Source organism: Methanococcoides sp. LMO-2 (assembly GCF_038432375.1).
GTDB classification, from domain to species: Archaea; Halobacteriota; Methanosarcinia; order Methanosarcinales; family Methanosarcinaceae; genus Methanococcoides; species Methanococcoides cohabitans.
Window position 1 is genome coordinate 57,672 of sequence record NZ_JBCAUS010000003.1, and the last position, 115,343, is coordinate 173,014.

The 115,343-nt window shown below is 45.2% G+C and carries 116 protein-coding genes and 1 tRNA gene (2 of these 117 cut by a window edge); 64 read left to right on the forward strand and 53 right to left on the reverse strand.

What is annotated here, in order from left to right; translation table 11 throughout:
* From WOA13_RS05435 to WOA13_RS05445, 3 genes are all read right to left on the reverse strand, one after another.
* Positions 1–8, reverse strand: the 5' end (the start) of a protein-coding gene (locus WOA13_RS05435; protein WP_342126941.1) for a LysE family transporter. Its footprint begins 604 nt before the window's first position; 8 of the gene's 612 nt are visible here — the first part of the coding sequence; its start codon is at positions 6–8; the stop codon falls past the left edge of the window.
* Positions 9–145: 137 nt separating this feature from the next.
* A complete protein-coding gene (locus WOA13_RS05440) occupies positions 146–1,159 on the reverse strand; it encodes a transcription initiation factor IIB (RefSeq protein ID WP_048194848.1) in 1,014 nt (337 codons plus the stop codon).
* A gap of 94 nt (positions 1,160–1,253) precedes the next feature.
* On the reverse strand, positions 1,254–1,514 hold the full coding sequence (locus WOA13_RS05445) for an H/ACA ribonucleoprotein complex subunit GAR1 (protein ID WP_048205602.1): 261 nt from the start codon (positions 1,512–1,514) through the stop codon (positions 1,254–1,256).
* A 557-nt stretch (positions 1,515–2,071) separates the two neighbouring features.
* Between WOA13_RS05445 and ppdK the strand changes: the two genes are divergently transcribed.
* Both ppdK and WOA13_RS05455 read left to right on the forward strand, forming a co-directional pair.
* Positions 2,072–4,726 (forward strand): pyruvate, phosphate dikinase, encoded by a 2,655-nt coding sequence (gene ppdK, locus WOA13_RS05450; protein WP_342126942.1) that lies wholly within the window; start codon positions 2,072–2,074, stop codon positions 4,724–4,726.
* Between the two features lie 217 nt (positions 4,727–4,943).
* Complete coding sequence (locus tag WOA13_RS05455) at positions 4,944–5,387, forward strand: hypothetical protein (RefSeq protein WP_342126943.1); 444 nt, start codon at positions 4,944–4,946, stop codon at positions 5,385–5,387.
* 187 nt (positions 5,388–5,574) lie between these two features.
* On the opposite strand, the gene WOA13_RS05460 is transcribed toward WOA13_RS05455, so the two are convergent.
* The 5 genes from WOA13_RS05460 to dph5 all read right to left on the reverse strand — a co-directional run bounded on the left by WOA13_RS05460 (position 5,575) and on the right by dph5 (position 9,916).
* Positions 5,575–6,474 (reverse strand): carbohydrate kinase family protein, encoded by a 900-nt coding sequence (locus WOA13_RS05460; protein ID WP_342126944.1) that lies wholly within the window; start codon positions 6,472–6,474, stop codon positions 5,575–5,577.
* Between the two features lie 9 nt (positions 6,475–6,483).
* Positions 6,484–6,825, reverse strand: a complete 342-nt coding sequence (locus WOA13_RS05465) for a DUF555 domain-containing protein (RefSeq protein WP_342126945.1) — start codon at positions 6,823–6,825, stop codon at positions 6,484–6,486.
* Between the two features lie 71 nt (positions 6,826–6,896).
* Entirely contained in the window at positions 6,897–7,178 is a 282-nt protein-coding gene (locus WOA13_RS05470; protein WP_342126946.1) for a DUF357 domain-containing protein, read from the reverse strand.
* Positions 7,179–7,228: 50 nt separating this feature from the next.
* Entirely contained in the window at positions 7,229–8,929 is a 1,701-nt protein-coding gene (locus WOA13_RS05475) for an ATP-binding protein (RefSeq protein WP_342126947.1), read from the reverse strand.
* A 183-nt stretch (positions 8,930–9,112) separates the two neighbouring features.
* Positions 9,113–9,916: a diphthine synthase gene (dph5, locus tag WOA13_RS05480; protein ID WP_342126948.1), complete on the reverse strand. Its 804-nt coding sequence runs from the start codon at positions 9,914–9,916 to the stop codon at positions 9,113–9,115.
* 167 nt (positions 9,917–10,083) lie between these two features.
* Between dph5 and thsA the strand changes: the two genes are divergently transcribed.
* Positions 10,084–11,703: a thermosome subunit alpha gene (gene thsA, locus WOA13_RS05485; protein WP_342126949.1), complete on the forward strand. Its 1,620-nt coding sequence runs from the start codon at positions 10,084–10,086 to the stop codon at positions 11,701–11,703.
* Positions 11,704–11,733: 30 nt separating this feature from the next.
* On the opposite strand, the gene WOA13_RS05490 is transcribed toward thsA, so the two are convergent.
* From WOA13_RS05490 to WOA13_RS05515, 6 genes are all read right to left on the reverse strand, one after another.
* Positions 11,734–12,315, reverse strand: coding sequence for a DUF2119 domain-containing protein (locus WOA13_RS05490; RefSeq protein WP_342126950.1), 582 nt, complete (start codon positions 12,313–12,315; stop codon positions 11,734–11,736).
* A gap of 24 nt (positions 12,316–12,339) precedes the next feature.
* Positions 12,340–13,017, reverse strand: a complete 678-nt coding sequence (locus WOA13_RS05495) for a S4 domain-containing protein (protein WP_342126951.1) — start codon at positions 13,015–13,017, stop codon at positions 12,340–12,342.
* 56 nt (positions 13,018–13,073) lie between these two features.
* Complete coding sequence (locus tag WOA13_RS05500; protein WP_342126952.1) at positions 13,074–14,168, reverse strand: NADH:flavin oxidoreductase; 1,095 nt, start codon at positions 14,166–14,168, stop codon at positions 13,074–13,076.
* 92 nt (positions 14,169–14,260) lie between these two features.
* Entirely contained in the window at positions 14,261–14,968 is a 708-nt protein-coding gene (locus WOA13_RS05505) for a cytochrome c biogenesis protein (protein ID WP_342126953.1), read from the reverse strand.
* A gap of 134 nt (positions 14,969–15,102) precedes the next feature.
* Entirely contained in the window at positions 15,103–15,777 is a 675-nt protein-coding gene (locus WOA13_RS05510) for a heme exporter protein CcmB (protein WP_342126954.1), read from the reverse strand.
* A 13-nt stretch (positions 15,778–15,790) separates the two neighbouring features.
* The gene (locus WOA13_RS05515; RefSeq protein WP_342126955.1) at positions 15,791–16,519 is read right to left on the reverse strand and encodes an ABC transporter ATP-binding protein; all 729 of its coding nucleotides are present in this window, start codon (positions 16,517–16,519) and stop codon (positions 15,791–15,793) included.
* Positions 16,520–16,698: 179 nt separating this feature from the next.
* On the opposite strand from WOA13_RS05515, the gene WOA13_RS05520 reads away from it, so the two are divergent.
* Positions 16,699–17,607, forward strand: coding sequence for a TIGR00269 family protein (locus WOA13_RS05520; protein ID WP_342126956.1), 909 nt, complete (start codon positions 16,699–16,701; stop codon positions 17,605–17,607).
* Positions 17,608–17,701: 94 nt separating this feature from the next.
* On the opposite strand, the gene WOA13_RS05525 is transcribed toward WOA13_RS05520, so the two are convergent.
* Positions 17,702–18,607, reverse strand: coding sequence for a DUF7847 domain-containing protein (locus tag WOA13_RS05525; protein ID WP_342126957.1), 906 nt, complete (start codon positions 18,605–18,607; stop codon positions 17,702–17,704).
* Positions 18,608–18,763: 156 nt separating this feature from the next.
* Between WOA13_RS05525 and WOA13_RS05530 the strand changes: the two genes are divergently transcribed.
* On the forward strand, positions 18,764–19,219 hold the full coding sequence (locus WOA13_RS05530; protein WP_342126958.1) for a hypothetical protein: 456 nt from the start codon (positions 18,764–18,766) through the stop codon (positions 19,217–19,219).
* A gap of 37 nt (positions 19,220–19,256) precedes the next feature.
* On the opposite strand, the gene WOA13_RS05535 is transcribed toward WOA13_RS05530, so the two are convergent.
* The 3 genes from WOA13_RS05535 to WOA13_RS05545 all read right to left on the reverse strand — a co-directional run bounded on the left by WOA13_RS05535 (position 19,257) and on the right by WOA13_RS05545 (position 22,135).
* The gene (locus WOA13_RS05535) at positions 19,257–19,412 is read right to left on the reverse strand and encodes a hypothetical protein (RefSeq protein ID WP_342126959.1); all 156 of its coding nucleotides are present in this window, start codon (positions 19,410–19,412) and stop codon (positions 19,257–19,259) included.
* Positions 19,413–19,415: 3 nt separating this feature from the next.
* Entirely contained in the window at positions 19,416–19,898 is a 483-nt protein-coding gene (locus WOA13_RS05540; RefSeq protein ID WP_342126960.1) for a class I SAM-dependent methyltransferase, read from the reverse strand.
* A gap of 218 nt (positions 19,899–20,116) precedes the next feature.
* Positions 20,117–22,135, reverse strand: a complete 2,019-nt coding sequence (locus WOA13_RS05545; protein WP_342126961.1) for a sodium-translocating pyrophosphatase — start codon at positions 22,133–22,135, stop codon at positions 20,117–20,119.
* 292 nt (positions 22,136–22,427) lie between these two features.
* Between WOA13_RS05545 and WOA13_RS05550 the strand changes: the two genes are divergently transcribed.
* From WOA13_RS05550 to WOA13_RS05570, 5 genes are all read left to right on the forward strand, one after another.
* Complete coding sequence (locus tag WOA13_RS05550; protein WP_342126962.1) at positions 22,428–22,877, forward strand: hypothetical protein; 450 nt, start codon at positions 22,428–22,430, stop codon at positions 22,875–22,877.
* A 445-nt stretch (positions 22,878–23,322) separates the two neighbouring features.
* Entirely contained in the window at positions 23,323–25,269 is a 1,947-nt protein-coding gene (gene acs / locus WOA13_RS05555; protein WP_342126963.1) for an acetate--CoA ligase, read from the forward strand.
* 53 nt (positions 25,270–25,322) lie between these two features.
* Complete coding sequence (gene pyrF, locus WOA13_RS05560) at positions 25,323–25,970, forward strand: orotidine-5'-phosphate decarboxylase (protein ID WP_342127173.1); 648 nt, start codon at positions 25,323–25,325, stop codon at positions 25,968–25,970.
* Between the two features lie 236 nt (positions 25,971–26,206).
* A complete protein-coding gene (locus WOA13_RS05565) occupies positions 26,207–27,244 on the forward strand; it encodes an adenosylcobinamide amidohydrolase (protein WP_342127174.1) in 1,038 nt (345 codons plus the stop codon).
* Between the two features lie 121 nt (positions 27,245–27,365).
* Positions 27,366–28,229, forward strand: coding sequence for an HD domain-containing protein (locus WOA13_RS05570; RefSeq protein ID WP_342126964.1), 864 nt, complete (start codon positions 27,366–27,368; stop codon positions 28,227–28,229).
* A 79-nt stretch (positions 28,230–28,308) separates the two neighbouring features.
* Here WOA13_RS05570 and WOA13_RS05575 read toward each other — a convergent pair whose 3' ends face one another.
* Positions 28,309–28,818: a DUF6141 family protein gene (locus tag WOA13_RS05575; protein WP_342126965.1), complete on the reverse strand. Its 510-nt coding sequence runs from the start codon at positions 28,816–28,818 to the stop codon at positions 28,309–28,311.
* Positions 28,819–29,121: 303 nt separating this feature from the next.
* On the opposite strand from WOA13_RS05575, the gene WOA13_RS05580 reads away from it, so the two are divergent.
* Positions 29,122–30,546: a tripartite tricarboxylate transporter permease gene (locus WOA13_RS05580; RefSeq protein ID WP_342126966.1), complete on the forward strand. Its 1,425-nt coding sequence runs from the start codon at positions 29,122–29,124 to the stop codon at positions 30,544–30,546.
* Positions 30,547–30,585: 39 nt separating this feature from the next.
* Here the strand turns inward: WOA13_RS05580 and WOA13_RS05585 are convergent, their stop codons facing one another.
* Positions 30,586–31,086: a hypothetical protein gene (locus WOA13_RS05585; protein WP_342126967.1), complete on the reverse strand. Its 501-nt coding sequence runs from the start codon at positions 31,084–31,086 to the stop codon at positions 30,586–30,588.
* Positions 31,087–31,816: 730 nt separating this feature from the next.
* On the opposite strand from WOA13_RS05585, the gene WOA13_RS05590 reads away from it, so the two are divergent.
* Positions 31,817–32,188 (forward strand): class II SORL domain-containing protein, encoded by a 372-nt coding sequence (locus WOA13_RS05590; protein ID WP_419095408.1) that lies wholly within the window; start codon positions 31,817–31,819, stop codon positions 32,186–32,188.
* 66 nt (positions 32,189–32,254) lie between these two features.
* Here the strand turns inward: WOA13_RS05590 and WOA13_RS05595 are convergent, their stop codons facing one another.
* The 3 genes from WOA13_RS05595 to WOA13_RS05605 form a co-directional block, all read right to left on the reverse strand.
* Complete coding sequence (locus WOA13_RS05595) at positions 32,255–32,929, reverse strand: 4Fe-4S binding protein (protein ID WP_342126969.1); 675 nt, start codon at positions 32,927–32,929, stop codon at positions 32,255–32,257.
* 160 nt (positions 32,930–33,089) lie between these two features.
* Entirely contained in the window at positions 33,090–33,452 is a 363-nt protein-coding gene (locus WOA13_RS05600; protein WP_342126970.1) for a cupin domain-containing protein, read from the reverse strand.
* Positions 33,439–34,215 (reverse strand): ATP-binding protein, encoded by a 777-nt coding sequence (locus WOA13_RS05605; RefSeq protein ID WP_342126971.1) that lies wholly within the window; start codon positions 34,213–34,215, stop codon positions 33,439–33,441. The genes WOA13_RS05600 and WOA13_RS05605 overlap by 14 nt, the downstream gene beginning before the upstream one ends.
* 164 nt (positions 34,216–34,379) lie before the next feature.
* On the opposite strand from WOA13_RS05605, the gene WOA13_RS05610 reads away from it, so the two are divergent.
* Together WOA13_RS05610 and aroC are read left to right on the forward strand one after the other, a co-directional pair.
* Entirely contained in the window at positions 34,380–35,249 is an 870-nt protein-coding gene (locus tag WOA13_RS05610) for a cation diffusion facilitator family transporter (protein ID WP_342126972.1), read from the forward strand.
* 27 nt (positions 35,250–35,276) lie between these two features.
* Positions 35,277–36,374 carry a chorismate synthase gene (gene aroC, locus WOA13_RS05615; RefSeq protein ID WP_342126973.1) on the forward strand — a complete coding sequence of 366 codons (1,098 nt, stop codon included), beginning with the start codon at positions 35,277–35,279 and terminating at the stop codon, positions 36,372–36,374.
* 147 nt (positions 36,375–36,521) lie between these two features.
* Here aroC and WOA13_RS05620 read toward each other — a convergent pair whose 3' ends face one another.
* Positions 36,522–37,679 carry an LL-diaminopimelate aminotransferase gene (locus WOA13_RS05620; RefSeq protein WP_342126974.1) on the reverse strand — a complete coding sequence of 386 codons (1,158 nt, stop codon included), beginning with the start codon at positions 37,677–37,679 and terminating at the stop codon, positions 36,522–36,524.
* Between the two features lie 104 nt (positions 37,680–37,783).
* A complete protein-coding gene (budA, locus tag WOA13_RS05625) occupies positions 37,784–38,626 on the reverse strand; it encodes an acetolactate decarboxylase (RefSeq protein ID WP_342126975.1) in 843 nt (280 codons plus the stop codon).
* A 175-nt stretch (positions 38,627–38,801) separates the two neighbouring features.
* Here budA and WOA13_RS05630 point away from each other — a divergent pair, with 175 nt between their 5' ends.
* The 7 genes from WOA13_RS05630 (at position 38,802) to gatD (ending at position 49,063) form a co-directional block, all read left to right on the forward strand.
* On the forward strand, positions 38,802–39,836 hold the full coding sequence (locus WOA13_RS05630) for a metal ABC transporter solute-binding protein, Zn/Mn family (protein ID WP_342126976.1): 1,035 nt from the start codon (positions 38,802–38,804) through the stop codon (positions 39,834–39,836).
* A gap of 9 nt (positions 39,837–39,845) precedes the next feature.
* Positions 39,846–40,601, forward strand: coding sequence for a metal ABC transporter ATP-binding protein (locus tag WOA13_RS05635; protein ID WP_342126977.1), 756 nt, complete (start codon positions 39,846–39,848; stop codon positions 40,599–40,601).
* Between the two features lie 11 nt (positions 40,602–40,612).
* Positions 40,613–41,440, forward strand: a complete 828-nt coding sequence (locus tag WOA13_RS05640; protein WP_342126978.1) for a metal ABC transporter permease — start codon at positions 40,613–40,615, stop codon at positions 41,438–41,440.
* A 368-nt stretch (positions 41,441–41,808) separates the two neighbouring features.
* Complete coding sequence (locus WOA13_RS05645; RefSeq protein ID WP_342126979.1) at positions 41,809–43,974, forward strand: ATP-binding protein; 2,166 nt, start codon at positions 41,809–41,811, stop codon at positions 43,972–43,974.
* 172 nt (positions 43,975–44,146) lie between these two features.
* The gene (locus tag WOA13_RS05650; RefSeq protein WP_342126980.1) at positions 44,147–46,090 is read left to right on the forward strand and encodes a PAS domain S-box protein; all 1,944 of its coding nucleotides are present in this window, start codon (positions 44,147–44,149) and stop codon (positions 46,088–46,090) included.
* Between the two features lie 198 nt (positions 46,091–46,288).
* Entirely contained in the window at positions 46,289–47,764 is a 1,476-nt protein-coding gene (gene argH / locus WOA13_RS05655; RefSeq protein ID WP_342126981.1) for an argininosuccinate lyase, read from the forward strand.
* Between the two features lie 48 nt (positions 47,765–47,812).
* Entirely contained in the window at positions 47,813–49,063 is a 1,251-nt protein-coding gene (gene gatD, locus WOA13_RS05660; RefSeq protein ID WP_342126982.1) for a Glu-tRNA(Gln) amidotransferase subunit GatD, read from the forward strand.
* Positions 49,064–49,468: 405 nt separating this feature from the next.
* On the opposite strand, the gene WOA13_RS05665 is transcribed toward gatD, so the two are convergent.
* The 6 genes from WOA13_RS05665 to WOA13_RS05690 all read right to left on the reverse strand — a co-directional run bounded on the left by WOA13_RS05665 (position 49,469) and on the right by WOA13_RS05690 (position 54,044).
* Positions 49,469–49,960, reverse strand: a complete 492-nt coding sequence (locus WOA13_RS05665) for a type IV pilin domain-containing protein (RefSeq protein ID WP_342126983.1) — start codon at positions 49,958–49,960, stop codon at positions 49,469–49,471.
* A gap of 109 nt (positions 49,961–50,069) precedes the next feature.
* On the reverse strand, positions 50,070–50,543 hold the full coding sequence (locus WOA13_RS05670; RefSeq protein ID WP_342126984.1) for a type IV pilin N-terminal domain-containing protein: 474 nt from the start codon (positions 50,541–50,543) through the stop codon (positions 50,070–50,072).
* A 44-nt stretch (positions 50,544–50,587) separates the two neighbouring features.
* Positions 50,588–50,791 carry a DUF5371 family protein gene (locus tag WOA13_RS05675; protein ID WP_342126985.1) on the reverse strand — a complete coding sequence of 68 codons (204 nt, stop codon included), beginning with the start codon at positions 50,789–50,791 and terminating at the stop codon, positions 50,588–50,590.
* Positions 50,792–51,114: 323 nt separating this feature from the next.
* On the reverse strand, positions 51,115–52,272 hold the full coding sequence (locus WOA13_RS05680; protein WP_048205639.1) for a formate--phosphoribosylaminoimidazolecarboxamide ligase family protein: 1,158 nt from the start codon (positions 52,270–52,272) through the stop codon (positions 51,115–51,117).
* Between the two features lie 189 nt (positions 52,273–52,461).
* Complete coding sequence (locus tag WOA13_RS05685; RefSeq protein WP_342126986.1) at positions 52,462–53,187, reverse strand: stage II sporulation protein M; 726 nt, start codon at positions 53,185–53,187, stop codon at positions 52,462–52,464.
* Between the two features lie 5 nt (positions 53,188–53,192).
* Positions 53,193–54,044, reverse strand: coding sequence for a DUF63 family protein (locus WOA13_RS05690; RefSeq protein ID WP_342126987.1), 852 nt, complete (start codon positions 54,042–54,044; stop codon positions 53,193–53,195).
* Positions 54,045–54,158: 114 nt separating this feature from the next.
* Between WOA13_RS05690 and WOA13_RS05695 the strand changes: the two genes are divergently transcribed.
* The 10 genes from WOA13_RS05695 to alaXM all read left to right on the forward strand — a co-directional run bounded on the left by WOA13_RS05695 (position 54,159) and on the right by alaXM (position 63,884).
* Positions 54,159–55,232, forward strand: a complete 1,074-nt coding sequence (locus WOA13_RS05695) for an NAD(P)-dependent glycerol-1-phosphate dehydrogenase (protein WP_342126988.1) — start codon at positions 54,159–54,161, stop codon at positions 55,230–55,232.
* A gap of 194 nt (positions 55,233–55,426) precedes the next feature.
* Positions 55,427–55,879, forward strand: coding sequence for a UPF0179 family protein (locus WOA13_RS05700; RefSeq protein ID WP_419095409.1), 453 nt, complete (start codon positions 55,427–55,429; stop codon positions 55,877–55,879).
* 81 nt (positions 55,880–55,960) lie between these two features.
* The gene (locus WOA13_RS05705) at positions 55,961–56,578 is read left to right on the forward strand and encodes a DUF2150 family protein (RefSeq protein ID WP_048205643.1); all 618 of its coding nucleotides are present in this window, start codon (positions 55,961–55,963) and stop codon (positions 56,576–56,578) included.
* Positions 56,579–56,823: 245 nt separating this feature from the next.
* Positions 56,824–57,219: a sirohydrochlorin nickelochelatase gene (gene cfbA, locus WOA13_RS05710; RefSeq protein WP_048205644.1), complete on the forward strand. Its 396-nt coding sequence runs from the start codon at positions 56,824–56,826 to the stop codon at positions 57,217–57,219.
* An 18-nt stretch (positions 57,220–57,237) separates the two neighbouring features.
* A complete protein-coding gene (cfbE, locus tag WOA13_RS05715) occupies positions 57,238–58,626 on the forward strand; it encodes a coenzyme F430 synthase (protein WP_342126990.1) in 1,389 nt (462 codons plus the stop codon).
* Between the two features lie 28 nt (positions 58,627–58,654).
* Positions 58,655–59,770 carry a Ni-sirohydrochlorin a,c-diamide reductive cyclase catalytic subunit gene (gene cfbD / locus WOA13_RS05720; RefSeq protein ID WP_342126991.1) on the forward strand — a complete coding sequence of 372 codons (1,116 nt, stop codon included), beginning with the start codon at positions 58,655–58,657 and terminating at the stop codon, positions 59,768–59,770.
* 15 nt (positions 59,771–59,785) lie between these two features.
* A complete protein-coding gene (gene cfbC / locus WOA13_RS05725) occupies positions 59,786–60,580 on the forward strand; it encodes a Ni-sirohydrochlorin a,c-diamide reductive cyclase ATP-dependent reductase subunit (RefSeq protein ID WP_342126992.1) in 795 nt (264 codons plus the stop codon).
* Between the two features lie 14 nt (positions 60,581–60,594).
* The gene (gene cfbB / locus WOA13_RS05730; protein WP_342126993.1) at positions 60,595–62,067 is read left to right on the forward strand and encodes a Ni-sirohydrochlorin a,c-diamide synthase; all 1,473 of its coding nucleotides are present in this window, start codon (positions 60,595–60,597) and stop codon (positions 62,065–62,067) included.
* Positions 62,064–63,119, forward strand: a complete 1,056-nt coding sequence (gene endA, locus WOA13_RS05735; protein WP_342126994.1) for a tRNA-intron lyase — start codon at positions 62,064–62,066, stop codon at positions 63,117–63,119. Before cfbB ends, endA begins: the two co-directional genes overlap by 4 nt.
* Positions 63,120–63,179: 60 nt before the next feature.
* Positions 63,180–63,884, forward strand: coding sequence for an alanyl-tRNA editing protein AlaXM (alaXM, locus tag WOA13_RS05740; RefSeq protein WP_342126995.1), 705 nt, complete (start codon positions 63,180–63,182; stop codon positions 63,882–63,884).
* A gap of 76 nt (positions 63,885–63,960) precedes the next feature.
* Here the strand turns inward: alaXM and ccsA are convergent, their stop codons facing one another.
* The 4 genes from ccsA to WOA13_RS05760 all read right to left on the reverse strand — a co-directional run bounded on the left by ccsA (position 63,961) and on the right by WOA13_RS05760 (position 66,655).
* The gene (gene ccsA, locus WOA13_RS05745) at positions 63,961–65,028 is read right to left on the reverse strand and encodes a cytochrome c biogenesis protein CcsA (protein ID WP_342126996.1); all 1,068 of its coding nucleotides are present in this window, start codon (positions 65,026–65,028) and stop codon (positions 63,961–63,963) included.
* Entirely contained in the window at positions 65,025–65,459 is a 435-nt protein-coding gene (locus WOA13_RS05750; RefSeq protein ID WP_342126997.1) for a hypothetical protein, read from the reverse strand. The genes ccsA and WOA13_RS05750 overlap by 4 nt, the downstream gene beginning before the upstream one ends.
* 18 nt (positions 65,460–65,477) lie before the next feature.
* Positions 65,478–66,011, reverse strand: coding sequence for a hypothetical protein (locus WOA13_RS05755; RefSeq protein WP_342126998.1), 534 nt, complete (start codon positions 66,009–66,011; stop codon positions 65,478–65,480).
* A 152-nt stretch (positions 66,012–66,163) separates the two neighbouring features.
* Positions 66,164–66,655, reverse strand: a complete 492-nt coding sequence (locus tag WOA13_RS05760; protein WP_342126999.1) for a rubrerythrin family protein — start codon at positions 66,653–66,655, stop codon at positions 66,164–66,166.
* 200 nt (positions 66,656–66,855) lie between these two features.
* Between WOA13_RS05760 and WOA13_RS05765 the strand changes: the two genes are divergently transcribed.
* The 8 genes from WOA13_RS05765 to WOA13_RS05800 all read left to right on the forward strand — a co-directional run bounded on the left by WOA13_RS05765 (position 66,856) and on the right by WOA13_RS05800 (position 73,680).
* Positions 66,856–67,404, forward strand: a complete 549-nt coding sequence (locus WOA13_RS05765) for a CDP-2,3-bis-(O-geranylgeranyl)-sn-glycerol synthase (RefSeq protein WP_342127175.1) — start codon at positions 66,856–66,858, stop codon at positions 67,402–67,404.
* A 31-nt stretch (positions 67,405–67,435) separates the two neighbouring features.
* Positions 67,436–67,981, forward strand: coding sequence for an orotate phosphoribosyltransferase (gene pyrE, locus WOA13_RS05770; protein ID WP_342127000.1), 546 nt, complete (start codon positions 67,436–67,438; stop codon positions 67,979–67,981).
* A gap of 277 nt (positions 67,982–68,258) precedes the next feature.
* Positions 68,259–69,878 (forward strand): hydroxylamine reductase, encoded by a 1,620-nt coding sequence (hcp, locus tag WOA13_RS05775; RefSeq protein WP_342127001.1) that lies wholly within the window; start codon positions 68,259–68,261, stop codon positions 69,876–69,878.
* Between the two features lie 27 nt (positions 69,879–69,905).
* Complete coding sequence (locus WOA13_RS05780; protein ID WP_342127002.1) at positions 69,906–70,220, forward strand: cupin domain-containing protein; 315 nt, start codon at positions 69,906–69,908, stop codon at positions 70,218–70,220.
* A gap of 377 nt (positions 70,221–70,597) precedes the next feature.
* Positions 70,598–71,899 carry a phosphoribosylamine--glycine ligase gene (purD, locus tag WOA13_RS05785; protein ID WP_342127003.1) on the forward strand — a complete coding sequence of 434 codons (1,302 nt, stop codon included), beginning with the start codon at positions 70,598–70,600 and terminating at the stop codon, positions 71,897–71,899.
* A gap of 22 nt (positions 71,900–71,921) precedes the next feature.
* The gene (gene argF, locus WOA13_RS05790) at positions 71,922–72,827 is read left to right on the forward strand and encodes an ornithine carbamoyltransferase (protein WP_342127004.1); all 906 of its coding nucleotides are present in this window, start codon (positions 71,922–71,924) and stop codon (positions 72,825–72,827) included.
* A 399-nt stretch (positions 72,828–73,226) separates the two neighbouring features.
* Positions 73,227–73,442, forward strand: coding sequence for a hypothetical protein (locus WOA13_RS05795; RefSeq protein WP_342127005.1), 216 nt, complete (start codon positions 73,227–73,229; stop codon positions 73,440–73,442).
* 153 nt (positions 73,443–73,595) lie between these two features.
* Positions 73,596–73,680 (forward strand) — tRNA-Leu (locus WOA13_RS05800).
* Between the two features lie 158 nt (positions 73,681–73,838).
* Here the strand turns inward: WOA13_RS05800 and WOA13_RS05805 are convergent.
* Positions 73,839–74,390 carry a TMEM165/GDT1 family protein gene (locus WOA13_RS05805; protein ID WP_342127006.1) on the reverse strand — a complete coding sequence of 184 codons (552 nt, stop codon included), beginning with the start codon at positions 74,388–74,390 and terminating at the stop codon, positions 73,839–73,841.
* 161 nt (positions 74,391–74,551) lie between these two features.
* Between WOA13_RS05805 and WOA13_RS05810 the strand changes: the two genes are divergently transcribed.
* The 12 genes from WOA13_RS05810 to WOA13_RS05865 all read left to right on the forward strand — a co-directional run bounded on the left by WOA13_RS05810 (position 74,552) and on the right by WOA13_RS05865 (position 87,044).
* The gene (locus tag WOA13_RS05810; protein WP_342127007.1) at positions 74,552–75,142 is read left to right on the forward strand and encodes a GNAT family N-acetyltransferase; all 591 of its coding nucleotides are present in this window, start codon (positions 74,552–74,554) and stop codon (positions 75,140–75,142) included.
* A 146-nt stretch (positions 75,143–75,288) separates the two neighbouring features.
* Positions 75,289–75,888: an isoprenylcysteine carboxylmethyltransferase family protein gene (locus tag WOA13_RS05815; RefSeq protein ID WP_342127008.1), complete on the forward strand. Its 600-nt coding sequence runs from the start codon at positions 75,289–75,291 to the stop codon at positions 75,886–75,888.
* 414 nt (positions 75,889–76,302) lie between these two features.
* Positions 76,303–76,644 (forward strand): hypothetical protein, encoded by a 342-nt coding sequence (locus tag WOA13_RS05820; RefSeq protein ID WP_342127009.1) that lies wholly within the window; start codon positions 76,303–76,305, stop codon positions 76,642–76,644.
* A 125-nt stretch (positions 76,645–76,769) separates the two neighbouring features.
* Complete coding sequence (locus WOA13_RS05825; RefSeq protein WP_342127010.1) at positions 76,770–77,345, forward strand: flavodoxin family protein; 576 nt, start codon at positions 76,770–76,772, stop codon at positions 77,343–77,345.
* Between the two features lie 256 nt (positions 77,346–77,601).
* Positions 77,602–79,332, forward strand: a complete 1,731-nt coding sequence (locus WOA13_RS05830) for a hypothetical protein (RefSeq protein ID WP_342127011.1) — start codon at positions 77,602–77,604, stop codon at positions 79,330–79,332.
* A 220-nt stretch (positions 79,333–79,552) separates the two neighbouring features.
* Positions 79,553–80,203, forward strand: a complete 651-nt coding sequence (locus WOA13_RS05835; protein WP_342127012.1) for a YggS family pyridoxal phosphate-dependent enzyme — start codon at positions 79,553–79,555, stop codon at positions 80,201–80,203.
* A 216-nt stretch (positions 80,204–80,419) separates the two neighbouring features.
* Positions 80,420–81,403 carry a hypothetical protein gene (locus tag WOA13_RS05840; protein WP_342127013.1) on the forward strand — a complete coding sequence of 328 codons (984 nt, stop codon included), beginning with the start codon at positions 80,420–80,422 and terminating at the stop codon, positions 81,401–81,403.
* Between the two features lie 287 nt (positions 81,404–81,690).
* Entirely contained in the window at positions 81,691–83,286 is a 1,596-nt protein-coding gene (locus WOA13_RS05845; RefSeq protein ID WP_342127014.1) for a GmrSD restriction endonuclease domain-containing protein, read from the forward strand.
* Between the two features lie 569 nt (positions 83,287–83,855).
* A complete protein-coding gene (locus tag WOA13_RS05850) occupies positions 83,856–84,371 on the forward strand; it encodes a DUF134 domain-containing protein (protein WP_342127015.1) in 516 nt (171 codons plus the stop codon).
* Between the two features lie 54 nt (positions 84,372–84,425).
* Positions 84,426–85,406: a radical SAM protein gene (locus WOA13_RS05855; RefSeq protein WP_342127016.1), complete on the forward strand. Its 981-nt coding sequence runs from the start codon at positions 84,426–84,428 to the stop codon at positions 85,404–85,406.
* Between the two features lie 273 nt (positions 85,407–85,679).
* Complete coding sequence (locus WOA13_RS05860) at positions 85,680–86,195, forward strand: gamma carbonic anhydrase family protein (protein ID WP_342127017.1); 516 nt, start codon at positions 85,680–85,682, stop codon at positions 86,193–86,195.
* Between the two features lie 45 nt (positions 86,196–86,240).
* On the forward strand, positions 86,241–87,044 hold the full coding sequence (locus tag WOA13_RS05865) for a 4Fe-4S double cluster binding domain-containing protein (RefSeq protein ID WP_342127018.1): 804 nt from the start codon (positions 86,241–86,243) through the stop codon (positions 87,042–87,044).
* A 57-nt stretch (positions 87,045–87,101) separates the two neighbouring features.
* Here the strand turns inward: WOA13_RS05865 and WOA13_RS05870 are convergent, their stop codons facing one another.
* Positions 87,102–87,401: a carboxymuconolactone decarboxylase family protein gene (locus tag WOA13_RS05870; protein WP_342127019.1), complete on the reverse strand. Its 300-nt coding sequence runs from the start codon at positions 87,399–87,401 to the stop codon at positions 87,102–87,104.
* Between the two features lie 64 nt (positions 87,402–87,465).
* On the opposite strand from WOA13_RS05870, the gene WOA13_RS05875 reads away from it, so the two are divergent.
* Positions 87,466–88,017: a M23 family metallopeptidase gene (locus tag WOA13_RS05875; RefSeq protein ID WP_342127020.1), complete on the forward strand. Its 552-nt coding sequence runs from the start codon at positions 87,466–87,468 to the stop codon at positions 88,015–88,017.
* A 6-nt stretch (positions 88,018–88,023) separates the two neighbouring features.
* Here the strand turns inward: WOA13_RS05875 and WOA13_RS05880 are convergent, their stop codons facing one another.
* The 5 genes from WOA13_RS05880 to WOA13_RS05900 all read right to left on the reverse strand — a co-directional run bounded on the left by WOA13_RS05880 (position 88,024) and on the right by WOA13_RS05900 (position 92,010).
* Entirely contained in the window at positions 88,024–89,538 is a 1,515-nt protein-coding gene (locus WOA13_RS05880) for a protease inhibitor I42 family protein (protein WP_342127021.1), read from the reverse strand.
* A gap of 20 nt (positions 89,539–89,558) precedes the next feature.
* A complete protein-coding gene (locus WOA13_RS05885) occupies positions 89,559–89,888 on the reverse strand; it encodes a hypothetical protein (RefSeq protein WP_342127022.1) in 330 nt (109 codons plus the stop codon).
* Positions 89,889–89,948: 60 nt separating this feature from the next.
* Entirely contained in the window at positions 89,949–90,452 is a 504-nt protein-coding gene (locus WOA13_RS05890) for a YbaY family lipoprotein (RefSeq protein WP_342127023.1), read from the reverse strand.
* Positions 90,453–90,582: 130 nt separating this feature from the next.
* A complete protein-coding gene (locus tag WOA13_RS05895) occupies positions 90,583–91,380 on the reverse strand; it encodes an ABC transporter permease (RefSeq protein ID WP_342127024.1) in 798 nt (265 codons plus the stop codon).
* The gene (locus tag WOA13_RS05900) at positions 91,381–92,010 is read right to left on the reverse strand and encodes an ABC transporter ATP-binding protein (protein ID WP_342127025.1); all 630 of its coding nucleotides are present in this window, start codon (positions 92,008–92,010) and stop codon (positions 91,381–91,383) included.
* 195 nt (positions 92,011–92,205) lie between these two features.
* Here WOA13_RS05900 and WOA13_RS05905 point away from each other — a divergent pair, with 195 nt between their 5' ends.
* The 3 genes from WOA13_RS05905 (at position 92,206) to WOA13_RS05915 (ending at position 93,870) form a co-directional block, all read left to right on the forward strand.
* Complete coding sequence (locus WOA13_RS05905) at positions 92,206–92,658, forward strand: ACT domain-containing protein (RefSeq protein WP_342127026.1); 453 nt, start codon at positions 92,206–92,208, stop codon at positions 92,656–92,658.
* Between the two features lie 70 nt (positions 92,659–92,728).
* On the forward strand, positions 92,729–93,127 hold the full coding sequence (locus WOA13_RS05910) for a TfoX/Sxy family protein (RefSeq protein WP_342127027.1): 399 nt from the start codon (positions 92,729–92,731) through the stop codon (positions 93,125–93,127).
* Between the two features lie 38 nt (positions 93,128–93,165).
* The gene (locus WOA13_RS05915; protein ID WP_342127028.1) at positions 93,166–93,870 is read left to right on the forward strand and encodes a hypothetical protein; all 705 of its coding nucleotides are present in this window, start codon (positions 93,166–93,168) and stop codon (positions 93,868–93,870) included.
* Positions 93,871–93,881: 11 nt separating this feature from the next.
* Here the strand turns inward: WOA13_RS05915 and WOA13_RS05920 are convergent, their stop codons facing one another.
* The 3 genes from WOA13_RS05920 to WOA13_RS05930 form a co-directional block, all read right to left on the reverse strand.
* Positions 93,882–96,929 (reverse strand): FAD-binding and (Fe-S)-binding domain-containing protein, encoded by a 3,048-nt coding sequence (locus tag WOA13_RS05920; protein ID WP_342127029.1) that lies wholly within the window; start codon positions 96,927–96,929, stop codon positions 93,882–93,884.
* A 108-nt stretch (positions 96,930–97,037) separates the two neighbouring features.
* Complete coding sequence (locus WOA13_RS05925) at positions 97,038–97,676, reverse strand: 4Fe-4S binding protein (RefSeq protein ID WP_342127030.1); 639 nt, start codon at positions 97,674–97,676, stop codon at positions 97,038–97,040.
* A complete protein-coding gene (locus tag WOA13_RS05930) occupies positions 97,677–98,024 on the reverse strand; it encodes a MarR family transcriptional regulator (RefSeq protein ID WP_342127031.1) in 348 nt (115 codons plus the stop codon).
* 601 nt (positions 98,025–98,625) lie between these two features.
* Here WOA13_RS05930 and WOA13_RS05935 point away from each other — a divergent pair.
* The 4 genes from WOA13_RS05935 (at position 98,626) to WOA13_RS05950 (ending at position 102,619) form a co-directional block, all read left to right on the forward strand.
* Entirely contained in the window at positions 98,626–99,159 is a 534-nt protein-coding gene (locus tag WOA13_RS05935; RefSeq protein ID WP_233083764.1) for a hypothetical protein, read from the forward strand.
* A gap of 187 nt (positions 99,160–99,346) precedes the next feature.
* Positions 99,347–101,152 carry an indolepyruvate ferredoxin oxidoreductase subunit alpha gene (gene iorA, locus WOA13_RS05940; RefSeq protein WP_342127032.1) on the forward strand — a complete coding sequence of 602 codons (1,806 nt, stop codon included), beginning with the start codon at positions 99,347–99,349 and terminating at the stop codon, positions 101,150–101,152.
* Complete coding sequence (locus WOA13_RS05945) at positions 101,149–101,739, forward strand: indolepyruvate oxidoreductase subunit beta (protein WP_342127033.1); 591 nt, start codon at positions 101,149–101,151, stop codon at positions 101,737–101,739. The genes iorA and WOA13_RS05945 overlap by 4 nt, the downstream gene beginning before the upstream one ends.
* A gap of 40 nt (positions 101,740–101,779) precedes the next feature.
* Positions 101,780–102,619, forward strand: a complete 840-nt coding sequence (locus WOA13_RS05950; protein ID WP_342127034.1) for a DNA-3-methyladenine glycosylase family protein — start codon at positions 101,780–101,782, stop codon at positions 102,617–102,619.
* Between the two features lie 93 nt (positions 102,620–102,712).
* Here WOA13_RS05950 and WOA13_RS05955 read toward each other — a convergent pair whose 3' ends face one another.
* The gene (locus tag WOA13_RS05955; protein ID WP_342127035.1) at positions 102,713–103,105 is read right to left on the reverse strand and encodes a hypothetical protein; all 393 of its coding nucleotides are present in this window, start codon (positions 103,103–103,105) and stop codon (positions 102,713–102,715) included.
* A 204-nt stretch (positions 103,106–103,309) separates the two neighbouring features.
* Here WOA13_RS05955 and WOA13_RS05960 point away from each other — a divergent pair, with 204 nt between their 5' ends.
* A complete protein-coding gene (locus tag WOA13_RS05960; RefSeq protein WP_342127036.1) occupies positions 103,310–103,462 on the forward strand; it encodes a hypothetical protein in 153 nt (50 codons plus the stop codon).
* Positions 103,463–103,518: 56 nt separating this feature from the next.
* Here WOA13_RS05960 and cca read toward each other — a convergent pair whose 3' ends face one another.
* Entirely contained in the window at positions 103,519–104,859 is a 1,341-nt protein-coding gene (gene cca / locus WOA13_RS05965; protein ID WP_342127037.1) for a CCA tRNA nucleotidyltransferase, read from the reverse strand.
* Positions 104,860–105,104: 245 nt separating this feature from the next.
* Here cca and WOA13_RS05970 point away from each other — a divergent pair, with 245 nt between their 5' ends.
* The 3 genes from WOA13_RS05970 (at position 105,105) to WOA13_RS05980 (ending at position 107,635) form a co-directional block, all read left to right on the forward strand.
* Positions 105,105–106,538, forward strand: a complete 1,434-nt coding sequence (locus tag WOA13_RS05970) for a right-handed parallel beta-helix repeat-containing protein (protein ID WP_342127038.1) — start codon at positions 105,105–105,107, stop codon at positions 106,536–106,538.
* Positions 106,539–106,742: 204 nt separating this feature from the next.
* Positions 106,743–107,273, forward strand: coding sequence for a ferritin (locus tag WOA13_RS05975; protein ID WP_342127039.1), 531 nt, complete (start codon positions 106,743–106,745; stop codon positions 107,271–107,273).
* A 5-nt stretch (positions 107,274–107,278) separates the two neighbouring features.
* Positions 107,279–107,635 carry a carboxymuconolactone decarboxylase family protein gene (locus tag WOA13_RS05980; protein WP_342127040.1) on the forward strand — a complete coding sequence of 119 codons (357 nt, stop codon included), beginning with the start codon at positions 107,279–107,281 and terminating at the stop codon, positions 107,633–107,635.
* Between the two features lie 276 nt (positions 107,636–107,911).
* Here WOA13_RS05980 and ahbC read toward each other — a convergent pair whose 3' ends face one another.
* From ahbC to WOA13_RS06010, 6 genes are all read right to left on the reverse strand, one after another.
* Entirely contained in the window at positions 107,912–109,117 is a 1,206-nt protein-coding gene (gene ahbC, locus WOA13_RS05985) for a 12,18-didecarboxysiroheme deacetylase (protein WP_342127041.1), read from the reverse strand.
* A 71-nt stretch (positions 109,118–109,188) separates the two neighbouring features.
* Positions 109,189–109,992: a uroporphyrinogen-III synthase gene (locus tag WOA13_RS05990; RefSeq protein ID WP_342127042.1), complete on the reverse strand. Its 804-nt coding sequence runs from the start codon at positions 109,990–109,992 to the stop codon at positions 109,189–109,191.
* A 78-nt stretch (positions 109,993–110,070) separates the two neighbouring features.
* Positions 110,071–110,823: a uroporphyrinogen-III C-methyltransferase gene (gene cobA, locus WOA13_RS05995; RefSeq protein ID WP_048205700.1), complete on the reverse strand. Its 753-nt coding sequence runs from the start codon at positions 110,821–110,823 to the stop codon at positions 110,071–110,073.
* Between the two features lie 198 nt (positions 110,824–111,021).
* Positions 111,022–111,420, reverse strand: coding sequence for a DUF1699 family protein (locus tag WOA13_RS06000; protein WP_342127043.1), 399 nt, complete (start codon positions 111,418–111,420; stop codon positions 111,022–111,024).
* A gap of 103 nt (positions 111,421–111,523) precedes the next feature.
* Entirely contained in the window at positions 111,524–112,804 is a 1,281-nt protein-coding gene (gene hisD, locus WOA13_RS06005; RefSeq protein WP_342127044.1) for a histidinol dehydrogenase, read from the reverse strand.
* Positions 112,805–112,886: 82 nt separating this feature from the next.
* Entirely contained in the window at positions 112,887–115,106 is a 2,220-nt protein-coding gene (locus WOA13_RS06010; RefSeq protein ID WP_342127045.1) for an ATP-dependent DNA helicase, read from the reverse strand.
* A 116-nt stretch (positions 115,107–115,222) separates the two neighbouring features.
* Here WOA13_RS06010 and nth point away from each other — a divergent pair, with 116 nt between their 5' ends.
* A protein-coding gene (nth, locus tag WOA13_RS06015; RefSeq protein WP_342127046.1) for an endonuclease III crosses the window boundary here: on the forward strand, positions 115,223–115,343 show its beginning. The gene runs 491 nt beyond the window's last position; the window shows 121 of its 612 coding nt (coding positions 1–121); it begins with the start codon at positions 115,223–115,225; its stop codon lies beyond the right edge, outside the window.

Consider the following 115,343-nt stretch of genomic DNA (forward strand, 5'->3'; position numbering starts at 1 on the left):
TCTAACATGGTCACTAGAAAATTACGTTACTATATAATGTGATCGATTATGTCGATCAGAAAAATAAGAATTTAAAAATTTATGGAACGCAAAGACAGGATTTGCCTTTGCAGTTCTTGTTTGTATTGTTGTTCTTGATACCAGATCAGAGAATGATCTCTATGTCCAGTTCTTCAGCGAGCTCTTTGTACCTGTTACGGATGGTGACCTCGGTCACACCTGCAACATCAGCGACCTCACGCTGTGTCCTGCGCTCACCGCAGAGAATGGATGCAATATAGATCGCAGCTGCTGCCACACCGGTTGGTCCACGGCCACTTGTGAGTTCCTTTTCAGATGCCTGACGGAGGATCTCAACACCTCTGGACTGTACCTCTCCCTTGAGGTTCAGGCCTGAGCAGAACCTTGGGACGTAGTCAATTGGGGATGTTGGCATAAGCTTGAGTGCAAGCTCACGGGAAATGAAACGGTATGTTCTTCCGATCTCTTTCCTGCTTACCCTTGAAACTTCTCCGATCTCATCCAGGGTCCTTGGAACACTGCACTGGCGACATGCTGCATAAAGTGCTGCTGCTGCCACACCTTCAATACTCCTTCCACGGATGAGGTTCTTGTCAACTGCTTTCCTGTAGACCACTGCAGCGGTCTCACGTACGGTACGTGGAAGACCTAATGCAGATGCCATACGGTCAAGTTCTGATAAAGCGAATGCAAGGTTCCTTTCAGTAGCATTGCTTACGCGTATACGACGCTGCCACTTTCTCAACCTGTATAACTGGGCACGATTCTTGGAGGAGATTGACTTACCATAGGAATCACGGTTCCTCCAGTCGATCATGGTAGACAGACCTTTGTCGTGTATGGTGTATGTCATTGGTGCACCAACACGAGAACGTTTCATACGCTGGTCATGGTCAAAAGCACGCCATTCCGGACCTTCATCAACGAATTCAGCATCTACTACAAGACCACAATCTGCACATACCAGTTCGGCACGCTCATAGTCCTGTTCAAGATTACGGCTTCCACACTCCGGACACTCAATAACCTTGTTCTCGACTTCAGCGGTCTTTTCCTTCTCTTTACGTGCCTTGATCATTGCACGTATTTTCTCTCTCTCTGAAGTATCAGAATATCTTACTCTTTCAACTTCCACCATATTATCATTGCCTCGATTTTACCAAAATTGCTAACTGTCGATCCATTTAATATAAATGCAACCTATATATGTTATATAAATAAAATAAATGGACTTATTTGACGTATACCTTCTCATTGAGGTATTTCTTCAGTTCAGGACCAGAAACGTCTCCAAAGACCTTAATAGTAATATAAGGAGACTTTACAGGACCGATCACACCATTCACCTTTCCAATTCGCTTGACGGATTTGTCAACAACCACCGAGTTTATACGAGGAAGATCCCTCAAAGATGTATCTGGTTTAATGTTGTCCCCTCTAACAAGCAAACCCTGTTGTGCTACTACCTGCACTACCGTCCCAAGCCTTTTCATACGTCTCTTGCCATCAATATATAAATCAAATTGGTGATATATATACCATAGCATACCTTGTATATAAAGTTATCGCAATCTCTTTAATAATCCAAATAATACCATTACAAAAAGATAATCATACAGATAACTAAAAATGCAACCAACTGACACATATTCACATGATCCGAATGGATCGTGTCAGGATAAGGCATGACAAAGCCTCACATGGACATTAATAGTTTTCTGACAATTATCCTTACCAATAAATGCCGCAAATTTTAGAAGTAAACTTATTATAATTGACAAAGTTCGAATATATTATATAAAAACTTCGGCACATTTTATGAAAAAATAACCGGATTTTGGGACATTACAACAAATCTATAAAAAACAACGATAACACTTAATACCAATCACACAATAAACGGCAATATCGTCTGGATATGTCCAATAACAAACTATCCGGAAGACAACGGATATTGTAGCTGATTACAGCCAGATATCGACATCATTAAATACATAATAACGCTAGCCTAACCCATAATCAAAATATCTTCCCGTGGGAGGAGAACTTAGTGGCAGATAATAAATTTGTGTATCTTTTCGGAAACAACGAAACTGAAGGCAAAAACAGTATGAAAGACCTGCTTGGGGGTAAAGGAGCCAACCTCGCAGAAATGTCAAATCTGGGAATACCGGTTCCGGTCGGATTTACGATCACGACCGAGGTCTGTACTCTTTATCTTAAGGATGACAAATATCCTTCAGGTCTTGAAGAGCAGATCGATAACGCTATAAAGGAACTGGAAAACACCACGGGAAAGTTATTTGGAGATCTTAACAACCCATTACTTGTTTCCGTACGTTCAGGTGCCCGCGTGTCCATGCCAGGTATGATGGACACAGTGCTTAACCTGGGACTTAACGATAACTCAGTAGTAGGCCTCGCCAAAAAGACCGGCAACGACAGGTTTGCTTACGACAGCTACAGAAGATTCCTCACAATGTTCGCAGATGTTGTGCTTGGTATCGAACATGAGAAGTTCGAATCCACACTTACTGCTAAAAAGAAGGAAAAAGGCGTCAAACAGGATACTGACCTTGACGTAGATGACCTGAAGGACCTTGTTGAGAAATTCAAAGGCATCATCAAGGAAGAGACCGGAAAGGACTTCCCGCAGGAAGCAAGGGAACAGCTCCAGATGGCCATCGATGCAGTATTCGGCTCATGGAACAACCAGCGCGCTATCACATACAGACGACTGAATGGCATTCCCGGCAAATGGGGAACTGCTGTGAACGTACAGAGCATGGTCTATGGTAACATGGGAGAATCCTCCGGAACAGGAGTAGCATTTACAAGAGACCCTGCAACAGGTGAGAAGAGATTCTTCGGAGAATACCTCATCAATGCACAGGGCGAAGATGTAGTTGCAGGAATCAGGACACCTCAGCCAATTGAGACCCTGAAGAACAACATGCCTGAAGTCTACGACCAGCTCGTGGACATCTACATGAAACTGGAGGACCACTTCAGGGACATGCAGGACATCGAGTTCACCATCGAAAAAGGCAAGCTTTTCATGCTGCAGACAAGAACCGGTAAGAGAACTGCTGCTGCAGCCATCAAGATTGCTACTGACATGGTAGCAGAAGGACTGATCGATAAGGAAACAGCTCTTACAAGAGTTGAACCTGCACAGGTCGACAGACTCCTCCATCCAAACATCGATCCGAACGCAACACCGGACGTAATTGCAAGCGGTCTCCCTGCATCCCCGGGAGCTGCTGTCGGTGAAGTAGTATTCACAGCAGAACATGCTGAAGAGAAAGCAAAGAACGGCGAGAAGACAATCCTTGTACGTGCTGAGACCTCACCAGAGGACATCGGCGGTATGAATGCTTCAGAAGGTATCCTCACAGTACGTGGAGGAATGACCTCACATGCAGCTGTCGTTGCAAGAGGCATGGGCAAGCCATGTGTTGCAGGCTGCGGTGAAATTGTAATTGATATTAAAGAGAAGATCTTCACAATAGGAAACCACACCATCAATGAAGGTGATATGATCTCCATTGACGGTTCCACAGGAGATGTTATTCTCGGAGAGGTTGAGCTTACACTCCCCGGTGTTACCGGTGAACTTGAGCAGATACTCTCATGGGCCGACGAGGTAAGAACCATGAAGGTCAGGACCAATGCAGACACACCTCACGACGCCCAGGTCGCACGTGACTTCGGTGCAGAAGGAATTGGACTCTGCAGAACAGAGCACATGTTCTTTGGAGAGGACAGGATCCCTGCAGTCCGTGAGATGATCATGGCAGAAGAAGTCGATGTCAGGAAAGCAGCTCTCGAAAAACTCCTCCCAATGCAGAGAGAGGACTTTATCGGAATCTTCAGAGCAATGGAAGGTTACCCTGTGACCATCAGGTTGCTTGATCCACCACTCCACGAATTCCTGCCAAACCATGAGGAAGCAGTTGAAAGGCTTACTGAACTTAACTCCAACGACGCTCCACAGACCGAGATCGACAGGGTGAAGAAGGTCATAGAACGTATCGAGTTCCTCAAGGAAATGAACCCTATGCTTGGTCACAGAGGATGCCGTCTGGGAATCACATACCCAGAGATCTACGAGATGCAGGCACAGGCTATTATTGAAGCTGCATGCGTACTAACAAAGGAAGGCATGACCATCGTACCAGAGATCATGATCCCATTGATCAGCACAATTGATGAGCTTGAATTCGTCAAGAAGCATGTGATAAAAGCTGTGGAAACTGCCATGGAAAAGGAAGGTATCAAACTTGACTACATGGTCGGAACAATGATCGAACTCCCAAGAGCAGCACTCACAGCAGACCAGATCGCAAAGGAAGCTGAGTTCTTCTCCTTCGGTACTAACGACCTGACCCAGACAACCTTCGGTTTCAGCAGGGACGATGCAGGTAAGTTCTTACCATTCTACTTAGAAAGTGGCATACTCGAGGACGATCCATTTGCAGTGCTTGACCAGGAAGGTGTGGGCCAGCTTGTAAAGATCGGTATCGAGAAAGGACGTGCCACACGACCTGACATCAAGATAGGTATCTGCGGTGAGCATGGTGGAGAGCCAAAATCAGTTAAGTTTGGACACAACGTCGGACTCAACTATGTCAGCTGTTCACCATTCCGTGTGCCAATTGCAAGACTTGCAGCAGCACACGCTGTTATAGAGAACAAGCAGTAAACATATTATTCAACATCAATATCGTGTGGAAGTGCACGATATTGACAACTCTTTTTTGTTTGGTCACCAGGACCACCATAAGATCAAATTATTACAATAATTGATCTAGACACATATTTTTCATTGAGATGAGCTTGCAAATCATAAAGAGTTTCCAAAAAAGTATTAAATGATGATAACACAGTAGTCTACAGAAGAAAGTTGAGGAGTTATTTCTGTGAGAAACTCTCTAAAGGTAGCACTTGTCATTGCATCGATCATTGCAGTACTGGTTGTTGTAAATTATTCATCTGTACTGAATTATACAACAAATAAGGAAAGTGCAGAACAGACAGCAGGTATATGGGGAGAACAACTGGAAAACGACGTCTTTGTTCCGGAAACTTATGGATATGAGGACAAACTTATTTTCACATTCATATTGCGTGATCCGGAATACTCAGCAGATTACTACGCCACATATGAGATTAAAGAAGATGGCAATACCATTGAAAGTGCTAACAGCAAGTTATACGAGAATGTCACTTTGGATGAGCCCATCGTTATAGAGATTTCAAGGGAAACATCTTCTGTATATGAACTAGAAATGATGATTACAGATGAAGAAGAGAACAAAGTGCATCAGAGTGGCGTCACTATCGGAACAAAAGATCAAAAATAAAGGACTAAACTGATCAACAATTAGTAAACTTCTAAATTTGAAATTGAAGCCTTGAGATTAAAATAAAAATTAAGATTTTAATTTGAAGTTTTAACTTTAAGTATGGAGTAAGGAAGACAGCCAGAAGCCGTCCTTCCATCCATATTATTGATATATAGAATATTCAGCTTCCCACGAAAAGACATTACTAATCAAGAGACGGGAAAGCGCCGAACTTACTTTCATACCTGGCAACCATATCATCCCATGTAGGAAGATCTGTCTGGCAACCAACTGACTCAACAGCAAATGATGCGACCGTAGCTCCTGCCTTTCCACAGACATCCAGCGGATATCCACGTACATATGATACAAGGAAACCTGCACGATATGCATCTCCTGCACCGGTTGGGTCAACTGCCTTTACCGGAACCACCGGGATCTCGTATTCAGCACCTTCAGAGAATATCTTACTGCCTTCGGCATCATAGGTTACGACCACAATGTCTATCTTTTCCTTGATGTCCTCAAAAGTGCTCTCGGTCATGTCGCAGACGCGCTTGATCTCGTGCTTGTTGGTGAAAAGGACATCGGTGTTCTCAAGGATAATTTCAAGATTCTCTCTTGTGTACGTTATAAGATCCTGTCCGGGATCAAAAGATACGAACTTTGCCTTCTGTGCAATCCTGGCATTGAAGTTCGGCTCAGATGTTGCAAGGTGGACAAAGTCAACTTCCGGAGGGTCCAGTTCCTTCAGCTTTGCGGATGCTCCCCAGTAGAAGTAAGTTGACTGATTGTGGAAAGGATCCGTATAAACATATGCAGCAGTTCCCTTCTCACCCTCGAGCCTGAAAAGCAGGGAGAGATCAACACCCAGCCCATCAAGATGCTCTTCATAACCCGATGTTGCAAAATCATCCCCTACTGCAGAGATCAGCTGGGAGTTTCCGCCAAGGATAGAGATAGCTGCAACGATGTTCGCAGCCCCGCCTCCAAAGAACTTCTGATAATCAACTATCGGATATGACTCGTTCTGTCCTGCAATTCCCTCCACATCGAACAGGAAGTCTATTGCAGCGTGACCTACTACAGATATCACATCAGACATTCTGACACCTTACTCGAACTCTTCAACATCCACCACATTAAGTGGCACATCGCGTAATGCCCTGCCAATAACGGATTTTGCGATCCTTGATGCATGCTCTGAACTCTCTGCATCAAATACCTTCATCTCAAGGACAAGGCCGACGATTGCAGTATTAGCAGCAATAAAAACGCTACCAAAAGGTTCATTGCATGCAGGGCAGAATGTCGTTCCCACATCGACCTCTACATAATCGAGTTGAGGGTTCAGTCTTTTTCCAGCTTCTGCAATAGCAACTCCAATAGCATCATCTGCAGTTTGTACGTCTCTTACCAACCAGGCAGCTTCAAGTGTAACATGAAAATTTGTCATCGTTTCATTCTCTCCAGATATCTTATCTCAGACCTTCATTTCTTCTATTAATCTACGCTTCTTGAATACGATCATATTGTGAACAGCACATCATCGTCAACATCAAAGACACCCAGGCGTGCACCTGCATCCAGCCAGGCATGACCATAACTGAAACAGATGAGCGCATTTACCGGATCCTCGGACTTTATGAAATGCATACCGTCCTCATAATAGGAACGTGCCATGTTCTTATAGTCCTCAGCCACTGCAAGCATGTGTGATCCCTTAATGGGACCTAGATCCGCCTTTGCGAGTGCTTCTCTTAACAGACGTTCGTATCTTTCGACCTTTTCGTTCAGATCTGCTGCCACATTTACACCATCTACATATAAATCATTTATAAACCCATCCGTTGGAAAGGTCATTTCTCCGAACCGAAGATCTTCTTGAAAAGGCCTCCACCACCAGAATTGGGCTGCCTGTTCACCTGTCTGCTGGGCTGCCTCCTGGGTGGCGGACTTCCAGCTCCATCGGGCGCTTCAGCCTCTGCTTTTACAGGATCGAACCTCTTTGGTGGCTGGCTGACAGGCTTTGAAGCTCTTTTTGCAGGAGCAGGAGATGCTGTCTGTGCACTCTTAAGCACATTTACAGACTCGCCGCCATGCTTTGATTTCCTCACCCTGATATCCACAAGCACAGGCCTCTCGATATCGTTGCTCACAAGCATGGCAACACCGGGAGGCAGGCGCATCAGCTCATCTTCAACAAAAGAGTTCACACCTTCAAGTCCTTTACTGATGGATTTCAGGTCATTGGGGTTTGTCACCTTCATGATCACCTGTGTACCGCACTGGGAAAGCACATTCTTGTCGATCCTTGCCGGACGCTGGGATATTACCATCATACCAAGACCGAACTTACGTCCTTCCGACGCAATTGTACGCAACACCTCGGAACTCGCAGTCTTGCTGAAACCACGCTCCGGAGCAAAGTTATGAGCTTCTTCCACAACCAGCATACCAGGAGGTATGGCATTCATCTTGCGGGCCTCGAAAAGTGCACCGCAAAGCTGTGCCACGATCATACTCTGGAAATCCGGAGACACTCCCTTGAAGTCTATTACCGCTGCCTTGCCCTTCTGCATGAGCTCTTCAAGGGATGTGGATGATGAGGACAGAAGATCGGAATCACGTATGTCTTCCAGAACGCTCATGACATTCCAGCGGGCTTTGCTCTCGTTATTACCAACTTCAAAGATAATGTCATCAAGAGTATAGGTTTCCATCTCGGCCCGGAGCTTCTGTATAGCCTCATAGAGTATACCTGTATGAGTGCTGGTAAGGTTGTCCGGGAAGATCGCGGTCAGGTCTTTTGCACTCAGGTTGTTTCCGTTAAGCCTGAAAAGTTCATCCGCATTGGGATTCACTGCCTTGTTGGCAGGAGTATATATTGTGATATTGGAACCATACCCTTTTGGAGATACACCGAACTTCTTGAGATCATCTGTTTTTGCTGCAGCTTCCTTCATGGAAGCGTACTCACTATGAGGATCGAGAATAAGAAGAGGAACCTTCCGGTCGAGAAGCTCTTCCAGCAGAACCGCTGCTGTATAGGACTTTCCGCTTCCGGTCTTTGCAAGGATACTGCAATGTTTCTGCACAAGACTGTTCACACTAAGGTGAACCGGGATGTCAGTGCCATCAAGCAGGCCAATATACATCTCATTACCGGACAGACCCAGGGCAGAACTTATCAGATCGTTGTCTGCTTTATAAACATCATCTCCGGGGCTAAAAGGTGTCTTGGGAGCCCTCAGGAGGCCGGAAGGATCACGACTGCCTATGACCGTAGCATCTGCAACTATACGATCGGAACTTTTCCTGTCCTTTCCACTCTTTTTGGATTCTTCAAAGACCTTCTTGGCTTCATCGAAGGAATGTTTTGTACTTACCTTATCACTGAACCTTTTGATCGAAAGCACCTGGCAAAGGACCCATCCGTCCTTCTCATGCCATGCCTTTACATATTCCCCTCTATGTACAACCGTACTATCAGAAATCAAGAACTTAAAACCAAACGATCCGGTCTCACCTGAAATTATACCTACTGAGCCGCGCATCATATCCTCTCACCAAAAAAAGGGACTACAGCCTTATATCTATTGTGCTTTACAAGGTTGTGATTTGCAAGGTTGCCGTTGTTGAAGAGAAAAAATGTGAAAAGAAGTAGAAAGATGTGTGGAAAGAAATGAAGGATGATGAGTAAAATAAATGTAAAAAGTAAAATGATCGTTCAAAGAACGTGATCATTCCACATCTTCAAGTATTTTTTCAGGCCCACCTGCAAGTTTCACGAGAGCTTCCGCCTCCACAAAATGAAGGTCCGCAGGAATTATAAGTATATGCAGCGGTACACCAAAATCGAAGTCTTTCAGTTCTTCGGCATAATCAGCTTTTACCACAGGTGATGGCGATCCGGCACGGGCCACACCCACTGCAATACGGTCATTCATTATACCTTCACCGCGCTTTCCCTCAACCTCAAGCAGGATAGAAAGAGCTTCATTTACAGTCATGTAGCCCTTATCCTTGTCAATATCAAGGAACACAGCCGTGTGGAGCCCGTTATCCCTGTTCATTTTAATAGTATCATAAGGTGTTTCGGATATCACCCTTGTACCACGGCTGGTCACATAAGGATGAGGAACGGTTGCTGCTTTTCCGAAGCGGTAGTTCTGCAGGCCGGACAGGCCACATATTGCGGATGCTATGGATGCACCATGAACAAGGGTTGTCTCGATTCCCATGGCAAGTGCTCGAAGACGGAGGTCAACATGAGTTGTGGATACCATGGTGTCACCGCCTGTCAGGAACACAACATTCATGTCCTTTGCATCAGCGATCCAGTCCTCAGCATGCTGTTCTACATCCTCCCTTGAAAGGACCGTGATCTTCTTCTGGTAGAGCTCTTCCATCTTTTCAAGGTCAGTTCCCATTAATATGGAAGTGTAGAATTCCACATAGACCTTGTCCGCATTGCGGATCTTTTCAAGTCCTTTTAACGATATGTCCTTTTCATCGTAAAGTCCGAGTCCTACAAAATCAAGCATAAATACGCTTAAAACCAGCTTTTATGTTAAACTTTTTGAGCAGGCAATATAAACACAGTAGGACCATTCGAAACGTTTTTATAGAACCATACACAGTTAGTTTCAATCAATTTTAGTAAAAACATTAGACCAATTCATATATCAGATCATCAGGAGGTTCAGATCCAATGGCAGGTCAGCCAGCAATGATAACAGATCCAAGGAAAGAACATACAAAGGGCAAGCAGGCCCTCTACGCGAATATCGCTGCAGCAAAGGCAATTGCAAATATCGTAAAAACAACACTTGGTCCAAAAGGAATGGACAAGATGCTTGTGAACGCGGTGGGAGATATCGTGCTCACCAACGATGGTGCAATGATCCTAAGGGGAATGGATATCGAGAACCCTACTGCAAAGATGATCGTGGAGATCGCAAGGACACAGGAAGATATTGCCGGTGATGGTACCACCAGTGCAGCTGTTCTTGCAGGTTCACTTCTTGAGAAGGCAGAAGAACTTATCGATTCCGGAATTCACCCAACTATTATAATCAAAGGTTTCCTCCAGGCAGCAGACAAAGCTTCAGAACTGCTTGACAACTACGCAATAGATGTCACAAAAGAGAACAAGGAAGTTCTGCTTAAGATCGCAAAGACCGCAATTGCAGGCAAAGGCGCTGAAGCTTACGGGGACCTGATTGCCGGACTATGCGTCGATGCAGCCCTTGAGGTCGAAGTTGACGGTAAGATAAATGTGAACGACAGCATCCTGATCACACAGGACCCTGGCCAGAGCATCACTGAAACTGAGCTTCTTGAAGGTCTCGTGATCAACAAGGCACGTCTTCATTCCGCAATGCCTGAAGTTGTGGAAAACGCTAAGATAGCCCTTATATCTGCAGATATAATGGTACAGAAAACAAAGAACAAGTCAACATTCCAGATCAGTTCTGCAGACCAGCTGACCGATTTCCTGAAGAAGGAAGAGGAAGATTTCCACAAGCTCCTCGACAAGATAATCGATACCGGCGCCAATGTCGTAGTGGGAACAAAGAACATTGACCAGAATGCAGCTGACTACTTCCAGAAGAAAGGCATCTTTGCAATCAGGCGTATCAATGATGACAATGTGAAGAGCATTTCAAGAGCTACAGGTGCACACATCGTCAAGAACATCAATGACATCTCTGAAAAGGACCTTGGATATGCAGGTCTCATTGAGCAGATCGGAGCATTCGACCTTGGTAAGACCTACTTCAGGGACTGTCAGGGATCAAAGACCGTAACCATTCTGCTCAGAGGTTCTACCGAGCACGTGACCGATAACCTCGAGCGTACAATTGACGACGCATTACAGGTCATCAAGAACGGTATCGAGGATGAAAAGATCGTACCTGGAGGCGGTGCATCAGAGATCGAGGTCGCACAGGGACTTCGTGCCTTTGCAGCTACCATCGGCGGTCGTGAACAGCTTGCTATCTCAGCATTTGCAGAAGCAATTGAATCAATACCAAAGGAAATTGCAGTAAACGCAGGAATGGACGGTATTGACACGATCCTTTCACTCCGTGCAAAGCACGGTGAGATCAAGAACGCAGGTCTCGATGTTTACACAGGTGAGATCAGTGACGCACTTGAGAAGGGCATCGTCGATCCACTCAGGGTAAAGAAACAGGCCATCAAATCAGCATCAGAAGTTGCTAACATGGTACTCCGTGTTGACGACATGCTCAAATCACAGAGAAGAGAGATGATGGACGTCAATCCTGAGCACAACATCCACAACTACGATGCACTCGGATTGTAATTTAATATAAAATGAGTTGTAAGGGAAACCTTACAACCCATAGAACTTTTTGTAATCTTCAATTGCTTTTTTTGCTACTTTGGGATAATTTACCATCATATATTCGATGAACTCATCCCTTGAATCACAGTCCTTCACAACATCAAGCATCCCTGATGCAAATTCACCGGACTGGTTGTTGTCTTTCTCGATCTCAAATGTCAGGCAAAGTGCCTCGACAGGAAAATATTCCCTTCGAATGTGAGGGGAAACCGATCCCATAAGCACACCTTTTTCGAGGCTGCTGAAACCCGGAACTCCCACATTGTTAACCCTTTCCTTTGAGACCAGTTTACAGAAATTGCCCTTTGAATAGGAATGGAGCTCCACATAGATATCAGGTTTATACTTCTCAACAACATCAACGATAGCTTCCCCTATACCATGGTAATAACCACTATCAAGCGTTGAGATGTACTTGCCCCTGTTGACCACAGGCATCACTGCCAGAGTACCTGAAAAGGGGCGCTCAAGGTTCAACAGGATAGATGAAGTATCGCGCCATTCCCGACCATGCAGGCCTCCGACAAAGAGTCTGAAAGGCCGCCCCTTTCCATAGATCTTCAAAAGCATTGCCGATATTTCCTGAAAATAAATTTATTCCATGGTTTCGTTGACAACGGTCTTCCGGCCGATCACATAGATCTCCTGCTTATGAGATTCCAGAACGTGCAAGATCTCGACCCCAAGCTCTTCAAATCTGGCAAGAACCGGTTCCCTGTCAATTCTCTTTGATGTCTTTATGACCTGAAGGAGCTTTCCGCCTGCCTTTAGCAGAGGAAGGACCCGCTCAAGAGCTGCCAGTGAATCCATTGGCTCCAGTGTCATGTCACTTAGGATCACATCCACAGGCTCCTCTGAAAGTTCCGCAAGAGGAACACTAAATACATCATCGAAAATGATGGAAACATTCTCGTTCTCATGAGCAATCTGACCGAGCTCTGACCTGAAATCACGGCTGAATTCCAGACCATTGATCTTATCGGCAATCTCTGATGCGAACGTGATGAAACCGCCTGCACTTGAACCAAGGTCAATGATGCTATCGCCTTCACTGATGAGCCCTGTTTCTTCCTGGATCCTCTTTAACTTGAAATAACCTTTTGGCATATCGAGACCTTCATCAACCTCGATATTATCATCTATGGAAACATCCTTTGAAGGTTTTGTTACAACACTACCGTCTATCTTCACATGACCGCCCTTAATAGCCTGTTTGGAACGCCCACGGGACTTGAAATTACCCATTTCAACAAGATATGCATCCAGCCTCATGAACTAATGAATGAAAAGAAACTATAAAAAGATACGACCAGAGATCTAAAAAAGAATTAAGCGGAATCGCCGAAATCATAACTACAGCGGATTCCATTGTGATCAAAACATCTGTTACAGGAAACACACCTCGCCCTGTCAGATATGCCATCCCTGAGCTTTACCACAAGGTCAGGCTCACTTATGAAAGGCCTGCTGAATGAGAGCATGTCCGCATATACGTTCAACAAAGATTCCATGACCTTCTTCGACCTGATACCCCCCACCAGTATGACCGGGATGTTTACGGTATCCCTAATCATCTTCGAGTAACGTTTGAAGTATGCTTCCTTTTCCTCGGAATCGATGTTAGGCTGGGACATCACATCCCCTGCTTCAAATATACCGCCACTGACCTCGATAGCACATATCCCGGCCTTCTCAAGAACACTTGCGATCTCCACACATTCAGGAGCATCAAGTCCGAATTTACCTGAAGTAATGTCAAACCCATCCGTAGCGTTCATTTTCACCATGATAGGGAAATCCTCGCCAACTCTCTCGCGGATGAGCCTTGTGATCTCTGTGATGATCCTTGCACGATTCTCAACAGAACCACCCCATTTGTCTGTCCTATGGTTCGTATATGGGGATATGAAACTGCTTAGAAGGAAACCATGAGCACAATGTATCTGCACACCATCAAACCCTGCCTCCTTTGCACGCCTTGCAGCCTCAACAAAATCCTCGATTGTGTTGAGGATGTCTTCCTCCGTCATTTCCACAGGTATTTTCCCTGATGCAGTGTCCTCCACAGCTGAAGGTGCAAGAAGAGGAATGCCTTCCTGTACCATGGACTGTCGGCCACCGTGCACGATCTGCGCCACGATCTTGCTATCATACTTATGAACCCTTGATGTGATCTTCCTGTATGGTTCGATGAACCTGTCATCGTAGATGCCCTGCTGCTTATCATTGCTCTTTCCCTGCACGTTCACATAAGAATAGCCGGTGATGATCAAACCCACATCATTGCGTGCAAGTTCCTCATACATGTCACCAATGGCATCAGTAGGGGTGCCATCTTCCTCTGCAAGCCACTCGTTGGTTGCTGAACGTACAAAGCGGTTCTTCAAGGTCAGATCTGCTATGGAAATTGGTTCAAAGAGCATGCTACCTAATCGGCAACTATTCGTTTATATTTTTTGCTAGATGAAAAGAAAGGTATGGACAGAAAATGAAAATGAAGAAGGAAAAGAAGCTATCATCTGAGGGTTGATCTCAATGTATTTGCCTCTTCCTCGAGCTTTTCATTGCCGATCTTGTATGAAGTGATAGCTGCGAAGACAAGTATGAATGCGATAATGTTCACGATCAGCGTTAACTGCAAAGATGTGCCTTCCAGCCCACCACCGGAGCCATAGGAAGCTTCACCGAACATCAGCGGGTGTGCTGAGCGCCACAGGCGGATGGACAGGAAGCTCAGTGGTACCGAGACAAAACCCAGAATGCCGAAAACCGATGCAAGACGTGCACGTTTATCCTGGACATCAACTGCCTGACGTAACAACAGGTAAGCTACGTAGACAAGGAAAAGTGCGAGGGACGTGGTCAGGCGTGGTTCCCATATCCAGTACCATCCCCAGGTTGCCTTTGCCCAGATAGAGCCTGTGACCAGGACAAGGAATGCGAAGATCACACCCACCTCGGCGGCCGAGCGTGAAACAATGTCCCATTTGTATTCACTGCTTTTAAGATAGAGGATGCTTGATACGAAGACCGCTGTAAATGCAAGATAGGATGTTATTGCAATGGGCATGTGGAAATAGAATATCCTGAAACTGCTGTCCAGAACTTCACCTGATTCGCCTTTCATCTCCGGAAGGTAAAAGAATATCATGCCGATTGCCAGCAGCATTGTTGCAGCAGCCACCAGTGGCAAGACCTTACCTGTAAAGCTCCTATCCGACATTTGAAAACTCCGATAATAAGATTGAATGATGTAGGTAGTACTAACTCACCGGTATATAAGTATTAATCTCTTAACCATTGGTCCCCAGGGAGTTGATCGAGCGAGAAACAATACTGTCCTTCGATCCTGTAACCTCAATCCTGTATAACATATTCGAAGACCAGCTGTGCCACAAGGAAGAACACAACATCATAAACGACAAGCAATCTCAACTCCTGTGAAATATCCCAAAAGGATGCACCTGAAAGTGCACTTCCCGTTGCCATCACAGCAGGTATCAGCACTGGAAGGACCAACGGCAGAAGCAGCACCGGAAGCAGTATCTCGCGGGTGCGGGTGTTCACGGTCAATGCTGAGAGAAGTGTGCCCACACAGACAAAACCAATTGTCCCAAGAGCGATCACAAGAGCAAGCAATAGCAGGCCACCAATGCTGTAATTGAACAGGATGACGAACAGCGGTATCGTGATGAGTTCCACTATCAACATCAGGACTATGTTCGCAACGGCCTTTCCTGTGTAGATCACGGATCGGCTCACAGGACAGAGCTTCAGCCCTTCAAGGCAACCGTTCTCCAGTTCTGCTACAAAGGAGCGGGAGAGGCCGATAGAGCCTGCAAATATGAATGCTATCCAGAGAACTCCCGGAGCGACCATTGCCACGTTCTCCGAAGAGCCAAGGATAGATCCGAAGGATATACTGAAGATGACGATAACGAGCAGCGAGAAGATCACCATGGAATTGAGCATCTGCTTTGTGCGGAATTCCTCTTTAAGGTCCTTTGCTGCGATATCAAGGATTCGTATCATTGAAAACTCCCGATCATACTGAAATGTGATTGCTGACCTTAGATAAGTAGATCTCTTTTAGCTCTTCTGCTGAACTTATGTCAGACATGAGACTGTCGAAGACGACCTTTCCACCATCCAGTATCAAGACACGACTGCACATCTTGAACGTGTTCGTAATATCATGGGTTACCATCACCCTTGTATTGTCCTGAGGATCAAGCTCCTGAAGCACCTTCTCAAAGGTCAGGCTTGCATGCTGGTCAAGCCCTGTATATGGCTCATCCAGGAACAGGAGCTGCGGTTCATGTATCAGTGACCTTGCAATTGAAAGACGCTGTTTCATTCCTCTGGAAAAGGTGGAAACCCTGTCATCAGCCCTGCCGGTAAGTTCTACCTGCTCCAGAAGTTCATCGATACGACCTTCCAGCTCACCTGCACCAATTCCATACATCTTCCCGAAGAAACGCAAGTTCTCCTCTGCTGTAAGGTCGTTGTAGAGATGTGTTTCATGAGAGATTACCCCAATCATGCTTCTTACTGAAGTCGTGTCATCTGCAACGTCATGTCCGTTGATCTCAACTGACCCTTCCGAAGGAGAGGACAGAGTGGACATGATCTTGACAAGGGTCGTCTTGCCTGCCCCATTGGGACCGAGTATGGCAAGGAATTCCCCTTTTTTTATGTCCAGATCAATGCCTTTGAGGACGGGAAAGTTCCCGTAGCTTTTAGAAACATTGCTTAGTGACAGTATGCTATCCATCGGAGTAAGATTACTTTATGTGTAAATTAACGTTTTGATGTAGTAACAAGGACAGTTAGGAATTTCATAGATACAGCACAAGATAGAAGATAACTAGAAAGAACATTCACTACCCACCTGTCAAAACCCCAAAGTTCTAATACCATCGTTCCTTTTGAGAAGGAAAGGAGCTAATTCAAATGCCCATAAAATGTATGAAATGTAATAGGGATGCCATTATTTTCCAGAAGTACTCAGGCATGCACCTTTGCAAAAAACATTTCATTGAAGATGTGGAACGCAAGATCAAGCTGACCATCAGGAAACAATACAATGTCGAGAAGGGAGACATCATTGCTGTCGCACTTAGCGGAGGCAAGGACAGTGTTGTCCTGTTACACGTACTCCACAAGATATTCAGCAAAAGGCGGGATGTGGAGCTTGTTGCGATCACCATTGACGAGGGCATTGAAGGCTACAGGGAAGATACACTTAGAAAAGCAAGGGAACTCACTTCCGAGCTTGGTGTCAGGCACATTGTACGCTCTTTTAAGGACGAATACGGCAAGACGCTGGACGAGCTGACCGCACAGGAGAGAGAGCTTGGAGCATGCAGTTACTGCGGTGTGCTGAGGAAATCCCTGATGAACAAGATCGCAAATGAGATAGGGGCTACGAAACTTGCCACCGGGCACAACCTGGACGATGAGGCACAGACCGTCATGATGAACCATCTGGGAGGCGATGTGGAGAGGATGATACGCCTGTCACCGCCAAGGGCACTGGAAGGTCTTGTGCTTCGTGCAAAGCCTTTACGCAAGGTTCCTGAGAAAGAGGTCGCACTTTACGCTATAGTGAATGAGCTTCCTTTCGACATGAGCGAATGCCCGTATGCCCATGAGGCCCTCAGGGGAGAGGTCAGGGACATGATCAATGAGTTCGAGGTAAAGCACCCGGGAACGAAATATTCCATCCTCAGAGGCTTTGACAAGGTCGTAGGAATACTCGGGAAAGAATTCCCACAGGCAGAGCTCACGGATTGCAGAATATGCGGAGAGCCATGCACGGCTGACCTTTGTCAGGCATGCAAGTTGCTTGGGCGAAGCTGATCCTGCGGGTATCTGTCAGCATCAACCATAAGCCCGAATTTTATACTAGGAATTTAGCAGAGCAGCTCTGGCTTTGCCAATTGAAGGCTATCTTTTAAGGATAATCCAGCAGCTCGCTGATATCATACAGCTCTTTTCCTGACCTTGACATGTAAAGCCTGGTCCACCAAACTGTAATGAGTGGCTGGATCACAGCGATGGAAAGGAAGAAGCTGGTAAATGCCCAGACAGCCCCGACAGCCTCTATGGCAGACATCGCTTCACTGAGCAGGTTGTTCAGGACAGATATGCTGATCATCACAAGGAAAAGCAAGAGGACGTCCAATTTGTTCCCCATGAAGAAACCATAGGCTCTTTTCAGACCGGACATCGGGTCAAGCCTGTCCACTACAAGACAGAACTCCAGGGGACTTAGAATCAGGCCGATTATCACGGCATAGATGACCCACAGGAGAAAACCAAAAAGGAGCATTGCACCCGGGACAACAGCGTTCTCGGGATTGGACATCAGTGCACCAAGATCATTCGTAATGAGCGCTCCGGGCACGATAAAAATAACTCCTGCAAAGCTTATCAGGAATACCATGATCTTTGCCAGAAACAGGCTGATAACATTGTCATTTCCGTATCGGAACATATCGGACAAAGTTGTGTGACCGGTCTCTGAAGCTACTTTTGCCATCCCTACGGCACCTGCGGTGAAATATGCCTGCATAAATACCAGCACCAGCATTGTAAGAATACCAAATGCTATGACTATGCCAATACTATCATTTAACAGAGGCATTATCATCTCCATTGTCTCTTCCGGAGAAAGTGAAGACGGATCCGCGATCTCTGAAACAGAAGGAGCCAGAACAATAAAAGAAAGAATAATGAAAGCGATAACAAAGACAAGCATGCTTAGAAGCATGTTAAAGATGAAAGGAACAGCTATTCCTAAATTGCGTTTCCACGTTCCAAATCCTTTGTTGAGAACTCTTCCCAGATCTTCATGCATGTTTTTTATCTCCTCGAGATAGATTTAAAGCGTTTCTGACTCTATATAAATATTGCTTAAATCCTGACAATGGCGAGGATAATATATGATAATAATACCCGGCATTTTATGAAGGATGTGAAGAATATTAGCATAGGTACGTGAGGAGGTACTACTATGGAAGAAAAGAATGGAAAAGAGATACTGGTCATCGGACATTGCCTTGCAAATGTGCATTCCCGCCTCAAGGGCATCAAAGCTCCGCCTAAGATGGAAATATGCAGCAGGAACGTGATCCAGCTACCATGCCCTGAACTGATCTACCTTGGGACTGCTAGAAGGGAGATCACAAAAGACCAGCTTGAGACCCCTAACTACAAACGCTTTTGTCGCTCTCTTTTCAAGCCCTTCGCAGACATGATCGAACAGTTCTACCAGGAAGGCTATTCCATAAAGTTGCTCGGTGTCCCAAAAAGTCCGTCATGTGGTGCAGAGACCACGACAATAGGAGGACCTTGCGGTCGTGTCGATGAATTTACACATGAGAATGTTGAAGGTATGGGAGTGTTCTACGAAGAGATAATGCAGGAACTTGGAGAAAGAGGTGTATTCTTTGAAATGTGCGATGCTTGAAGCTTCGTTTCACTTTATTTCATCGTATCTCAGTTCATTACATATCACTTGATTTCACAGCACTGATCACCACAAAGGAGCCCTGTCCATGTCCCAGTAGCACGGGCTCTATTTCCACTATATCCTTCAGTTCACTGAAGATCGTCTGTGTGCAGACGGGGTCATCAAACCCGGATTCGTTGAGAAGGTACACGACCTATTCCACAGAATAGAAGGTTGCAAGTTCATAAAAAACATTGCTGGAACTTTTTCCCCGATATGACCTGCCAACAGGACTGTTTCTGTCTATAAACCCAATAACAAAGGATCCACCCGGCGTCAGGATCCTATTCACTTCCCTGAATGCGGATACAATATCATCCAGGAAACAGATGGTTGTGGTCATCAGTACAAGGTCAAAGCTGGAATCTGTAAAAGGAAGCTTTTCAGCTACACCACGAACAACACCAATTCCTCTTTCCCGGGATATATCCAGCATGCTAGGCGAGGGGTCCAGACCCAGATGAATATCCAGCGGTGATGCAAACCTTCCACTCCCAACACCGATCTCCACACCTCTTGAAAAGGATGGCATGTTGGCTCTCAATGCCTTCAGCTCTGAGTTGTAGACAGGAGCGTTATCCTCGAACCACTTTTCATATCTGGAAGTGTACCTTTCGAATGGCATTGTCTTTGGCATGGAAAGTCAGACCTAGTGATCACTAAGAGATCAGGCAAGCACAGGAACCAGCCAGATCTTAACAAATAGACATTTGATATCACAGCTCATCTGTCTTTCCCCACCACAAGTCGGGAAAACAAGCATAGTATCTGAGAAAGAGATTCGAAGAACTTAAGAGAAAAATATCGAAAAAAGAAAAGAGTTGATCCGGTCAATACCGGATCTGTTTTTTAAACTTAGAACAGGCCTTGTCCGATGAACAGGGAAGAGAACAGGATCGCTATCATGTTAACTACCTTGATCAGTGCGTTAAGAGCAGGACCTGATGTGTCCTTGAATGGGTCACCAACGGTGTCACCGACAACTGCTGCCTTGTGAGCATCGGAACCCTTTCCGCCGTGTGCTCCATCTTCGATAAGCTTCTTTGCGTTATCCCATGCTCCTCCACCATTGTTCATGGTCATAGCAAGGAGAAGACCTGCAACGATGATACCGATAAGCAATCCACCAAGGGCTTCCGGACCAAGCACGAATCCAACTAAAAGTGGAACGAAGATAGCAAGGATACCTGGAATTGCCATTTCACGGATAGCTGCTGCGGTAACGATGTCTACACACTTACCATATTCTGGCTTTGCGGTGCCTTCCATGATACCAGGGATCTCCCTGAACTGGCGGCGAACTTCGTTAACAATAGCGAATGCTGCAGTTCCTACTGCTCTCATTGTGACAGCAGTGAACAGGAATGGAAGCAGTCCACCGATGAGCAGACCAACAAGAACCACAGGGTTGTCAAGACTGAGTGAACCTGCCTCGAGGTTTACCTTGTGTCTGTAATCTGCGAAAAGTGCCAGTGCACCGAGTGCTGCGGAACCAATTGCGTAACCCTTTGTTACTGCCTTTGTGGTGTTTCCTACTGCATCAAGTGCATCAGTGATCTTACGTACGTCTTCAGGCATATGTGCCATTTCAGCGATACCACCAGCATTGTCGGTGATAGGACCATATGAGTCAAGAGCCACGATCATACCGGTTGTTGACAACATTGCTGCTGCTGCAATAGCAATACCGTAAACACCCATTGCAGGATCAGTTGCACCGCCTACTACGAAGTAGGATGCAAGGATACCAGCAACGATGATGATAAGTGGAAGTGCAGTACTTTCGAATCCAATTGCAAGACCGGAGATGACATTTGTACCAGCACCGGTTTCGGATGCCCCGGCAATTGTCTTGACCGGACGGAAGCTTGTGGAAGTGTAGTATTCTGTAAAGATTACCATCAATACCATTATGATAATACCCACAATAGATGCGTAGTATAATCTTATGTCGCCCATAAGGGAATCGGTCACGAAATAGAATGCGATCAGACTAAGAATTGCTGATACTGCAACACCCTTATAGAGCGCTTTCATGATCTTTCCATCGTTGCCTACTTTCACGAAGAAGATGGAAATGATGGAAGCAAAGATAGCCACTGAACCAAGGATCAATGGGTAAAGGATAGCGTTTGGATATGTTTCAAGGATAAGTGATCCAAGAAGCATTGATGCGAGGACAGTAACGACATATGTCTCGAACAGATCTGCACCCATTCCAGCACAGTCACCAACATTGTCACCCACGTTGTCAGCAATGACACCGGCGTTCCTAGGATCATCCTCAGGAATACCAGCCTCGACCTTACCAACAAGGTCAGCACCTACGTCAGCGGCCTTTGTGAAGATACCTCCACCGACCCTTGCGAAAAGGCTGATAAGACTTGCACCGAAACCGAATCCGACTACAAGATCAACATCGCCGAAAAGGATGTAGAAACCACTGGTACCAAGCAATGCAAGACCTACTACTGCAAGTCCTGTTACAGCTCCACCGCGGAATGCGACAGACATTGCTTCCTGCAAGCTTTTTGAAGCTGCGTGTGCTGTTCTGACATTAGCTCTGACGGATACGTTCATTCCAACATATCCGGCAAGTGCGGATGCAGCTGCACCAACGATGAATCCGATTGCGATCTTGCCACTGTCATCTCCCAGAAGGAAGAACATAAGTGCAGCAAGAATAATTGCTACTACAGCTACGGTCTTATACTGACGGTTCAGATAAGCCATAGCACCCTCCTGGATCGCAAGTGAGATCTCCTGCATCTCCTTTGAACCGGTTCCTTCCTTCAGGACACGGGAGGCAAAGAATGCAGCAAACACCAAGCTTACGATACCTGCCAGAGGGGCAAGGTAAATTAAACTCTCCATAATCATACTCCTCTTTGTTTAGATCTAATTTTGATCGATATGATATTTTATAATAGTAACCATATACAAATCCAATTAGGGATTTTGTTGTTTACTTATATATTAGTGCTAAAAGCAGGTTGAAATAGAACACACTAAATATGAATGTATCGATTGGAAAATGTTAAAATGTTATATTCTCAGTGTGATCTGTTCAATTTTTAGCACTTTGAACACATAATTCATTTCATTTGAGATTGTCATTCGGAAAAAATGCGTTAGTAATATTTACCTTTAATACAATCATGTTACCATGAAAGTGCTTTCTTTCCTTGTATTGCTCATGATACTGTCCTCCGCCTCATTGACAGCATTAGCACAGGAATCCGATGAGGCCACTGATTTTATGCACTTTGACAGTATGGTAATGCGCTTTGATGGCACTGATGCCTACGTGACGGTCACATATGACCTGGACACCTTCGGGAGGATGTATGTACTTGCCTTTGGTACACGCCACCTTGAATCTTCTTTTGAGACCATTTTTTCAGAATACGAAGAAGCAGAGGTAATTGAGATCGGCTATGATACTGCCATTATTACTTTGAAGGATGTTTCCAGATCAAGTGGCAACTATTATCTGCACGACGGTCGGGATCTGAGTACAGATATTGATTCCCTTAAGGTCATATATCCGGGTGGGACTTCAAAGACACTAACATCTGTCACAGAAACACCAAACATATTCTATGGAAAGGAATGACCATTCGACCGGTGTGTCCGACCACATATGATCGATTTAAATATATCCCATATTAAAATATGCTATAGTATAAAATAGTCATGATTAATAATTATGTATTTATGTAATTAAGACAGTCTTTTAATTAGAGCGCAGGCTTTTCATACGTACCACCACTCCCCGCCGGGTGATCCCCATTAATACTCTTGCCTGCGCTTCCCCTCACCTGGTAAAAGAAGTCACCAGGCAAGTTCCTGGACACATCAACCCTCATTCTTCCCACCTGGACCCTTTTGACCCATAAATAACATAAACCTCAGAACACAAAACAAAAGTGTACTGTTTGAAATGAATTTCAACAAAAGGGGGATCATGTGCTATAAAGATAAGGTATTTGACCACTACATATTTACCTGATTAATCATTATAATTGTCAACCGATCTTAAAACATAGTGGGGCTTGTGAATGACAGAAACAATTGAATCATTGCTCAAAGAACAGAAAAAGTACTATCCACCGGAAGAATTTGTCAGAAATGCTAACATGAAAGATCCTCAGATATATGAGAAGGCAGAAGAGGACTTAGAGGGATTCTGGGAAGAGCTTGCCTACAATATAGACTGGTTTAAAAAGTGGGATACAGTCCTTGACTGGCAACCACCTCATGCAAAGTGGTTCAGCGGTGCAAAACTGAATGCCTCCTACAACTGTCTTGACCGCCATATCTCAAAACATGGTGACAAAACAGCCCTGATATGGGAAGGTGAAATGGAGAATTCAGCAACCTATACGTACAGGGAACTTCTGGACGCTACCGCTCGATTTGCTGCTGCACTAAAGGAAATGGGAATTAAGAAGGGTGATGTTGTAACAATATACCTTCCAATGATACCCGAAGCAGTAATATCCATGCTTGCATGTTCCAGGATCGGTGCACCCCACAGTGTTGTCTTTGCAGGGTTCTCTGCAGATGCCCTTGCACAACGTATGAACGATTCTAATAGCCATTATCTCATCACATGTGATGGATACTTCCACAAAGGAAAACTCATTGAGCAAAAAGAAAAGGCAGACATCGGTCTTGAAAATTGTAATTGTGTGGAGAAGGTGATCGTAACCAACCATGCTGCCAATGCCATCGCCATGAAAGAGGACAGGGACATCTGGTGGGACGAACTGATCCACAATGTAGATTCGGAATGTGAACCCGAACACATGGATGCAGAGGACATACTTTTCCTGATGTACACAAGCGGCACAACCGGAAAGCCAAAGGGAGTTGTCCATACCACCGGCGGATATATGGTAGGTACAAATGTAACTTCAAAATGGATATTCGACCTGAAAGATGATGATATCTACTGGTGTACTGCCGATGTTGGATGGATCACAGGACATTCCTACCTTGTATACGGTCCACTCTCCAATGGTGCGACCATTGTAATGCATGAAGGTGCACCTGACTACCCTGACAAAGGCAGGTTCTGGGACATCGTGGAAAAATACGGTGTTACTATCTTCTACACAGCACCTACTGCAATACGGACATTCATGAAATGGGGAGATGACATCCCTGCAAAGTATGATCTGTCCTCCCTGCGCCTGCTTGGAAGCGTTGGTGAACCTATCAACCCGAAGGCATGGTTATGGTACTATGAGGTCATCGGCAATTCCCACTGCCCAATCGTGGATACATGGTGGCAGACCGAGACAGGTATGATCATGATAAGTCCGCTACCCGGACTCACCACCATGAAACCGGGTACTGCAACCAGACCATTCCCGGGAATCAAGGCATCTGTGCTTGATGATGACGGTAATGAGGTTCCTGAAGGTAATGGTGGTTCTCTTGCCATTGAGAGACCGTGGCCAAGCATGATCAGGACGATAAACGGTGATGAACAGAGGTTCCTGGACACCTACTGGAGCAAGTGGGGTACGGACCGCTACCTTGCAGGAGATGGTGCACGAAGGGACAAGGACGGTTACTTCTGGGTACTCGGACGTCTGGACGATGTGATCAAGGTTTCCGGACACAGACTCGGCACCATGGAGATCGAAAGTTCACTTGTATCACATAAGGCAGTTGCAGAAGCTGCTGTTGATGGAAAAACTGATGAGATCAAGGGAGAAGTCGTTGTGGCCTATGTCATACTGGAAGCAGATGCAAAAGCCAGTGATGAACTCAAGCAGGAACTAAAGGAGCATGTAGTGGAAGAGATCGGACCCATAGCCCGCCCGAAGCAGATCATCTTCACGGACGATCTTCCAAAGACAAGAAGCGGGAAGATCATGAGACGTGTCCTGAAAGCCATTACCAATGACACGGAAGTTGGAGACATTACGACCCTCCAGAACCCTGCTGTTGTCGAGGAGCTCAAAAGAAAAGTTAATGAGCTAAGGGAGCATTGAAACCGTCAGTACTACTAACACTTGTTCCGGGAAACGGATACAGGAGATGCACCATGGAAAAGAAGAACTGCCTTATACTTGCCCTCGACGTGACGGACAGGGAAAATGCCCTTCGTATTGCAAATGAAGTATCCGAATATGTGGATTCCATCAAAGTCGGATATCCACTCGTACTTGGAGAAGGGCTGGGCATCGTTAAAGAATTAGCTGAACTTGCACCTGTTATTGCAGATTTCAAGGTGGCCGACATACCAAATACCGACCGCCTGATCTGCGAACATGTTTTCAACGCCGGAGCAGATGCTATCATAACACACGGCTTCACGGGTCGTGACAGCCTGGATTCCTGTGTTAAGGTGGCAGAGGAATATGACAGGGATGTCTACGTTGTAACAGAAATGAGCCACCCCGGTGGCGTGGAGTTCTTCCGCCCTGTTGCAGAGACAATTGCACAAATGGCTGCAGATGCCGGAGCTACAGGTGTTGTCGCGCCTGCCACAAGACCTGAAAGGGTAAGGGACATCCGCAAGATCATCGGAGATGACCTGCACATAATCTCACCTGGCGTAGGTGCCCAGGGTGGCAGTGCTGCCGATGTGATCAATGCCGGTGCTGACTGGGTGATCGTAGGCCGCAGTATCTACAACTCAGATTCACCTGCTGATGCCGCCATGAGAATATGCAATGAGATGAAATGCTGATATAATATCGCCTGTGATGATCAACCGTTCTGAGAAATGATGAACCCTATGAGTACTGAGGCGATATATATCCTTTAAACGAAATATGCGTTTATATTATTTCAGTAAATGTTATCAATTAAGAAAAGATATTAGCAGACACTGAAATAAGTATAACAAAAGGTAGTGGTCAGACGGAACGAAAGATACTTTTTGAAACCTCTTCCGGGGAGCTTGCATATGTTCAGGACAGCTCTCTGGTCGTAAAGCTTCCCGAAGGAAGAAAGACCCTCACAACCTCATGGCTCAACGGAGGATACCATGAGGATATGGAAGCTGTATTCAATCACAAAATTCCACACCGAAGCTATGCTGCCGGAGATCTTGAAGGGGGAAGTGTTCCGGAATACCTTCGGATAGTTGCAGACAGGCTTCAGCTTACCCCTGAAAAGGCTTCAGGAATGCTCACTACCGCAAATATGGAAAATGCGAAAATCGTTTCCGATTCATTCAGGGCACTTGAGGTCACTGCGATCGTTACAGCCGGAGTAGAGATCAATGGAGGACGCGCCGGAGACCCTGCATCGTACTATCAGGAAGACGAAAGGTTCGAACCCGTGGGTGGAACCGTAAATATCATTCTCTTGATAGGAGCGGACCTTCCCGAATATGCCATGTCAAGAGCTATTATAACAGCCACCGAGGCAAAGAGTGCTGCATTGCAGCAGCTTATGGCACCCAGCCGATATTCAAATGGACTGGCAACAGGTACAGGAACAGACATGATATCTGTTGTTACGGATGCAACAAGTCCGATGAAGCTTACAGATGCCGGGAAACATTCAAAGCTCGGAGAACTTATCGGAAACTGTGTACTTGAAGCGGTAACGAATGCCGTGGGAATACAATCAGAGATCACACCAATCACCCAGCGTGATATGCTTGTTAGACTGGACCGCTTCGGCGTGGATGAAGCACAATACTGGAAAGTGGCATCGACTCTTGAGGGGGAGAACAAAAAAACCCGCTTCACAGAGGAACTTCGCAAAGTGTCACGGAACCCTGCAATTGTAGCTGCAACTGCATCTGTTCTCCACATCATTGATGAGATATCATGGGAACTCATCCCGGAAAATGCCGGACGTAAAGCTGCTTTTTCTATTATGAAGGAACTACCCCAAATGCTTGACATGAATGTTGCGATGCCGGCAGATGAGATTCTAAACGAGTACAACAGTATTCTTGACAACTGGGTCGTTGCTACCTCATGGATAGTAAAGAACAGAATGAGCTGAAAAAATCCTACTTTTTTTGATTCGACGCAATCCGACCCTATCTATACGAAACCTTTATCCATTGAACAGGAATATCGTCCACTACAATAAAGATCATCTTAATCAATATGGAGTCCTCATTATGAATATACGCGAACTGATCAGCCAGTATTGTGATAAAACTGAAAAAAAAGGAAACGGAATAACCATCTATTCAGGTAGTGCTCCCGAACCAATAGAGACACCAGAACTTTTCGCCTATCTGGATTTCCTGTCCGATGAGCCTTCCAGAAAGATCTGGCACAGCGATGATTACAGGATGTTCTTGACAGAGATCGACGGAAAGATCACAGTCTATGAACATGTAAGACTGGCAAACTACAGGATACAGTTACTTGACCTTCAGGAAAAATACGGAGAAAAAAAGGAGAAGGAACTGCCGGATCTTGCTGATGCATTTGCGTTCGCCAACCGGGAACACAAGAACGATACAAGGAAATCAGGTACCCCATATATAACACATCCAATGGACGTGGCATCCATCCTTCTCAAAGAGAATGCATCACATGAACTTGTTCTTGCAGGATTGCTCCACGACCTCGTTGAAGATACCGATGTTGATATTGAAACAATAGAAAGAAGATATAACCAGAATATCGCGGATTACGTGGATGCTGTTACAGAACCTGAAGAGTTCAGGCAGGCTGCAAACGAGGATAAGGCACAGAACTGGAAAGACCGGAAGGAATACACAATCAGAAAGATGGCCAGGGCAAACAGCGAGATCAAACTGCTCTCATGTGCAGACAAGCTTGCCAATATCAGGGATCTCATCTGCGATATAAGAATGGAAGGAGAAGGGTTCTGGGACAAGTTCAATGCACCAAAGGAAGACCAGGAATGGTACTATCGCTCAATGCTGGAATCTTTTGCCACAGGGCCACAGAACATCAAAGAGACCCGTGCATACCGTGATCTCGAGGAATGTGTGGAACAGCTTTTCTGAAAAGAACAAGCAACCAGCAACAGATAAACGAACAAACAACAGATCAAAAAGTCTATTTTTTAATAGCCGGACTGTCTTTTCAGGCAGTTCTGGCACTTTGTTCCAGCGCAAGCAGGAACTCATGTGTCCTTTGTGAGCCGATGAGCAGATGCTTCCCATTCCTGAATTCCAGCCTGATCCCATCGTTGCCGCTTATGTTGTAAGCCTTACCGTTTCTGCCATAGCGTACACCCCAGCCACCGTAGTCCCTAAGAGCACTGTAGTGAACCGACCTATAGCTGGCAATATCCGCATATCCGAATTTTTTAAAGGACAAATGGAATGGGAAAAAACGAACATAAACACCGTCACTGCGTACCTCGGTCACCATTTTCATGGAAAAGATGAATAAAGGGAACAGGAAACCAAAGATGATTGTCAGGATGACCATAGTGGTATCCGATGCCGGGTTGTTTCCAAAAGGCTGACCCAGAAACAGCTGTTTGTATGCCCCATAGAGTGTTACAACTGCAGGGATAAGTACCAGTGAACTTACCCAGAATTGCCTGAACTTCTGCACTTCCCTGAATGCCGTACTTTTGTTAAGCATATATTTCCCATGATATGACGATATTTATTGTATAATTTCTAAATATCGTCAATTGCATAAATATTTGTTGTATGATGGGAAGAAGAGGAGGGGAAGAGAAGAAACAGAGGATTCCGACTAAAAGCCAAAGGATCAGAAAAAGGAAGGAATTGATAGCTAAAGAATTGATTTCCTAAAATATTTTGAGCACTATAAAAACTGGAAATTATTATATCGAATTATACAGACAATTGCAAACAGCTTCGATCCACATGCTACAGGAAGCTGAAATATCCTGAAAAACGAAATTCATAAGGAACTCAAATGCCCTCCGACATAACCATCCCGATGCTGCTGCTGTCGGTGCTCATCGGATATGCACTGGGAATAATCTCAGGACTTATCCCCGGAATCCATACGAACAACTTTGCCCTGATGCTGGTGGCACTCTCCCCCATGCTAATGGACAGCGGAATACCGCCAGCATACATAGCTATAGCGATCCTGGCAAACTCCCTGTCACATACCTTTCATGACATAATCCCAGCTGTCTATCTGGGAGCGCCCAACGACGACATGGCACTGGCAGTCCTCCCCGGACACCGGCTGCTGCTCGAGGGACGCGGATCAGAGGCCATACGCCTCTCAGCCCTAGGAAGTGCAGGATCGGTTGCATTCTCCCTAATTATCGCAGTTCCCCTCGCATTTGCTTTCAGCAGTATCTACCCGATACTCCAGAACTACCTGGGATTGTTCCTTCTGCTGATCTCCATAGCCCTGATCCTGAGCGAGAAAGGAGAATACGTCATAAACCAGGGCTCGCTGGTAAAATACAGGTACAAGGCCTACGCTCTAATTCTCTTTATCCTCACCGGAATCCTCGGGATGTTCGCCTTCAGGATGGAGGCCTCAATGAACCCATTGATCGACTTCGGATCCCCGTCAATACTCCTCCCGCTTCTCAGCGGTCTTTTCGGAGCATCACAATTGCTCATCAGCCTGCTCTCCGATTCTCACATCCCACCCCAGAGGTATTCGAAAATGGACCTTCCTGCAAAAAGAATAGTAAGAGGAGTGATCACAAGCAGTGCAGCCGGTTCCATCGTTGCATGGCTTCCGGGGATTTCCTCATCCATCGCTGCAGTACTCGCGAGATTATTCATCAAAAGCGATTTTGAAAGGAAGAAGAACATTAGGCATAGGGAAAATGAAAGCGCATCTGAATCTGAAGACGATAATGAAAATGATGAAAACGAAGGATACTACCGCTACGATGATGACGAGTTCTACCGGGATGAGACCATCGAGAGCTCAAAGGAGTTCATCGTATCAGTATCAGGGGTCAACACCGCCAACGCGATCTTCGGCCTGTTCGCCCTGGCAGTGATCGGGAAAACAAGGAGCGGAGCCATGGTAGCCGTGGAAGAGCTCCTGCAGGTCGCGAGCCTCACGGCCCAGGATATCATCCTGTTCCTTCTGGTAATTGCCATCACGGCACTGCTATCTTATTTCTCAACAATAGCCATAGGAAATAACATTCACAAGATGCTTGCAAGGCTCGATTATTCAATGATCTGCATCAGCGTGCTTCTTGGACTCGCATTGATGAGTCTGCTGTTCACCGGTTTCTTTGGCCTGCTGATATTTGTGATCGCGATTCCCCTTGGCATGTCAGCATCGTTCATGAAGATCAGGAAGTCACATGCAATGGGAGTGATACTGCTGCCGGTGATATTGTATTTTTTGTGAGTTGTCCATAAACGGGACTTGAAAGCAGACCTCAAAAAATCAACTAAAATAGAACACCGAGTAATTTGCCTTATTGATCACCAGTTCCGGGTAAACCTTTTTAAGTTTCCATCCGGTTTGCTCTTTGAACAATTCAATTTCCCGGATTTCCAGAAGGTTCTGGTTAAATCCAGATCCATTTGATCCGGACTCATGGAAAGCTGACATGTTTGACTCCCCTATAACATAAATCCATACTATTGCATATTCATCAGCAATCACTTCAGTTTCATTGATGACTTTAAATAATTGATAATTGGCAGAACTTTTACCTTCGATCCTTAGTTGATTCCTGAAAACACTAAGATCATGCTCGTTTTGGTAATCTTCAGACATCAGATCATAGCACCCCTGATCATTGTTCTTTGTTTGAAGATCAAAAAACTGCTTAACGAAGTCAGATGGGGATTCTTCTGTAATATCAACACATCCAGACATGCTAATACATCCGGATATGACCACCATAGAGACAATAAGTAAAAATAAAATATTTATAGCCATACTTTATATTATTTTTATATATTTGTTAATATTATCCCCAGATGATGAAAGTTGCATTAACTTCAACGAACCATGACCACAATTAAGCAAAATATGGTCAAGGTATTGATATGATTGAACAAATGATATACTAAATCAAGGAGGGAAATATCATGGAAAACATCAAAATCAACAAACAAAACCTGGTAGACAGCTCCATATGTGCGATTATAATCATGTTTACAGTGTGGGCCGAATGGATGATCGTGCGTCTCGTGTGAATCATGACAATGATATATGATATCGCGCTGCAACTTCACCACTTCCTTTCATTCCCGGAGAGATCAGAAAGTGAACTTCTTCTTTTTGATAAATCCTGAGAGCCATAGAGGAGTTTTAAATTCGAGTGCTTAACCCCCGTCCGGAATTAAAACCTCTAATGGCTCAAACCCATTGATCAATACATTAATTTATACCAAAGTACCAGTCATTGATATATTGCACCTGATTTTTTGAAATGTACAAATTTAAATAAAAAAACAGATATTCTATTTAATGAGTTCTTTAAGAAATATTCCTCTTAATATACCACGCCAGGTGTATCATTCTTAAAGAGCTCGGTGGTAGTATCCTATTTCTTCCCAATTAACCGCTGGACCCATGTAAACCAGAATAAACAGCGGTTCCGTAACAACCACAACAAGCATATATCGCAACCAATGATAACTATTAAAAATAAAAAACAAAAGGAGTGAATATTTTGAACTTTGGAGAGTTAGTCAAAGGAAAGGACATTGAAGCAGAAAGCACAATGAAGGAGAAACATGTACCTACTATCGAGATCCTCAAAGGACATGGAGGATCAGATGCGGACCTTGTTAGGGTAATCGTAGGTAAAGAGACTGCACATCCAAATACCGTTGAGCACCACATTGCATGGGTAGAGCTCTATGGCAGGAAAGATGGTGGCGAGGTCGTTAACCTCGGCAGGGTGAACTTCAGCCCAGGGAACACAAAGCCTGACTGCTGGTTCAAGCTGGAGAACATTGGTGAATACACAGCATTCTGCGCTCTTGGATACTGCAACATCCACGGCCTGTGGGAAAACTGTATCGAGGCATGATCGGGCCATACCTGATCAACACTTTTTTGAATTTATTAAAATCGTATCTTCATTTAGTTTTTCAATTTATTCCACCCGGAGTGCATCCACAGGACACTTCTGAACGCACTTCATGCAGCTGATACAGGCCGTGTCCCGGACAACATCCTTCCTGGAAACATCTATCCACATGGGACATACCCTGTCACATATACCACAGGAATTACAGAGCGAAGGGTCACGCCTGATCTTCCTGATCTTCACAAGATTTGTCAATGAAGCTGCTGCCCCTTCCTTACAGAAGTACCTGCATGCAGCCCGGTCCACGAAAAAGGACAGGAGGATCGAGACCACCATTATGACGATCAATCCATCTATGACCACTGATTCCATGATAGCATCATCAATGATCCGAAGCTCATGCAGCATCATGGCAATCAGCAGGAAGAGCAATACAACATAGCGGAAATATGAAAACGGCTTATGAAGCCTTTTTGGAACTAGTTTATTATATCTGGTACCAAGGACCCTTTTCCCCATGGAGCCAATGACATTCTGGAACATACCCCTCGGGCACATCCAGCCGCAGTAGACAGGACCAAGCAGCAGGGCTACAGGGATGGAAAGCAGTACAACATAGAAAGTTGACTGGGAACCAAAATAGATAAAGATCGCAAGGCCCACGAGCTGGAGAGCCAGCCTGAACCTTTCAGCCTTTTCGGTCTTTTGCAACCTTTCCATGATATTTCCTGTGGATCTCACTACTTTTGCCCCGGATAATCGTTAGTATTGTGTCGAACAATGTATTTGAAAAACGCCTATTCAATATATAGTTTATTAAGGATGCAGACAAAAGTTAACAATAAAGGAATAGCCATTCCTAGAAAATGAATATGAAATGGAAAAAGGCTTGAAGACCTGATCATTCCAGAAGTTCAGTATCCTCATGAGAATATGCAGGTGAACAACAGCATAAGATCTTCAGTTCACCTTCACCGGTGTTCTCGATCTTATGTCCGACACCCGGATCGATCAATATGGTGTCACCGGCACTAACCTCGAACACATCATTCCCCAGTGTCATAAGGCCCGTCCCGGCAGTTATATGGTAGATCTCCTCTACCTCATGATGTCGATGCTCAAGTGTTTTGCACCCTACAGGGACGGTTGCCTCCGCAAGACTCTGCTTTTGGCTACCAATGTTATTTGGATGCATCAATTCACGTATTGTCGAGCCGTCCTTTGTGGTGAACGGTTCGACCTGCGAGTATTCAGTTCTCTTCATCCTTGCTGAAGCTCTCGATCATCTCAAGCATCTTATCCTTGATCTCCACAAATGCAGTAATGCTTTCAGTTCCTGAATCGATCGGGGACTTGCCTTCAAAATCAGCATTCATAAGGTCAGGCGAGAACGGGATCTCGCCAAGTACCGTAATGCCAAGTTCTGCGAGTTTCGGTTTGACATCAGCAGAAGTTCCCTTGTTGACCACCGCAGCAAGGTTCTTTACACCAATGCCGCCTGCGAGTTCCTTGATACGTCCGGCAGTTTCAATGGACCGCATTCCGGGCTCCACCACGATGATCATAAGATCGATACCACGGGTCGTTCCACGGCCAAGGTGTTCGATACCGGCCTCCATGTCCATGATAAGTGCACTGCTGTCCTTCAGCACCACATGGCGAAGAAGTGCTCTCAAGAATGCAGAAGCAGGACACATGCAACCGCTACCCCCACGCTCCACCGTGCCCATCACCAGCATCTTAACACCATCCGGACCCACAACACCGAACTTGTCTACAATATCATCCACCTTCGGGTTGTACTTGAACATGCCACCAACCTCACCGGCACGCTCATCGATCATCTCCTTATACTCCGTGAGCGGGCGTGGTGGTTCAGCTATACCCAATGAAGATGCAAGGTTCATGTCCGAATCAGCATCAATTGCAAGCACCTCATAACCGTCCCTTGCAAGCAATCTTGCCAGAGTTCCGGACAGGGTGGTCTTGCCAACACCCCCTTTACCTGTAACTGCGATCTTTACCATTAATAAAACCTCATTGGAATTCCATTTATGAATATATAGGTAATTTGCCAATCATCTGTATGTTGTTAATTGTTAATAACAATAGGAGATATAATTATTTGCAAAGATGTTAATTTCAACATAACTTTATATTACCCGTCAAAGATATTGATAGAAGGATAACCATGGATGAACGCTCGAAAAAGATACAGCAGATACTGGTAATCATATTATTCCTTAACCTGATGGTAGCTTTTGCGAAGATAGTCTATGGTACACTCACAGACACGCTCAGCATGAAATCCGACGGTTACCATTCCCTTTTTGATGGCATATCCAACATCGTCGGCATTATTGCCATCTTTGTGGCAGCAAAACCTCCTGACAGAAGCCATCCTTACGGGCATCAGAAGTTCGAGACCCTTGCATCCATTATCATTGCAGTGCTAATAATCTTTGTCGGATTCGAGATCATACACAATTCCATTACAAGGTTCACATCCGACATACAGCCCACTGTAACCGGCATGAGCTTTATTGTAATGATAGGCACAATGGCCATTAATCTTCTCGTTACCGAATATGAGCGAAGGAAAGGGGAGCAGCTTAACAGCGAGATACTTCTGGCCGATTCCATCCATACCAGAAGTGACATCTTTGTATCACTTTCAGTGCTCGTGGCACTGGTAGCTATCGAAGCTGGATTCCCAATAATAGACCCACTGATATCACTGGTAATAGCAGCTGTTATCGTCAAGGCCGGTCTCAAGATAATAATGAAAAGTTCCAACACATTGTGCGATGCAGCCCAGCTCGAGGAGGATGTCATCTGCTCACTGGCCTACGAGGTAGAGGGAGTTCGTGACTGCCATAAGATAAGGACCAGAGGGTGTAAAGGTGATATACATATCGACCTTCACATCATGGTAGAACCTGACATGACCGTTTACGAAGCTCATGCGATCTCACATCGGGTCATTGATAATCTCAAAGAAAAGCTGAAAGACGTGAGCGAAGTATTGGTTCACATCGACCCATTCGGGGAACAAAAATAAAATAACATCAAATGGAATTAGATTAACATGCCCGGAAATACCTTTGGACACTCGTTCAGGATCACAACCTGGGGAGAATCACATGGAAAAGCATTGGGAGTCACAGTAGACGGAGTTCCTGCAGGACTTCCTCTCGAACCACAGATGATCCAGAAAGAGCTGGACAGGAGGCGCCCGGGACAGAGCCAGGTTTCCACCCCCCGCTCCGAATCGGACAGCGTGGAAATCCTTTCAGGTATTTTCGAAGGAAAGACAACCGGAACACCAATTTCTATGATGGTATGGAACAAGGATGCACGATCAAGTTCCTACGACAATATCAAGGACGTTGCAAGACCAGGGCATGCAGATTACCCATACACAGAAAAATACGGCATCCGAGACTACCGCGGTGGCGGGCGCTCATCAGCCCGCGAGACCATAGGCAGGGTGGCTGCCGGAGCTATCGCAAAAGAGATACTGGCCAAATATGGTATCGACGTCGTTGCTCATGTTATAGCCCTTGGAACAGTATGTGCAAAACCATTGCCACTCGATATGATCAAAGAGAATCTGGAAAAGACACCGGTAAGGTGCGCGGACCTTGAAGCAGCAGAGAAGATGCTCAAGGAGGTCGAAGCAGCACGCGAAGAGCATGAAAGCATCGGCGGCATGGTGGAGATCATTGCAACCGGCGTTCCTGCAGGTATCGGGGAACCGGTATTTGACAAACTGGATGCCGATATCGCAAAAGCCATGATGGGGATCGGTGCGGTCAAGGCTGTAGAGATAGGTGCAGGTTTTGAGGCATCCCATCTAAAAGGCAGCCAGATGAACGACCCGTTCTTCATGGAGGGTGAGAAGGTAGTGACCAGTACCAATAATGCAGGAGGAATACTTGGCGGACTTTCCACAGGCATGCCCATAGTTTGCCGCACTTCTGTAAAGCCAACACCATCCATCTCAAAACCACAGCAAACAGTGAACCTGAAGGAGATGAAGGATACTGATATCACCATACAGGGGCGTCACGACCCGACCATCCCCCCGAGAATGGTTCCTGTTGCAGAGGCCATGATGGCACTGGTGATCGTTGACCACATGATAAGAAGTGGTCGAATCCACCCGAATTCGCTTTTGAAATAACAGAACTTACCACTGACCTTAATTCCTTTTTTCCAGACCTTCGGTTTAGCCAGAGGCAGAATAACTGAAAAAGAAGAAATGATGCCACCTGTATCGATGGCATTGCTCGTTTTTTAATAGATTCTATCTGAAATCGGATGTCTGACCTTAAATGGTCAGCTTTTCCATCCTTGCAACAGCCTCTTCGAGGCGGTCAGCGGACTGTGTAAGAGCGAATCTCACATAGCCTTCTCCGTATTCACCAAAGCCGACACCAGGTGTTGCTACGATACCTGCTTCCTCGAGAAGGAGCTTGGAGAATCCAATGGAGTCATACCCGTCTGGTATTGGTACCCACATGTAGAAGGTTGCCTTTGGTGCCTTTGCATCAAGACCAATGCCCCTCAATCCCTTAAGGAGGACATCCCTTCTCTCCTGATACATGGTGTTCATGTCTGCAACACACTGCTGTGAGCTTGAGAGTGCTGTGATACCTGCCCTCTGGACAGCATCGAATGCACCGGAATCGATATTGGACTTTGCCTTTCCGAAACCTGTGATGAGATCCTTGTTACCAACAGCGAATGCAAGTCTCCATCCGGTCATGTTGTAGGTCTTGGACATGGAGTAAAGTTCCATACCAACATCCATTGCACCGTCCACACTGAGGAAGCTTGGCGCCTTGTAGTCATCGTAGACCATTTCAGAGTAAGCGTTGTCATGAACTACCACAATATCGTTCTCCTTAGCAAACTCAACAACCTCTTCGAAGTACTTGACATCAGCAGTTGCAGATGTTGGGTTGTTCGGATAGTTCAGGAACATGAGCTTTGCTCTTGCAAGCTTGTCCTTAGGAATTGCCTCAAGGTCAGGAAGGAAACCGTTCTCCTCAAGAAGAGGCATGATGTGTGCTTCTCCACCGGCGAACTGTGTTCCGATCTTGTAAACAGGGTATGCAGGATCAGGGACAAGTGCCACATCACCAGGGTTGATGAATGCAAGTGGAATGTGTGCAACACCCTCCTTTGAACCGATAAGTGTGAGAGTCTCTGTTGCAGCATCAAGCTCGAGACCACGGGATTCCTTGCACCAGTCTGCTACTGCTTCCCTGAACTCCATCATACCGGTGTATGAAGGATACCTGTGGGTTGCAGGATCTTTTACTGCATCACACATTGAATCGACAATGTGGGATGGGGTTGGCTGGTCTGGGTCGCCCACTCCGAGGTCGATAACATCGACACCTTTTGCTTTCTGTGCTGCCTTTGCTTCATCGATAGTTGCAAATAAATAAGGAGGTAATGCGTTTATTCTGTCTGCGTACATAATATTCACCTTTTCCTGATTGGAATGTTCTCTTAGGTATTGTAGCGCTTCTATTGGTACAAACCTATTTAAGAATCATGGGTGAGAGGAAGTCATTTGCCTCCTCATTCCCCATCCTTTTCCACAGTATGGAGCTCAGTGCCTTTATCGCGTGAGAGATCAGCATTCATAAACCCGGAGGATTCCGGGAGCGAGAGTTCAAACCCTGCTGTGTGATCCACACTTACAGTGCCGTTCAGGATCACATAATCAAGTACGTGGCCTCCCTTTCCCCGCTCTGAATCAATGAAATGGAAATGAAAACCCGGCACATTGATGCCTTCAACATAGTAAGGAAGCCAGAAGCCCACAATGCTACCCTCAACATCCTCAAGCTCGAACACGGCCTGCTCATCCGCTATCACATCGACCAGAAGAGGATACGGTTCTTCCTGTGCAGGCACACTGCGCACTTTCATGTGTTCAAAGGCACCATCTATCCTGATCGCATACATGATGTTCTCTGAAGGTAGGTTCTCCCCGATCAATAAAGCAACTTCTGAAGAATTCAGGTTCCCTTCCACTTTAATAGACTCATCTGATTCAAAATAGGTGACAGCTGCAAAAGGTGTGGTTGTTGTATCATCCACAGGATAAGCAATGCCGTCTGCCCTCATCTGGTAAACGTCACCATCGATAACGATCATCTCCCCATCCAGGGAATCAAAGGTACCAAGACCTGTATCACCATGCAATTTGAGTTCCTCCATGCTCACCTCTCCCCCATAGAGACCTTCAAGCAATGCATCAATGGTAGATACCTGATACAGAACATCATTCTGAATTACATTCTGTTCCCCCGGGTCAGCAGTAAATGAAGTATCTGAGGAATTATCAATACACCCGGAAACAACTACAAGAGACGAAACAAGTAATAAATAAAAAGATAAACAGATCATTTTTTTCATGTTTTCACCATAATAATATAAGCAACATAACATAATTAATATGTTTATATTAAATTGTTTATCCACAATTAACAGAGATGTTTGGCATATGGCAAAACTCGGAAAGAAAATATGACTAAAAATCTGTTAAGAAGCGAAATGCATATATAAATCACATATCATAAATCAATTAAAAATGGACAAATTGTTTGTTTTTGGTATGATGCCAAAAGTTCAAAAGGACACAACAACCAATGCAAAACGCGGTAAGATGGATAGCATGAACAAAAATATAATACTTGTACTGACCCTCCTGACATTAATGATATCGGTCTTCGCATCCGGCTGTACCAACCAGTCAGGAGAAGACATAACCCCTGAGGATGAGAAACTCGTTGTTGCAGTAAGTATACTGCCTCAACAGGAATTTGTGGAAAAGATAGCTGGCAACAACGTAAATGTGGTCGTCCTTATTCCCCCCGGAGCAAGTCCTGCCACCCATGAGCCAACTGCCGGTCAGCTCAGGGAAGTAGCAGATGCAAAAGCATATTTTACAGTAGGATCAGGATTGCCTTTTGAGAACGTCTGGCTCGACAAGATCAAAACCGTGAACGATGACATGCTGATATTTGATTGCTCCGAAGGTATCACCATAATGGAAATGCATGAAGAAGAGGAAGATCATCATGACATGGAAGTCGGAGAAGAGCACATCGAAGAGAAGGACACCCATGAACACGGAGGTCTCGACCCTCATATATGGACATCGCCAATAAATGCAAAGATCATGGTGGAGAACACATATCTCGGACTTATCGAGATCGATCCGGATAACAAAGAGACCTACCTGCAAAATAAAGAGGCTTACCTGAAAGAGCTGGATGAAGCTGATCAGAGGATCAGGTCAACTCTTGGAGAAGAAGATGGCAGCTTCATGACATACCACCCTTCATGGAACTATTTTGCAACCGAATACGGACTTGATATGATAACTATCGAAGAAGAAGGGAAGGAACCAAGTCCGAAGGACATGCAAAGACTTATTGATGAAGCTAAAGAGAAGAACATCAGCGTAATATTCGTACAGGCACAGTTCAGCACACAGAGTGCTAAAGCAATTGCAGATGCAATTGATGGAGAAGTTGTAACGGTTGATCCGCTGGCAAAGGACTACATCAGTAATCTTGATAGTATTGCCGAAGCATTTTCACAAAGCATGATAAAAGAATGAGGGTAATGTATGGCAGAAGTTATCGATCTTAAGGACGTATGGGTAAAGTACGACAAACTTACCGTGCTGGAAGATGTGAACCTGAAAGTAGAGGAAGGCGACTTCCTGGGGATCATCGGCCCTAACGGCGGTGGGAAAAGTACGCTGTTGAAAGTGATCCTGGGATTGATAAAGCCACAGAAAGGTGAAGTGAGAATACTCGGGAAAACTCCTGAGAAGGCACGCCGGATGATAGGATATGTACCGCAGTACGGACCCTCGAACATAGATTTCCCAATCAGTGTATGGGAAGTGGTCCTCATGGGACGCCTTGGGACAAAAAGGATGTTCAGCCAATACAGCGAAGAGGACCGTGAGGCGACATACAAAGCACTGGAAGTCGTAGATATGCTGGAGTTCCGCGACCGCCAGATAGGAGAACTTTCCGGAGGCCAGCGCCAGAGAGTATTCATTGCACGTTCACTGGTAAGTGATCCAAAATTACTGCTATTAGATGAGCCGGCAACAGGCATTGATACCCGGATGCAGAAAGAGTTCTACGAACTTCTCGAGAAGCTTAAGTCCAAAGTAACAATAATCATGGTATCCCACGACCTGAGCGCGGTCTCGGTCCTTGTTGATAAGATAGCCTGCCTTAATGGGAAACTACATTACCATGGCTCAAAGGAGCTCATCCCTGCAGACATCGAACAGTCATACGGATGCCCTGTGGAGCTTATCGCACACGGAGTCCCTCACAGGGTATTACAGGTGCATAAACACTGAGAGGAAAGTCAATGATAGAGCTTTTACAATACGAGTTCATGAGGAATGCCATCTTTGCCGGACTGCTGGCAAGTATAGCATGCGGAATAATCGGTGTTTATGTTGTAGTAAAAAAGATAGTTTTCATCAGCGGAGGTATTGCTCACGCCTCGTTCGGAGGTATCGGGATCAGCTACTTCCTCGGCATTAACCCGATCTTCGGAGTTCTCCCGTTCAGCCTTTTTTCAGCACTGACGATGGGGACCATAAGCAAAAGGTCTGATGTACCTGAAGACACCATTATCGGCATCCTCTGGTCCCTCGGAATGGCAATCGGAATAATATTCATAGGATGGACACCGGGTTATGCACCCGACCTTATGACATATCTTTTCGGGAACATACTGACAGTCCCCGGCTCGGACATCTACCTGATGCTGGCACTGGATGTGATCATAATCGGTACCGTTTACTTACTTTACAAGGAGTTCATGGCACTATGCTACGACGAGGAATTTTCAAGGGTGTCCGGAGTACCCACCGGCAAACTGTACCTCTTACTGTTGTGCCTTATTGCATTGACCGTTGTAGTAATGATACGCGTTGTCGGACTTATACTGGTAATAGCACTTCTTACGATCCCTGCAGCATTGAGCCGGCAGTACACAAGCAATATGAAGGTCATGATGTACCTATCCATACTGTTCGGAGCTATATTCACAATAACCGGACTGGCATTATCATACTACTTCGATATCGCATCAGGAGCTACAATAATAATAGTGATGGCAACTGCATACCTGTTGAACACGGTTTTACAGAAATGGAAAAGGTCAACCGAAAGCATATCGGAAAGCTAAAGGTCAGTATCGAAGTACAGGACGAAAAGCAACAACAGCTACTACAAATACAACAAATGCAACGTCTACTGCTACAACTGACATACAATAACAGAAGATTTTAAAGGTTCTTTTATTCGAATAGTTGTTGTTCACAACTAAAAGACCATAATAACAACCCGAAGTATTTGCCTGATTTAACCCTTTGCTATACTTTTCTTTTTTAATATGAGATTAACTATAATAGATAAACATATATTAGTTAAAAATGTTTAATGTGTGGGGCACATTACTAAAAGTATGTGGAAATAAAAGCAAATTATGTAAGATTTTCAATACAGTTAGGAAACGTTAATATCGCATAATCTGCTTTTAAATTGAGGAGTCATATGAACTGGATGCAGATCCCACTTAGGTCGAAACTTGTTCTTGCTGCTGTTACAGGAGTACTTCTTGTAATGGTACTTACAACTTCTATCACGATCACAACCCAGATCTCAGTGCAGGAAGAGCTTGCACATCAGCAGGCCATTGAGATCACAAATAGCTATGCTAACAGGTTCGACGGGGATATGCGCTCCGATCTTGCAATTGCCCGCTCGATCAGTTCCACACTGAGTGAATATGAATCCTCCGACAGGGATGAGATAAACAGGATACTGACTGCGATACTGGAAGACAATCCACACCTTATGGGCACTTATGTTTGTTATGAGCCAGATGCTTTTGATGGAAGGGATGAGGAATTTGCGAACACAGAAGGCTACGATAGCACAGGAAGGTTCTCACCATACTGGCACAAGATCGACGGGACCATTAAAATGGACCAATTGCAGAACTGTGAGGACTATGACTATTATATTTTCCCAAAGATCCTGAAAGAAGACGTTATCACAGACCCTTACTACTACGACGGAGTATTCATGGTCAGCTATGGATCACCCATTATAAGAGATGGGGAATTCATTGGAGTAGGAGGGGTCGATGTCTCACTGGACTACATAGATGAGATCGTAAGTCAGATCAAGGCATTCGACACAGGATATGCCATGATGACCGGCAGTTCCGGACTTATACTCTCCCAGCCTTACAATAAGGACTGGATAGGCCACAAAACGATCTACGATTATGACAATGAGGGATTCTCCAAAGCAGCAGAGGACATCAAGTACAAGAAAAGCGGTTATGTCGATACGATCGATCCGGTCACCGGGAAGGAAGTCGTTGTATTTTACGAACCAGTGGAGTCAAAGAACTATGGATTCTTCCTGATAATACCAAAGGAGGAAATGCTTGAAGGGACTTTTGCGCTCCGCGACAAGCTGATAGCCATCGGAATTCTATCAATATTCTTCACAAGTATTGCAGCCTACCTGGCCTCACGAACTGTAACTGCATCCATCGATGACATTGTAAATGATTTCAAGGAAATGGCAGATTCCATAGCCCACGGAGAACTGAACATCCGGGCGAACACTGAGATCGACCAGGACTTCAGGGAGATACCGGAAGGTCTCAACCAGATCCTGGACGGTGTCGTGGTACCGATACATGAGACCACAAGGGTTGCAGTGGAATTTTCCAAAGGACACTTCGATGTCAGATTCGAAGGAGACACAGAAGGAGAGTTCAAGCAACTTGCCCAATCCATCAATTATTTTGCCAAGCTACTGGACGTCATCATAAACGAATCCAATGCAGTACTTGAAGCAATGGAAAAAGAGGATTTTTCAAGAACAATACATTTCCACGGACACGGTGACCTTAAGAAGTTGACAGAGGGTATCGAACAGACGCGTCTGGCACTGCAGCAGGCAAGTATTGACCGGGAAATAGCGGAGCAGGAGCTTAAGGAGTATGCAAGGAAACTGGAACAATCCAATGAGCTCAAGGACATGTTCACCGACATCATGCGCCATGACCTACTTAACCCTGCAGGAGTAATAAAAGGCTTTACAGAACTCCTCTTGATGACGGAAACAGACGAGCAGTCGAAGCTATTGCTCGAAAGAATAATGAAGAACAACGACAACCTCATCGAAATGATACACTCTGCTGCAGAATTTGCCAAGCTGGAAAGCTCAGAAGAGCTTGAGCTCACAATGCAGAACGTGACCAGTATAATCGAGCATTCTACTGAGATCCTGACAACACATGCAAGCAACAAGGAAATGGACATCGAGTTCAACGCAAAGGAACCACATTATGTACTGGCCAACCCTATCATTGAAACCGTCTTCACGAACCTGATATCAAATGCTATAAAGTACAGTCCTGAAAAGAGCAAAGTGGTCGTTGATGTAAAAGAAGAAGGGGAGTTCACAGAGATCACTGTCACAGACTTTGGAGAAGGAATCAAGGATGAACACAAGTCTACCGTCTTTGACCGTTTCAAGCGGGTTAACAAGACCGGAGTGAGAGGATCCGGACTCGGACTTGCGATCGTCAAGAGGACCATTGAACTGCACAAAGGGGATGTCGGAGTAAGGGACAATCCAGAAGGCCAGGGATCTGTATTCTTTGTGAAACTGAAAAGGTATGCAGAGGAACCTTAAACTTGAAACTGCCAAAACTTATTAATTTGAGCAGGATCAACTTAATTATGGGATAAGTTGTAGCTATTCGAGCGGAGCTCCACATAAATATGAGCAGATCCTCAAAAAGATCGATATCCTGTACCCACTAGCATTAGCTTCAACAAAAAACTGACTCGTGCGAGGAGATGTTATGAAGGGGTTGCCAGACAAACTGCTCGACAGCATGTATAAAGGGATATGGGCTGTCGATACCGACAACAAGTTCATCTATTTCAATGAAGGGATGGAAGATATAACCGGCCTCCCAGGAAACAGGATCATTGGAAAAGACCTTAAGTATTTTATGGAACTGGCACAGCTCAGCGTAGGGGATGAAGCACATTTCAGGGAACTATCACTTCGTGTGAAAGATACGCTGAAACCTTCGCGTTATCACTCATTACAATTTCTGACCCCTAAAGGAAAACTTAGCATTCAGACCGGGCATATTTTTCCAATGGTGGACGAAGCGGAGAAGTATTCCGGGATAATATGTACTGTGGAAAGCGTTTCAGAGCAGAAGATTCGCGAAAAGACCTTCAAGGACATGCTAAGCTCAAAGAAGAAACTTGAAGATATCTACAAGAACAGTCCGGTGATCGCATTCCTCTGGACAGCAGAAAAGGACTGGCCGGTGGAGTTCGTTTCAGATAACATATCCCAGTTCGGGTATACCCCGGAGGACTTTACATCCGGAAAACTGATATACGGAGACATAATCCATCCGGAAGATCTTGATTTTGTCCGTAATGACGTGACACAGCTTGAAATTGAAGGAAGGCAATTCTTTTCAAAGGAATACAGGATACTGACAAAGTCAGGTGAAATAAGATGGGTAGCTGAACGGTCACTGCTTGGATATGATGAGGAAAATAAGCCATCATACTACCAGGGCATCATGATCGATATCACCGACCGCAAACTGGCCGAGGAAGCCCTTCTGGAAAGTGAGAAGAAGTACAGGTTCATTTTTGAGAACTCACCGCTTGGAATATTCAATTTCGACGAAGATGCAAACATAACCCATTGTAATGACAATATCGCAAAGATCATGGATGTACCAAAGGACAGGATCATTGGTATGAACATGATAAAGGATATCGATGACATGGCGATGAAAGAAGCTGTAAAGGCGATCTTCTCCAGGAAATCCGGACATTATGAAGGAAAGTACAAGAACCCATTAAGCGGAAAGACCACACCAATAAAAGCAGATTACAGCCCGAACATCTCAGATGACGGGAAACTGCTGGGTGGTGTCGGGATCGTTGAGGATATTACTGCCCGTGTCAAAGCAGAAGAAGCAATGATCAAATATGCGGAAGACCTTGCCACGGCCAACGAGGAGCTCAAATCACTGGACAGGATGAAGGATGAATTCCTCTCCAACGTTAGCCATGAGCTCAAAACTCCCCTCACATCCATCAAAGGCTATACCGAACTGATATCCGAGGAATCGCTGGGACCACTGACCGACAAGCAAAAGGAAGTGGAGACCACGGTGCTTCGCAACGCTGAAAGGCTGAAAAGGCTTGTGGATTCCCTGCTGTACATAAGCAGAGTGCAGTCAGGCACGGTAAAATATAATTTTGAACCGATATCTATTGGAGAGATAATCGACATGACACTTCTGGATCTGAAAATACAGATCGAGAAGAAAGAGCTCAAAGTTGAGACGAATATCCCCACCGACCTACCCCTGGTAAATGGTGACAGGGACAAGCTCACTGATACGTTCACCAACATCGTGGATAACTCCATCAAGTTCACCCCCGAAGGCGGAACACTCAACTTCACCGTTGAAGTGGAAGATGAATTCCTGCACATCGTCCTGAAGGACACAGGAATAGGCATCCCGCCTGACCTCATCCCGATGCTCTTCCGCCGTTTCTACCAGATCGATGCCACACGCAAGCGCAAATACGGCGGAACCGGCCTGGGACTCTACATCTGCAAGGAAATAGTCACAGCCCACGGCGGCAAGATCTGGGCAGAGAGCGAAGGAGAGAACATGGGAACGGAAATTCATGTCCTGCTTCCTAATAGGACAGAACCACCTGGCCCCGACATCCGGAATCAGAAGCATTCTATTTGATTTTAATCAAGTGAAACCAAGTCAAGTCGTATTAAATCACTCTAAGTCAATTTCTCCGGAAATACACTCACGATTTGTCTCTGGCCTCAGCAATAAGTGCATGAATCTACAAGGGAAACCGATTCGTTTTTAAGTCTTTGTGGCATACCACGCTACATAACCTTTCCAATCCATTATTAGATAATCCCGAGGTATTGAATGAGCGACATTTTAAGAAGAGGCCGACTGGCTTCCGTTCCTGATGAAGAGATCATAGAGTTCACCTCCTCAATGAGTGCTGACAAATGGATATTCAATTCGGATATCCTGGTTGACCTTGCACACACGGTCATGCTCAAAGAGAGAAATGTGATTAGGGCAGAGGACTGCCGGGAAATATTGAAAGGTCTCCTGAAGATCAGGGAGGAAGGCATCGAGAAGCTCGACCATACCTATGAGGATATTCATATCTCCCTTGAGTCAAGACTTATTGACATGGTGGGAGAAGATGTCGGTGGACGTATGCACTCCGGCAGGTCACGCAACGACGAGGTCGCCACCTGCATCAGGCTCACCCTCAGAAATGAGCTCTTAATGATCATGGAAGACCTGCTTGCACTTCGCAACACGCTGATCGATGTAGCCTCAGAAAATGTCGACACGCTCATGCCGGGATTCACACACCTTCAGCACGCACAGCCAACAACACTGGCACACCACCTGACAGCCCATGCAAATGCCATTGGCCGTGACTTCGAGCGTACAAGGGACTGTTACACACGCGTGAACATGAGCCCACTTGGCGCTGCTGCTTTTGCATCCACCGGATTTGATCTTGACAGGGAAAGGACAAGGACACTTCTCGGTTTTGACGGGATCGTTGAGAACTCCATGGATGCCGTAAGCTCACGTGATTTCCTGATAGAGACAGCATCTGTCTTCGCAAACCTGATGATCAACCTGAGCAAGATGGCAGAAGAGCTTGTGATCTGGTCCACATCCGAATTCGCATTCATTGAACTGGATGACAGGTATGCTTCCACCTCATCCATCATGCCTCAGAAGAAGAACCCCGACACCGCCGAACTGCTGAGAGGGAAAAGCGGTGTTGCCATCGGTTCACTTATGTCGCTGATATCCATCTGCAAAGCACTCCCATTAAGCTACAACCGTGACCTTCAGGAAGCAACACCGAACATGTGGCGCTCCCTGAAGACAACAAGATCATCTGTCAGGGTGATGAACGGAATGATCGCAACCATGAAGATCAACAAGGAGAACATGGCAGGCCTGGCAACAGCAGGTTTCACAACCGCAACCGAGCTTGCAGACACCATGGTACGTGTCTGTGACATCCCGTTCAGGACAGCACACCAGATCGTGGGTGTGCTTGCTCGCGGAAACGGCGAGCCGACACTTGGAGAGATCGATGCGGTCGCTCACAATGTTATCGGAGAGAGCCTGAGCGGAAGAGGACTGACCGAGCAGATGGTAAACGAGGCGCTCGACCCGATACTGAACGTCAGGAAGCGAACCGTGACAGGCGGACCATCACCGGACACCATGCAGCAGTTGGTCAGCAACTGCAGAAGCAGGTCATCCGGAGACGAGGATAGCCTTAAAGGACTGAAGGCAAATGTTGACAGCGCCATGGAAGCACTGTTCAGTGTAGTGGATAACTACATGGATGCCTGATATGTTAGAATTAGAGATCATATTGATGACGAATTATGAGGGATGATGATGGATTTTGAACTTGGTGACAGGATAAGGATAGAGAAGGACGGAAATGTTTACGAGGGCATCGTGATGCCAACCACCACCGACCATGTTGTGGTCAAGATGGTCAGCGGTTATAATGCAGGGATTGACCCTGAAGGAGCAACGATAACCCTGCTTGAGAAAGCCCAACCTAAAGCATCAGCGAAAAAGACGGCAGAAGGGAAAGCAAAGCCATCAAAGAAACTCCCAAAGGTCACCATCCTATCCACCGGCGGAACGATCGCCAGTAAAGTGGACTACCGCACAGGCGCTGTCACAGCACAGTTCTCAGCCGACGATATCGTGGATGCCATCCCGGAGATCACTGAGATAGCAAACATCAGCGGCAGGGTAGTCTACAACATCCTTTCCGAAAACATGAAGACCGAGTACTGGACCGAACTCGCCCAGGCTGTTGCCGAGGAGATCGAGAACGGTGCTGATGGAATCATCGTGGCACATGGAACAGACACCATGATGTACTCCGCAGCCGCCCTGTCCTTCATGCTTAAGACACCGGTGCCAATCGTCTTCGTGGGTTCCCAGCGCAGTGCTGACAGACCCAGCAGTGATAATGCCATGAATGCTATCTGTGCCACAAAGGTCGCTGTCAGTGACATTGCCGAAGTATGTGTGGTCATGCACGACTCCGCCTGCGATGACCGCTGTGCCATCCATTACGGCACAAAGGTCAGGAAGATGCACACATCCAGAAGGAACGCCTTCCAGTCCATCAACTCCGACCCGATAGGCTACGTGGATTACTCCACAAAGAAGATCGAGACAATCCTGCCATACACCAAACGCGGCACCCATGAGCTGGAAGTCAGATCTACACTCGAGCCAAAGTGTGCTCTGGTAAAGTTCGTACCAGGTGCCGATCCGGACATCCTTTCCTACTACGTCGACTCCGGTTACAAAGGAATCGTCATTGAAGGAACCGGACTTGGCCATGTTTCCACCGACTGGATCCCAAACATTAGGCGTGCCACCGAAGCAGGAATTCCGGTTGTCATGACATCACAGTGTTTGAACGGACGTATCTGCGACCGTGTCTACGATACAGGAAGGGATATACTGAAAGCCGGTGCTATCGAAGGTGAAGACATGCTTCCAGAGGTTGCGTTGGTGAAGTTGATGTGGACACTTGGGCAGGGTGGAAATCTGGAAGAGATCGCTGCAATTATGGCCACGAGTGTTGAGAACGAGATCACGGAATGCACGTTGAAGTAAGATATCACTTCAACTGTTTTATAGCATAAATTGGATTTAAAAGGAGTATTTGGTGCAGTTATGCACCATTTTTCTAACTTTTAGAACCTGAAACCAGTCATATCTCCTTGACAGCAGACTTTGATACCAGATCCGCATTCATGCAAGAAGTGCATAAGCTACAAGAACAACAGCAGCAACTAAACCTATTGCAAACATAAGGAACTCCGGCATCACTGTTGATGCTGCATTTCCATTATCATTTTTTCCAACTATTTTTGACCCTCCAATAAGGTAAATGCTTGATTCCCATTTAAATTATTGGTACAGACTTGTAACATAGCGTCCGTCGATGCTATGGCATACGCAAAATAAGGCAATCTGCGGCATTAAGTAAAAAATGGATGATGCATGGCTGCACCATACTTAGAATCTAACATCAAGATCAGCGATTATCTGTTGTGTGGCAATGTCAATAAACTTAACATCAGACCCACCAGAAAAGATGTCACTCACATCACCAGCGGTAATTTCGGTATTCAACATATCAGTTGTTCCGACTGCAAACCCGCCAACATCCGCTTCTTTGAAAATGCATATGGTTTCACCGGATGTGAATTTCAAATCCTCATCAGTTGTCAGCAGTGATACATCAACAACTTCACCGCCAACCAACATCTTTGTGTTTGCGGTACCTAGATATAGTTCATCTCCGCCCTGATGCTCGAGCATGATAACATTGTATCCAGTTGCTGTATCTTCAACTGCATTGATATTTGATACGGGAACTGAATCAGGTGCCCCCATTCCAAGTGCATACGCTGCAATGACGGCCGCAATGATGACAGCGATTGCAACCATCATGATTTCAGCAATAACTGGCGACACAGCGTCTTCATTTCGACTTATGTTGAACATATGAATAACCCCTTTTGACATAATAAAAGTGAGAATGTTGCTTCGATTGAAGGCTTGATAGAAAATTAAAAAAAAGAATGGTGCCGATTAAGCACCATGCTTATTGAATTTAGAACCTTACATCGAGTGATGAAATCATCTGCTGGCTGGTAACATCAACGATTGATACTTCCCTTATATCACTGGAATTACCAATGTTGTACAAATCTGCAGCTGCTACTAAATCAGCTTCAGTTGTAGTGTTACCTATCATGAAAGTACCATTTGTACCAATGTACAGGCGCTCACCGGCAGTAAATCTCTCATCAACAGCAGAAGTATAAACGACTTCTTGTCCACCAACAAGGAATGTGGTACTTGTTGATGAAAGTACTATCTCATCTCCACCCTGATGCTCGAGCATTATAATTGCAAAACCAGTGTCTGTCTCAGCTGCACTTGCTCTTACACTAGCCTGTGGTGCCATCTCGGATGGTCCCATTCCAAACACGAATGCTGCAATAACAGCAGCAAGGATCACAGTGATTGCGACCATCAGGATTACACCGATGACCGGAGACACTGCGTCTTCATTTCTGTTCATTTTAAACAAAGTATATTCCTCCACTTTTATATTACTAGGTTCAATTAAATACTTTTCTGTTGCTTCTTCTGTACCACTTTTTCTAGCTTATGAGTCCACATCTCATCACTCATGTCAGTGTACTCACACTCAAGATAGTGATCTACCGCCTTACTCAGGGCATCCTTTGTAGACGTTTCACCGGTCTTTTTCTTGAGTGCTTCAAGCTGGTCCTCAGCGAGTACAGTTTGTGCATGTACAATTTTCATGAGAACCTTCTCCTGATAAGAGCATCATGTGAACATACACACAACTAGCCTCATCATAATAATTATTATTATAATAAAAAGTATAAAACCATTTCGCCGAAGAAAAGTAAAATATAAGAAAATAAGACCTGATTATAGGAATGGAGATTTAAATATAATAAATGTTGCATAACACCAGAATTTTTGGATTATGATCACTTGGAAAAGGCGAAGGAATTAAAGAATACCTGAAGGCGGAGTAAATGAAAATATGAAAATAAGAAAATTGAAAAACTCCCCACCCAGGAGGAGCTTTTCTACTAAGGTAGATCGCCAGAGCGAACTTATGTGATGATCTTGTCGAGCTGGCCGGACTCGATGGCGCGGCGAACTTCCATTGCTACACGTCTTCCGGTGCTCATTGGCTTGCGCCAGAGGGTGTTGCCGTATGGGTGACCTACGGACATGTGGACGTTGGTACCGCCACCTACCCTTGGGGCAACATCATATATGTAGAAGTTAAGGTCCTTGTCGATGCAGGTCTGGAGACAGAACGGACCGATGACCCCTGGGTCATAGTATTCTTTGGATGCCTTTATGTATGCCTCAGAGAGCTTGAAGACCTCCTCCAGGAGAGATTCACGGAGTGTTGCTGAATTGTGTCCGCAGACGGTGTATTCAGGAGTAAGTTGGTGCTCTGCAAGGGTCATCTGCTGTGGTGCAGGCAGCCTTACGTGACCGTCAAGGCTTGTCTCGAATCTCCAGTCGATACCAAGCAGTTCGGTCTTGTTCATCTCTTCCTCGATCGGGGAGTAGAACAGGTCGAAGTTGAACACAGGGCCGATGATGTAGCGCTCGATCCTTGCTTCCGCAAGAGCTTCCCTTGTGATGACACCCTGCCTGATGAGAGATTCGGACTTCTCGACGTATTCGCTGTAGGTTCCTGCTGTGAAGAAACCGCGTTCGAGCTTTTTGACAGCGTGAGGGAGCTTTACCATTACAAGCTCATCGATATCTTCCGGATCTGTGATACGCTCAGGGAAGGGGAGACCTGCCTTTTCAAGGAGCCAGTAGTAGTCCTGGTCAAGACCTCTCTCCTCACTGCGGAGCATGTTCCTGCTGCCCACCATAGGCACGCGGAAGTCGTTCTCCACTGCATCGATGTCACAGTATGAGGTGAATGACCTGTTTGGAACGAAAAGAATGTTGTCGTCAATGAGCTTCTGCTGGTTTTCTGGACGCAGGATCTCATCGAACCTGTCATAGACAGCGTACTCATCAACAATGCCGCGAACAACATTGCCCTCAGCATCCCTCTGGGACTTGAAATAGTCGGTGTAGGTCTTCTCACGGCCGGACTGGCATATCGCGTAGGTCTCAAATCCTTCCTCGATAGCACCATCAAAGACGTCCAGTCCTGAATGGGAAGCAACCGCTCCGATCTTGATATTATCAGTATAATAGCTCTCAGCAATCTCAATAATCTCTTTCCTGTCGATCATCCTTTGTTCTCCGGATTTTTGTGATACAATAATTCAGTCGTATAAAAGGCTTATTATTGCCATCCCTGATAAATTCCTTCATTGCAATGGCAAAAAGGGAAGAAAATGATCATTCAGATGATTCCTCGAAAATAAATGAGAAGCAGACTAAAGACAAACAGGATGATAGCACAAAGAACAAAGATGCGATCAGATGATGCCTGTATACAGGCCGATCACCACAGGCGTAATGAACGTCTCGATCCCTGCTGCCAGCAAGAGCATCGGCATAATAAAGCGGAAGAAGATACTGATACCCTGCCTGAACTCGCCTTTTATATCAACATATCTTCCTGCCATTGAGTTGATCACGTTGAGCCCCATTCTCACACCCATGGCTGCGGATATCAATATCATCGGAAGCTCGATGATCCCGTGGGGCATGATACCCAGAAAGATGTAGGTAAAACCATTCTCCTGAGATTCAAGATAGGTTACGACCCCAAGAATATAGCCATTGGACAGCACGAACAGTAGTGGGATCAATCCAAAACCAAGCCCCAGGACAAATGCAAAAAGGCTCTTAATGGCGTTGTTGAAGAAGATGAACAGCATGATCTCCAGAGGTGTCATGTTCATGATAAGCTCAACAAGCTCTTCCAGGCCTTCAAGGGCAACATCGGATGATGCAGGATTGAACGCAGTGTAGAGATATCCTGCGATACCGGATAATATGAACAACAGGACAACTACTGTGATCTCAGGGACAAGGCCTGACAGGTAGGCACGGACCTTGCATAAGCCGCTTTCACAGACCATTTTATTTTCCTTTTTAAAGACGGAGACCTCAATGGTGTCAGTTACAATTTCATTTGTTGCGTCGCCATCCATTGGAATATCATCCACACCCGTTTCGCCGGTTTTCGCATTGTCCATTAATATCAGATCCCAAGAGCCATGCGGATCGTATTCCTGCATGCAGGGGACAGACCCAGTACGATTATGACCATCTTCACGAATGTCCTCAGGTTGCGTGACTCTTCATCTGCTGTGAACTGTGTGTCCAGAAGATATATCACAGGCAGGAATATGGCCATTTTCAGAGGATACATTACAAGGGCCGTGCCGGTCAGGTCGATGAGATAGGCAGGAACCACATGTTTCTCATAATATCCAAGGGTGTCAACCCCGATAAAGGTTGAGGATGCATCCAGCAGGTGTGCCCAGATGATGGTCATGTTGAGACGGTCATTCACATAGGACCATCCGGCCTTTTCCAGCATGAAATAGACAGCACCGGCAAAGAGCGTTCCAGAAGAAAGGATCGCGATCAGGGTGAAGGGACGTTCTATATCTTCAACCACAAGAAGGGTTATGATGTTAAGTGTGAACCAGCCGAGTCCAAGTAATGCAAAGGACCTGTGCCAGTCAGTGACCTTCCCTGAGGAGTAAAGCCATCTTGAGAACAGAAGGCATATAATAGTAGCAACGAACACGACGAAATAGATGTTCGGCGTTATGAAAAGATAGCTAAGGGGACGCTCAAATATGCCGGCATCCTCCATTACCCTGAGGGAAGAGCCTGCAAGAATAAAGGGAATGATTGAGAACACAAACCTCTCATCCACCTCAACTTTCCATTTATCAAGCAGCTTTGCCACTGCAAACACGCATATTCCCAGAATCAGTGCCCAGGTAAGAGTATTTACGGGATTATATCCACTATCCTGGAAAATGGGGTCAAGATAGTACTCATTAACAAATTGCATAATTTTATCTACGAACGGGCACATTGATAATCACTTGAAAGAGCTATAGGAACAACCTAATAACACTAATACTTATTAATATATGGTATCTGAGATAACAGAAGATCGTAGCGATATCATACATCTATTATAGGGAATATGGACGTGACGCAGGATATGAACGCACAGAAGAAATGGATGCAACTTCCAAGGGATGTCGTAGTCGGACATGGAGTCATCGACGACGTAAAGAATGTCTGCGCAGACCTGAAACTTGCCGACAATGCATTGATTGTCACAGGCAAGAGCACGAGAAAGATAGCCGGCGACATAGTCCACGACTCCCTGACGGACAGCGGCCAGAGAGTTGAAATGATCGTCTCAGAAGCTGCATCAATGAAAGAGGTGGACAGGGTCAGAAAGCAGGCCCTTGAATCAGGAGTTGAATACCTCCTGGGGGTAGGCAGCGGCAAGTCCATAGATGTTGCAAAACTTGCAGCCACCGAGATCGAGGTCCCTTTCATCAGCGTTCCAACAGCTGCATCACATGACGGGATAGTTTCATCCAGAGCGTCCATAAGAGATGGAAATAAAACAGCATCGATCCAGGCAAATGCACCCATGGCGGTCATCGCTGATACAGATATCATTGCAGAAGCCCCGTACCGCCTGCTGGCATCGGGATGCGGAGACATTATCTCCAACTGTACAGCAGTGCTGGACTGGCAGCTTGCAACCCGCCTCCAGAACGTGCCCTTCAGTGAATATGCAGCAGCATTGTCAAGCATGACGGCACAGATCCTGATAGATTCTGCTGACACCATCAAACCGGAACTGGAAAGTTCAGTACGAATGGTGGTCAAGGCACTGGTCTCAAGCGGTGTTGCAATGAGCATTGCAGGCTCTTCCAGGCCGGCATCAGGTTCCGAGCACATGTTCAGCCATGCTCTTGACAAGGTAGCACCCGTACCGGCACTTCACGGGGAACAGTGTGGAGTGGGAACAATACTAATGATGTATCTTCATGGCGGCGACTGGAAGAGCATACGGGATGCGCTTCAGGTAATCAATGCCCCGGTGAGTGCAGAGGAGCTTGGAATTGAAGATAAGTATATATTAGAAGCACTTGTACTCTCACATACCATCCGTCCCGAAAGATATACGATACTTGGCACCGGCCTGACGCCTGATGCTGCTGAGATAGTTGCAAGGAAGACAAAGGTCATATCCTGAAAAGCTATTGAAAGCAGATTACAAAGGAACTATCGGCGGAAGATAGGGGTATACTAACTATAGTAGATAAACAATGAAAGATCAGATGGTCAGACAACTAACGCAGATATCTACTATGAACATCATATTTCAAACATAATTTAAAGCATAACTTCAAAATTCATTACAATTTCATATAACACAAGGTGATTAAAATGGAGGACATGGATACCGCAATAACACTCATTGGAACCAAACTTGCAAAGGAAGGCCAGGAGTTCTTTTTCGAAGGCGAAGCACCGGAATGTGAACAGTGCAAGTTAAAGAACACCTGCATGGGTCTTGAAAAAGGAAGGAAGTACAGGATAGTCAAGGTAAGGAACCAGACAGTTCATGAGTGCTTTGTCCATGACACCGGAGCAATGGTGGTAGACGTGATCAAAGCACCGATCATTGCAGCTATCGACTCCAAAAAGGCGATCAAGGGCGCAACCATACGCTACCAGGCACCAAATTGTGACGCGGACCTGGATACTGAGACATACGACCTGTGCTATCCAAAGGGACTTCGTAACGGGGACAAATGCACCATCAATGAAGTGATGGAAAGCGTGGAGATCGAATCCGACCCATCAGTTTCCCTGAAGAAAGTGGAACTATTGCTCTGAAACGGTTCGAATGTCTTTTATATGAATACTGGAAACATGTCCTACATAAAAGCATAAGTGACAATAAAACGAGGTATCAAGATGCCAGAAGCTCATGAAAAAATAGATCATGAATTTTATACAACGGCTCGCTGGAACAACTGGCTTGGACAGGTGAAGGAAAGCGGGTTCGAATTCAAAGAAGAAGAAAACACTGAGAAGGAAGGTGCGGTCTTTGTGAACATGACGGATGATATCATTCTCGCATGTCTCAAAGTAATTGCAAAATATGAAAGCAATGCCCTTTCTGCAGAAGACGCCATGGCAATACTTGATGATATCAGGGGAATTGCACTGGCAGAGGTCGAACCAATATCCGAAGACATTGACCTTATGATCGAATCCCTCCAGACATCCCTCATCGGCAGCTTTGCTGCATGTGAGTGCTTCATTGCTGAAGGATTCGACAAGAAAGCAAAGATCGATGATCTCATCAGTGCAGCTGTGGAAGCCGAAGAAGCCGAGGACATTGACTCTGCAATTGGCTATGTCGCCCAGATAGGGGCACTTGTGCTTGATGGAAACTCACTTCCTGAATCAATGGAAGAACTCCCATACGGACTTGTCGCAGAATGGCTTGACGGGATCGACTCCATCGAAGCTGCTATGATCGGCGCTGACAGTTACAAAGAGGATGACGGCGATTACGACGTCGTCTGATCTTTTTATATTATTATTTTCTTTTCTTTTCTTTTCTCTTCTTTACTGATTTTCTTTTTTACAATTATTATTGAGGCAATGTTATCAGGGTATTTTAACCTGGTTTCTTTTGTCTTAATTAACACCGCAGATAAAATCCGAATTGTTTTTATGTAATCACATTATCTAAGGAGTAACACAAATGGTGTGCAATCGTATGAACACCATGAATAAATAATCAAGTTCAAACATAAGAGGTAATAAAAATGAGCGAAAAGATCGGAATTCTGGCTATTGGACACGGAAGCAGACTGCCTTACAACAAGGAAGTTGTTTCAGAAATTGCAGACACAATTGCAAAGAAGCACCCAGAATACGTCGTGAAGGTCGGTTTCATGGAGAACTGCGGCCCATCCGTAGATGAAGGACTTGCATCCTTTGAAGGTACAGGTGTTACAAAGATCGCAGCAGTGCCTGTGTTCCTTGCATCCGGCGTACACATCACAGAAGACATCCCGGAGATCCTCAAGCTCGATGCTGAGACCAACGAGGGCAAGTACACAGTCGATGGTCAGGAAGTTCCTGTTGTCTACGGCAAGCCACTTGGTCACCACGAGCTTCTTGCAGACCTTGTGTTCGAGAGAGCATCCGAAGTACTGTAAACAATAAACTCACAGAATATGACTGCAGGTCAAAGGGATGCTGTCGTGCTCGACCTGACGCACGCCGGCATACCGATCGCTAAAGAGATGGTGCGACTTGGATACAATGTACGTGCCATTGACGTCTATGATACATTGGACAATGCGACTATTACCGACCTGCAGCAGATATTCCCTGTTCTTTCTTCAGGTGAAGCTTTTGAACTTAAAACCACAGAAACAGTAGTTGCACCTGTACATCTTAACCCTGAGTACCATGTACTGAAAAGTGCAAGAGAAAAAGGGAACACGATCATCAGCCACCATACGATGGTGGGAAAACTTATTCTGGAAAGCGGAAGGCTTTCGACTTCAAAGGTCATCGAACTTACAGGTACAAAGGCCAAGACCAGTACCGCTTCTATCCTTGCAGACATCCTCTCAAGAAGCATGGATGTCGTACTCCACACATCCAGAGGACTGGAATACTGGAAAAACGGAATTGCTACCATCGTTCACAAGGGCTTGAGCATAGCTCCCGGAAGCATCCTTTCTGCTATCGCAAAAACAGAAGAGGCGAACATCAGACCGGAAGTGTTCATCCTCGAGACATCCATAGGCGGCACAGGATGTGCTGATATTGGAGTCATAACATCCCTTGAACAGGACTACGGGATCGCAAATAATACCGCCCTTGCAAGCGATGCTAAACTGCAGATGCTGGACAATGCAAAGGAAGGAAGTATGGTCATCGTAAATTGCGACGCCGGAAAAGCACTGCAAAGGGCTGCAGAGAAAGACCTTGAAATGATCACATTCAGTGATAAAAACGATAAAAATGCAGACTTTAGCCTTGAGATCAACGGGAACAATGTTGTTATATCTTCAAAGGACCGGTCAATAGAACCAATTATGGAAGAGGGATTCGACCTTTCGGCTTACAGGACTGCATTTTCCGCTGCTACTGCTATCTCGATAACCATGGGAATTGAAGAGAAGCAGATCGTTGGGACATTACAGAATTTCAGGGGCCTTACAGGAAGGATGGTAAAAGATGAGCTCGAAGGCAGAATACTAATTGATAACTCAAATTCGGGCATGGACATCCGTTCTGTGGAAAAGGCACTTGATTATGCTTCCGCTATTGCATCGGATATCAATTCCGACTCCAATGGCATGGAAATTGTCATGGTACTGGGAGAAGAAGCTGAACAGGTGTGTGAAGGCCTCCCGCCGGAGGACGTTTCTGACTTCTTAATGAAAAATGGAAAATATCTTAACAAAATTGTGTTAGTCGGAAGCCGGATGCGTGATATAAAATATGATGACGCATATTATGCAGGATCATTTGAGGAAGGACTATCCTCAGCTTTACAATGTACCAATATTGGCGATATAATTATATTATGTGTTAAGTGTTTCAGATAAAACGAATCGATGAAAATGAGGACCTGTCATGGATAATAAGAATATTTCGATCATACACCCACGACCAAGCTCCATCGTGGCCGCATTGTATACTTTGAGGGACCTGAACGTTGATGTTGCAATACTTCACGGTCCGCCAGGATGCTCTTTCAAGCACGCAAGACTGCTGGAAGAGGACGGGATACATGTTGTGACAACAGCCCTTGATGAAAGCGGTTTCGTTTTCGGAGGACATCGTGAACTTGTCAATGTGCTCCACAAGGTAAACGACATGTTCCACCCAAAGCTCATCGGAGTTGTAGGAACCTGCGCAAGCATGATCATAGGCGAGGAGATGCATGAACCGGTAATGGAAGCAGATCTGGATGTGCCCGTCATTGAAGTAGAGGTCCACGCAGGATACAGGAACAACACCAAAGGTGTGCTCTTTGCACTGGAATCCGCCCTTAATGCAGGCATCATCGACATGGAAGAGTTCAGCAGGCAGCAGCACCTTTTGGAAGAGGCTACTAACGTTGAACTGCGCCACGGTGCTGCAAGTAAGGAATACCTTGCACCATCCCGCGGTGATGTGAAGTACAAGGTAGCACAGAGGATCATCGAACTTCTCAAGGAAGGCAAGCGCGGAATCACTATCATGAACGCCAAGAAAGAGACCGGTTACATGTTCGCAGACATCACTGTCGCTGTGAATGAGATAGCTGAACAGCTTGGCAAGGCAGATAATATCATCAATATGTCCAACACCGACGTTGGTCTTGGGCTTCCGAGGGTGCGCCACCATGCAGAATGCATCATGAGAGACTTTGAGGAGAAGGACATTCCGATCCATGAGATCATTGGCGGACTGGACGAGTATCCGGTTGCAGGCGCTACCATCGATAAGCTGATAGAGGAGAAGTACAGCGACTACGACTTTGCCGTGATAACCGGAGTTCCACACGCCATACCAATGGACCACCTGTCCGACATGGAGATCATTTCCGTCACCAACGGCCCAAGACAGGTACTGCCTCTCAAGGAACTGGGACATGAACATGTTCTGGTGGAGATCGACCTGCATCCAAAGACACTTGGTGTCAACCACATAGTAGAATCCGAGTTCGGAGCCACATTAAGGGAAGTTGCAAAAGAATCAATTTGAACGGAGCATTCAGAGATGACAATACAGAAAAGAATAGCCATCTATGGAAAGGGCGGTATCGGAAAATCAAGCACCGCATCCAACGTTGCAGCTGCCTGCGCAGATGAAGGATACAAGGTAATGATCATAGGCTGTGACCCGAAGAGCGATTCATCCATTACTTTGCTTGGAGGCAAGCGCATACCAACGATCCTTGATCTTCTGCGTGACGGCGTCGATGTGAAAGAAGAGGACGTTATCCACGAAGGCTACAAAGGCGTAAAATGTGTAGAGGTCGGCGGACCTGAGCCCGGAATCGGATGTGCCGGACGCGGAATCATCGTTGCTATCCAGACTCTCAAGAAGATATCAAAATCACTTAACGAAATGGACCTTATCATCTACGATGTCCCCGGAGATATCGTATGTGGCGGCTTTGTCGCACCTATTCGCAAGGGACTTGTGAAGGAAGCCTACGTGCTGACATCCGGTGAGTACATGCCACTCTATGCCGCTAACAACATCTGCAGGGGACTTGCAAAGATCAATACGCCTCTTAGCGGAATTATCTGCAACTCCCGTAGCGTAAGCCGTGAGGAAGAGATCGTCACAAAGTTCGCATCCGAGATCGGAAGCGAGCTCATGGCATTCATCCCTAAGGAGCAGATCGTACAGGACTGCGAGAGAGACGGTTTCTCTGTAATGGAAAAAGCACCGGACTCCAACGTAGCACAGGTCTATCGCAAACTTGCACAGGCTATCATGGAAAGGGACAGTTCGGTCATGCCGGAAGCCCTTGATGATGAACGCCTGAGAGAACTTACAAGATAAAAAGAGAACATCTCATGCCAGCTGAAACAGCAGACAGAAAAATGGACATGCCAAGAATTCTCCTGGCAGCCGACAGGTCTTCCTCAGGCAAGACCACCATCACAGCAGGACTGCTTGCAACCCTCACTTCCAGAGGATACAGTGTGCAGCCCTTTAAGGTCGCACTTGATTACATCGATCCCAGCTATCACTCTGAGATCACCGGGCGACGTGCTCGTAACCTCGACGGTTACCTCATGGAAAAGGAAGGCGTGCTTGATGTGTTCACACATGCATGTGAGGTCGACGGGAAAGCGGACATTGCTGTTATCGAAGGCGTGAGAGGACTTTTCGAAGGGCTGGAAAGCCTTGGCGAAACGGGAAGCACTGCCCAGGTAGCCAAGATGCTGAACTGCCCTGTCATTCTGATCATCAATGCACGCAGTATCACACGTTCCGCCGCCGCTCTTGTGAACGGCTATAAGAACTTCGATCCCGACGTCAACATCGTTGGCGTGATACTGAACAACATCGGCGGCATGAGACATGCTAAAAAGGCAAAGGAAGCTGTGGAGCATTTTACAGGCGTCCCTGTTCTTGGAATAATCCCAAGGGACAATGCTATGCAGATATCCATGCGCCATCTGGGACTTGTCCCCGCCATCGAGGAGAGGCGTAGGATCAACGATCTTGATGAACGCATCACTGCTATTGAAAAGAGAGTTTCCGAAGGTATCGATATCGATAAAGTGCTGGAGCTTGCGAGGCAGGCTGAAGCCGTGGAAAAGCCAGCAACTACCATTTTCACCGCACGCAAAACTGAAGGCGAGGCCCCGGTCATCGGTGTTGCACTTGATGAAGCATTCAATTTCTATTATCACAATAACCTTGAGCTTCTGGAGCTTGCAGGAGCAAGGATCGAGTACTTCAGCCCGATCCATGACAAGAGCCTTCCGGATGTGGATGCACTTTACCTCGGAGGCGGCTATCCGGAGCTTTTCGCTTCCGAACTTGAAGCCAACGAGAGCATGAGGCAGGATATCAAAAAGGCAGCAGAGGACGGACTTCCCATCTATGGAGAATGCGGCGGCCTTATGTATCTTACTGAACGCATCACCACAGGCGTAAAAGGAAAAGGCACATACCATATGGCGGAAATGCCGGAATCAACACATGAGATGGTTGGAGCACTGCCAGGACATTCGCTTATGGGTCACAAGCGCGTGGTCAGCTACAACATCGGAGCACTTGATGTTGATACGGTCATAGGGAAATGCGGAAACTCATTCATCGGACACGAGTTCCACCATTCCGAAGTAACAGAAATACCATCCGATGCAAAGTTCGCAATAAAACTATCACGAGGAACAGGGATCGTAGACGGATGGGACGGACTGGTGAAAAATAATACACTTGGAGCATATGCCCATCTGGAAGCATCCTCATACAGGGACTTTGCCACATCTTTTGTGGATGCAGCAGCAAGATACAGGAGTGAAAAAGCTTGAAAGCAGAAATAATCAAAGATCGTGTGCTTGCAGAGAAAAAAGCCGTTAACGAACTCTATAACACCGGCTATTATGGAAGACCAAAGGACGAAGGTCTGGAACTTACACTTATTGAAGCTGCCTATCTTGCATACCGCGGGAAGATCGAAGTGGAGAATAAAGGCGAGGTGCTTGATTTCGCAGGATTCTTCAAGACCGCATCGACCCTGCAGCCATCTTTCGAGCTAAAATATATCGTTTACAAGGACCTCAGGGAAAGAGGGTTCTACGTCCAGCCCGGAGTTACCGATTTCAGGGTGTATCCCCGTGGAAGTCACCCCGGAAAAGGTGCTGCAAAACAGTTCGTGTATGTCAGGTCTGAAAGAGTGCCAATGCCACTCAAAGATCTGCTCAGGTCACTGAACGCAGCGGAAAATGTCCGCAAGCAGATGATCCTGGCTATTGTAGATGAAGAGAGTGACATCACATTCTACGAAGTGAAGAGACCACGCATAAAGGGCGGAATGGGAGATTCACTTTACCCGGACATCAATACTGATGCCACGTTCCTCGAGGACAGGGTCATAATCTGGGACGAGGATGCATCCACCGTGCTCTTTGAGAACGGTTTCTATGGCAAACCGCTTGATAAGCAAAGGCTTCAGCTTTCCCTTGTGGAATCACGATACCTGATGGAAAATGGTGTTATCAATGTCAGAGACAGGCAGGACAATGTGATGGACAGCGAGTCATTTACAGAGATCGCTTCGAAGATCGAGCCGGAGTTCCTTTTGAAGAACAGTGTTTACACAGACCTCCGTGAGAAAGGAGTAGTTCCAAAAACAGGATTCAAGTTCGGCAGCCATTTCCGTGTCTATGCACAGGTGGAATCCCCTGCAAAGATACCTCACTCTGAATATCTGGTACATTCAATTCCTTCAGACCATGAGTTCAGACTTCCTGTAATGTCAAGGGCTGTCCGCCTTGCTAACAGTGTCAGGAAAAGCATGCTATATGCGGTTCCTGAAGATGATGGTATCGACTACATTGATATTGGAAGAGTGAAGATGTGATATTCCACATCAACACTTTTCAAAATAACATTTATTAACTATCTTTTCAAATTATCTGGCATGGAAGCACTTTATCTGAAAGACTGTTACGTCAGGGAATTCGAAGCCACTGTTTTGAGCGTGACGGATGACAAATTCGTTGTCCTCGACAGGACCGCCTTTTACCCAAAGTCCGGCGGCCAGCCATACGACACCGGAGTTCTAATAAGCGATGGGAAGGAGTACAAGGTCGTTTTCGTAGGGAAGTTTGACGGCCAGATCAGCCACGAGGTCAGTGAACCGGGACTTAAGGAAGGCGACAAAGTAAAAGGGATCATCGACTGGGACAGGCGTACCCTTTTCATGAACTATCATACCGCATCCCACATCCTCAGTGCGATCATTCACAACGAGACCGGAGCGAAGATCTCAGGGAACCAGATCGCAGAGGAGAAGACACGAGTGGACTTCAATCTGGAGAACTTTGACAGGGAACAGATCGGCTCATACGAAGCAAAGGTAAATGAGGTCATCGACAGGAAAATTGATGTGAAGATCGACATCCTCCCCAGAGAAGAAGCACTAACGATACCCTCGGTGGTCAAGCTCAAGGACGCATTCCCTCCAGAGATAGAAGAGATCCGTGTTATCAGGATACCGGAGATCGATGATCAGGCATGCGGTGGGACACATGTGAAAAATACAGGTGAGATCCCGCACATCGAGATCTTCAAGGCAGAGAATAAAGGAAAGAACAACAGGAGGATATATTTCAGATTCGCCTGATCTTCTTTTTTAAATGTCTAATTTCATTTTTATACTTAAACTTAAGCTTAAATTGACACTACCGATCGTAATGATATCAATCCTCATCATCCTCGAAGTACCTTCTTACAAGCAGAACAAGACTTGAACCGAGAAGTAGCAACAGGAAGATAGCGATGACCATGCCTTCCAGAGTAAAGTCCTGCCATGAGTGTACCGATACCCACATACCGCTACGGGTAACGAATGTTGCGAATATGACCAGTATGAAGGAAGTCACTGCAAGCATCGGCGCGAGGAACCTGTATTCCCCATGTTGGACCCTTGTCTGGGCATGAAGGTAAGCGGTGGCAGTTATCCAGGGGATCAGTGAGGATGTCTCAACAGGGTCCCATGTCCAGTACCATGCACCCCAGCCGAGGACCTCGTATGCCCAGAAACCGCCAAGTCCGATACCTGCTGTGAGGAAGAGCCATGCCATCCTCATCCAGTCCCGGGATATCTTTATCCATTTCTCATCATCGATGATAAGGGTTGCAAGAGCAGCTGCGAATGGAATTGTGAAAGCTGCATAACCAAGGAACAGTACCGGAGGATGGACTGCCATCCACGGGTTTCTCAGGAGAGGATTCATACCCTGTCCGTCCGTAAGCGGATATGCTGATACGAACGGGTTCCAGTTGGAGATCTCCACGTATGAACCTACATCTCCATAATACATGGAGAACGGGTTCTTCAGTACCAGCAACATCAAGAAGACGGTAACGATAAGCAGGCATATGGCCCGGGTGATGTTCATGACCCTGCTATCGAACAGCTCCTTAGTATGCCCTGTGTACTGCATTGCCAGAAGCATCAGGAGTGTAAACCATGTCCAGAGCAGGAAGGAACCCTCCTGGCCTGCCCACAATGCGGAAAGACGATAGACAAATTCAAGGTCGACGCTTGAATGCATGTAGACATAGACGTAGGATGCCGATACCGTAAGCAGGTAATAGGTCAGCATCAGGATCGCAAGAGTGATAGCTGCCGTACAGCCAAGCTCAAGCTTCCTGGAAAGTGAACCTGCACTGGTACTGTTTGTACGCAGGTGGATGATGGAATATGCAGCTGAAGCCGCACCGAGGATGAAGGCTATCCAGATGAGGATCATTCCAAAGTTCATTTTTTGCCTCCCTTGCGGCTTTCTGGGCCATTGTCCCATTTTCCTTTGATCTTAGCCACAGTGTTTGCAGCTTTTCCATCAACCGAATAATCGATAATTCCAAGAATACTTATTCCGGCAAGCATCAGGAAAAGGCCACCCCAGATGAATGTGATGAAAGGTACGGTTCTTACATATATGCTGACCTCACCACTGTTCTCGTTCAGCGCTTTTGGAGCGATGAAAAGTTCTTCGAATATTCCACGATGCACGTATGTGGTCGTGTAGGTCTGGCCCCATTTGAAATCGGTGATGTATTTCACCTGCCCACTGTCAAAATAAGCACCGTTTTTGTAGACATCGAAATCCACATAGGTTGCATAGGATGAACCATGATACTGTTTGTAATGTGAACCTTCGAAAACGGAATCCATTCCGGTAACCGAGACCATGTAGTTCTGTCCTTCGAACTAACCGGCAGAGTCCATGGAGACAACAGCAGAACCATCCACTTTCAGGTTACTGCTGGCGACGATACCTATGAGGATGAGGATGATTCCAAGGTGGATGACGTGTGCACTGACCCCGCGCAGTTTCATCATGTTGGAATCCCTTTGCAGGGACATATAGATCTTGTAGAATGTAGCCACCAGACCCATGCTCACTATTGGGACCGAAACATCAAGGGGAAGGTTTCCGAATGGTGAAAGAAAAACAAATGCTATGGACATTGCTACTGTGAGACCTCCCACGAACAACGTTCTCTTCGCACCGAAGTAACCATAGAGCAAATACATCGTGAGCAATACCACCAGTCCTGCGGTTGGAAGAGCGCTCCTGTTATTGAAGTACTCAGGAGTCATAGCCATTTCAACTCCTGTGGTCAGCCTGACTATCAGTGGAGTCAGCATGCCCACGGTTATGAGAGCAGCAAGGAGCAGCATGGTCAATACCGCTACCAGCATAAGGTTACTGCTGTTCACGAGGTCTTTGCTTTGTTTCATGAAATTCACAATCGTTATGTCTGTTCAAATATGTATCGGTACTGACATTAAAAAAGCAGGATCAATAATGACAGAATATTCCTGGGATAATTATTTACGGAAAAGAAAGTTTGAAAGGCGGCATAGCCCGCCTTACAGAAAATACCTGTTGTTCACTCCACCTTGCTGAATTTTGAATGAACAGCACCACAGACAGGACACCTTTCGGGTGCTTCGCCTTCCACGGTATAACCACATACCTCACAGACATAGTAGTCTGCATCTTCATTATCATCCATATTGTCCAGTGCTTTCTGGTATAGCTCAGCATGGACCTTTTCGACCTGGTTTGCCATATCAAAGCTGCGTACAGCCTTTTTGTTGCCTTCCTTTTCTGCTTCCTCGATGAAGGCAGGGTACATCTCGCTGAATTCCATGGTCTCTCCGGCAATTGCTTCCTGAAGGTTCTCCTCAGTGCTCTTTACCTCTCCCAGTACCCTCAGGTGATTGTGAGCATGTACTGTTTCTGCATATGCTGCAGCCCTGAACAGTTTGGCGATCTTCGTGAAACCTTCCTTGTCAGCCATTTTTGCAAAAGCAAGGTACTTCCTGTTTGCCATTGATTCACCTGCAAACGCTTCTTTCAGATTTTCGGTTGTACTCATGAGATTCCTCCATTTTTTACGATATTGCAAGTTAACTGTGCACATATCTAATATATGATTAATGGAAGGAAGAATCGGAGGAAGAGCATGTTAGAGGGACTGCCTGGTGAAAAGAAGAAAGGCCGGAGTTTGAGTTGGTTTTATATATCAATGGAGCAGATTAAAGCAAAAAACATTGAGTTGATAACACGATCGAGCTAATTGTTCTTGCAGTATGGTTAATGCTTCCGGCATACCTGCCGAATCCTTTTGCAGCTGTCTTTGGAGGCGGTCGCCCCATAGACGGTGGAAAGACAATGTCTGACGGCAGGCGCATCCTCGGGGATGGAAAGACCTTCCGCGGATTCTTTGCCGGACTTATATGCGGTACCCTTGCAGGACTATTGCAGATGAGGCTGATCGAAAGCTACCCTGTGATACTGGGAGCACAACTTCCGACATTCGGAACAGGCGGCCTGAACACTACCATCGTTGTGTTCGCTCTTGCTTTTGGCTCTCTCTTCGGAGACATGTTCATGAGCTTCTTCAAGAGACGTATGGGACTGAAACGAGGAGCTCCACTGCCTGTTGTGGACCAGCTTGATTTCGTCATGGGAGCACTAATATTTGCTTACCTGGCATCACCATACTGGTTCTCCGAACAGTTCACGTTCAAGATCATACTGGTAATCCTGATCATCACACCCCTGCTTCACCTTGTGACGAATATCATAGGTTACTTCATGGGTGTCAAGAAAGAACCATGGTAAATACCTAGCATCATAAAAGGAACGGATCACAATGACAACATCATCAAATGAAAAGGAAGAACTTATAGAAGCGCTCAAGGCCTGCGGAGCTGTCAAGTTCGGTGAATTCACCCTGGCATCCGGCAAGAAGAGCAAATACTATATAGATATCAAGAAGGCCAGCTCAGACCCTGGCACATTGAAGATCATCGCAAAGCAGGCGGCTGCACTTATCAAGGAAATGGACATCGACATTGTTGGCGGTGTTGCACTTGGTGGTGTACCAATTGCCACAGCAGTATCTCTTGAGACTAACATGCCACTCCTCCTAATACGCAAATCTGCCAAGGAATATGGAACCGGCGGAAGATTTGTAGGCGACGCGGAGGAAGGTGACAGGATCATCCTGCTGGAAGATGTGACCACCAGTGGCGGCTCTGTGCTGGAGGCTATCGGTGCAATAAGGGAGGCAGGATGCATCATTGACAAAGTGATCACCGTAGTGGACCGCGAGGACGGTGCAACTGAGAACCTCGGTGAGATCGATGTGAAGCTTGTCCCGCTTGTGCGTGCAAGTGACCTCCTTGCTGACAAATAAAACAATAGGATTGCAGCAGTAAAGTTATTCTGCTGCAATTGGCTTTTTTTAGTTTATTTCCACTTACGGATTTTTGCCGCTCGCACTTTAAATAGTTTTAACGACATAGCCTATAGAGGAGTGGGTTAGTAGCATTCATTTTGAAGTATCAAAGTGGAAACTGCCTCTATAAGTAGCATTATCCCTGATATAACAGTGTTAACTCTCGAACACAATTGTATTTCGGGCAGAGAGAGCCACATACCTACATACCATACCTAAAATTCAAGGTGATAATATGTTCTGTTACCAGTGTGAAGAAACAATGAACGGGGAAGGCTGCACAAAGAACGGCATGTGCGGCAAGAAAGGGGAGGTTGCAGACCTTCAGGACGATCTCATCTATGTACTTAAGAGCGTTGCATTCTATAACCAGAAAGCAAGGAAGGCTAAAATTTCTGAGGAGATCACTGATGATTTCATGCTCGATGCACTGTTCTCAACAATAACAAATACCGATTTCAGAGCAACTGGTATCCAGGAACGCATTGACAGGGGATTTGAACTGCGTGATGAGATCAAACAGAAACTTCTGGACAACAATGCACTTGATGAAAGCGACCTTCCTGAGATCGCAACCGTAACACCGGAAAACCTCAAGGACAGGAATACCGGCATACTTGCAACAGAGAACGAAGATATACGGTCATTAAGGGAACTGCTCATCTTTGGTATCAAAGGAATTGCAGCATACGGACATCATGCCATGGTGCTTGGCCAGACCAACAAGAAAGTGCTTTCATTCATAGAGGAAGGCCTTGTGGCAACCACGGATGACAGCCTGACCGATAAGAACCTCGTCTCACTTGTCCTGAGATGCGGGGAAAAGGGTTTCGATATAATGGCAGCACTTGATACGGCTAATACTGGTGCGTTCGGAAACCCTGAACCTACGGAGGTCAATATCGGAACAAGGGACAGACCGGGAATCCTCATCAGCGGACATGACCTGAATGACCTGAAACAACTACTTGACCAGACCGAGGGAACAGGTGTTGATGTCTATACTCACGGTGAGATGCTGCCTGCAAATTCATATCCGGAATTCAAAAAGTACGAACATCTTGTCGGCAACTACGGTGGATCCTGGTGGCACCAGAAGCAGGAATTCGAAAGCTTCAACGGACCTATACTGATGACAAGCAACTGTATAGTCCCTCCAAAGAAGACCTACATGGACAGAATATATACTACCGGTTCTGTTGGTTTTGATGGCGTCACACACCTAGTAGCCAAAGATGGCAAGAAAGATTTCTCAGCCATCATCGAGCAGGCAAAGAAGTGTGAACCTCCGGTGCAACTGGAAGAAGGTAGCATTATGGGCGGCTTTGCTTACGACTCCGTACTGACCAATGCAGACAAGATCGTTGATGCGGTCAAATCAGGCAAGATAAAGAAGTTCATTGTCATGGCAGGTTGTGACGGACGTCACAAGGACAGGCAGTACTACACGGATTTCGCAGAAGCTTTGCCAAAGGATACTGTCATACTGACCGCTGGCTGTGCAAAATACCGCTACAATAAACTTGGTCTTGGAGACATCGACGGCATTCCAAGGGTACTGGATGCAGGACAGTGTAATGATTGTTTTTCACTGGTAATCATCGCACAGGGACTTATGGCCAGACTTGGATTCATAGATGTTAACGAAGCACCTATCTCGTACAATATTGCATGGTACGAACAAAAGGCAGTCCTTGTGTTGCTTGCCCTCCTGAGGATGGGAATACAGGACATTGTACTTGGCCCGACACTTCCGGCATTTGTCTCACCAAATGTCCTGAAGGTATTGGTGGATGAGTTCAACATATCACCTAACACCAACGTAGAAGAGGACATGGAGAGACTCTTAAAATAAGCGCTTAACAATGGAGACGAGGAAATCATGAAGATCATAGAATTAGATAAAGCACCTGAGAAAGAGAACCCTCACAAAGTACTTGCTAAAGGCCTTTTCGATACCGAGCAGGTCCAGGTCGTACACCTTGAGCTCAAACCCGGAGAGGCACTTAAACTGCACAAGACACCAATGAACGTGTTCTTCTATGTACTCGAAGGTACCGGTATCGTTGTGATCGGAGACGAGGAAGAAACTGTCTCGAAGGACACACTTATCGAAAGTCCAAAGGCCATACCTCATTTACTGAGAAATGAGAGTGATAGCCTATTCCGTTTCCTCGTTGTGAAGCTGAAAGAGTAAATAAGCTATAGTAAAGAGGTTGCATCCACAACAAGGATGCAACCAATATTTTTTTTCTTCTTAATGGTAAGTTGTTCCTTCTTTTTTGATATGCTTATAATCAGAACGCTATCCAGCCTGTACACATACTTCAGGATATATTTTTACATTATGGCACTCTTTTTTTGAATGAAATTAAAATGCTATACAAAAAGACAAAATGTCACCGTTAACAAAGAGATCATGTCGGAAAGTATTTATTTAATACAAAGAGAATTAGCTCCCTTAACATATCTAAATAAACATATCAATATTACTTTTTCAATGATATAATGAAAATAATAAAATAAATTTATTATTAACATCAATACATTTTTTATTCAAATGAGGTTATACAGATGAATGTTCTAATCGTTGGTGGCGGCGGCAGAGAAAATGCAATCGCAGATGCTGTTGCAAGAAGTGAACGCAAACCTGCAATGTTCTCAGTAATGGCAAAGAAGAACCCCGGAATTGCCAGCTTGTGTGAAGACGTACTTCTGGTCAAGGAGACAGAGGTGGAAAAGGTAGTCGAATACGCAAGATCAAAGAACATAGAAGTTGCTTTTGTCGGACCGGAAGCACCTCTTGCAGCCGGTCTTGCAGATGCCCTTGAGGAAGCTGGCATCGGAGTTGTCGGCCCTAAGAAAGATGTCGCACGTATCGAGTTCGACAAGGCATGGGCCCGCAATTTCATGAGGGACAACAACATCGATGGATGTCCTGCATTCAAAGTATTCTCAAGCGAGGAAGGACTTGAGGACTACATCGAGGAACTTGGCAACGTTGCCATCAAGCCTGCAGGACTTACAGGTGGTAAAGGTGTCAAGGTCATGGGAGACCAGTTACCTGACACAAAGGCTGCTTTTGAATATTCAAGATCATTGCTCGACGGCGACAATGTCGTTGTGGAAGAGAACCTTATCGGCGAGGAGTTCACATTACAGGCGTTCGTTGACGGAAAGAACCTTGCGTTCACACCATGCGTGCAGGACCACAAGCGTGCCTTTGAGAACGATCTGGGACCAAACACCGGCGGAATGGGATCATATTCCAGTGCCGACGAACTTCTTCCTTTCATGAACGTCGATGACATCGAACCTGCAAGGGAGATCATGAAGGCAACCGTGAAAGCCCTGCATGAAGCAACCGGCACACCGTTCAAGGGAATCCTTTACGGCCAGTTCATCCTTACAAAGGCCGGACCAAAAGTAATTGAGTTTAATGCAAGGTTCGGCGACCCTGAAGCTATGAACGTGCTTCCACTGCTCGAGACCGATATGGTGGATGTCATGTCCGCAGTTGCCAATGGAACACTTGACGAGCTTGATGTAAAGTTCGCCCACAAGGCGACCGTCTGCAAGTATGCAGTACCTGCAGGATATCCTGACGAGCCTACAAAGGACAAGGAGGTCGTTGTTGGAGATATCGGTGATGCAATATTGTTCTATTCAAGCGTATATGAGAAGGATGGAAAGGTCTACACAACCGGCTCCAGGGCTGTAGCTGTTGTGGGTATCGAGGAAACCATCGACAAGGCTGAGAAGATCGCGCAGAATGCACTGGAGAACATTATCGGAGACCTGCATTTCAGAAACGACATCGGAAAGCCGGAACTTATCCAGAGAAGGATAGACCACATGGAAGAGATCCGTGGTTAACTATCGAACCTGAGTTGATAACATGAAACATTTACTATCAATGACCGACCTTGCACCCGAAGAGATCATCGAGATCCTTGACATGGCAGAAGACCTCAAGGAGAAGAGGGTCCGCGGGAAGGTCACAGACCTGCTTAAGAACAAGAGCCTTGCGATGATATTCGAAAAGTCATCCACAAGGACAAGGGTCTCGTTCGAGGTTGCAATGAGCGACCTTGGCGGACATTCCATTTACCTTAATTCAAGGGACATTCAGATCGGACGCGGTGAAACAGTATCAGACACCGCAGAAGTGCTCTCACGCTACGTTGCAGGTATCACTGCAAGGGTGAACAGCCACAAGACCGTTGAGGATCTTGCTGCACACTCACAGGTACCGGTCATTAACGCACTTTCCGACCTTGAGCACCCATGCCAGATCCTGGCTGATTTCCTGACAATCCGCGAGTACAAGAACCGCCTTAAGGGATTGAAGTTCGCATGGATAGGCGATGGTAACAACGTCTGTAACTCACTTATCCTCGGGTGTGCCCTCGTTGGTATGGAGATCGCTGTTGCATGTCCAGAAGGATATGAGCCAATGCCAGAGATCGTGACAAAGGGCAGGGAACTTGGTGGAGAGATCACTATCACGAACGATCCACAAGAAGCTGCAAGGGATGCAGATGTACTCTATACTGACGTCTGGGTATCCATGGGCGATGAGGAAGAAAGGGACAAAAGGCTTAGCGATCTTGCAGACTACCAGATCAATTCCGAACTGGTGGCTGTTGCAAAGCACAATGTGATCGTCATGCACTGCCTGCCTGCACACAGGGGTGAGGAGATCTCAGCAGAGGTCATGGAAGGACCACATTCCGTTGTCTTCGACCAGGCAGAGAACCGTCTTCATGCGCAGAAGGCACTTATTCTGAAACTGATGGCATAAGATGCCATCCATTTTCTTCTTTTGAAGCCTTCAAAAGGCCTGATACAATTTTAACGCCGTTATCCATTTTAAGGCTACGATACGTTTTGCACATCCGTCGCCAATTAAAGGTGGGTTAGGCTATATACGAACGAAGACAACCTATGTATTAGATCAAGAGTTCCTGTTTCTTCTACTCTTGATCGACTCCTTTAGATACTTTTTTTGAAGACCGGGATCTTCAAAACAACCTCCAAAACTCCTTTGAAAGGGGCCATTGGCCCTTTTTAACATTAAATGTATCCATTAATCTATTCATTCCTTATTCCATCCATTTGCAAGTGTTTTTGGATATAATAATGATGTTAACACTGATAACTTTTCAAAGAAAACATAAGACATATTAAGCATGGAGATAATATGCATAAAATGGTGATAGATATGTGGACATTCTCAAAATTAAGTAAAGAAAATATGGACGCAATTGGTGCAGCAGAAGAAAAACTAGGTGTGACCCTTATTGCTTTTTCAGAAGAGGGCACCAAATTTGCAGATCTCGGCGATGAAGCTGTCAAAGAAGTAAAGGCACTTGAAGAGAAATTAGGCCTTTCCCTTGTAGCTCTTGAGACAAAATAAGATCGGATGTAACACCTTACACCCCTCTCATTCCTTTTTCTTTTTTCCTCTATTATCATTTTATCTTCATTTCCACATGACCTGACCACATCAATCGAACCCCGGAACCACAACGCTTAATAATGAAAAACACTACTATTGGCTAGCCAAGGTGCGAGGGTTGCCCAGCCAGGCCAAAGGCGATAGGTTCAGGGCCTATTCTCGTAGGAGTTCGAGGGTTCGAATCCCTTCCCTCGCATCCATTCTTTTTTCAATTCACTACACATGGATACATGATATGGCGATAATAAAAAGCAAATATAAGGCCATTATGAATTCAAAAAATGTCCATGTTCATATCAAGGAAGTATCAAAAAGAAAAGAAATTGGGTGGCTTTGAAAAGAATAGTATCGTATTCAAAGGAAGAACGAAGCTCCAATTACAATAAACAGGACACCTGCTGCTGTTGAGATCGTCCTTTTGTTGATCTTCTCCATCATGAACTTGCCTACATAGATAGCCATACATGACAGGACGAACAATGCAAATACCACACCGATAAAGACCATAACCGGATTGTACTGAGTGGCAAAAAGAGCAGATGCAAGTTGTGTTTTATCACCCATCTCAGATACAAGGATAAGGCCAAATCCCGAGATAAAAGGATTTTTCAGGTCGTAGGAACCATCACTTTCATCATCTTCCCTGTTCAGCAAAGTCATTAATCCAAAAATTATGAACAGGATACCTGCACCTATACGTACATAGTCCATTGGGACCCTGTCAGCTATGAAGTTACCTAAAAGGATTGCAAGACCATCTGTTAATATGAATGCAAGCATCACACCTGCAAGTAATGAAGCATGCTTTTTTGTCTTAGTAGATAAGACGAGAACTGCAAGCTGGGTCTTATCACCCATTTCAGCAAGTCCTACAAGAAGGAATGGAATCAGAAGATCCTGGATCATTGGACAGTAATCGTAAGTATTATATTTATTCTATATGGTACTTTAAAAATTCAGTATAAATTAAACTAAGATGATCTTGTAGAAAGTCGTTATTATAGAAATTCAGATGTTCAAATAACAAATATTGACAAACAAGATCATCCTGATATGGAAGGTTACAAATGAAGCTGGAGTGGAACAAAGACAACATTGTTTTCAGCTATTGCAAAGGAGCAGACCTGAAAGAGATAGCATTAATGCTTTCAAAGGAAAGTGTCTGCAAGTACATGTTCTTCGGACCAAACACAGAAGAAACTACGATGGCTTATTTCTCACCATTCATAAGTTCAATAGAGAATGATCTGAAAGAAGAGAAGATACCAGATTTCAGTGTGTTCACGATCAGGGAAAAGGATTCCGGCAATTTCATAGGCCAATGTGCCCTGTTCCCGATAGAATTCACCAATGGCAACTATCTCATCGGATACCAGATAGACGATACCCAGTGGGAAAAAGGGTATGGAAGTGCTGCCTGTGAGTTCCTGGTGTATTACGCTTTTACTATGCTTGATGCTTTCAGGCTTACCGGGGATTGTACAGAAGGAAATGTAGCTTCCGAAAAAACAATGACAAAGTCCGGTTTTCAGTCAGAAGGGAGACAGAAAAGATACTGGCTTCATAATGGTAAATGGTATGACCGGCTCCTTTTTGGTTTGATGAAGGAGGATATTCCTGAGAAGAGACTGGAATCTTTGAGAGGAATCTACGGGTGAAATGAAATATTTCTGAAATCAAAACTATCAGATCACCCCACTTCATCCAACATTTGTATCGTTCTCTTTATATTACGGCAGGTTCTAATAATTATCAGGGAGTTAAAAATAAAAGCTTTCAATCAACATAAAGGGGAGTATTAAAATTGGTTTCATCCACAATTATCATTATTCTTTGCCTTGTGGCTTTTGCAGTGATTCACAGCATCACAGCAAGCCTGCCTTTTAAAAAAATGGTAGTGAATGCACTGGGTTCAAAGGTAGAGACATTCTACCTACCGGTATACAGCCTGATCGCAGTGATAACGATACTTCCGGTGGTCTATCTGCTCTATCTGAACCCGGGACGTGTCCTCTACATAGTCCCATCCCCCTGGCGCTGGGTCATGGTAGCCGGACAATTGATCGCTGCAGTGGTAGCACCTAGGGCCTTCCGTGATTCACCCCCGAGGTTCAAGTTGCATTTACAACTGTCTACCCCCGATACCCCGGAATCAGAACCACTGAACATCAGAGGAATTTACCGATGGATAAGGGATCCATTCCTGCTGTCGGGTCTTGTCATTATATGGCTTACTCCCTTTATGACCGTCAACCTGCTCATCGTCTATGTTATAACCACCATATACTTCTACATAGGATCTGTGCATGTGGAAAAAAGACTGATTTCACAGTTTGGTGATGAATACCTGGAGTACCAGAAGAAGGTTCACAGGTTTATTCCTTTCATAAAAGGGCACTACTGAAAAGATCCCAATTCCGGATCTTTTGTCTTTTTCGTGGAAACCCATTGAGGAGACCTTTTCTTGAATTCAGCATAAACTAGTCCCTTATGGTTTTCTCAGCAGGTAAATATTGACATCTTCCAATAATTATATATTAAATAGAACACCTTTTTTTAGCGGGGAATGCAATTCGGGGTATTGCTGATCTTCTTATAAATGCAATATTGATGTCCATTTTATGCTGGAATTTTTCAAAGATCCATGCAGAAATCAGGATAAAGAGAAGCAATACAGAAGATCATTATCTGGCAAAGCGGTTTTGAGGACCACTTCTGCTATTACCAACTATTGCACCCGGCAACGAAACTAAATGGTAATTTCAATAAGATCAAACAAGATCAAATATCTCATAGATCACTGAGGGAGTGAAAATAAATGGACAAGATGAAGAAAATGGGGTTGTTAGGTGCAACAGCTTTGATCGGTGCAGGACTGGCAGCATTATCCGAAGAGAAGATAAAAGAGTTCGTTAAGGAAAAGATCGAAGCAGGGCAAATGACCAAAGAGGAAGGAAAACTCCTTGTTGAAGAGCTTGTGGATGAGACCAAAAAGCAAAGGCTCAACCTTGAGAAGAACATTATCGAGAAGCTCCATGGTACTATCCAGATGGCTGATAAGGAACTTGAGAACCTTTCCGACAAGATCGATGAGATGAAGATCAAGGAACTTGAATGCGAACTTGAGAAGATGAAAAGTCTCAGGAAAGCTAAAGACTAAGTTCCCTGCTGTTGGCAGTTTATTGTAATATGGTGGCTGCAGGCCATTTGATTTTTCTTTTTTTGATCTGTTTGTTTCAATATCAGACCTTGCATAATATCTATTTCAAAACCCGGAGGTAAACAATGAAAGTTGTAGCATTCAATGGAAGTCCCAGAAAAGAAGGAAATACTTCACGCCTTATTGCCCATGTGATGGAAGTACTTGAGAAGGAAGGAATCGAGACAGAAGTTGTCCAGCTTGGAGGAAATTCAATTCACGGGTGTACAGCATGCATGAAGTGCTTTGACAAAAAAGACAATCGCTGTGTCATTGAGAAAGACATCATCAATGAATGTATAGAAAAGATGATGGAAGCCGATGGAATCATCATTGCCACGCCTACATATTTTGCAGACCTGAGCCCGGAAACAAAGGCACTTATCGATAGGGCTGGATTTGTGGGTAAAGCAAACGGGGAACTTTTCAAAAGGAAGGTCGGAGCAGCTGTTGTTGCTGTAAGAAGAGCAGGAGCAATACATGCTTTTGATTCTATCAATCATTTCTTCACCATCTCTGAGATGATCATTCCTGGTTCAAGCTACTGGAACGTTGGAATAGGACTCATGCCCGGAGATGTAGACTCCGATGGCGAAGGAATGCAGACAATGGAAACCCTTGGCCAGAACATGGCCTGGCTGATGGAAAAGATCAGGGACTGAGATACGAAAGAGCCTCATTAAAGGTATTTTTATCAGAGGGAAACCCCCCTTCATCTTTTTGTTATTGTGTTCATTTTCTATCTACAGTCATCATGTTTATATGATACTAAATATATAAAAACAAACATTATATTCTAAATTGATAGGAAGTAGAACGGGGTACTTGCAATCGCTGTAATTTATCGTTTAAATTTTGGCCATACAGGAAATTTGCAGTGTATTCTGTTGATGTATTTTTAAACAGGAGGAAAATATTATGGGATGGGTTGATGTTGTCGCTGGTGTTTGTACAGGCGGCCTCTATACAATTGGAAAATCGATTTATCAGGCAGGCAATGCTGCGGAGTCTGCCGGGGATGCAGCAGAACAGGCAGGAATGGCTATTGCAGTCATTGGTTCAACGATCGAAGCCGTTGGAGAACAGCTCGAATCAACGCTAAAGGAAGCAGAAGAACTGCTGGTGATCACAAGAATGACCCCAAGGGATGAGGATGATCTCTGGGACGAGGAAAAGGAAAGGCTTACCGGACTCCGACAGGAAGAGGCACGGCTTTTGAACAAGCTTTCCGAAATGGGAGTCCAGGATGTTACCGATTTCAGTTTTGATTTCTGGGACATGCTGTCCGATATGCAGAATGTGATCAAGAAGTTCCAGATAATGGCAAGACTTGCTGCTGTCAGGAAAGAGATCCACGACATATTCTATCAGGAACCGGGTGTCCTTTCAAACACGATCTACAACGCCAAGGAATCACTTGAGCGGTTCAATACCATTGAGCAGCCAATGATCGAGGACATACTGGATTCCCTTGATGACAACCTGGAAGTAAGTGAGGAGGTCCTTCAGGAGGTCAAGAAGCTCTTCGTCACTAAAAAGAAGGTTCCGATCGCCATCGCAGACCTCAGCCCGGAGATACAGGGCCATCTGGAGATGCTCCAAAAGGACAAACTGTATTACCAGGGCCTGATCGCAAGAAAGGACACGCTAACTGCCCAGCTTGCAAATGTCATCGAGCAGTTCCCGGAGAAGAAGTTCGATATAAACATGGGAGCCGTAGGTATTGCCGGAGCACACCTCGATGTAGGGGATATCGTACATGGAGGAACACATGTTGGAAACCTTGGAGATATCGTGGCGGAAAAGCCCTACAAGGACGACATAGTCAGGGAAGAAGGCCGAACCGATATTGAAAGACCGGGTAGCGATATCAGGCACGAAAGAATAACTGACAACGGTTTCATCGAAAAGGAAGAACCCCGCAGAGCCAGGATCGAAAGGGCAGATGCTGCTATCAGGCATGAAAAGATCACTGACAATCACTTCATCAGCAAGGCTGAGAGCGAGATCGGAACTGACATTGACAGGGAGATCGCCAGGGACGTAGCCGTTGAGGAACGGGAGATGCGTTCAGCACCATCCACTTACAAACCGACGGCAGCATCAGAACCAGCTGCCTCAAAGGCCACCATGGCAAAAATGTCAAACCTGAACATGGCCCTTGCCAAAGCTCCCAAACATTCCATGCTCACAATGCAGCCCCACGGTGCTAAGATATCCGCATCCCTGAGCACAAAGTTCGATGGCTACCAGAGGAACTACGACCTGCTCAAGGCCCAGAAGACCTTCTACTACAGGCAGTCCCTGAAGATGGAAAGGAAGTACGAGCTCCTGGCAAACAAGTGGGTGGAAGAGCCCGGAATAATCCCGAAGACGCTGGATGAGCTTCACGGAGTACTGAAGAACGTCAGGACAGAAGAGCAGCCACGCGTCGACGAGCTCCTTGACAACCTGAACGCGAACCTGACCGAGACCCAGGAAACCCTTTCAAAAGCAAATGACACCATGGATTCCGTACAGAACGCCCTGTCCTTCCTGGACATGGATACCGGAAAGATCAAGCTGGGTGTCATTGTGATCGGCGGGCTGGTCGTGCTCAACCTCTTCGTCGGACTGATAGTGCTGATCCGGATGGCACTTGGATACTGAGAAGCTCTGGTTTGACGTTATTTCGACTTTGGATTACTGATCGGATGGCATCTGGCCATCCGGTTTCTCTTTTTATTTTCATTTTATTGGCTTACTACTGAAGCAGACCGCCAGCCCGAACGAACGTTTTATATAAAATTCCCTGCACTTATTTCATGGAACCCATTACAGGGATCTCAAAAATTCATCGTATTTTCAAAAAACAGCACCGTGACCACCAATGACAATCGAAGAGAACACAAAGGCAATACTTGAAGAGCTTGGAGAAGTAAAACTTGTCAGCGTCACCAAGACGGTGGACACAGACAGGATCAACCAATCCATCAGAGCCGGAGCCACCATCATAGGCGAGAACAGGGTCCAGGAATTCGATGAAAAATGCGATTGCATCCCGCCCTGTGAAAAGCACCTCATCGGCCACCTCCAGACAAACAAGGTAAGACGAGCCGTTGAACTCTTTGATGTGATCCAGTCGGTCGACTCCCTGAAGGTGGCAGAAGAGATCGACAAAAGAGCTGGAGAGCTCGGCAAGGTCCAGAAAGTATTTCTTCAGGTCAACATCGGCAACGAGCCACAAAAATACGGATTCGGCACCGACGAGATCGCAGATGCAATAAAAGACATCCGAATACTCACCAATATTCACGTAATAGGACTCATGTGCATCCCCCCATATGTGTCCGCCGAAGAAGCCCGCCCGTACTTCAGGAAGATGAAAGCTATTTTTGATGAGCTGAAGCAGGAGAATCTGGGCAATATCGCTATCCAGGAGCTGTCCATGGGAATGTCCGGAGACTATAAGGTTGCCATCGAGGAAGGGGCTACCATGGTGAGGATCGGGTCAGGGATATTCGGGAAGCGGGATTATTGAAGGTTAGATTAGTCATATCTATCAATAATCAGAGCGATGTCAGAAGGGTTCGAATCTTATCCCCTTGTGATTTTTTTGGGATATAGCTAAGCTTGATTTTTGTACGCTATAACCTTCATAGCCCACAATCGTCATATTTTGTAATTTATTACAATTGAGTACACAGTGATTCATTTAGAAAACTTTATCACAGTTAAATTCTTTTTACAGCAAATAATGTCTTCAATTGTAACTACAAAATTTAAAAAATATTTTAAAAAAAATCTGACTATTTTATTTCATAATGTAGTTCTTCAATTGATTTTAACTATTATATTTGGAGCATCGATTTTACAATATATTGGAGTTCTGAATGATATATTATTGTATAAAATCCAAATTTGGAAAATAATAGTATTTTTGGTGTTATTCTGTTTGACCTCCTTTGTTATTTTATATGTTATATCAAAAAAGACATATGAAATTACTAGATTCGGATTACTTTGGAAAATTACCCTTATCAAAAACAAAATAATAAATCTAAGAGGTCCTTTTTGTTATTATTGTGACTGTGATATTTCACACACTTTAGAAAATATAACTCATTCTGGAGGCGCTCTAGTTTGTCCAAAATGTCAAAATAAATATTCAATTAATGCCACCACTATAAAGAAAATAAAAAAAGATATAAAACAGATTATTGATTCCGATCTAAAATCAAACAAAGTACTAGATATAATGTGGCTTTTTTATAATTTTGATCATGGATCTTTTAGAATCAAAAACAAAGGAGTTTTTGGAATAACTGATCTCAACATTCATGTTAGTACAAATATTTCTCAAGAAAATAAAGAGGTTGGAGAATACTATTTAGGAAATATAGCTCCCTTAGAATCAAAGACTCTTGAAGATAATATTGCAAAAGATCTAAAGGAATCCTTGGTATCTTCTAATTTAATTAGTATTTTTTCATTAGAAATACCTAAAATAATTGAAAATTATTATGGGGAGGAACAAACTGTTTATGACACATCTGAATATATTCGAGCTAAAAAAGACTTCGAATTAATTTTGTTTATTGATTTAACTTACAAATTGGAAAAAAAGCAAAAAAAGCAACGAAGCCGTTTTTTATTAAATTTTAGTTTAAAAGATTGGAAAGCTTATGACTATGACAAACTTGCTGATAATTGTTACTTTAAATTGCAGAAAATTGATTAATTATCATCATATAAACCACGACATGTTCTCTTAATATACCTTAACTTAAAATATAAATTCCTAGTCACTGCTTTTATCTTCAAACAAGCTAACGAACTTCTATACTTAATTCCAATATATCTTGACTTTCTTGTCCTTATAGATAAAAAATTAGTATTTTGTAAAAGATGGATTTGGTTGAATCTGTATCCCCAATTGGGAAACATATTTTCTTATTACTTTAATTTTCTTAAAGAATTAATTAGAAAATTATTTATATGCATATTTTTCTTATTACCTTGATAAAAATGTCTGTAGAGATAACTCCGGCTCCAGAACCTAAAATTGAGAGAATTGCAAATCTTGTTAACAGAATTGGAAGTGGGGACATAAAAGTACCTAAATTCCAACGCGGATTTATTTGGGATAAGTCACAGATCATTCACTTACTGGAAAGTATTTATCAAGGATATCCAATTGGAAGCGTCTTATTTTGGTTAAGTGAAGAGCAAATGAAAAGTGAAAAAGAGATTGGTGATTTTGCTTTACCCATAACCCCTGATAAATACCCACGTAACTACATTTTGGATGGACAGCAGAGATTGACAAGTATTTATGGAGTTTTGAAATGGGACAAACCTGATGTCGAAAATAAACTAAATGTTTATTTTGACCTACAAAAGAAAAAATTTAGTCATTACACGGGGAAGGAAAGTAGTATACATGTCCCTATGAGTATATTATTTGATACCTCAAACTCCCTTTCATTCCGATACATGCTATCAGAGCATTCTAATTCAGAAGAATTACTAAAACAATTTGATATATTATATGAAACTTTCAGAGAATACTTAATACCAGTGGTTACAATCAAAGAGAAAACAGTTGAAAGTGTATGTCCTATTTTTGAAAGAATCAATAGTACGGGTACACAACTTGATGTTTTTGACTTAATGGTAGCTGCTACTTGGGACAATGACTTTGATCTAAATGATAGAATTGATGAAATTCAATCATCGACATCACTGAAAAATTTTGACAATATAAAGAAATCTACCTATCTTAAAATGATGTCTGCAATAGCAGGTAATGGAATAAAAAGAAGTGGAATTTTTAAGTTAAGAAGTATGGATACTGTTGAGCTTCAAGACTTGACAATAAAGACAAAAATAGCTATTGAAAGAGCAGTTGACTTTTTATCCACTGATTTAAACATTCCTTCCGATGCGTTTTTACCATACGAAGATCAACTAATTATTTTCACTTATTTCTTTTCAAAGGTAAAGTATCCATCTCAAATTCAATTAGAATCACTTAGAAAATGGTTCTGGCAAACTGGATTTTCTGAGCATTTCAGAGGAGCCGCTGAAGGTACTGCTCAGAAGCATATTTCTTCAATTGATTCTCTTATTGATGGAGACAACACTTCACTTCATGTTCGAGTATCCTTAGTTGAAAATGATTTGTTGAAAAGACAGTTTATAAAAAATAGTGCCTTTTGTAAAACTTTAGTATTAATGTTCATTACAAAAGATCCAAGAAATATCACAAATGGAGAAAAAATAGATTCACGCATAGCTTTAAGTTTTTATAATAAAAAGGAATTCCATCACATATTCCCACAGGATTTCTTAAAAGAAATGGGTCTCTCTCGTGAAAAGATAAACAATCTTTGTAACATATGTTTATTGTCATCATCACAGAACAAATTTGTATCCAATGATGCACCGAGTGAATATTTAAGTGAAAGTATTGTTAATTTGAATTCGGATGCAGAACAAATTTTTAAATCAAATTTAATTCCAATTGATGAAAGTGCAGGGTGGAGAACTGATGACTATGATGTATTTTTGAATCAAAGAGCTGGATTGATTATACAAGAGATCGAAAAATTGTGTGAATAACATTTCCCTTTATTTTTTTTATGAATTGCACTTAAATGAAGAAAAATCTTTGTTCTTTTGGAAAGTAGCTTAAACTGGCATAAAGAAGATGATTCTAACAGCATTCTGAAAAACGTCTTTTTCTTATATACTATCTTGGATTAAGCAAAAAATTTCTAGCTTAGAGGGATATTCTCCTATATGTATGTATAATCGGAAATATCTTAATCTAGAGTATTTGAAGTCCTGCCATTCTTGAAATGCATTTTAGTACTACTAACAAGCATGTTAATTCACTAAATATTTAGAATCAATTGTTTCATTAGATTATCTCTATAAGTGTTTATTTCAACTTCACGAAATCTATTCTCAGTTTCCTACTGTGGCATCTCAATAATCTTCCTCTTTATCTCTTCTGCATCAACAAAATCCCAATCTTGCGTTACTTCCAATCCTTGCTTATCAATATTGTTAGCTTCCTTGCTAATGTATACCACACCATCAGCATGAACATGCTTCCTCTCAAGAACTCCACCACCACAGAAAAAAATCAAAAGCTTTATCTACATTATGCATTATAATGCATAACTATGGGACGCCCGAGAAAAAGGAGAATGGTAAATTTCGAGCACAATGTACGACATTTCAAGCCTTCAGGCACACGCCTGAGCGAGCTGGAAGAGATCAACATTACCATTGATGAACTGGAATCATTGAGACTCAGCTATCTTGAAAAAATGAAGCAGGATGCTGCGGCAGAGAAAATGCAGATCCACCAGTCCACCTTCCAGAGGACGCTCCAGAGAACGGTGCAGAAGATAGCGGATGCGCTTGTACATGGAAAAGCAATACGAGTAGAAGGAGGAGATTACACAATGCCAGGAAAGGACGGAACCGGGCCAATGGGCCAGGGACCAGTCGGAGGACAGAATCAGGGACAGGGGCGTGGACAGAGAGGACTCCGCGGAGGAAGAGGTGCAGGAACTGCCGGACCAGGCGGAGTTTGCGTTTGCACCGGCTGTGGTCATGAAGAGACTCACCAGCCCGGGGTTCCCTGTGCCCAGATGACCTGTTCCAAATGCGGCAAGCCCATGGTCAGGAAATGACCTGTATCGGGAAATAAGAGACTGACTTAAAACTGAATAAAAAATGTGATATAAATGAAATCAAGGATCATCTACGGACCGATCCTCTCAAGGAGACTTGGGAGGTCGCTTGGAATTGATGTCATCAGGAAGGGCGACTACAGGAAGAACTGCAACTACGACTGCGTCTACTGCCAGCTTGGGCATGTGGACTGGAAGATATCGGATCCATCGGAAGTTGCAGACCCTGTCACCACCGAAGAGGTGATCGATGGCATCACCAACTATCACAAGAAGGTGGATGACCTTGATTACATCACGTTCTCAGGAACATGTGAACCCACACTGAACCTTCAGATCGGGGACATGATCGACCATATACGGGAGATCAGTGATATCCCCATCTGTGTTATCACCAACTCATCCCTCGTGGGCAGGGAGGATGTCAGGAAGAACCTTTCAAAAGCAGACCTCGTGGTCGCTACCCTGGTCTCAGGGAATGAAGAAACCTTCCGGGCCATCCACAGACCAGCTGAGGGAATCGAGCTTCAGGATATCATCGATGGGCTACGCGAACTGCAGAAGATGAACGGAGCAAAGCTCTCCATCGAAGTAATGCTTCTGGACTCCAACAACAACTATCCTGTCAATTCCAGCGATGAGGAGGTCGAAAAGCTGATCGAAGTCCTAAAGTACATCGACCCGGATGAGATCGAAGTGCTGACCACCAGCCGACCTCCGGCTGAGAAATTTATCGAACCTGTTCCTGAAGCAAGGCTCAAGGAGATTGCACAAAGGTTCGATGAAGAGCTTGGAAGGGAGAGGGTCAGGCTTGTGCTTAAGGGCCTCAAGAGAAAGCGGTCGAACATAAAGCACGAGAACCTTGTGGACGAGGTCTATGACCTTATACTCCGCAGGCCGTGTACATTTGAGCAGGTGGTCCAGTCTCTGGATATCGATAAGGAGGAGCTGAGCCCGATAATCGGGGGTCTGGTCGGAGAGAAGAAGATCACCGAGATCATGGCTGAGAATGGGACATACTATCGTCCCACATGACTTTTTGTTTTTTTTACAATTATTCGGGAGATATGTGTTCCTCCGGGTAAATTGCACTCATCACACTCCATGCAATGAACCTATTAGTCACAATATCTCCCGTTCATTCTAAATTTCCAAAAATTGGAAATTGTTTCATAGATCAGAATTCATAAACTCATAAATTCATATATTGCTCATATATAATTCGTCAGACTAATTTGATGCTATCCATAGGACTAAATAGCCCGGCATACCACAAATAAAACAGAAATAACTAAGCAGGTGAGACACATGCTATTAAAATTCAAGGACAAGGAACCGATAGTTGCTGAAACTGCTTTCATTGCAGATTCCGCAGACATCATCGGAGAGGTGGTCGTAGGTGAGAACTCAAGCATATGGTTCAATGCGGTCCTCAGGGCAGACATGGACAGAATAAAGATCGGAAACCGTACAAGCATCCAGGACAATTCAGTTATCCACACTGACCCCTCAACTCCAACCGAGATCGGGGATGATGTGACCGTAGGTCACGGGGCAGTCCTGCACAGCTGCAGGATCGGAAACAACGTCCTCATAGGAATGAACTCCACAGTGCTTGACGGGGTCGAGATCGGAGATAATTCCATCGTTGGTGCCAATGCACTCGTTCCGCCGGGAAAAAAGTTCCCACCCAACAGTGTGATCACAGGAGTGCCGGGGAAGGTACGAAGGGAAGCCACACCTGAGGATGCTGCCATGATCAGGGAAAATGCAGCAGAATATGTGGAACTGGCAGCGGAATATAAGAAGCAGCAGAAGAGCTGATCGATCACCACATCTCCGTTAATTGATCAAAAGGATTGAGGTTACATGGAAAAACAACTCAAAGAAGCCCTTCTGGAAAAATGCAGGGAAATGGAGATCCCGCTGGTCGGGGTGGCCAACGTAGAACGCTGGGAAGAGCCACTGTTCCAGCCCTGGATACCTGAAGAGTTCCACCCCCAGTCCATCTACCCGGAAGCAATGTCTGCCATAGTCATCGGACTGCCTGTCACCCTCCCAATACTGGAGACCTCCCCGTCTATATATTACAGAGAGCTCTACAGGACGGTGAACAGCCTGCTGGACCAGTACACTTACCGCCTGTCCAACTTCCTTACTGAGAAAGGCCACCCGTCCATCTTCGTTCCGAGGGACGGATACGGGTCCATCAAGGTACTTCTGGACAATCCCGTAGCTTTCTTTTCACACCGGCATGCTGCTTTCCTTGCCGGGCTCGGGAACTTCGGTGTCAACAACACCATCCTTACCCCGGAATACGGACCAAGGGTGCGCTTTGCCACAATCCTCACATCTGCTGAGCTCGAACCTGATGACATCATGGAAGAGCAGTTGTGCAACCATTGCATGCGTTGTGTCAGGATGTGTCCGTCAAATGCACTGGTGGAAAAGGACTATCCGGAAGGGATCACCTACAAGAAAGCCTGTGCATCGTTTAGTGATGAGCTGAACAAACGATATATTTCACCCTGCGGGATATGCATAAAGGTCTGCCCGATAGGGGAGGACCGCAGGATCTACGGAAGGGAAAATGCTTCGATGTATGAAAAGAAGGACAAGTTCAGGAAATACCACGATGCATGGGAACATGTCCGTTCTTATGGTGGAAAATGAACGGTAAAGAAAAGCTCATTTGAAAATTGAAAATTGAAAATAAAAATGAAAAAAGGATCAAAGTACATCCTTTAAAGCAGCTGCAGCAGTATAGACACTGCCAACACCACATATGTAATGGGTGACCTTTATTGCCTGCATGACCTCTTCTTTTGTGGCTCCTGCTTCCATTGCCTGTATTGCAAGGGAAGTTACGCCGTTCACTGCGCCTTTTGATGCATCAAGTGCCATTGCCATAAGGAGCTTGTATTTTAATGGGATGCCATCTTCTTCGAAGGAAGTTACACGTGTCTCCTCAAGAAGCTGGAAAAAGTCTGCATCGGAATCGATAATTACCTGAAGTGGATTTTCTGACATATTCTGATCACCTTTATTTTAAGACTGACAGGAATATATATGAATTTGTTCATAATCAAAATGGATGAGAGCATTCCCATTACCTGAAAAGACAGATAACATTCTCCGGGAGAAAGGTCAAAGCGGCTCATTCTGGGAGGACAGGAAAGACCGGCACCATTGCGGTATCGACCTTTATGCACCAGAAGGTGAACCTATTCTTGCCATAGAGGAAGGGGAAGTTATCGACGTCGATATAATGACATCTCCTGAAATGATCTCTTACTGGAATGAAACATATCATATTATAATCAGGAACCAGTCCGGACTTTTCTGCAAATACGGGGAGCTTGCTGCCTACAATGTAAAGATCGGGGATACTGTTGAAGCCGGCCAGATAATTGGTCATGTCGGTACTGTGCTGAACAACGAAAAGATAGATTGCAATGCTCCTGAATACATACAAAAGCTGAAGGACAATAATCCCAGCATGCTCCACTTTGAACTCTGGGAATCCGAGCCTATCGTAGAAGACAGGAATTATCTCGGTGGGAACTGGTTCGGAGATGAACGACCAGAAAAGCTCCTTGATCCTACTGAATATCTCAAAGACATCGAGTCGAGTAAAAATAAATAAAAAAGATCACAGGACCCTGACCGTGAGGTCAAGGGCCTGCTCATATCCTGTGAGGTTCATCCCCGGTTGCATGTATACAGCAGAGATGTTCTGCTCGCCTGCTGCAACCGCTTCGATCTCCCATTCATGCTGTCCATAAAGGGAGCCTTCTGATTGCAGGATGAACTCTTCCCCTCTTATCTGGAGACCGTCCGTCAGGGTCATGTTCCAGACATAGGTATCGGCTCTGGACTCGAACATTCTGATAAGCATCCAGTCGCCTTCTTTTATCTCAATGGCATCACCGTGATAGTAGCCGTCAACAATGAATGCCGGATATAGCTCACTATCGCCTTCCACAATCAGGGTAATTTCGAAATTCTCTGGCACAGCAGCCTCACCGTTCCAGGAATTATATTCTGCCAATATTGATTTCTCACCAGTGGACAGTGCCTCAAAGGTCCAGCCATAGACTGAATCATCATCCGCAGTGCTGTATACCGAGTAGTACCCATAGCCGTCTTCCTTTACGGACAGGTCACCTCTTTCTGAAAGAGACCAGTGCCCATCCGACGGTGCATCAAGGTCGATACGTACAATGCTTCCGGCTTTGACAGATACCGTGCTGCCACTATCCTCTTCCGTGAAAACATGGTCTGCAGGCATCTTCTCGATCTCAGGGAAAGCGAACTGGTCGTCTTCCGTCGGGGCCATGCCGATGGAAATTGCAGCTATCACCACACCGACAAGCATCACCGGTAAAAGGTAGCGTTTCACGGACCTCTTTGTTGAATCGCTGGCGTTGTCATAGTAGCGTCCTTTGAGCATCATCAAAAGGACAGCGAAGAGACATCCCAGGAAGAACCAGAGAGCAATGTTATCGGAAAAGTTCGAGAAGAATGTATGAATGCTGTCCATTAGATGGGGAGCAGCTTCCTCTGGAACTGTTTTTGCAACTTCCCCTGCAGCCTCATCAGCAGCAAGCTGTGGAGCCATGTCCATTGGAGCTTCACGCATAACTTCATCTTCAACAGCAGCTTCCATCATTGCAGGTGCTGAAAGCATGCCTCCATTTTGTATGTCAACTGGTCTTGACAGGTACTGAAGCCCGGCAGCACCAAGAAATGCAGCACCGATAACACCAATGTATTGCTGTAGCATGCTGATTATGGAAGCCCTGTTGACATTCATGCTTCCCGGAGCTACAACGATCAGTTTCTGCACCGGCTCGTATATCTTGACCTCACGGCCCTTCTCACTCCACTTGATCCTGTGAACCTTGATAAGATCAGCTTCAAGCAGGCTATCAATATTGTACTTGATGGTTGTAATGGAAAGACCGAGCTTTTTAGAAATATCCGTTGCAGACATCGGTTCTTCGGAAAGAAGGTCCAGGATCTTCAGGGACTTCTCATTGGAAAGCGTCTGTGTGATCTTCTTTGAATCCTCATTGAGCGGAAGTACAACTACATTGTCCGAACTGTCCTGATCAGTATCCTCAGGTTCACCCTTGTTCTTTTTATCAACATCATTAGCGGCCATGTTCGCACCAGAAGGTTGATTTATACAACCATGTTTTTGTCTTCAGAAGAGAATGCAACGACCTTTTTGGCAGGGCCATAGATATTCTCATCCCTCTCCAGACCGGAGGATCTGCTCTTTATCTCCACAAGATCGGAATCCATAAGGGCCCTGACCTTGTCTTCAACTTCCACAAAAGGAAGACCTGTCCTTTGGGAGATCTCACTGACAGAAAGCGGATCTTCAGAAAGCACTTCCAGTATCCTGAAGGAACCCTCTTTTGAAAGCACTTCAGTTACAGTCCTGGACCCTTCCGAAATGGGAAGGATCAGGAACTTATCAACATTTATGGCATCCGACGCACATTCCATAACAATAGTCCCCTTTTTCTCAATTGTAATTATCGATTAGCTCATCAAATTATCAGATAATCAGATCATTTCCACATGGACATCGAGCTCATGCATTCCGGGATCCGTAGGTACCGGGTTATGCCAGGTACTGTAATAATCCCCACTTGAAAGGCTTCCATCGCCATCCACATCCACATGAACTGAAAGTGAATATGTCATTCTTTCGTCAAGCTCAGGATGATAGATCATGTATTCCACCAGCTGAATGTTGTCAGCATCCATGGAAACATCATCAATGGTATCTTCTGAAATAACAACGGATGCAACATCCTGAAGACTTACATCCTCAACTTCCAGATAGATAGTAGCATTGGAGAAAGACTCCACAGGTTCGTCAAAGATGATCATTCCATGAACACCGTTTTCTCCCAGTGCCATATCTCCATTATCTTCACCTGCTGTTCCATCAGCTTCGCCAGTATCATCTGCCTGCCCATCTGAACCGTTTTCAGTGCAGCCCATTGAAAATGCAGCGGCAGTTACTAACAAAAGCGTCAGGCCTAATACGAAATATTTTTTCATTTTTGTCATTCCTCATTATTAACTAAATGAACAAATGATCCGTAGATATATATCATTTATTTAAGCTACAAAATAATTCGTAGTCTTCTGAGCAGGAAATATCGTGAAAAAAAAGAAAATTATGGGTTGATCAGGAACTTGTTGACTTGAAAACATCTTCCTTAAGGATGCCATAATCATCAAAACTAAAACGCATGGTCATGAAGATACCAATGGCCACCGTCATCACAGTGGATACATAGATACCAACCATAATAGCCATCTGGTACTTGATCGCAAGGATAGGACTGGAACCTGCGATGATCTGACCGGTCATCATTCCAGGTAATGCAACCAAACCGATCGTTGACATGCTTGCAATTGAAGGTTTCAGTGCAAGATTGAGACTTTTTCTGGCATAGGGAAGAATTGCTTCATGCTTTTTTGCACCCAGTGACAGGCTGTACAAGTAACGGTTCTCGTTCCTCCTGATCGTATCATAGAAGTTACTGATACTCACGATGTTCCCCCTCAGAGAATTACCAAGGAACATACCGAATATAGGGATCAGGTATCTGGCATCAAAGAGGTGGTCAAGGTTTACCACGAAAGCATTGAAGTAAAGTATCACCAGGAAATTACCTATTATAAACGAAGCAAGTGTCGGTAATAATAGTTTCCTGAGGTCAAGACCGACATCATTAATGGTGGAATGGGTTGCTGCAAGAACCATTACCAATAGCCATAGAAGATTTACGATCGAATTGTTAAGGTCAAAGAGCACTGTAAGGAAAACTCCCACAAAAGCAAGTTGTACGATCATCCTTGAAGCTGAAACGATCGTCTCATGGATTATGCCAAGCTTAAGGTAGTGGCTCACAAGAAGAGGAATCACGAGCAACAGGAAACAGGCTACAAGGGACAGGTAACCAATGTCAACAGCATCCATTCAAACACCCACCGGTACGACCTTTACATCTTTATTATCCCATACATCATCGTGGGAAATGATCACAAGTGTCCATTCCTTGCGCTCAAGGAAATAATTGGCAACCTTTTCCTTCAGTGCAGCGTCAAGGGATGAAGTGATCTCATCGAGGAGATAGATGTCCTTTCCGATAAGCACTGACATGATGATACCTATCCTCTGCTTCTCACCCCCTGAAAGGTCCTCGAAATCCATTTCAAGAACATCTTTCTCAAATCCCAGATAGACAAGAAGCCTTCTGAGCTTGGTCCTGTCCAGTTTTCCTTCATTAAAAGAGTAGGAGAACACCTCCTCGATAAATTCGTTCACTGAACCTTCATAGATATCAAGATCCTGGGAAACATAAGCTATCCTTTTCCTCGCATCCCAAACGGTATTGCTGTCAAGCAGTCGGTTGTTAAAATAGAGTCTTCCACTTGTGGGATGAGCAAAACCCATCGGCATCTTCAAAAGTGTGGACTTCCCTGAACCGGACCTGCCTTTAAGCAGTATACGGTCACCTTTGTTGATATCAAGATCAAAGTGAGACAGTACTTCCTTCTCACCATAACGAATAGAGATATCTTCATACTTCAAGAGTTCCTGTCTCATGAGCTTTTTTTCACCTTATTGTTTAGACATTTTATAGTAGGATCCATATTATTCAAATTGACAATATTTCAGTTATTATTGAAATACTATTTAAAATCTAATGCATCTGAATCATATATGAAAGTTTTTATCCAAAACGAACTTATTTTACATATCCAATAATACCTATTTCAAATTTCATGTTATTTTATTTGGATGAAAATTATACTCGTAACATGTGACAAAAACGATAGCGATCTGATACAAATGAAGAACAATATACTCAACCTGACACTGCTGAAAAACAAATTTGGTGTTTGCCGCCTCGAAGGAGACAACTCCATACCTGAATGGGCAGATAGTAATGAAATTTGTTCCATTACCAGAACAGCAGAGGAACTATCGATCGTCTGCCCGGAGGAGAACATACCATCCGGCATCATCTGCGAAAAGGACTGGAAATGTCTCAAGGTCGAAGGTCCCCTGGATTTCTCCCTGATCGGGATACTGGCACGTATCAGCAATCTTCTTGCAGAAGAAAAGATCAGCATCTTTGTGATCTCCACCTACAACACTGACTATATACTTGTCAGAGAAGCTGATGTAAAAGCAACAATTGAAAAGCTGTCAGCAAACGGGTATATGGTATCGGATGAGAAAGAGAACTGATTACATATATAGTTCTGAAATTACCATTCTGACGTTACTTATATATCCCATCTTCTCAATACTTTTTAGTATGACAAAATGGAAGAAAGCTTCAGAGGAACTTGGGGAACTGATAGGGGAATCCGTATCCGACTATGAAGTTGAATTCCGGAAGATGTTCGGCAGCCCTGTCTACTTCGTGAACGGAAACATGTTCATCGGTGTTCATGGCAACGGTATCATGCTTCGCCTGCAGGAAGAAGACCAGCAGAAGCTCTACGATGAGTACGACGAAGCAGCACCTTTTACACCAAACGGCAGGCGCATGAGGGAATATGCCCTGATACCTCCGGCAGTGTACGATGATGGGATCGAGTTAAGGAAATGGCTGGACATATCGTATAGCTATGTGAGTTCCCTGCCGAAGAAAGAGAAAAAGGAAAAGAAGAAAAAGGCAGCTTCTAAGAAAACAAAGAAAAGCGAGAAATGATTCACTTATCGCACCTTCTCTTTTTCAGGTGATATCAGATGCTTCAAGCTCTTAGAACTCGAAAAAGATTATCCATACTATTTTTACTGTCACTGTTAGCTGTTTCCATCTATGTAGCATCCACATATCTTATAATTGGCCCGGGATTGGCACCTGCTGAGATCATGAAGGAATGGTATCTGCCGGGTGGAGCTGGAGATAATGAAGCAGATCTTTCTTTATTCCCGGCTATTTCCGAATACTCAGCATCCAGTCGCTACTCAAATTCCACTATCATTTGTGTGTGGTATTTCGAAAAGAAATCTTCTTTTCTGGAAGGAGAGAACAATTTATCAGAATACTTAAAGGAATCCGGACAGGTAGAGATTCTAGAAATAAATATCACAAACGAACTGGATGAAGTCATCAACAGTCGCGGTAAAAATTGGCAACCTACCAATGGACCACGGGTATTTGATGCGACCAAATACGAAGGAACAGAAACATCCGGCTACTTCATCGTCTATGAAAACCCGTTCCTTGAAACGAGCGAGGATTATTTCATAACATATTACGGTACAAAAGACACGACCAATTTTAACGATAAAAAGAACGACCTTATGTATCTGATAGCACGATCATATTATCTCGGAGAAGGAAATGTAACATCTCTGGATTTCGAAAATAGCGAGGACAGGAAAAACTCCCTCCTGCCCTCTTTAAAAGACTTTATTGGCTGGTACTATTGCCCTATTGCAACCTGATCCTGTCTGTTTCACATAGCTTCCTTGATGTACTTGATCATCCTCGGCGTCAGCAGTGGAATGATCTGTGGAAGCATGTTAGGCATCAGGTTCCCCATAGCCTCTGGCATAAGATCAGGCATCTGCTCTCTCAGGTCGTCAGACATCTGAACACGCCTGCCAACTGCTTCGAGCATGTCGGGCATGACCTTTGGCATTATGCCTGGCAGGAGCATTGGCATCATGACCGGCATCATTGGCTTCATCATGAGGTCCATTCCCGGTACATACTTGACCATCTTCATCATACCACGTAGCGGAGCAGGCATTGCGGCCATCATCTGTGGGAGGAGTTCCACCATCAGATCGGTCATGTTCTCAGGCTTGAGCAGGTGGATCATCTGGTCGAATGTGATCCATGCAGTAAGCGCAGTGTTCGTAGTATCAGGAATATCGTATCCCATACTGCGGGCTACTGTTGCTGAAAGATCCTGGACATCAACCGGACTTCCGCTCTTCTCTGCAGCGATCCTCAACTGTACCTGACAGCACGGACATGCAGCTACCATGATGTCAGCACCGATATCCTCGGCTTCCTTCAGCCTCATGTTACCGACGACGTTAGCAACATCCGGATCTGCGACCAGTGTCAGGACTGAACCACAGCAGTGACCTTCGTCCCTGTTGTGCTCCATTTCACGCAGCTCAACGCCCGGAACTGATTTGATGAGGTCTCTTGGTGGTTCATAGATACCACCGGCACGGCCCATATGACATGCATCGTGGACTGTGACAACCTTGTCAAGAGGTGTGACGAACTTCTCGGAGAGCACATCGAGCTTGTCCTGAAGGACCTGTGAATAGTGCTTTGCCTCGAAATCGTACTCGATGCCCAGCTTCTCAGCCCACTGGCGATAGAAAGTGTCCCATACCAGCCAGCATGCAGGACAGGATGTGATAACGGTCTTTACACCCTTCTTCCTCATGTTCTCGATGTTCATTCTCATGATCTTCTCGAAAACATCCCACTTACCGGCAGCAAGCATAGGAATACCACAGCAGGACTCTTCCTTGCCTAGATAGGTGATCTCCATTCCTGCATCGGTCAGCAGACGAACTGAAGCTTCTGCGATATCCTTCTCGACAAATGATGCAGTACATCCAGCAAAGTAAGCATATTCAGCCTTGTCCTTGATCTTTGGCTTGAGGTCCTCAGGCATCCATTCTTCCCTGTTCTTGAGATACTCTCCCCAGATGTTCCTTTCCTTGAGCAGGCTGGAAGCCATGATCTCGAACGGAGGGATTGTCATCATGCCACGTTCCACGACCAGTTCTTCCCTCATTGTCATCCAGGAATCATTGATCGGAAGGTCGAGCTGGCATCTGTGGTCACAGAGCTCGCAGGTCGTACAGGCAAGGAAAGTGTCCACCTGTTCCTGTGTCATCTTGTCCCTGCCGGCAAGGTATTCCTTGATAAAGAACCACTTGCCTCTGGGGGACTGGGATTCCCAACCGCGACCGTAGTACTGGTCACACTCTTCAACACAGTAACCACACTGGGCACAGGTGTATGCATGGGATACGATGTCTGCGGGGATGTCCTTCTGCTTTTTGAAGGTCTCCTCACCTACACCGCTTCTGTTCCCGACGAACCTCATGATCGGCTCGAATGCCTTGGACATTGAGATACCGGCCTTGAGGATTCCTTTACCTGAGATGGTCTCAGGGTTCATGATGTCATCCGGATCGACCTGTTGTTTCAGGGCGAGCATCTTCTTCAGGCGGTCGCCGTAGACCTTCTCTGCCTCCTTTGCGAAGTAGAGACCTGAAGCATAGATCCTTCCGCCATTCTCCTCGGCGATCTTGATAATGCTGATACCGAGTGTGAATGCAAGGTTGAACTTGAAGGATCTCTCGGAGTGAGGAATGAAACAAAGGAGGATCACGTTTCCTTCCTTTTCAACCATACCTTCTATTAGTACAGGGAGATCGACCTTAGCTTTGATCTCATTGAAGACCTTGCCAACCTTGTCCACAGGGATAATGATCTCTGCAGGGATGAACGAAGGACCAAGTCTCTTGACCTTCATGGAGCGGAACCATTCCCCAGCCTCGTGTTTGGATATATCTTCAGAAAGAACCTTGCCACCATTGCTGGTTATGATATTTTCAAGGGCACTAACATCCCTTGACTCAGGATAAATAAAGTTACAAATATATGACTTAGGCAATTCCGGACGGTCCTCGACCACCGGTTCGCCGTGGTGGGTTGAAAATGGCATTTCATTCTTCATGCCTGCCCAATCGGGATTTATAAATGATATTGACCATAGTGGCACTTTTTCTGCAGCTACTGCCAGAAGGGCCTTCTGCAGGGATTCTGAATCCGCGAATTCAGCTGAGATGGATGCTGTGTCTTCCAGTTTGCGGATCTTCAGGGTGATCTGTGTGATGATACCAACAGTTCCCATGCTTCCGATAAGGCTGTCCATTTCATCGCCTGTGAAATCCCTGACCTCACCGTTTGGCAGTACTGCCCTTGCAGATACCATGGTGTCCTGGGACCAGCCGTATTCATAACTGCCGTAACCGATACCGTTCTGTGCAAGCCACCCACCCACTGTTGCTGCAGGGGCACTTGAAGGCATGGCACACACGGAAAAGTCCTTTTCGTTCAGCTTTTTCTCAAGGCGCTCCCATACGATACCTGCACCGACTGTGACTGTCATGTTCTCAGCATCGATGGATATGATGTCATTCAAAAGGTTGACATCTGCAATGATACCGCCTTTTGTGGGAATGACACCACCGTAACCGGATGATGCTCCTGCACGGGGAACAACAGGAATAGAATGTTTGCGGGCAAAGCCCATGAGCTTGACAATATCATCCTCTGTGCGAAGTTTTACTATCGCTGCAGGGTCGGTGTTTCCTAACATCATCTTTGCCATTGACGGAAGTGCTCCGACATCATGACAATAGAAGTGTCTTTCACGTTTGCTGAAATTCACCCGGTCGCCGAATATGCCACCGAGCTCTTCCTCCTGAGATGAGGTGAGGTTTGCTGTGTTTTTTGCCATACGATCTTCCCCCTTAATACTTGGGTCGTTTTTCAATATAAACTTTTAAGTTATTTTTTGAGATTAATCCAATTTAAAAAAGAAAAATTGGAAAATATGCTCTTCATTTTAGAATGAAAGTGAATCCTTCGGACATTTGTCAACACATTTTCCGCACTTGATACAGTCCGGGTTGTTGCCGATATCACGGACCTTGAGTTCCATCGGGCAGGCCTTCTCACAGAGCTTGCAGTCAACACATGTGTCATGGTCCATCTGAAGCTGGTACTTGTTACCGCCAATGAACCTCTGCATTGTTCCCATTGGACAAACATTACACCAGGATCTTGTATTGAACTGGGCTCCAAGCATTGTACCGATAATGGTTGTCATAAGGCACATCGAGACAAAGATGGTACCAATGAGATCAAAGGTGTTCTGTGCAGCAAATGTGACCGAGATACGGTACATCATGAGAGTGATCATTGCTGTGAAGACAGGAACCCTGAGCCACATGCTTGACAGGATCTTAGGTATCTTCCTTTTCTTTGAGATCTTGATGATGCCGTAATCGAAGTAGCTGCCACGTGGACAGAGGTTCCCGCAGAACCAGCGACCTCTGAAGATGCTGGTTATGAACAGTGTACCCATGACGACGAGCATGAAGTAACCAAGGATCGGATACCAGAGACCTCCAAGGGAGACTATGATAACCAGTGAGCCAAGATAAGGCCTGATCTTATCGAGATATGGTTTTGTGTTAAACATTCACCAGTCCTCCAGTTCCTGTTCGACCTTTGCAACCCATTTGCTGACAATGCCCATAATCAGCTCTTTGATCTCTGCTTTGTTGTTGATCCTGTAAATGAATGAATATCCGCCTCCATCAAGGTTGTTCTGTGATTTTGTGAGTATGCCTTTTTCATGCAGCTTTTTGACAGACCTCTGGACAGTTGAAAGGTCCAGTTCTGTCAGGTTTGCTATATGTTCCGTTTTGCTCCAAATATCAGGCTCTTCAAAGAAGTACTCCAGCACTTTCATGTCAGCCCGTGTCAGGTTCAGAGCACATTTGATAACATCTTTAATTTTGAATTCCTTACATGCGAAGTCTATCATCGAATCACCGTCGTTATTTGTCAGTACTGCTACATTCTCGCAGCAATATATAAACGTGGTTAAGTACTGGAAAAAGAAGGATGGTTTTGGCAGTACCGTGGATAACTGCTTGGATGTGGCAGTAATACAATGTATAACTAAAACTCAGAAAATATTATATAAGAAATATTCAATTGCAGATTTTTTAATTTAATGGCAACTATCAAATTCTATTGGGTTAAAATCGAATTGTCACCCATAAGGAAATCCGTTTCAAAATGGATATCGTACATTTCTCCTAAATTCGACCATCATTTTGTGAAAAAAGAATCTAAATATTATGATCATGTAGTCAACAGGGTCTTTTTCAGTTCGATGATATGGACACAAAATATTAATATTGTGTCTTAGTTAGAATATAATACAACATCGCAAAGATGTTAGTGGGGTTCAGCCAGTCTTGACGGAATAACTGAAACCCCAAGCCAAAAGGCAAGGTTAGCTTTTGAAGTTTGCAATGATATAGCAGAGCTTTGCTTTCTGATATAAGAGCACGGTAAAAATTAGAAAGTGAAACATTGTTTCACTTTTATCTTTATCAATGCAAATATAGGATGTAGTCATGAAACTTAGAAGCATAAATTTCCCGCTGAAAAGAACCCTTATTGGTTTAGGCATTCTGACAGTAATGTCTTTGATCGTGATCGTCGCCTGGTACTTCCCGTTTGAGTCTGATCTACCTGGAAGCAATGTTTACATTGAAAACACAGAGACTAATGCTATTAAAATAAACGAAACGCATTCAAGAGTTACTCTGTCAATGGATCTCACTTACTTGTACAAGGACTCCTTTCTTCACACCAATAAAGGTGATATGACAGATAGCTTACCTGTTATTATCCAGATAAAATCCTCGTCTCCAATTAATGGAACATATATTGATAGAAATGCTCATCTGGAATTCGAAGAAGAGACCGTTTTACACTATCAGGAAACTGACTCATATGAATGTACCTTCGATCTGGAATCTGGAAAGGATTATTACATATCGATCGATGTATTGATTAAAGAAGAATTTGACAATCCACATCCATATTATGGAGAATCCAGATTGGATTTGTTAGGTGGCCTCCTGATTGAAACTGACTTAAAGTGATAAGCAAGATCGATTATGTTAATTGATGGTTGGAAAATCGGATCATGAAGAAGCTGAACAATCGCGAGAATAGCCAATACCCATACACCAACGTACAACAACAAACATTCCAAAAAAGAATCGCCTGCCGGATTTTACCTACATATTTATCAATGATGGACTATTATCAAAACGGCAGGAGATTAACATGAGCACACGCGAGTATATGCTTGGAAACGTGGCGATCGCACGCGGTATCGTGGAAGGAGGAGGTAAAGTTATCTCCGGGTATCCCGGTACGCCTTCTTCTGAGATCGTTGACACGTTATCTGCAATGAAAGAACGTGATTTCTACGTTGAATGGTCCGTTAATGAAAAAGTTGCTATGGAGGTTGCTGCAGGAGCTGCCATGACAGGTGTGCGTTCTGTGGTAACAATGAAACACGTCGGTCTAAACGTTGCAGCAGACCCTCTTATGACACTGGCCTACATGGGTGTCAAGGGCGGAATGATCATCATTGTCGCTGATGATCCTGCATGTCATTCATCACAAAATGAACAGGACACACGTAAGTATTCCGAATTCTCACTTATGCCATGTCTCGACCCTTCCACACCACAGGAAGCAAAGGACATGATACCATACGCATTCGAGCTTTCCGAGAAGTTCGAGATCCCTGTGATCTTCAGGCCAACAACAAGGATATCACACGGTAAGTCCGAGATCGAGCTTGGAACTATCACCGATCACAAGGCAGAGGCAAAGTTCGAAAAGGACACCTCACGCTGGGTAATGGTACCTGCCAATGCAGTAATTCGTCACCCGCACCTTCTTGGAATACAGGAAGGAATCATGGAGGAGCTTGAGAACTCACCATGGAACGAGCTTACCATAAACGAGAACTCAAAGATCGGTGTCATCGCATCCGGTCTAGCCTCAGTATATGCCAAGGAAGCAATGGAGGAACTCGGTCTGGAAGCATCATTCCTGAAGATCGGAGCATATCCTGTTCCTGAAGGTCTTATCAAGAAGATGTACGAACAGTGCGAGACAGTGCTTGTCATCGAAGAGCTTGAGCCGATAGTCGAAGACCGCTGCAAGGTCATAGCAAAGGACATCGAAAGCCCTGTGAAGATCCTCGGAAAGACCGGCGGATACGTCCCAAGGGTCAGCGAGCTCAACATCGATAAATGTACAAAAGCAATGGGAGAAGCATTCGGCATCGAAGTCGATGTTCCGGAAATAGCTGAACCGGAACTTGAACTTCCACCAAGGCCACCAGCACTATGTGCAGGATGTTCACACCGTGCTACCTACCATGCAATGCTGAAGGTATTCGGCAAGAGAGCTGTGTTCCCAAGTGATATCGGATGTTACACGCTCGGTGTACAGAACGGAACCGTCGATACAACACTCTGTATGGGTGGAAGCATCACCGTTGCATCAGGAATCTACGATGCAGGTGAGAAGCAGCCGATCTGCTGTTCAATCGGAGACTCAACATTCTTCCACACAGGTATCAACGGACTGCTCAACGCTGTCTACAACAAGTCCAACATCACAATTACCATCCTTGACAACCGTATCACCGCAATGACAGGCCACCAGCCAAACCCTGGCATGGGACTCACATCCACAGGCGAGCCTACAAAGGAGATCGACATGGAACTCCTCTGCCGCGGACTCGGTGCCGAATTCGTGGAAACCGTTGACCCATACGATGTCAAGGCAACCGAAGAAGTGTTCAAGCGTGCAAAGGACTTTGAAGGTCCAGCTGTTGTCATCACAAGACAGGCATGTGTTATCCACGCTCGCAGAGCTGGTGTCAGACGTGTACCTTTCAAGGTAGATACAGAGAAATGTATCGGATGTAGAATGTGTGTCAACCTCGGATGTCCTGCAATCGAGTTCGATAAGGAAACAAAGAAAGCACATATCAATGCAATGTGCACAGGCTGTGGACTCTGCAGTGCGACCTGCAAGTTCGATGCTATCGTGGAGGTGCAGAAATGAGCAGCAAAGCTTCTGAATTCGATCTTGTGATCTCAGGTGTCGGTGGTCAGGGAACCATCCTTGCATCTGACATCATCGGCAGGTCAGCAGTCCTTGAAGGAAAAGGCGTAAGGGCAGCAGAAACTCACGGAATGGCACAGCGTGGCGGTTCAGTGGTCAACCACGTACGTATTGGATGCGAGCTTGGTTCCATGATCCCTCTCAAGGGAGCAGATTGCCTCCTGGCACTTGAGCCGGTGGAAGCCCTGCGTTACATCGAGTTCCTCGCAGATGACGGTGTCATTATCATGAACACCGAATCAGTCTACCCGGTAACTGTAACAACAGGAAAGGCACCATACCCTTCCGTTGACAGCATCGTGGAAAAGCTGAAGGAAACACACCGTGTCATCGCTTTCAACGCTACCGAGATGGCAGCAGAGGCCGGAAGCAGGCAGGCAATGAACGTCGTGCTTGTGGGAGCAGTTTCCAACTTCCTGCCGGTCAAGACAGAAACCCTGCTTGAGCGCGTTAAGGAAATGGTTCCTCCAAAGACCATCGATACCAACGTAAAGGCTTTCGAGACAGGAAGAAGCATGGTCGAATAAGACCATACTTCAATTTCTTTTCTTTTTGATCTGACCAGAGATGTACACCATCAGCACAGAGGATTTCGACCTGGACTATACGCTTGACTGCGGCCAGGTGTTCCGCTGGGACAAGGACGGTGACTGGTGGACAGGCGTGGTCAACAATGCCGTTGCCCGCATAAGCCAGAACCCAAAGACAGGTGAACTTCTGGTCGATTCATCCCTCGATGAAGATTTCTTTTATCAGTATTTCCGACTCGACGACGACCTGCCCGCGATATTCGAGCAGATCAACAAAGACGAGCACATGGATATTGCCATCAACAAGTATCGCGGATTACGCCTGATACGCCAGGAACCCTGGGAATGCCTTATCTCCTACATGCTCGCCACCGCATCCAATATCCCCAGGATCAAGAAGAACATATCCATGCTTTCAGCAATGTTCGGGGAAAAACTGGAAGACGACCTTTACAGCTTCCCGAAAGCAGAAGACCTTGCATCAACCTGCTGCGATGATCTCTGTGAATGCAAGATGGGATTCAGGACGGCCAGAATAATCAAAGCAGCAAACGCAGTAGTCACCGAGGACATTGTCCTTGATGAACTGTTCCAGCTTGACTATCATGACGCAAAGAAAGAACTGATGTCACTGGAGGGTATCGGTGAGAAGGTCGCTGACTGCATCGTGCTGTTCGCATTCGATAAGATGGAAGGTTTCCCTGTGGATACCCACGTGGAGAAGATCGTCAGGACCTATTACGGCGACGATCCGTTTTTTGAAGGAAAGGCTACCAAGACAAAAATAGGGAACTGGGGCAGGCACTACTTCGGGAAGTATTGCGGGTATGCCCAGCAATATCTGTTCTATCAGAAGCGGCTTGAAGGGCTTGTCTAATTATAATTGGCATATCATTCCACATACTGTGATATTGTCCTGCTCAATGACTTGAAATAACATACCCCTTGCTTCATCTCTCCAGTCTCATATTCATAATCTTTCATGTGGGAACATCAAAGTAAAATTATCATCCTCATACATTTCCATGTCCACAGTTCTCATTTTTCCATCCGGGAACTCGACCTCGCCGATATAACTCGATTCAACTGGATCCTCAAAGCCATGGCTTAATGTTCTCACAAGCAAACTACAATTTCGAATCAGGTCCAAAAATTTTGGCATATTCACCGTCTCTCCATCCCCTTCGAACATTCCTGCTTCCATTATTCCCCTGCTCACATAACCAAAGAAAGGAGGAGCCAATCGATTCCCATCAGGACTTAAAACCTTACCAAGGTCAATGAATTTGCCATCTCTCACTGCATCCTGAATAGTATAAACCTCTCCGGACAAGTCCTCAATACCTTTATTTTCATCTGACATTTTCATTTCTCCCCATACTTACATGAGAATTGAGAGTTAATGGGTTATCTCCCTTTTGCAAACTTCTTCATACAATGTAACTTACCTTTAGAAAAAACGATCTTCTTCAACAAATTCGATCAACACCAGCTTTTAATCTTAATAAAGCATTGATATAAATGTAATTCATTATTTTTAAAATTGCATTGTCAGGAGATGTTATGTGTGCCAAGAAACATGTGTACATGGAAAAAAGAGGACATCAGAGAAAGGGAAGATGAATTCAAAGAACTTGTCACAGGTGCAAAATTCTATTGCAAAAACTGTGGAAGGGTATCAAATGATATGAAGTACCTTTGCAGACCGGGGAAACTCTAAATCGATCATGACATTCAACGTTCCTATCATTTCCACGGGATATTTACAGATGACTCTCAGAGCCATCCGTTGAGGAAACTTCGCAATCCCTCATCCTTGAGATCAAGGATCTGCTCGCCCTCAAGAACGGTGAAACCTTCTTTTACGCTTTTAGAGATGTGCTTTCCAAGAGAACATCCTGCAACCTCGGATTCCAGCAGATTTACTGCATCAGTATATCTTCTAGGGATCTCAGCAACATAGAAACCGTCCTGAATGGTCAGTGAGTAAGCGTCCGGGTTGTCCACATATTTTCTCCTGAAAGCCTCGGCATGAGCTCGCACCCATACAGGTGGACCCCTGTGCCTTTTCACATCAGGCAGCGTCTTTGAGATCAGCTCAAGGAAGACGACGGAATCTTCGCCACTCCACTTGCCTGCTTTCAGGACAGTGAATTCGTTCTTCTCAAGCAGTGGTATGATAGAGTGTTCCATCTTAGCGAACTGAGGGTAGAAGATGTCATCCACCACATCCGGCGTCTTGAAAACGATTGCTACCAGTGATGTTCCACGGAGGTCCATCCTGTCCAGCAGCTCAGCATCGGATAGTGGAGGTTCCTGAGAAGCGAAGAACATGCTTTCATCGGAATCCTCAAGGAAGCTTCTGGAAGCATCAATGAATGTGCAGAACTTATCCAGTGAGAGTGCTGCAGCCACATTCCTTCTGGGGTCTGTGGGGTCGATAACAACAAGAGGGTCCTCAAACTTCTGGGCACCATGCTCCATAAGGTCAAGAAGCAGACCCGGACGCCACTCAGAAGCAGCCTCCAGCACTTTTTCGAAAGAACCGTAACTGATCACCAGAAGCTCTGTGAGATAACCTGAGAATCCTTCGGTCTTAAGCTCGGAACCATAGACACCGGTCCCTTTCATGAACTGCTTGAGCAGCAGCACATCGTCCTCGCGACCACTGAGATTTGCTTTTATGAACTCGTTGTGGAATGGTGTCCTGTCCACTGCGGAAAGGATGCATTCTGCACTGGAAACGCTGTAACATGGAACAAGATCGACATCAAAGCCACCGTACTTCATCTTGACATACGGATGCTCAGCATAGTGCTCGTCCCACTCCTGCGCCTCTTTTGCTATCTGGCGACCAACGGAGAGACCATAGCTTTCAAGGTCCTCGCGGCTTGTGTCATCGGGGAACATGATGAATATATCGAGATCGTGGGTTCCGGATATCCAGGTGCCCCGGGCAGCCGAGCCTACAAGCTGGGTCTTCACACCCATCAGGCCGACCTTGAAGGTGATGCTATCGATCTTGTACATCAGCTCATTTGCCACTTTTGTAAGGTACTCCCTTTCTTCATCTGATGGCTTGATCTTATTCAGGATTCTTTTTTTGATATCTTCCATGTTCGCTCTCTCAATGGTAGTTCTTGTATGTACTACTCCTCAAAAGTATAAAACCATTTGAGATGAGCAGTGAAGGATCACAGCCAGTTGATAAAAGTCCGTTAGCTCCCATCCTCATATTCTATATTTATCGAGTAAATACGACTATGGTTCAACCCCTATACCCCACACAGTTAACATATTTGCGCGATGTCTTAATATACAACTTCATTGAAATATATTGACAATGTTGGGCGTGGGAATAAATGCAAATGAAATCAGGTAACACCTTCTATATTGCAATAACAATTATCTTTTTGATAGTAACATCGAATAGTGTAGCAGCGAGTACGATTATTGTTGGCGATAGTGGGAATGCAGATTATACTACTATACAGGCAGCCATCGACGCTGCAAACAATGGTGATACGATCCTTGTTTATCCTGGAAAGTATTCCGAAAATATTGATGTGGACAAGGAGTTAGCAATAATAGCAGAATCTGGAAATCCAGATGATACGACTGTTCAAGCCGCAGACCCAAATGATCACGTATTTCATGTAACTGCAAATAATGTGACAATTAGTGGATTTAATATAACAGGTACCAATATTACAGAAAGTGTAATCGAAGCATCGGGAATATACATTGATGGAGCTCCTGAATTTGTAATTACTAATGACAGTGAAGTTTACAATAGTATCATTACAAATAATAAGTTGTATAACAACAGCGTCGGTATCCTTCTGTTGCTCTCCAACAACAATAAATTGGAAAATAATTCGGTATTAGGTAATCATTTTCCCATAATGATGGCATTTTCCAACAATAGCAAAATCAACAACAACGTTGTGTTAAACAGTGAAGCTGGAATTCTTATTTTTGAAGGCAATAACAACTTGATTGGCAATAACAATGTTTCGAACAGTGGTTTTGGTATTGGTACGAACTATTACTGCAACAACAATACCTTCATCAATAACATGGTTTCCAACAATGAAAATGGCATAGGTATCGTAAATTCTGAGAATAATACACTGATTAATAACACTGCAAACTCAAACAAACGTAAGGGTATCTATCTTGATTCTTCCCATTACAACCTTCTGGAAGACAACACAGCAAATTCAAACGGAGAACATGGAATCTACCTTGACCATTTTTCCAGTGGAAATTATCTGGGAAACAACACTGCTTCGAACAATAACCATGGGATCATGTTGTATTATTACAGCGACCATAATTCATTGATCAATAATACTGCAAATTCGAACGAACAATATGGTATCTATCTGAATGAAACCAGTAACAACAGAATAGAGGGAAACACTGCAAACTCGAACAAACTGCATGGGATATATCTGAAATCTTCCACCTTCAACACAATTATTAACAATACTGCAAACCTGAACGACCACCACGGCATCAGCCTCAATCAATCCAATAATAAGACAGTGAACACCGATATCATAACACATGATTTAAAATATTGCAAGTTCCTTGAAGATTCCAGCAATAACAATACCGTAAGTGGAAATCATCTATTCGACAATGGCAAAGGTCTCGTTGCAAATATTTCTGAAAATAACATCTGTATCAACTACATAAACGATAGGGGAATTACCGAGATACCTTTTGTCGGCTCCTTGCTGACATTGATCATGCTGGGAATTGCATTTATGTTCATGAGAAGAGAATGAGATGCAACGGGGTAAACTAAAAGACTGTTGAGACGGTGGAAGTCAAAGCAGCCAATACAGATAACCATTTATACAGTTTGAAACCATATTTCACTGTACTTTCAAAACAAAAATCCCATTCGAAAGGCTCAAGGGGAAAGGGAATTATCGGGGAGCCTGTGCTGAAATGGAACTACAGTAAATCACTACGGAGGAGTCTCTAAAATGATAAGTGAAAAGATGACAGATGCGCTTAACACGCAGATAAACAAGGAAATGTATTCCGCATATCTTTACATGGCAATGTCAGCTTACAGCTCTAACATCGGGCTTAACGGATTTGCGAACTGGTTCATGGTCCAGTACCAGGAAGAGATGTTGCATGCCATGAAGCTCTACAACTATGTTAGCGATCAGGGAGCACCTGTCAAACTCATGCAGATCGACGAACCACCACAGGAGTTCGGCACTGCACTGGACATGCTCTATGCAACACTTGAACATGAGCAGTTCATCACAAAGTCAATCAATGATCTCGTGGACCTTGCCATCGAAGAGAAAGACCATGCAACCCACATCTTCCTCCAGTGGTACATCACCGAGCAGATCGAGGAAGAGGGCAATGACAATGAGATCATCGACAAGCTCAAACTTGCAGGCGAGGAAGGTAACGGCCTGTTCATTATCGACAAGGAACTCTCAGCAAGGGTATTCAACCCGCCTGCAGCAGTGACCGACTGGACACAGATCAGGTGATATTCATGACAGACACAGAAGAGATCAAACAGGTCAAAGGCTCCATGCCAAAGGCCATCAGGATGGCAAAGGAAATGGACGATGACTTCGGCCAGGGACTCGCAGGATTCTACAAGGCTATCTGGAAGGACAGGGAAGACGGCCTTTCAATGAAGAACAAGCACCTGATGGTCTTCGCCATAGCATGTTCAAAGAACAACACCAACAGTGCCAAGAAGATCCTTGTGAAGCTCAAGAAACACGGTGCCACAAGGGCAGAAGTACTGGACGCAATGATGATGGCAGCATGGACTGGCGGCATCCAGAACTTTACAGACATTAGCACCGATGTGCTGCCTGAAATGGATAAACTTGGTTACTAAGACCTGATTATCGGGTCTTTACTTCTTTTTTGCCGGATCGATTCCAACCTGTAGCCAGAAGTATTGCTAATAGCAAAGCATGGTTATATTTTTCACTGGTATGCTAACGCGCTTAAGCTGAAATGTTCCACTCCCGAACACATCCATAAAGGGTGACCTCCAGTGCCAGCAAATAACAGGACTGAGTGAAGGATTTATCCCGTGTTATAAATTGTCAGTGAGGTGTTGAGCGTAGCTCATCACCTCGGTCCGCGCTCCAGAAGCGAGATCTGGAGCTCACTCTTCGTCGTCGTAATAACCGATCTCTTCCTTTGTCAGGTAGCATGCAGGGTCATCCGCCCAGACATTGCCATAAACAGCCTCGGCCCGTACACGGAAATTACCGTTGCAGACATCGAACCATTTGCACTTTGCACACCTGTCGGCATTTGCTTTGATGAGAGGCTTCCTGTCCTTAAGACCTGCCATAAGCTCATCGTCAAGGTCGGTCCAGATCTCGCTGAACTTTCTTTCCTTCACATTACCAAAGGTGTAGTGTCTCCAGAACTGGTCAGGGTGTACTGAACCGTCCCATGAAACGCAGCCAAAACCGATACCTGTGGAATTACCGCGGTTCATCTGCAGGAGTTCGTAAACCTCATCTGCACGTTCAGGGTTCTCCTCTGCCAGTCGCATGTAGATGTACGGACCATCACAGTGGTTATCCACTGTCAGGACCTCAACAGGCAATCCCTTGTCATGAAGCTGCTTTGTGCGGTCCATGATCAGGTCCACCGTCTTGCGGCTGTCTTCCAGTGAGAGGTCATCATCGATGATCTTGGTACCCCTTCCGGCATAGACCAGATGGTAGAAGCAGATACGTGGAATGTTCTCTTCTTCAAGCATATCGAATATCGCAGGAATGTCAGCTACATTCTGCTTGTTAATGGTAAAACGCAGTCCCACCTTGATGCCCTCTCTCTGGCAATTGCGAAGACCTGCCATTGCAGCATCGAAAGCACCTTTCATGCCACGGAACTTATCGTTGGTCTCACGCACACCGTCAATAGAAATGCCCACATAGGAAAGACCGATCTTCTTGAGCGTCTTTGCCATTTCCTCGTCGATGAGAGTACCGTTGGTTGAGATAACCGCACGCAGTCCTTTGGAGATTGCGTATTCGGCAAGCTCAGGAAGATCCTTGCGCATCAGGGGTTCTCCGCCTGAGAAAAGGACCACGGGTGAGCCGAACTCTGCAAGGTCATCGATCAGTTCCTTGCCCTGCTCGGCGGTAAGTTCGTCCTTGTAATCAATGTCCTTTGATTGTGCATAGCAGTGAACGCAGCGAAGGTTGCAGCGTCTGGTCACGTTCCAGACTACAACAGGCTTCTTGTCCTTTGCAAATTGCAGCAGGTGTGACGGAAGACGTTTTGAATCCCGCCCGTAACGAAGGGCGTCTGATGGTTCAACGGTTCCGCAATAGAGTTTTGAGATTCCTATCATTGTGATCCTCCTGCAATATTAGTCAATTGATCAATTTTTTTGATTTCCGTTTTTCGTTTTTAAAATTTCACTTAGTTGTTCTCAAGTGCTTCCTTAGCAACCCTGAGAATTTCCTTGAAAGTGTATTCATCAGGTGTGACGTTCACTTCAACCCCATGTTCCTTCAGGGTATTGGCAGTTGGAATGCCGATGGCAGCCACAAGTGAATCTGCAAGGACTTTCCTGATCTCCTCGCCTGCTCCCATTGATGCTGCCTGGTCAAAGAAACTGCGCACCATCATGGAGCTTGTAAATGCAAAGACATCGATCTCCCTGTTGAGGCTTCTGGTAATAAGCTCCTCCTGAAGTGGTCCCTTTGGCATGGTCAGGGTGTAGACCTTTGTCTCAAGCACGTTAGCACCGCAATCCCTGAGGCCGGTGATCAGCAGTGTTGAACCGTAAGCACTCCTTGCAGTATCGATGTTCTTGCCTTTCACATCAGGACAGAGGTATTCCACCAATCCTTCCGAGCTGTAGACTCCAGGCATGCCCAGAACATCCACACCAAGCTTTTCCAGCTGTTTGCGGGTGGTCGGGCCGATTGCGATCACTTTGGTCTCGTTGAGAGCTTCGATGAATTCATCACGCCTGTCCTCCGGGATCTTGTCCAGAGTGAAATCAATGCCATTGGCACTTGTAAATATCACATAATCGGACCTGCGTGAGAATACATTCTCTGTGAACTCGTCGAAGTACTCATCCTTCATGGCCTCAAGCTCGATCATGGGAACGGCCACTACATCGAAACCAAATGATTCCGCAAGTTTCCGGGAACCTGACACATATCCCTGAGGTCTCATGATTGCAATTACAGGCTTACGATCAGTTGCATCCATATGAACATCTCTTAATTATCAAATATAAATTATCGAATATCACTTAAATTTACTATCAGGTAGCAATTTGCGAACTCTTCAGATCATGGAACCGAGTATCTCATGCAGCTTGACAACATCACCAATTACGGTAAGTGCCGGTGCCTTTACATTCTGCTCCTTTGAGATCTGTGCGATGGTACCGACTGTTCCGACTGTCACGCGCTGGTCAGGACGTGTTCCCCTCTCAACCATTGCAACAGGTGTCTCGGGATCCTTTCCGAATTTCATGAGCTCGTTCATGTTACGCTCAAGCATCTTGACGCCCATGAAGATTACAATTGTACCGCCAAAAGCTGCAAGTGTCTCCCAGTCAAGGGCTGTCTCTTCCTTGGTAGGGTCCTCGTGTCCTGTTATGAAGGTCACCATTGAAGCATGGTCCCTGTGGGTTACCGGAATGCCTGCATAGGCTGTGGCTGCAAGTGCAGATGTGATACCGGGTACTACTTCGAACTCAATGCCTGCTTTGACAAGTTCCTCAGCCTCTTCTCCACCACGACCGAACATGTACGGGTCGCCGCCCTTAAGACGAAGCACATTCTTGCCTTCCTTTGCCTTCTCAACGATCACATCGTTGATCTCGCTCTGGGTCAGTGTATGATCGCCTGCATGTTTGCCGGCATCTATCTTTTCAGCTTCTTCAGGCATGGTGTCCAGGATCTGCTTTCCAGGAAGCTGGTCATAAACGATAACATCAGCTGTGTCCATAAGTCTGCGTGCCTTCAGGGTCATCAGTTCAGGGTCACCGGGACCTGAGCCTACAAGATATACTTTTCCGTATTTTTGAGCCATATTACCAGATATCCTCAATTTCTATTTTCTGATGGTAAGAACTTGATACAATAAATAGATTGATACTATATTCCAAGGGGTGGCAACGAAACATTAAGAACAAAAGCCCTTCAGCATTTGCAAGTATTAAGATCTGAAGAAAAAGGCCGGAGAAAGAAAACAGGAAGTTACCCAAAAAAACGGGCAACATGAAAGCGATCAGTCCTTTTCCAGAATATAAAGAAGCATTTCCTTGTTAAGCTTGCTTTCGCGTGAAAGTCTCTCTGCGACCTCATCGTCTGCGATTCCTTCAGATTTCATCTCCTTTATCCTCTCAATGACGGCAGGAGATATACTGTAGTACTCATTGATGTCCTTCCTGTGACCCCATACATCGCCTTCAACAAGTCTTATACCCTGCATATCCAGGAACATCTCTATGGATTTGGACACGGTACGGCGATATGATGTCGGGATCTGGATGACCTCCACATCCTTGCACCGTTTTATAAGGGTGAAAATATCTTCGTTGGATGGTCTGAATGCAAGATGGATGACCTTTTCACCGGCATCTAGATTTGGAATTTCGTCTCTTTTACTTACGACTCTGATTTTCATATAAGCACCCCATTATATTCAAACTGTTAGAAATAACTTAGTAAATTAATTGTTGGGGCTAACCTATTAAATAAGTAACGATTGAAAAGTTATTTAGGAACTTTCAATCGTTGAGCCTGAGCTTTACTGAATCAGCATGAGCCTGCAGCCCTTCCTTTTCAGCAAGAGCAATGATGGTTTCACCAATTGAACCAAGACCTTCCTTTGTGATCTTCTGTATGGTGGAATACTTCAGGAAGTGGTGGATGTTAAGACCGGAGTAAAGCTTTGGATAACCGGCTGTCGGGAGCACGTGGTTGGTACCTGATGCATAATCACCTGCTGCAACAGGAGCATAATTGCCGACAAAGATGGAACCTGCGTTCTCGATCCTTTCAAGTACTGCATCATCATCTTCTACCATTATCTCAAGGTGCTCAGGTGCGAAATCATTGGAAATAGAGATGCACTCATCCATGGTATCGGTCACGATAATAGCTGCATTCTCAAGGGAAGAATCAACGATCTCCTTACGTACAGCAGCATCTGCCTGCTTTTTGACCTCGGCGTTCGTCTGCTCTGCCAGTTCAGCAGAAGTTGTCACAAGAACTGAAACAGACTTCGGATCGTGCTCTGCCTGTGCAAGGATATCGGATGCGATCATACCAGCATCAGCAGAATCATCTGCAATGATAAGGACTTCACTTGGACCGGCAGGGAAATCGATCTCTGCCTTGTCACGCACCATCATCTTGGCAACGGTAACAAAGACGTTTCCTGGACCCACGATCTTGGCGACCTTCAATACGGATTCCGTACCATAGGCCATTGCTGCGATCGCCTGGACTCCGCCAAGCTTGTAAATGTGATCTGCACCTGCAACCTTGCCTGCTGCAAGTGTAAGTGGGTTGACCTTTCCGTCAGGCCCGGGTGGTGTGCACATTACAACACTCTTGACCCCTGCAACCTTTGCAGGAATTATCGTCATGAGCGCAGTGGAAGGATAGGAAGCCCTGCCTCCCGGCACATAGGCACCAACCGATGCAAGAGGTGTTGCCATCTGGCCAAGTTTGATACCAGGAGTAGGTTCGATGAACCATGTCTTCTCCGGAAGTTGTGCTGCATGGAAGTTCCTGATGTTCTCCGCTGCGATCTCGAGGTGCCTGATAAGCTCAGCATCAACAAGACCCATTGCCTCTTCCATCTCTTCAGGAGTAACTTCAATGGCCTGGATATCTGCTTTATCAAACTTCTTTGTGTATTCACGCAGTCCGTCGTCGCCTTTTTCCTGCACGTCATGGAGTATTGATGAAACGGTCTCAGATACGTCCATCAGCTCTCCTGTGCGGTCAAGAAGCTTATCCAGCTCTTCTTCGGTGACATCGGATAGGTGTTTGTACAGCATGTGATCATCTCATTATTAATCTAAGAAAGGACAGGAACCGCACCACATATCGCAGGTTCAGGTCCGTTGGATTGTTAAAACATTACTGGAAATCACTGAATGTTTTCTGCTCTTTGTCCAGTAATGTATCTAGAGTATTTGAATTTATAGGTGTGCTCTTACCGACTTTCTCCTTAACACGAACACCGATGTTCGAAAGGATATTTGCAGCCACCTTTGGGCCCACCAGTTTGGATAGCACAGAATATTCTGCCTTTTTGAGCTCTGCCAGTGACACGAATCCGGCCTCATAGAGCTTACGTGCACGCACACGTCCCACACCCCTGATACTAACCAGCTGCATGAGCTCAGGACTGGCACCGTAATGTATCCTCTTCTCAAGGCCGTGGGCATGGGAAGAATGTTCAACCTTCAGAAGTTCTGCAAGCTTCGTGGTCGCATGCATCAGCCACTCAGCAGTATCCGCAAGAGCATGGATATCACCCTCACCAACATTGAAGTGCTGCGTGATATCGTCTGCAGGGATCTCGCGGATCCACTCATCCAGCAGCATTGCGGTCTTCACCTCACCCAGGAACCACTCATAATCGATAGCCTTGAACTCATTCGGGATCTCGATGAAATCATCACTATGTGACATCACGAAATCATTGACCCTTGTATAATCAGCGCTTCGCATGTACAACTGCCTCATATCCGGCGTACTGCATACAAGGTGAAGCAGCGTCATATCGTTCACATTAACAGCCTTTTTCAGCCCGTCCACGATCTTTGCCCCTGACATCGGATCGATATAGAGCATGGAAACAAGTTTCCCAAGCTGGGTCGAGCTAAGGGAGACAGGATCCAGGGTTTCATTCATTAAGACCATTTCGTGTTCTGCCAGGTATTCGATACAATCGTCAATAACTTCCTCAAGGCTCCAGGTATCCTGCTGGAAAGCAAAGAACGTCGAACCCATGAACTCCATCATCTGCTTCCGGTCAGATGCAAATCCGTTCACAATTGTTGAAAGAACGTGTGTCCTCAGTGCATTCTCGGTACCAAGCTTCGACCAGATATCCTCAGCATCAGCTTCAACATAGTTCTCCAGCAACTGCTCGAATTCCGCATATTCCTTGGCAAGCAGCACAGATTCTCCGTAAGGGTCAAGATGGGGACGCCCTGCCCTTCCTGCCATCTGCTTGTATTCGAGTACAGGTATCGGCTGCATCCCGAAATTCGCATCGAACCTTCGGTAGTTCCTAATGATAACTCTCCTTGCAGGCAGGTTCAGCCCGGCTGCAAGTGTTGGAGTACTGGATATCACCTTGATTAGGTTCTGCCTGAAACCATCTTCAACTATCTTTCGGTGGGATGAATTAAGCCCTGCGTGATGGAAAGCAACACCTTTCCTTATGCAATTTGCAAGCACCTTTGCCGTATCAGTCTCACCGGTGGATTCCACCTCTTCTGCCATCACTGCCAGTTTCCCGAGAACCTCGCGGTCAAGCAGCTTAACAACCTTGTTGGATGCAGTCTTAGCAAATCCGGTACAATTTCGGCGGCTGCTCTCAAAGACAAGGCACTGGCCGCCTTCGCTGATCGTGTCAAGAACAAGATTTGTGGCATTATCCTTGTCCCGGCGCCCTATTTTCTTCTGCTTGCCCGGGAAGTTGATAGCCTCACCAAAGAAAACACCTTCATGCAGGTCGGTGGGCCTCCATTCGCTTAAGACAAGCGATGCATCCAGCCAGTCTGCCATCTCACGAGCATTTCCAACTGTAGCAGAAAGAGCAATTATCTGGCAATCCGGATTCAGTCGCATAAGTTTTGTTATCGTGACCTCAAGTGTGGGACCCCTGTTCTTGGAATCCAGCAGGTGCACCTCGTCAACGACGATGGTTGTGATCTCCTCCATCCATGAGGTCCCGTTACGCAGAAGGGAATCGGTCTTTTCCGAGGTTGCCACGATGATGTCATTCGAACCCAGCCATTCGTCCCTTGAATCAAAATCCCCTGTGGAGATTCCAACTTTGATACCAAAAGGTGCAAGTTCCCTGAAACGATCGAACTTCTCAGAGGCAAGTGCCCGAAGCGGAACTATGTATAGCGCTTTACCGCCGTTGCGGATAGCTTTGAGCATTGCAAGCTCTGCCAGGAGTGTCTTTCCTGAAGCTGTGGGTATCGCAGCAAGAAGGTTCTTTCCTTCAAGAAGACCATTATCAACAGCTTCAGCCTGGGGAGGATACAACTCCTTGATGCCTGAATCTTCATAAAAACGGATGATATCTTCGGGAATGTCAAGCTCTTTTATCAGCATGGAAATTTCACATCACTTTACAGCGATTGTTCATGTATCGTATAAGTTAATTTCGTAGGATCGTGGACAGGTATCTGTTACAAAAGACTAAATAACTCAGGGTTCTACATCTTTTGATGTATGTTGAAGAGATCATTTCCCGGCTTAAAGAACTATATCCTGAAGGTTATTTCCATATCAACCGTGACCCTTTCTATCTTCTGATCTCCACGGTACTATCCCAGCGTACCCGGGATG

Excerpts from the sequence above, each read along its gene's own strand:
- cfbD (WP_342126991.1), top strand. The coding sequence starts at position 58,655 with ATGGATAATAAGAATATTTCGATCATACACCCACGACCAAGCTCCATC.
- WOA13_RS05530 (WP_342126958.1), top strand. The coding sequence starts at position 18,764 with ATGGAAGAAAAGAATGGAAAAGAGATACTGGTCATCGGACATTGCCTT.
- WOA13_RS05755 (WP_342126998.1), bottom strand. The coding sequence starts at position 66,011 with ATGAAACAAAGCAAAGACCTCGTGAACAGCAGTAACCTTATGCTGGTA.
- iorA (WP_342127032.1), top strand. The coding sequence starts at position 99,347 with ATGAGCACACGCGAGTATATGCTTGGAAACGTGGCGATCGCACGCGGT.
- WOA13_RS05500 (WP_342126952.1), bottom strand. The coding sequence starts at position 14,168 with ATGCTCTTTGAACCAATTTCCATAGCAGATCTGACCTTGAAGAACCGC.
- cfbB (WP_342126993.1), top strand. The coding sequence starts at position 60,595 with ATGCCAGCTGAAACAGCAGACAGAAAAATGGACATGCCAAGAATTCTC.
- WOA13_RS05845 (WP_342127014.1), top strand. The coding sequence starts at position 81,691 with ATGTCTGTAGAGATAACTCCGGCTCCAGAACCTAAAATTGAGAGAATT.
- WOA13_RS06000 (WP_342127043.1), bottom strand. The coding sequence starts at position 111,420 with ATGAAAATCAGAGTCGTAAGTAAAAGAGACGAAATTCCAAATCTAGAT.
- WOA13_RS05795 (WP_342127005.1), top strand. The coding sequence starts at position 73,227 with ATGCATAAAATGGTGATAGATATGTGGACATTCTCAAAATTAAGTAAA.
- pyrE (WP_342127000.1), top strand. The coding sequence starts at position 67,436 with ATGACAACATCATCAAATGAAAAGGAAGAACTTATAGAAGCGCTCAAG.
- WOA13_RS05605 (WP_342126971.1), bottom strand. The coding sequence starts at position 34,215 with ATGGTAAAGATCGCAGTTACAGGTAAAGGGGGTGTTGGCAAGACCACC.
- WOA13_RS05550 (WP_342126962.1), top strand. The coding sequence starts at position 22,428 with ATGAAAGTGCTTTCTTTCCTTGTATTGCTCATGATACTGTCCTCCGCC.
- WOA13_RS05630 (WP_342126976.1), top strand. The coding sequence starts at position 38,802 with ATGGACAAATTGTTTGTTTTTGGTATGATGCCAAAAGTTCAAAAGGAC.
- WOA13_RS05690 (WP_342126987.1), bottom strand. The coding sequence starts at position 54,044 with ATGTGCCCGTTCGTAGATAAAATTATGCAATTTGTTAATGAGTACTAT.
- WOA13_RS05490 (WP_342126950.1), bottom strand. The coding sequence starts at position 12,315 with ATGCTTTTGAAGATCTATGGAAAGGGGCGGCCTTTCAGACTCTTTGTC.
- WOA13_RS05640 (WP_342126978.1), top strand. The coding sequence starts at position 40,613 with ATGATAGAGCTTTTACAATACGAGTTCATGAGGAATGCCATCTTTGCC.
- WOA13_RS05855 (WP_342127016.1), top strand. The coding sequence starts at position 84,426 with ATGAAATCAAGGATCATCTACGGACCGATCCTCTCAAGGAGACTTGGG.
- WOA13_RS05680 (WP_048205639.1), bottom strand. The coding sequence starts at position 52,272 with ATGATCGACAGGAAAGAGATTATTGAGATTGCTGAGAGCTATTATACT.
- WOA13_RS05975 (WP_342127039.1), top strand. The coding sequence starts at position 106,743 with ATGATAAGTGAAAAGATGACAGATGCGCTTAACACGCAGATAAACAAG.
- WOA13_RS05520 (WP_342126956.1), top strand. The coding sequence starts at position 16,699 with ATGCCCATAAAATGTATGAAATGTAATAGGGATGCCATTATTTTCCAG.
- WOA13_RS05990 (WP_342127042.1), bottom strand. The coding sequence starts at position 109,992 with ATGGATGCAACTGATCGTAAGCCTGTAATTGCAATCATGAGACCTCAG.
- WOA13_RS06010 (WP_342127045.1), bottom strand. The coding sequence starts at position 115,106 with ATGCTGATAAAAGAGCTTGACATTCCCGAAGATATCATCCGTTTTTAT.
- WOA13_RS05810 (WP_342127007.1), top strand. The coding sequence starts at position 74,552 with ATGAAGCTGGAGTGGAACAAAGACAACATTGTTTTCAGCTATTGCAAA.
- WOA13_RS05675 (WP_342126985.1), bottom strand. The coding sequence starts at position 50,791 with ATGAAAATTGTACATGCACAAACTGTACTCGCTGAGGACCAGCTTGAA.
- WOA13_RS05600 (WP_342126970.1), bottom strand. The coding sequence starts at position 33,452 with ATGAAGAGAACTGAATACTCGCAGGTCGAACCGTTCACCACAAAGGAC.
- WOA13_RS05620 (WP_342126974.1), bottom strand. The coding sequence starts at position 37,679 with ATGTACGCAGACAGAATAAACGCATTACCTCCTTATTTATTTGCAACT.
- WOA13_RS05885 (WP_342127022.1), bottom strand. The coding sequence starts at position 89,888 with ATGGAATGTGCGTCGGATGCCATAAATGTTGATAAGTTCCTGATCCTT.
- WOA13_RS05515 (WP_342126955.1), bottom strand. The coding sequence starts at position 16,519 with ATGGATAGCATACTGTCACTAAGCAATGTTTCTAAAAGCTACGGGAAC.
- WOA13_RS05905 (WP_342127026.1), top strand. The coding sequence starts at position 92,206 with ATGAAAATTATACTCGTAACATGTGACAAAAACGATAGCGATCTGATA.
- WOA13_RS05875 (WP_342127020.1), top strand. The coding sequence starts at position 87,466 with ATGAGAGCATTCCCATTACCTGAAAAGACAGATAACATTCTCCGGGAG.
- WOA13_RS05610 (WP_342126972.1), top strand. The coding sequence starts at position 34,380 with ATGGATGAACGCTCGAAAAAGATACAGCAGATACTGGTAATCATATTA.
- WOA13_RS05880 (WP_342127021.1), bottom strand. The coding sequence starts at position 89,538 with ATGGCCGCTAATGATGTTGATAAAAAGAACAAGGGTGAACCTGAGGAT.
- WOA13_RS05665 (WP_342126983.1), bottom strand. The coding sequence starts at position 49,960 with ATGTTCAACATAAGTCGAAATGAAGACGCTGTGTCGCCAGTTATTGCT.
- WOA13_RS05465 (WP_342126945.1), bottom strand. The coding sequence starts at position 6,825 with ATGACAAATTTTCATGTTACACTTGAAGCTGCCTGGTTGGTAAGAGAC.
- WOA13_RS05890 (WP_342127023.1), bottom strand. The coding sequence starts at position 90,452 with ATGAAAAAATATTTCGTATTAGGCCTGACGCTTTTGTTAGTAACTGCC.
- WOA13_RS05685 (WP_342126986.1), bottom strand. The coding sequence starts at position 53,187 with ATGGACAATGCGAAAACCGGCGAAACGGGTGTGGATGATATTCCAATG.
- cobA (WP_048205700.1), bottom strand. The coding sequence starts at position 110,823 with ATGGCTCAAAAATACGGAAAAGTATATCTTGTAGGCTCAGGTCCCGGT.
- WOA13_RS05510 (WP_342126954.1), bottom strand. The coding sequence starts at position 15,777 with ATGATACGAATCCTTGATATCGCAGCAAAGGACCTTAAAGAGGAATTC.
- WOA13_RS05525 (WP_342126957.1), bottom strand. The coding sequence starts at position 18,607 with ATGCATGAAGATCTGGGAAGAGTTCTCAACAAAGGATTTGGAACGTGG.
- cca (WP_342127037.1), bottom strand. The coding sequence starts at position 104,859 with ATGGAAGATATCAAAAAAAGAATCCTGAATAAGATCAAGCCATCAGAT.
- WOA13_RS05840 (WP_342127013.1), top strand. The coding sequence starts at position 80,420 with ATGTCTTCAATTGTAACTACAAAATTTAAAAAATATTTTAAAAAAAAT.
- cfbA (WP_048205644.1), top strand. The coding sequence starts at position 56,824 with ATGAGCGAAAAGATCGGAATTCTGGCTATTGGACACGGAAGCAGACTG.
- WOA13_RS05645 (WP_342126979.1), top strand. The coding sequence starts at position 41,809 with ATGAACTGGATGCAGATCCCACTTAGGTCGAAACTTGTTCTTGCTGCT.
- WOA13_RS05820 (WP_342127009.1), top strand. The coding sequence starts at position 76,303 with ATGGACAAGATGAAGAAAATGGGGTTGTTAGGTGCAACAGCTTTGATC.
- WOA13_RS05805 (WP_342127006.1), bottom strand. The coding sequence starts at position 74,390 with ATGATCCAGGATCTTCTGATTCCATTCCTTCTTGTAGGACTTGCTGAA.
- aroC (WP_342126973.1), top strand. The coding sequence starts at position 35,277 with ATGCCCGGAAATACCTTTGGACACTCGTTCAGGATCACAACCTGGGGA.
- WOA13_RS05695 (WP_342126988.1), top strand. The coding sequence starts at position 54,159 with ATGGACGTGACGCAGGATATGAACGCACAGAAGAAATGGATGCAACTT.
- WOA13_RS05915 (WP_342127028.1), top strand. The coding sequence starts at position 93,166 with ATGCTTCAAGCTCTTAGAACTCGAAAAAGATTATCCATACTATTTTTA.
- dph5 (WP_342126948.1), bottom strand. The coding sequence starts at position 9,916 with ATGCTTGATTTTGTAGGACTCGGACTTTACGATGAAAAGGACATATCG.
- WOA13_RS05950 (WP_342127034.1), top strand. The coding sequence starts at position 101,780 with ATGTACACCATCAGCACAGAGGATTTCGACCTGGACTATACGCTTGAC.
- budA (WP_342126975.1), bottom strand. The coding sequence starts at position 38,626 with ATGAAAAAAATGATCTGTTTATCTTTTTATTTATTACTTGTTTCGTCT.
- hcp (WP_342127001.1), top strand. The coding sequence starts at position 68,259 with ATGTTCTGTTACCAGTGTGAAGAAACAATGAACGGGGAAGGCTGCACA.
- WOA13_RS05570 (WP_342126964.1), top strand. The coding sequence starts at position 27,366 with ATGAATATACGCGAACTGATCAGCCAGTATTGTGATAAAACTGAAAAA.
- WOA13_RS05575 (WP_342126965.1), bottom strand. The coding sequence starts at position 28,818 with ATGCTTAACAAAAGTACGGCATTCAGGGAAGTGCAGAAGTTCAGGCAA.
- WOA13_RS05955 (WP_342127035.1), bottom strand. The coding sequence starts at position 103,105 with ATGTCAGATGAAAATAAAGGTATTGAGGACTTGTCCGGAGAGGTTTAT.
- WOA13_RS05650 (WP_342126980.1), top strand. The coding sequence starts at position 44,147 with ATGAAGGGGTTGCCAGACAAACTGCTCGACAGCATGTATAAAGGGATA.
- WOA13_RS05545 (WP_342126961.1), bottom strand. The coding sequence starts at position 22,135 with ATGGAGAGTTTAATTTACCTTGCCCCTCTGGCAGGTATCGTAAGCTTG.
- WOA13_RS05920 (WP_342127029.1), bottom strand. The coding sequence starts at position 96,929 with ATGGCAAAAAACACAGCAAACCTCACCTCATCTCAGGAGGAAGAGCTC.
- ahbC (WP_342127041.1), bottom strand. The coding sequence starts at position 109,117 with ATGATAGGAATCTCAAAACTCTATTGCGGAACCGTTGAACCATCAGAC.
- WOA13_RS05585 (WP_342126967.1), bottom strand. The coding sequence starts at position 31,086 with ATGGCTATAAATATTTTATTTTTACTTATTGTCTCTATGGTGGTCATA.
- hisD (WP_342127044.1), bottom strand. The coding sequence starts at position 112,804 with ATGCTGTACAAACACCTATCCGATGTCACCGAAGAAGAGCTGGATAAG.
- WOA13_RS05635 (WP_342126977.1), top strand. The coding sequence starts at position 39,846 with ATGGCAGAAGTTATCGATCTTAAGGACGTATGGGTAAAGTACGACAAA.
- WOA13_RS05870 (WP_342127019.1), bottom strand. The coding sequence starts at position 87,401 with ATGTCAGAAAATCCACTTCAGGTAATTATCGATTCCGATGCAGACTTT.
- WOA13_RS05930 (WP_342127031.1), bottom strand. The coding sequence starts at position 98,024 with ATGATAGACTTCGCATGTAAGGAATTCAAAATTAAAGATGTTATCAAA.
- pyrF (WP_342127173.1), top strand. The coding sequence starts at position 25,323 with ATGGAAAAGAAGAACTGCCTTATACTTGCCCTCGACGTGACGGACAGG.
- WOA13_RS05540 (WP_342126960.1), bottom strand. The coding sequence starts at position 19,898 with ATGCCAAAGACAATGCCATTCGAAAGGTACACTTCCAGATATGAAAAG.
- WOA13_RS05865 (WP_342127018.1), top strand. The coding sequence starts at position 86,241 with ATGGAAAAACAACTCAAAGAAGCCCTTCTGGAAAAATGCAGGGAAATG.
- WOA13_RS05860 (WP_342127017.1), top strand. The coding sequence starts at position 85,680 with ATGCTATTAAAATTCAAGGACAAGGAACCGATAGTTGCTGAAACTGCT.
- WOA13_RS05835 (WP_342127012.1), top strand. The coding sequence starts at position 79,553 with ATGACAATCGAAGAGAACACAAAGGCAATACTTGAAGAGCTTGGAGAA.
- WOA13_RS05580 (WP_342126966.1), top strand. The coding sequence starts at position 29,122 with ATGCCCTCCGACATAACCATCCCGATGCTGCTGCTGTCGGTGCTCATC.
- WOA13_RS05970 (WP_342127038.1), top strand. The coding sequence starts at position 105,105 with ATGCAAATGAAATCAGGTAACACCTTCTATATTGCAATAACAATTATC.
- WOA13_RS05895 (WP_342127024.1), bottom strand. The coding sequence starts at position 91,380 with ATGGATGCTGTTGACATTGGTTACCTGTCCCTTGTAGCCTGTTTCCTG.
- WOA13_RS05925 (WP_342127030.1), bottom strand. The coding sequence starts at position 97,676 with ATGTTTAACACAAAACCATATCTCGATAAGATCAGGCCTTATCTTGGC.
- argH (WP_342126981.1), top strand. The coding sequence starts at position 46,289 with ATGAGCGACATTTTAAGAAGAGGCCGACTGGCTTCCGTTCCTGATGAA.
- cfbE (WP_342126990.1), top strand. The coding sequence starts at position 57,238 with ATGACTGCAGGTCAAAGGGATGCTGTCGTGCTCGACCTGACGCACGCC.
- WOA13_RS05495 (WP_342126951.1), bottom strand. The coding sequence starts at position 13,017 with ATGAGGCTGGATGCATATCTTGTTGAAATGGGTAATTTCAAGTCCCGT.
- ccsA (WP_342126996.1), bottom strand. The coding sequence starts at position 65,028 with ATGAACTTTGGAATGATCCTCATCTGGATAGCCTTCATCCTCGGTGCG.
- WOA13_RS05850 (WP_342127015.1), top strand. The coding sequence starts at position 83,856 with ATGGGACGCCCGAGAAAAAGGAGAATGGTAAATTTCGAGCACAATGTA.
- purD (WP_342127003.1), top strand. The coding sequence starts at position 70,598 with ATGAATGTTCTAATCGTTGGTGGCGGCGGCAGAGAAAATGCAATCGCA.
- WOA13_RS05460 (WP_342126944.1), bottom strand. The coding sequence starts at position 6,474 with ATGTCTGATGTGATATCTGTAGTAGGTCACGCTGCAATAGACTTCCTG.
- WOA13_RS05700 (WP_419095409.1), top strand. The coding sequence starts at position 55,427 with ATGGAGGACATGGATACCGCAATAACACTCATTGGAACCAAACTTGCA.
- WOA13_RS05830 (WP_342127011.1), top strand. The coding sequence starts at position 77,602 with ATGGGATGGGTTGATGTTGTCGCTGGTGTTTGTACAGGCGGCCTCTAT.
- WOA13_RS05440 (WP_048194848.1), bottom strand. The coding sequence starts at position 1,159 with ATGGTGGAAGTTGAAAGAGTAAGATATTCTGATACTTCAGAGAGAGAG.
- WOA13_RS05705 (WP_048205643.1), top strand. The coding sequence starts at position 55,961 with ATGCCAGAAGCTCATGAAAAAATAGATCATGAATTTTATACAACGGCT.
- WOA13_RS05445 (WP_048205602.1), bottom strand. The coding sequence starts at position 1,514 with ATGAAAAGGCTTGGGACGGTAGTGCAGGTAGTAGCACAACAGGGTTTG.
- WOA13_RS05760 (WP_342126999.1), bottom strand. The coding sequence starts at position 66,655 with ATGAGTACAACCGAAAATCTGAAAGAAGCGTTTGCAGGTGAATCAATG.
- acs (WP_342126963.1), top strand. The coding sequence starts at position 23,323 with ATGACAGAAACAATTGAATCATTGCTCAAAGAACAGAAAAAGTACTAT.
- WOA13_RS05750 (WP_342126997.1), bottom strand. The coding sequence starts at position 65,459 with ATGGTCTCGGTTACCGGAATGGATTCCGTTTTCGAAGGTTCACATTAC.
- WOA13_RS05505 (WP_342126953.1), bottom strand. The coding sequence starts at position 14,968 with ATGTCGGATAGGAGCTTTACAGGTAAGGTCTTGCCACTGGTGGCTGCT.
- WOA13_RS05910 (WP_342127027.1), top strand. The coding sequence starts at position 92,729 with ATGACAAAATGGAAGAAAGCTTCAGAGGAACTTGGGGAACTGATAGGG.
- WOA13_RS05475 (WP_342126947.1), bottom strand. The coding sequence starts at position 8,929 with ATGATGCGCGGCTCAGTAGGTATAATTTCAGGTGAGACCGGATCGTTT.
- WOA13_RS05945 (WP_342127033.1), top strand. The coding sequence starts at position 101,149 with ATGAGCAGCAAAGCTTCTGAATTCGATCTTGTGATCTCAGGTGTCGGT.
- WOA13_RS05825 (WP_342127010.1), top strand. The coding sequence starts at position 76,770 with ATGAAAGTTGTAGCATTCAATGGAAGTCCCAGAAAAGAAGGAAATACT.
- alaXM (WP_342126995.1), top strand. The coding sequence starts at position 63,180 with ATGGAAGCACTTTATCTGAAAGACTGTTACGTCAGGGAATTCGAAGCC.
- WOA13_RS05980 (WP_342127040.1), top strand. The coding sequence starts at position 107,279 with ATGACAGACACAGAAGAGATCAAACAGGTCAAAGGCTCCATGCCAAAG.
- WOA13_RS05780 (WP_342127002.1), top strand. The coding sequence starts at position 69,906 with ATGAAGATCATAGAATTAGATAAAGCACCTGAGAAAGAGAACCCTCAC.
- WOA13_RS05670 (WP_342126984.1), bottom strand. The coding sequence starts at position 50,543 with ATGAACAGAAATGAAGACGCAGTGTCTCCGGTCATCGGTGTAATCCTG.
- WOA13_RS05900 (WP_342127025.1), bottom strand. The coding sequence starts at position 92,010 with ATGAGACAGGAACTCTTGAAGTATGAAGATATCTCTATTCGTTATGGT.
- argF (WP_342127004.1), top strand. The coding sequence starts at position 71,922 with ATGAAACATTTACTATCAATGACCGACCTTGCACCCGAAGAGATCATC.
- WOA13_RS05935 (WP_233083764.1), top strand. The coding sequence starts at position 98,626 with ATGAAACTTAGAAGCATAAATTTCCCGCTGAAAAGAACCCTTATTGGT.
- thsA (WP_342126949.1), top strand. The coding sequence starts at position 10,084 with ATGGCAGGTCAGCCAGCAATGATAACAGATCCAAGGAAAGAACATACA.
- cfbC (WP_342126992.1), top strand. The coding sequence starts at position 59,786 with ATGACAATACAGAAAAGAATAGCCATCTATGGAAAGGGCGGTATCGGA.
- gatD (WP_342126982.1), top strand. The coding sequence starts at position 47,813 with ATGGATTTTGAACTTGGTGACAGGATAAGGATAGAGAAGGACGGAAAT.